The 114,309-nt window shown below is 47.0% G+C and carries 121 protein-coding genes, 1 other RNA gene, 1 pseudogene and 1 riboswitch (2 of these 124 cut by a window edge); of the genes and pseudogenes, 30 read left to right on the top strand and 93 right to left on the bottom strand.

Going from position 1 to position 114,309, the window contains the following annotated elements; genetic code table 11:
* Both CXL14_RS07600 and CXL14_RS07595 read left to right on the top strand, forming a co-directional pair.
* Positions 1-349, top strand: the end of a protein-coding gene (locus CXL14_RS07600) for a spore germination protein (protein WP_014418846.1). The gene continues 752 nt to the left of window position 1, outside the view; the window shows 349 of its 1,101 coding nt (coding positions 753-1,101); its start codon lies beyond the left edge, outside the window; the stop codon is at positions 347-349.
* Entirely contained in the window at positions 346-1,458 is a 1,113-nt protein-coding gene (locus tag CXL14_RS07595) for a Ger(x)C family spore germination protein (protein ID WP_014418847.1), read from the top strand. Before CXL14_RS07600 ends, CXL14_RS07595 begins: the two co-directional genes overlap by 4 nt.
* Positions 1,459-1,499: 41 nt before the next feature.
* On the opposite strand, the gene CXL14_RS07590 is transcribed toward CXL14_RS07595, so the two are convergent.
* The 11 genes from CXL14_RS07590 to CXL14_RS07540 form a co-directional block, all read right to left on the bottom strand.
* A complete protein-coding gene (locus tag CXL14_RS07590) occupies positions 1,500-2,132 on the bottom strand; it encodes a two-component system response regulator LiaR (protein WP_014418848.1) in 633 nt (210 codons plus the stop codon).
* On the bottom strand, positions 2,110-3,192 hold the full coding sequence (liaS, locus tag CXL14_RS07585) for a two-component system sensor histidine kinase LiaS (protein ID WP_014418849.1): 1,083 nt from the start codon (positions 3,190-3,192) through the stop codon (positions 2,110-2,112). The genes CXL14_RS07590 and liaS overlap by 23 nt, the downstream gene beginning before the upstream one ends.
* Positions 3,189-3,920, bottom strand: coding sequence for a cell wall-active antibiotics response protein LiaF (liaF, locus tag CXL14_RS07580; protein ID WP_003151794.1), 732 nt, complete (start codon positions 3,918-3,920; stop codon positions 3,189-3,191). Before liaF ends, liaS begins: the two co-directional genes overlap by 4 nt.
* 26 nt (positions 3,921-3,946) lie before the next feature.
* Positions 3,947-4,816, bottom strand: a complete 870-nt coding sequence (gene liaG / locus CXL14_RS07575) for a LiaG family protein (protein ID WP_014418850.1) — start codon at positions 4,814-4,816, stop codon at positions 3,947-3,949.
* Positions 4,817-4,921: 105 nt separating this feature from the next.
* Entirely contained in the window at positions 4,922-5,599 is a 678-nt protein-coding gene (gene liaH, locus CXL14_RS07570; protein WP_007410057.1) for a stress responsive protein LiaH, read from the bottom strand.
* Positions 5,600-5,612: 13 nt separating this feature from the next.
* Complete coding sequence (locus CXL14_RS07565) at positions 5,613-5,993, bottom strand: protein liaI (protein ID WP_007410056.1); 381 nt, start codon at positions 5,991-5,993, stop codon at positions 5,613-5,615.
* Between the two features lie 167 nt (positions 5,994-6,160).
* Positions 6,161-7,429: an MFS transporter gene (locus CXL14_RS07560; protein WP_014418851.1), complete on the bottom strand. Its 1,269-nt coding sequence runs from the start codon at positions 7,427-7,429 to the stop codon at positions 6,161-6,163.
* Between the two features lie 164 nt (positions 7,430-7,593).
* On the bottom strand, positions 7,594-8,163 hold the full coding sequence (locus tag CXL14_RS07555) for a cob(I)yrinic acid a,c-diamide adenosyltransferase (RefSeq protein ID WP_017418941.1): 570 nt from the start codon (positions 8,161-8,163) through the stop codon (positions 7,594-7,596).
* Positions 8,163-9,386: an ABC transporter ATP-binding protein gene (locus CXL14_RS07550; RefSeq protein ID WP_014418853.1), complete on the bottom strand. Its 1,224-nt coding sequence runs from the start codon at positions 9,384-9,386 to the stop codon at positions 8,163-8,165. Before CXL14_RS07550 ends, CXL14_RS07555 begins: the two co-directional genes overlap by 1 nt.
* Positions 9,383-10,429, bottom strand: coding sequence for a FecCD family ABC transporter permease (locus CXL14_RS07545; RefSeq protein WP_014721787.1), 1,047 nt, complete (start codon positions 10,427-10,429; stop codon positions 9,383-9,385). Before CXL14_RS07545 ends, CXL14_RS07550 begins: the two co-directional genes overlap by 4 nt.
* Positions 10,392-11,336 carry an ABC transporter substrate-binding protein gene (locus tag CXL14_RS07540; RefSeq protein WP_015418191.1) on the bottom strand — a complete coding sequence of 315 codons (945 nt, stop codon included), beginning with the start codon at positions 11,334-11,336 and terminating at the stop codon, positions 10,392-10,394. The genes CXL14_RS07545 and CXL14_RS07540 overlap by 38 nt, the downstream gene beginning before the upstream one ends.
* 187 nt (positions 11,337-11,523) lie before the next feature.
* On the opposite strand from CXL14_RS07540, the gene CXL14_RS07535 reads away from it, so the two are divergent.
* Positions 11,524-12,315, top strand: coding sequence for an SDR family NAD(P)-dependent oxidoreductase (locus tag CXL14_RS07535; protein WP_101287750.1), 792 nt, complete (start codon positions 11,524-11,526; stop codon positions 12,313-12,315).
* A 51-nt stretch (positions 12,316-12,366) separates the two neighbouring features.
* On the opposite strand, the gene CXL14_RS07530 is transcribed toward CXL14_RS07535, so the two are convergent.
* The 5 genes from CXL14_RS07530 to CXL14_RS07510 all read right to left on the bottom strand — a co-directional run bounded on the left by CXL14_RS07530 (position 12,367) and on the right by CXL14_RS07510 (position 16,717).
* Entirely contained in the window at positions 12,367-13,251 is an 885-nt protein-coding gene (locus tag CXL14_RS07530) for an SMP-30/gluconolactonase/LRE family protein (protein WP_101287748.1), read from the bottom strand.
* Between the two features lie 63 nt (positions 13,252-13,314).
* On the bottom strand, positions 13,315-15,057 hold the full coding sequence (locus CXL14_RS07525; protein ID WP_061862555.1) for a HAMP domain-containing sensor histidine kinase: 1,743 nt from the start codon (positions 15,055-15,057) through the stop codon (positions 13,315-13,317).
* Positions 15,054-15,773, bottom strand: coding sequence for a response regulator transcription factor (locus tag CXL14_RS07520; protein WP_003151779.1), 720 nt, complete (start codon positions 15,771-15,773; stop codon positions 15,054-15,056). The genes CXL14_RS07525 and CXL14_RS07520 overlap by 4 nt, the downstream gene beginning before the upstream one ends.
* 173 nt (positions 15,774-15,946) lie before the next feature.
* Positions 15,947-16,135 carry a sigma-O factor regulator RsoA gene (rsoA, locus tag CXL14_RS07515; protein WP_205755620.1) on the bottom strand — a complete coding sequence of 63 codons (189 nt, stop codon included), beginning with the start codon at positions 16,133-16,135 and terminating at the stop codon, positions 15,947-15,949.
* Positions 16,136-16,186: 51 nt separating this feature from the next.
* On the bottom strand, positions 16,187-16,717 hold the full coding sequence (locus tag CXL14_RS07510) for a sigma-70 family RNA polymerase sigma factor (protein ID WP_099722002.1): 531 nt from the start codon (positions 16,715-16,717) through the stop codon (positions 16,187-16,189).
* A gap of 242 nt (positions 16,718-16,959) precedes the next feature.
* Here CXL14_RS07510 and CXL14_RS07505 point away from each other — a divergent pair, with 242 nt between their 5' ends.
* The 3 genes from CXL14_RS07505 to CXL14_RS07495 all read left to right on the top strand — a co-directional run bounded on the left by CXL14_RS07505 (position 16,960) and on the right by CXL14_RS07495 (position 18,885).
* Complete coding sequence (locus tag CXL14_RS07505) at positions 16,960-17,115, top strand: YvrJ family protein (protein ID WP_014418860.1); 156 nt, start codon at positions 16,960-16,962, stop codon at positions 17,113-17,115.
* A 117-nt stretch (positions 17,116-17,232) separates the two neighbouring features.
* A complete protein-coding gene (locus CXL14_RS07500) occupies positions 17,233-18,393 on the top strand; it encodes an oxalate decarboxylase family bicupin (protein ID WP_007410043.1) in 1,161 nt (386 codons plus the stop codon).
* Between the two features lie 69 nt (positions 18,394-18,462).
* Positions 18,463-18,885 carry a regulatory YrvL family protein gene (locus CXL14_RS07495; RefSeq protein ID WP_014418861.1) on the top strand — a complete coding sequence of 141 codons (423 nt, stop codon included), beginning with the start codon at positions 18,463-18,465 and terminating at the stop codon, positions 18,883-18,885.
* 37 nt (positions 18,886-18,922) lie between these two features.
* On the opposite strand, the gene CXL14_RS07490 is transcribed toward CXL14_RS07495, so the two are convergent.
* The 3 genes from CXL14_RS07490 to CXL14_RS07480 are packed head-to-tail and all read right to left on the bottom strand — an operon-like array spanning position 18,923 to position 21,792.
* Complete coding sequence (locus CXL14_RS07490; RefSeq protein ID WP_007613715.1) at positions 18,923-19,726, bottom strand: ABC transporter ATP-binding protein; 804 nt, start codon at positions 19,724-19,726, stop codon at positions 18,923-18,925.
* 18 nt (positions 19,727-19,744) lie between these two features.
* Complete coding sequence (locus CXL14_RS07485; protein WP_020956329.1) at positions 19,745-20,755, bottom strand: FecCD family ABC transporter permease; 1,011 nt, start codon at positions 20,753-20,755, stop codon at positions 19,745-19,747.
* The gene (locus CXL14_RS07480; protein WP_029973587.1) at positions 20,755-21,792 is read right to left on the bottom strand and encodes a FecCD family ABC transporter permease; all 1,038 of its coding nucleotides are present in this window, start codon (positions 21,790-21,792) and stop codon (positions 20,755-20,757) included. The genes CXL14_RS07485 and CXL14_RS07480 overlap by 1 nt, the downstream gene beginning before the upstream one ends.
* Before the next feature lie 247 nt (positions 21,793-22,039).
* Between CXL14_RS07480 and CXL14_RS07475 the strand changes: the two genes are divergently transcribed.
* Positions 22,040-22,978 carry an iron-hydroxamate ABC transporter substrate-binding protein gene (locus CXL14_RS07475; RefSeq protein WP_021494112.1) on the top strand — a complete coding sequence of 313 codons (939 nt, stop codon included), beginning with the start codon at positions 22,040-22,042 and terminating at the stop codon, positions 22,976-22,978.
* A gap of 186 nt (positions 22,979-23,164) precedes the next feature.
* Here the strand turns inward: CXL14_RS07475 and CXL14_RS07470 are convergent, their stop codons facing one another.
* Together CXL14_RS07470 and CXL14_RS07465 are read right to left on the bottom strand one after the other, a co-directional pair.
* Positions 23,165-24,454, bottom strand: a complete 1,290-nt coding sequence (locus CXL14_RS07470; protein ID WP_053285167.1) for a homocysteine synthase — start codon at positions 24,452-24,454, stop codon at positions 23,165-23,167.
* Positions 24,455-24,730: 276 nt separating this feature from the next.
* The gene (locus CXL14_RS07465) at positions 24,731-25,624 is read right to left on the bottom strand and encodes a DMT family transporter (protein ID WP_053285166.1); all 894 of its coding nucleotides are present in this window, start codon (positions 25,622-25,624) and stop codon (positions 24,731-24,733) included.
* 215 nt (positions 25,625-25,839) lie between these two features.
* On the opposite strand from CXL14_RS07465, the gene CXL14_RS07460 reads away from it, so the two are divergent.
* Positions 25,840-26,313 (top strand): MarR family winged helix-turn-helix transcriptional regulator, encoded by a 474-nt coding sequence (locus CXL14_RS07460; RefSeq protein ID WP_038461595.1) that lies wholly within the window; start codon positions 25,840-25,842, stop codon positions 26,311-26,313.
* Positions 26,314-26,447: 134 nt separating this feature from the next.
* Here the strand turns inward: CXL14_RS07460 and CXL14_RS07455 are convergent, their stop codons facing one another.
* From CXL14_RS07455 to CXL14_RS07380, 16 genes and pseudogenes are all read right to left on the bottom strand, one after another.
* Positions 26,448-27,512, bottom strand: coding sequence for an NADH:flavin oxidoreductase (locus tag CXL14_RS07455; RefSeq protein ID WP_022553765.1), 1,065 nt, complete (start codon positions 27,510-27,512; stop codon positions 26,448-26,450).
* Positions 27,513-27,548: 36 nt separating this feature from the next.
* On the bottom strand, positions 27,549-27,695 hold the full coding sequence (locus tag CXL14_RS20520; protein WP_259347345.1) for a hypothetical protein: 147 nt from the start codon (positions 27,693-27,695) through the stop codon (positions 27,549-27,551).
* 41 nt (positions 27,696-27,736) lie between these two features.
* Positions 27,737-28,054 carry a thioredoxin family protein gene (locus CXL14_RS07445; protein ID WP_038461597.1) on the bottom strand — a complete coding sequence of 106 codons (318 nt, stop codon included), beginning with the start codon at positions 28,052-28,054 and terminating at the stop codon, positions 27,737-27,739.
* Positions 28,023-28,226, bottom strand: a complete 204-nt coding sequence (locus CXL14_RS20630) for a glycine cleavage system protein H (RefSeq protein WP_079891276.1) — start codon at positions 28,224-28,226, stop codon at positions 28,023-28,025. Before CXL14_RS20630 ends, CXL14_RS07445 begins: the two co-directional genes overlap by 32 nt.
* A gap of 403 nt (positions 28,227-28,629) precedes the next feature.
* Positions 28,630-29,091, bottom strand: coding sequence for a GreA/GreB family elongation factor (locus tag CXL14_RS07435; RefSeq protein WP_076983452.1), 462 nt, complete (start codon positions 29,089-29,091; stop codon positions 28,630-28,632).
* A gap of 378 nt (positions 29,092-29,469) precedes the next feature.
* The gene (locus CXL14_RS07430; protein ID WP_053285163.1) at positions 29,470-30,672 is read right to left on the bottom strand and encodes an MFS transporter; all 1,203 of its coding nucleotides are present in this window, start codon (positions 30,670-30,672) and stop codon (positions 29,470-29,472) included.
* Between the two features lie 151 nt (positions 30,673-30,823).
* The gene (locus CXL14_RS07425) at positions 30,824-31,339 is read right to left on the bottom strand and encodes an OsmC family protein (RefSeq protein ID WP_053285162.1); all 516 of its coding nucleotides are present in this window, start codon (positions 31,337-31,339) and stop codon (positions 30,824-30,826) included.
* Between the two features lie 126 nt (positions 31,340-31,465).
* Positions 31,466-32,125: a carboxymuconolactone decarboxylase family protein gene (locus tag CXL14_RS07420; protein ID WP_022553770.1), complete on the bottom strand. Its 660-nt coding sequence runs from the start codon at positions 32,123-32,125 to the stop codon at positions 31,466-31,468.
* Between the two features lie 100 nt (positions 32,126-32,225).
* Complete coding sequence (gene trxB / locus CXL14_RS07415) at positions 32,226-33,161, bottom strand: thioredoxin-disulfide reductase (protein WP_053285161.1); 936 nt, start codon at positions 33,159-33,161, stop codon at positions 32,226-32,228.
* Positions 33,162-33,204: 43 nt separating this feature from the next.
* A complete protein-coding gene (locus CXL14_RS07410; protein ID WP_010788736.1) occupies positions 33,205-33,528 on the bottom strand; it encodes a thioredoxin family protein in 324 nt (107 codons plus the stop codon).
* Positions 33,529-33,581: 53 nt separating this feature from the next.
* A complete protein-coding gene (locus tag CXL14_RS07405) occupies positions 33,582-34,016 on the bottom strand; it encodes an OsmC family protein (protein ID WP_101287746.1) in 435 nt (144 codons plus the stop codon).
* Positions 34,017-34,069: 53 nt separating this feature from the next.
* A complete protein-coding gene (locus CXL14_RS07400; protein ID WP_053285159.1) occupies positions 34,070-34,405 on the bottom strand; it encodes a thioredoxin family protein in 336 nt (111 codons plus the stop codon).
* Positions 34,406-34,541: 136 nt separating this feature from the next.
* Positions 34,542-35,270 carry a DsbA family oxidoreductase gene (locus CXL14_RS07395; protein WP_053285158.1) on the bottom strand — a complete coding sequence of 243 codons (729 nt, stop codon included), beginning with the start codon at positions 35,268-35,270 and terminating at the stop codon, positions 34,542-34,544.
* A gap of 25 nt (positions 35,271-35,295) precedes the next feature.
* Positions 35,296-35,660: pseudogene (gene gcvH / locus CXL14_RS07390) on the bottom strand (glycine cleavage system protein GcvH).
* A gap of 85 nt (positions 35,661-35,745) precedes the next feature.
* On the bottom strand, positions 35,746-36,270 hold the full coding sequence (locus tag CXL14_RS07385) for an OsmC family protein (protein WP_053285157.1): 525 nt from the start codon (positions 36,268-36,270) through the stop codon (positions 35,746-35,748).
* 95 nt (positions 36,271-36,365) lie between these two features.
* On the bottom strand, positions 36,366-36,938 hold the full coding sequence (locus CXL14_RS07380; protein WP_022553778.1) for a TetR/AcrR family transcriptional regulator: 573 nt from the start codon (positions 36,936-36,938) through the stop codon (positions 36,366-36,368).
* Positions 36,939-37,226: 288 nt separating this feature from the next.
* Between CXL14_RS07380 and CXL14_RS07375 the strand changes: the two genes are divergently transcribed.
* Positions 37,227-38,141, top strand: coding sequence for a class I SAM-dependent methyltransferase (locus CXL14_RS07375; RefSeq protein ID WP_101287744.1), 915 nt, complete (start codon positions 37,227-37,229; stop codon positions 38,139-38,141).
* A 51-nt stretch (positions 38,142-38,192) separates the two neighbouring features.
* Here CXL14_RS07375 and CXL14_RS07370 read toward each other — a convergent pair whose 3' ends face one another.
* Entirely contained in the window at positions 38,193-39,605 is a 1,413-nt protein-coding gene (locus CXL14_RS07370) for an amino acid permease (protein WP_007410036.1), read from the bottom strand.
* Between the two features lie 111 nt (positions 39,606-39,716).
* Positions 39,717-39,897: riboswitch (Lysine riboswitch) on the bottom strand.
* Positions 39,898-40,019: 122 nt separating this feature from the next.
* Positions 40,020-40,160: a small acid-soluble spore protein SspJ gene (gene sspJ / locus CXL14_RS07360; protein ID WP_021494114.1), complete on the bottom strand. Its 141-nt coding sequence runs from the start codon at positions 40,158-40,160 to the stop codon at positions 40,020-40,022.
* A gap of 183 nt (positions 40,161-40,343) precedes the next feature.
* On the opposite strand from sspJ, the gene CXL14_RS07355 reads away from it, so the two are divergent.
* Positions 40,344-40,826 carry a metal-dependent hydrolase gene (locus CXL14_RS07355; RefSeq protein ID WP_003151759.1) on the top strand — a complete coding sequence of 161 codons (483 nt, stop codon included), beginning with the start codon at positions 40,344-40,346 and terminating at the stop codon, positions 40,824-40,826.
* A gap of 41 nt (positions 40,827-40,867) precedes the next feature.
* The gene (locus CXL14_RS07350; protein WP_101287742.1) at positions 40,868-42,724 is read left to right on the top strand and encodes an LTA synthase family protein; all 1,857 of its coding nucleotides are present in this window, start codon (positions 40,868-40,870) and stop codon (positions 42,722-42,724) included.
* Positions 42,725-42,754: 30 nt separating this feature from the next.
* Here CXL14_RS07350 and CXL14_RS07345 read toward each other — a convergent pair whose 3' ends face one another.
* Positions 42,755-43,681: a substrate-binding domain-containing protein gene (locus CXL14_RS07345; protein WP_014418869.1), complete on the bottom strand. Its 927-nt coding sequence runs from the start codon at positions 43,679-43,681 to the stop codon at positions 42,755-42,757.
* Between the two features lie 117 nt (positions 43,682-43,798).
* On the opposite strand from CXL14_RS07345, the gene modA reads away from it, so the two are divergent.
* From modA to CXL14_RS07310, 7 genes are all read left to right on the top strand, one after another.
* Positions 43,799-44,596 (top strand): molybdate ABC transporter substrate-binding protein, encoded by a 798-nt coding sequence (gene modA, locus CXL14_RS07340; protein WP_014418870.1) that lies wholly within the window; start codon positions 43,799-43,801, stop codon positions 44,594-44,596.
* The gene (gene modB / locus CXL14_RS07335; RefSeq protein ID WP_014305804.1) at positions 44,577-45,260 is read left to right on the top strand and encodes a molybdate ABC transporter permease subunit; all 684 of its coding nucleotides are present in this window, start codon (positions 44,577-44,579) and stop codon (positions 45,258-45,260) included. The genes modA and modB overlap by 20 nt, the downstream gene beginning before the upstream one ends.
* A gap of 94 nt (positions 45,261-45,354) precedes the next feature.
* On the top strand, positions 45,355-46,002 hold the full coding sequence (locus tag CXL14_RS07330; RefSeq protein ID WP_007410028.1) for a response regulator transcription factor: 648 nt from the start codon (positions 45,355-45,357) through the stop codon (positions 46,000-46,002).
* A 5-nt stretch (positions 46,003-46,007) separates the two neighbouring features.
* Positions 46,008-47,111 carry a sensor histidine kinase gene (locus tag CXL14_RS07325; protein WP_198318153.1) on the top strand — a complete coding sequence of 368 codons (1,104 nt, stop codon included), beginning with the start codon at positions 46,008-46,010 and terminating at the stop codon, positions 47,109-47,111.
* Positions 47,112-47,230: 119 nt separating this feature from the next.
* Complete coding sequence (locus CXL14_RS07320) at positions 47,231-48,166, top strand: ABC transporter ATP-binding protein (RefSeq protein ID WP_014418872.1); 936 nt, start codon at positions 47,231-47,233, stop codon at positions 48,164-48,166.
* Positions 48,167-48,189: 23 nt separating this feature from the next.
* Positions 48,190-49,284, top strand: coding sequence for an ABC transporter permease (locus CXL14_RS07315; protein WP_061862563.1), 1,095 nt, complete (start codon positions 48,190-48,192; stop codon positions 49,282-49,284).
* Between the two features lies 1 nt (position 49,285).
* Positions 49,286-50,431 carry an ABC transporter permease gene (locus tag CXL14_RS07310; RefSeq protein WP_025649279.1) on the top strand — a complete coding sequence of 382 codons (1,146 nt, stop codon included), beginning with the start codon at positions 49,286-49,288 and terminating at the stop codon, positions 50,429-50,431.
* A gap of 32 nt (positions 50,432-50,463) precedes the next feature.
* Here CXL14_RS07310 and CXL14_RS07305 read toward each other — a convergent pair whose 3' ends face one another.
* A complete protein-coding gene (locus CXL14_RS07305) occupies positions 50,464-51,294 on the bottom strand; it encodes an aldo/keto reductase (protein WP_007410023.1) in 831 nt (276 codons plus the stop codon).
* A gap of 221 nt (positions 51,295-51,515) precedes the next feature.
* Between CXL14_RS07305 and CXL14_RS07300 the strand changes: the two genes are divergently transcribed.
* Positions 51,516-52,001 carry a hypothetical protein gene (locus CXL14_RS07300; protein ID WP_025649280.1) on the top strand — a complete coding sequence of 162 codons (486 nt, stop codon included), beginning with the start codon at positions 51,516-51,518 and terminating at the stop codon, positions 51,999-52,001.
* Between the two features lie 36 nt (positions 52,002-52,037).
* Here the strand turns inward: CXL14_RS07300 and CXL14_RS07295 are convergent, their stop codons facing one another.
* The 5 genes from CXL14_RS07295 to CXL14_RS07270 form a co-directional block, all read right to left on the bottom strand.
* Entirely contained in the window at positions 52,038-54,053 is a 2,016-nt protein-coding gene (locus CXL14_RS07295) for a Na+/H+ antiporter (protein ID WP_007613743.1), read from the bottom strand.
* Between the two features lie 339 nt (positions 54,054-54,392).
* Positions 54,393-56,108, bottom strand: coding sequence for an assimilatory sulfite reductase (NADPH) hemoprotein subunit (gene cysI, locus CXL14_RS07285; RefSeq protein ID WP_014418875.1), 1,716 nt, complete (start codon positions 56,106-56,108; stop codon positions 54,393-54,395).
* Between the two features lie 27 nt (positions 56,109-56,135).
* Positions 56,136-57,944, bottom strand: a complete 1,809-nt coding sequence (locus tag CXL14_RS07280) for an assimilatory sulfite reductase (NADPH) flavoprotein subunit (RefSeq protein ID WP_038459825.1) — start codon at positions 57,942-57,944, stop codon at positions 56,136-56,138.
* Between the two features lie 174 nt (positions 57,945-58,118).
* Positions 58,119-60,434 (bottom strand): RNA polymerase recycling motor HelD, encoded by a 2,316-nt coding sequence (gene helD, locus CXL14_RS07275; RefSeq protein WP_101287741.1) that lies wholly within the window; start codon positions 60,432-60,434, stop codon positions 58,119-58,121.
* Positions 60,435-60,605: 171 nt separating this feature from the next.
* Positions 60,606-61,214, bottom strand: a complete 609-nt coding sequence (locus CXL14_RS07270) for a trimeric intracellular cation channel family protein (protein WP_007410017.1) — start codon at positions 61,212-61,214, stop codon at positions 60,606-60,608.
* Positions 61,215-61,436: 222 nt separating this feature from the next.
* Here CXL14_RS07270 and CXL14_RS07265 point away from each other — a divergent pair, with 222 nt between their 5' ends.
* Positions 61,437-62,237 carry a zinc-dependent metalloprotease gene (locus CXL14_RS07265; RefSeq protein ID WP_014418878.1) on the top strand — a complete coding sequence of 267 codons (801 nt, stop codon included), beginning with the start codon at positions 61,437-61,439 and terminating at the stop codon, positions 62,235-62,237.
* Between the two features lie 33 nt (positions 62,238-62,270).
* Here the strand turns inward: CXL14_RS07265 and CXL14_RS07260 are convergent, their stop codons facing one another.
* From CXL14_RS07260 to csoR, 6 genes are all read right to left on the bottom strand, one after another.
* The gene (locus tag CXL14_RS07260; protein ID WP_014418879.1) at positions 62,271-62,690 is read right to left on the bottom strand and encodes a disulfide oxidoreductase; all 420 of its coding nucleotides are present in this window, start codon (positions 62,688-62,690) and stop codon (positions 62,271-62,273) included.
* Positions 62,680-63,351 carry a disulfide bond formation protein BdbD gene (locus tag CXL14_RS07255; protein ID WP_012118444.1) on the bottom strand — a complete coding sequence of 224 codons (672 nt, stop codon included), beginning with the start codon at positions 63,349-63,351 and terminating at the stop codon, positions 62,680-62,682. The genes CXL14_RS07260 and CXL14_RS07255 overlap by 11 nt, the downstream gene beginning before the upstream one ends.
* A 117-nt stretch (positions 63,352-63,468) precedes the next feature.
* Positions 63,469-65,580, bottom strand: a complete 2,112-nt coding sequence (locus tag CXL14_RS07250; RefSeq protein ID WP_014418880.1) for a heavy metal translocating P-type ATPase — start codon at positions 65,578-65,580, stop codon at positions 63,469-63,471.
* A 149-nt stretch (positions 65,581-65,729) separates the two neighbouring features.
* Positions 65,730-68,159 (bottom strand): heavy metal translocating P-type ATPase, encoded by a 2,430-nt coding sequence (locus CXL14_RS07245; protein ID WP_032863904.1) that lies wholly within the window; start codon positions 68,157-68,159, stop codon positions 65,730-65,732.
* A gap of 83 nt (positions 68,160-68,242) precedes the next feature.
* Entirely contained in the window at positions 68,243-68,449 is a 207-nt protein-coding gene (gene copZ, locus CXL14_RS07240; protein ID WP_015240581.1) for a copper chaperone CopZ, read from the bottom strand.
* A gap of 75 nt (positions 68,450-68,524) precedes the next feature.
* Positions 68,525-68,830, bottom strand: coding sequence for a copper-sensing transcriptional repressor CsoR (gene csoR / locus CXL14_RS07235; protein ID WP_013353610.1), 306 nt, complete (start codon positions 68,828-68,830; stop codon positions 68,525-68,527).
* A 138-nt stretch (positions 68,831-68,968) separates the two neighbouring features.
* Here csoR and CXL14_RS07230 point away from each other — a divergent pair, with 138 nt between their 5' ends.
* A complete protein-coding gene (locus tag CXL14_RS07230) occupies positions 68,969-70,009 on the top strand; it encodes an oxidoreductase (protein WP_014418883.1) in 1,041 nt (346 codons plus the stop codon).
* 44 nt (positions 70,010-70,053) lie between these two features.
* Here CXL14_RS07230 and CXL14_RS07225 read toward each other — a convergent pair whose 3' ends face one another.
* From CXL14_RS07225 to CXL14_RS07180, 10 genes are all read right to left on the bottom strand, one after another.
* Positions 70,054-70,689: an FMN-dependent NADH-azoreductase gene (locus tag CXL14_RS07225; protein ID WP_012118449.1), complete on the bottom strand. Its 636-nt coding sequence runs from the start codon at positions 70,687-70,689 to the stop codon at positions 70,054-70,056.
* Between the two features lie 193 nt (positions 70,690-70,882).
* Positions 70,883-72,211 carry an LLM class flavin-dependent oxidoreductase gene (locus CXL14_RS07220; RefSeq protein ID WP_014418884.1) on the bottom strand — a complete coding sequence of 443 codons (1,329 nt, stop codon included), beginning with the start codon at positions 72,209-72,211 and terminating at the stop codon, positions 70,883-70,885.
* Entirely contained in the window at positions 72,208-72,495 is a 288-nt protein-coding gene (locus tag CXL14_RS07215) for a glutaredoxin family protein (protein WP_003151715.1), read from the bottom strand. Before CXL14_RS07215 ends, CXL14_RS07220 begins: the two co-directional genes overlap by 4 nt.
* An 11-nt stretch (positions 72,496-72,506) precedes the next feature.
* Positions 72,507-73,514, bottom strand: coding sequence for an LLM class flavin-dependent oxidoreductase (locus tag CXL14_RS07210; RefSeq protein WP_014418885.1), 1,008 nt, complete (start codon positions 73,512-73,514; stop codon positions 72,507-72,509).
* Complete coding sequence (locus CXL14_RS07205) at positions 73,511-74,290, bottom strand: amino acid ABC transporter ATP-binding protein (RefSeq protein ID WP_014418886.1); 780 nt, start codon at positions 74,288-74,290, stop codon at positions 73,511-73,513. Before CXL14_RS07205 ends, CXL14_RS07210 begins: the two co-directional genes overlap by 4 nt.
* Positions 74,287-74,994 (bottom strand): amino acid ABC transporter permease, encoded by a 708-nt coding sequence (locus tag CXL14_RS07200; protein WP_014418887.1) that lies wholly within the window; start codon positions 74,992-74,994, stop codon positions 74,287-74,289. The genes CXL14_RS07205 and CXL14_RS07200 overlap by 4 nt, the downstream gene beginning before the upstream one ends.
* A 15-nt stretch (positions 74,995-75,009) precedes the next feature.
* Positions 75,010-75,732, bottom strand: coding sequence for an amino acid ABC transporter permease (locus CXL14_RS07195; RefSeq protein ID WP_007409997.1), 723 nt, complete (start codon positions 75,730-75,732; stop codon positions 75,010-75,012).
* Between the two features lie 22 nt (positions 75,733-75,754).
* Positions 75,755-76,567 (bottom strand): amino acid ABC transporter substrate-binding protein, encoded by an 813-nt coding sequence (locus tag CXL14_RS07190; RefSeq protein ID WP_095060532.1) that lies wholly within the window; start codon positions 76,565-76,567, stop codon positions 75,755-75,757.
* Between the two features lie 25 nt (positions 76,568-76,592).
* Positions 76,593-77,405: an amino acid ABC transporter substrate-binding protein gene (locus tag CXL14_RS07185; RefSeq protein ID WP_014418889.1), complete on the bottom strand. Its 813-nt coding sequence runs from the start codon at positions 77,403-77,405 to the stop codon at positions 76,593-76,595.
* Entirely contained in the window at positions 77,402-77,941 is a 540-nt protein-coding gene (locus CXL14_RS07180) for a GNAT family N-acetyltransferase (protein ID WP_003151702.1), read from the bottom strand. Before CXL14_RS07180 ends, CXL14_RS07185 begins: the two co-directional genes overlap by 4 nt.
* Before the next feature lie 151 nt (positions 77,942-78,092).
* Here CXL14_RS07180 and CXL14_RS07175 point away from each other — a divergent pair, with 151 nt between their 5' ends.
* Entirely contained in the window at positions 78,093-78,983 is an 891-nt protein-coding gene (locus CXL14_RS07175) for a LysR family transcriptional regulator (RefSeq protein WP_017418907.1), read from the top strand.
* 38 nt (positions 78,984-79,021) lie between these two features.
* Here CXL14_RS07175 and CXL14_RS07170 read toward each other — a convergent pair whose 3' ends face one another.
* From CXL14_RS07170 to CXL14_RS07125, 9 genes are all read right to left on the bottom strand, one after another.
* Positions 79,022-79,816: an SDR family NAD(P)-dependent oxidoreductase gene (locus tag CXL14_RS07170; protein ID WP_015418226.1), complete on the bottom strand. Its 795-nt coding sequence runs from the start codon at positions 79,814-79,816 to the stop codon at positions 79,022-79,024.
* A gap of 114 nt (positions 79,817-79,930) precedes the next feature.
* Entirely contained in the window at positions 79,931-80,236 is a 306-nt protein-coding gene (locus CXL14_RS07165; RefSeq protein ID WP_088056416.1) for a barstar family protein, read from the bottom strand.
* Positions 80,237-80,373: 137 nt separating this feature from the next.
* Complete coding sequence (locus CXL14_RS07155; protein WP_088056415.1) at positions 80,374-80,679, bottom strand: barstar family protein; 306 nt, start codon at positions 80,677-80,679, stop codon at positions 80,374-80,376.
* Between the two features lie 74 nt (positions 80,680-80,753).
* Positions 80,754-81,116, bottom strand: a transfer-messenger RNA (tmRNA) gene (gene ssrA / locus CXL14_RS07150).
* A 167-nt stretch (positions 81,117-81,283) separates the two neighbouring features.
* On the bottom strand, positions 81,284-81,754 hold the full coding sequence (smpB, locus tag CXL14_RS07145; RefSeq protein ID WP_003151688.1) for an SsrA-binding protein: 471 nt from the start codon (positions 81,752-81,754) through the stop codon (positions 81,284-81,286).
* 139 nt (positions 81,755-81,893) lie between these two features.
* The gene (gene rnr / locus CXL14_RS07140) at positions 81,894-84,227 is read right to left on the bottom strand and encodes a ribonuclease R (RefSeq protein WP_072177850.1); all 2,334 of its coding nucleotides are present in this window, start codon (positions 84,225-84,227) and stop codon (positions 81,894-81,896) included.
* An 18-nt stretch (positions 84,228-84,245) separates the two neighbouring features.
* Positions 84,246-84,986, bottom strand: coding sequence for an alpha/beta hydrolase (locus CXL14_RS07135; RefSeq protein WP_157830846.1), 741 nt, complete (start codon positions 84,984-84,986; stop codon positions 84,246-84,248).
* 118 nt (positions 84,987-85,104) lie between these two features.
* Entirely contained in the window at positions 85,105-85,335 is a 231-nt protein-coding gene (gene secG, locus CXL14_RS07130) for a preprotein translocase subunit SecG (RefSeq protein WP_003151681.1), read from the bottom strand.
* Between the two features lie 120 nt (positions 85,336-85,455).
* Complete coding sequence (locus CXL14_RS07125; protein ID WP_095241444.1) at positions 85,456-85,644, bottom strand: helix-turn-helix domain-containing protein; 189 nt, start codon at positions 85,642-85,644, stop codon at positions 85,456-85,458.
* Positions 85,645-85,839: 195 nt separating this feature from the next.
* Between CXL14_RS07125 and CXL14_RS07120 the strand changes: the two genes are divergently transcribed.
* The 3 genes from CXL14_RS07120 to CXL14_RS07110 all read left to right on the top strand — a co-directional run bounded on the left by CXL14_RS07120 (position 85,840) and on the right by CXL14_RS07110 (position 87,104).
* Positions 85,840-86,250, top strand: a complete 411-nt coding sequence (locus CXL14_RS07120; RefSeq protein ID WP_021494135.1) for a transcriptional repressor RghR — start codon at positions 85,840-85,842, stop codon at positions 86,248-86,250.
* A 24-nt stretch (positions 86,251-86,274) separates the two neighbouring features.
* Positions 86,275-86,706, top strand: a complete 432-nt coding sequence (locus CXL14_RS07115) for a helix-turn-helix domain-containing protein (RefSeq protein WP_003151674.1) — start codon at positions 86,275-86,277, stop codon at positions 86,704-86,706.
* 80 nt (positions 86,707-86,786) lie between these two features.
* Positions 86,787-87,104 (top strand): catDE operon transcriptional regulator CatR, encoded by a 318-nt coding sequence (locus CXL14_RS07110; RefSeq protein WP_007613812.1) that lies wholly within the window; start codon positions 86,787-86,789, stop codon positions 87,102-87,104.
* A gap of 97 nt (positions 87,105-87,201) precedes the next feature.
* Here CXL14_RS07110 and CXL14_RS07105 read toward each other — a convergent pair whose 3' ends face one another.
* The 9 genes from CXL14_RS07105 to CXL14_RS07065 form a co-directional block, all read right to left on the bottom strand.
* Positions 87,202-88,605, bottom strand: coding sequence for a sensor histidine kinase (locus tag CXL14_RS07105; protein WP_014418896.1), 1,404 nt, complete (start codon positions 88,603-88,605; stop codon positions 87,202-87,204).
* Positions 88,596-89,258 carry a response regulator transcription factor gene (locus tag CXL14_RS07100; RefSeq protein WP_003151668.1) on the bottom strand — a complete coding sequence of 221 codons (663 nt, stop codon included), beginning with the start codon at positions 89,256-89,258 and terminating at the stop codon, positions 88,596-88,598. The genes CXL14_RS07105 and CXL14_RS07100 overlap by 10 nt, the downstream gene beginning before the upstream one ends.
* 21 nt (positions 89,259-89,279) lie before the next feature.
* Positions 89,280-90,056 carry a lantibiotic immunity ABC transporter MutG family permease subunit gene (locus CXL14_RS07095; protein ID WP_014418897.1) on the bottom strand — a complete coding sequence of 259 codons (777 nt, stop codon included), beginning with the start codon at positions 90,054-90,056 and terminating at the stop codon, positions 89,280-89,282.
* The gene (locus tag CXL14_RS07090; RefSeq protein ID WP_014418898.1) at positions 90,053-90,787 is read right to left on the bottom strand and encodes a lantibiotic immunity ABC transporter MutE/EpiE family permease subunit; all 735 of its coding nucleotides are present in this window, start codon (positions 90,785-90,787) and stop codon (positions 90,053-90,055) included. Before CXL14_RS07090 ends, CXL14_RS07095 begins: the two co-directional genes overlap by 4 nt.
* Positions 90,784-91,497 carry a lantibiotic protection ABC transporter ATP-binding protein gene (locus tag CXL14_RS07085; RefSeq protein WP_014418899.1) on the bottom strand — a complete coding sequence of 238 codons (714 nt, stop codon included), beginning with the start codon at positions 91,495-91,497 and terminating at the stop codon, positions 90,784-90,786. Before CXL14_RS07085 ends, CXL14_RS07090 begins: the two co-directional genes overlap by 4 nt.
* Before the next feature lie 110 nt (positions 91,498-91,607).
* Positions 91,608-92,285, bottom strand: a complete 678-nt coding sequence (locus CXL14_RS07080) for an ABC transporter permease (protein ID WP_014418900.1) — start codon at positions 92,283-92,285, stop codon at positions 91,608-91,610.
* 18 nt (positions 92,286-92,303) lie between these two features.
* Positions 92,304-93,221: an osmoprotectant ABC transporter substrate-binding protein gene (locus CXL14_RS07075; RefSeq protein ID WP_014418901.1), complete on the bottom strand. Its 918-nt coding sequence runs from the start codon at positions 93,219-93,221 to the stop codon at positions 92,304-92,306.
* A gap of 14 nt (positions 93,222-93,235) precedes the next feature.
* Complete coding sequence (locus CXL14_RS07070) at positions 93,236-93,889, bottom strand: ABC transporter permease (RefSeq protein WP_014305838.1); 654 nt, start codon at positions 93,887-93,889, stop codon at positions 93,236-93,238.
* A 16-nt stretch (positions 93,890-93,905) separates the two neighbouring features.
* Positions 93,906-95,051 carry a betaine/proline/choline family ABC transporter ATP-binding protein gene (locus tag CXL14_RS07065; RefSeq protein ID WP_014418902.1) on the bottom strand — a complete coding sequence of 382 codons (1,146 nt, stop codon included), beginning with the start codon at positions 95,049-95,051 and terminating at the stop codon, positions 93,906-93,908.
* 285 nt (positions 95,052-95,336) lie between these two features.
* Here CXL14_RS07065 and CXL14_RS07060 point away from each other — a divergent pair, with 285 nt between their 5' ends.
* Positions 95,337-95,870 carry a GbsR/MarR family transcriptional regulator gene (locus CXL14_RS07060; protein ID WP_003151660.1) on the top strand — a complete coding sequence of 178 codons (534 nt, stop codon included), beginning with the start codon at positions 95,337-95,339 and terminating at the stop codon, positions 95,868-95,870.
* A gap of 33 nt (positions 95,871-95,903) precedes the next feature.
* Here the strand turns inward: CXL14_RS07060 and opuCD are convergent, their stop codons facing one another.
* Genes opuCD through opuCA form a run of 4 tightly spaced genes read right to left on the bottom strand, consistent with a single transcriptional unit; the run spans position 95,904 to position 99,340 of the window.
* Positions 95,904-96,578, bottom strand: coding sequence for a glycine betaine/carnitine/choline/choline sulfate ABC transporter permease OpuCD (gene opuCD / locus CXL14_RS07055; protein WP_003151658.1), 675 nt, complete (start codon positions 96,576-96,578; stop codon positions 95,904-95,906).
* 17 nt (positions 96,579-96,595) lie between these two features.
* Complete coding sequence (opuCC, locus tag CXL14_RS07050) at positions 96,596-97,489, bottom strand: osmoprotectant ABC transporter substrate-binding lipoprotein OpuCC (protein ID WP_094296336.1); 894 nt, start codon at positions 97,487-97,489, stop codon at positions 96,596-96,598.
* A gap of 37 nt (positions 97,490-97,526) precedes the next feature.
* Positions 97,527-98,180 (bottom strand): ABC transporter permease, encoded by a 654-nt coding sequence (locus tag CXL14_RS07045; RefSeq protein WP_003151654.1) that lies wholly within the window; start codon positions 98,178-98,180, stop codon positions 97,527-97,529.
* 20 nt (positions 98,181-98,200) lie between these two features.
* On the bottom strand, positions 98,201-99,340 hold the full coding sequence (gene opuCA / locus CXL14_RS07040) for an osmoprotectant ABC transporter ATP-binding protein OpuCA (protein WP_003151651.1): 1,140 nt from the start codon (positions 99,338-99,340) through the stop codon (positions 98,201-98,203).
* A gap of 260 nt (positions 99,341-99,600) precedes the next feature.
* On the opposite strand from opuCA, the gene CXL14_RS07035 reads away from it, so the two are divergent.
* The gene (locus tag CXL14_RS07035; RefSeq protein ID WP_014418904.1) at positions 99,601-100,158 is read left to right on the top strand and encodes a GbsR/MarR family transcriptional regulator; all 558 of its coding nucleotides are present in this window, start codon (positions 99,601-99,603) and stop codon (positions 100,156-100,158) included.
* Positions 100,159-100,178: 20 nt separating this feature from the next.
* Here CXL14_RS07035 and CXL14_RS07030 read toward each other — a convergent pair whose 3' ends face one another.
* Positions 100,179-100,811, bottom strand: coding sequence for an NAAT family transporter (locus CXL14_RS07030; protein WP_007409973.1), 633 nt, complete (start codon positions 100,809-100,811; stop codon positions 100,179-100,181).
* Positions 100,812-101,246: 435 nt separating this feature from the next.
* Here CXL14_RS07030 and CXL14_RS07025 point away from each other — a divergent pair, with 435 nt between their 5' ends.
* Positions 101,247-101,957: a hypothetical protein gene (locus CXL14_RS07025; RefSeq protein WP_014418906.1), complete on the top strand. Its 711-nt coding sequence runs from the start codon at positions 101,247-101,249 to the stop codon at positions 101,955-101,957.
* Between the two features lie 40 nt (positions 101,958-101,997).
* Here the strand turns inward: CXL14_RS07025 and CXL14_RS07020 are convergent, their stop codons facing one another.
* Positions 101,998-103,776, bottom strand: a complete 1,779-nt coding sequence (locus tag CXL14_RS07020; protein WP_014418907.1) for a zinc ribbon domain-containing protein — start codon at positions 103,774-103,776, stop codon at positions 101,998-102,000.
* A gap of 131 nt (positions 103,777-103,907) precedes the next feature.
* Between CXL14_RS07020 and CXL14_RS07015 the strand changes: the two genes are divergently transcribed.
* Complete coding sequence (locus CXL14_RS07015; protein WP_014418908.1) at positions 103,908-104,369, top strand: GNAT family N-acetyltransferase; 462 nt, start codon at positions 103,908-103,910, stop codon at positions 104,367-104,369.
* 30 nt (positions 104,370-104,399) lie between these two features.
* On the opposite strand, the gene eno is transcribed toward CXL14_RS07015, so the two are convergent.
* The 7 genes from eno to CXL14_RS06975 all read right to left on the bottom strand — a co-directional run bounded on the left by eno (position 104,400) and on the right by CXL14_RS06975 (position 113,275).
* Positions 104,400-105,692: a phosphopyruvate hydratase gene (gene eno, locus CXL14_RS07010; protein WP_007409956.1), complete on the bottom strand. Its 1,293-nt coding sequence runs from the start codon at positions 105,690-105,692 to the stop codon at positions 104,400-104,402.
* 27 nt (positions 105,693-105,719) lie between these two features.
* A complete protein-coding gene (gene gpmI / locus CXL14_RS07005; RefSeq protein ID WP_003151620.1) occupies positions 105,720-107,255 on the bottom strand; it encodes a 2,3-bisphosphoglycerate-independent phosphoglycerate mutase in 1,536 nt (511 codons plus the stop codon).
* On the bottom strand, positions 107,248-108,009 hold the full coding sequence (tpiA, locus tag CXL14_RS07000) for a triose-phosphate isomerase (RefSeq protein WP_003151618.1): 762 nt from the start codon (positions 108,007-108,009) through the stop codon (positions 107,248-107,250). The genes gpmI and tpiA overlap by 8 nt, the downstream gene beginning before the upstream one ends.
* Positions 108,010-108,034: 25 nt before the next feature.
* The gene (locus CXL14_RS06995; protein ID WP_014418909.1) at positions 108,035-109,219 is read right to left on the bottom strand and encodes a phosphoglycerate kinase; all 1,185 of its coding nucleotides are present in this window, start codon (positions 109,217-109,219) and stop codon (positions 108,035-108,037) included.
* Positions 109,220-109,540: 321 nt separating this feature from the next.
* On the bottom strand, positions 109,541-110,548 hold the full coding sequence (gene gap, locus CXL14_RS06985; protein WP_003151611.1) for a type I glyceraldehyde-3-phosphate dehydrogenase: 1,008 nt from the start codon (positions 110,546-110,548) through the stop codon (positions 109,541-109,543).
* A 33-nt stretch (positions 110,549-110,581) separates the two neighbouring features.
* The gene (gene cggR, locus CXL14_RS06980) at positions 110,582-111,616 is read right to left on the bottom strand and encodes a gapA transcriptional regulator CggR (RefSeq protein ID WP_014418910.1); all 1,035 of its coding nucleotides are present in this window, start codon (positions 111,614-111,616) and stop codon (positions 110,582-110,584) included.
* A 264-nt stretch (positions 111,617-111,880) separates the two neighbouring features.
* Positions 111,881-113,275: an arabinose-proton symporter AraE gene (locus tag CXL14_RS06975; RefSeq protein ID WP_014418911.1), complete on the bottom strand. Its 1,395-nt coding sequence runs from the start codon at positions 113,273-113,275 to the stop codon at positions 111,881-111,883.
* Positions 113,276-113,531: 256 nt separating this feature from the next.
* On the opposite strand from CXL14_RS06975, the gene CXL14_RS06970 reads away from it, so the two are divergent.
* Positions 113,532-114,309 carry the 5' portion of an arabinose utilization transcriptional regulator AraR gene (locus CXL14_RS06970; RefSeq protein ID WP_014418912.1) on the top strand. 311 nt of this gene lie beyond the right edge of the window, so only the first 778 of its 1,089 coding nucleotides appear in the window; its start codon is at positions 113,532-113,534; the stop codon falls past the right edge of the window.

The following is a 114,309-nucleotide window of genomic DNA, read 5'->3' as shown; positions in this document are numbered from 1 at the left end:
GATCTGGCCTACGATCGCGCTCTTTCAATCATTTGAAATCAAAGGGCTTTTTATTGAAAGGTTCGAGTCCTTTTTGCTTGTTGTCTGGATCATCCAATTTTTCGCCACCTATGTCTCGTACGGGTATTTCGCGACATCAGCTCTTAATAAAATTTTCGGGCTGAAGCAGAAAAAAGGGATCATCTTCGTAGGGATCGCGACATTCTTCGGATCATTGATGCCAAAAGACGGCAACAAGCTGTTGATGTTCAGTGATATTCTCGGCTATATCTTCTTGGTTTTCTTTTTGCTGCCTTTACTGATGTTTGGAGTCGTCGCTGTGAAAAGGAAGGTGAAAAAAGCGCAATGAAGAAATACATCGTAATCATGCTTTGCACATTGCTTTTGGCCGGGTGCTGGGACAGCCGCAATATAGAAGACTTGAGCCTCGTTATCGGGGTCGGGCTCGATAAACCCGAGGAAGAAAATGTAGAAGTGACACAGCAGATTCTGATCCCGCAAAAAGCAAGTTCCCAGCAGTCGTCGTCAGGCGATACGACAAAAGTAACGTCCACTCCCGGGGAAACCGTCCATCAAGCATTAAGAACGGCATCGTTAAAAAATCACCCCGCATTCTCCCAGCACTTGCGTATCATGCTGTTTTCCGAAGCGCTGTTAAAGGATAACATTCCGCTTGACGCATTGATGAACCAATTTATCAGGGACAACGGTACGAGAAGAAGCTGCAATGTGATGACGGTGCCGGATAAAACGAAAGATATTTTCAAAATCAGTGACCAGGGAGAACCTGCGTCAAATACGATCTATGACTTAACGGAGAATAATTCGGTCACCATCCGGATGATGGAGCCCGTGACATTGGGGGAAATATCCGAGAAAATCGCCAAAGGCGAGACCTTTGCCCTTCCTCAAGTGCGCCAAGTGGGCAGCAGACTGGAAATCTGGGGCGCTACCATTATTAAAAATAAATTCTGGTATGCGAATTTAACGCCTTTACAAGTCCAGAATATGAACCTGTTCACAGGCACGGTAAAGGGGGGCGTCACGTTTGCAAAGCATGACAATCATTATTTATCCTTCGAAGTATTTTCCAGCAAATATAATGTGAAAACACAATATAAACACGGAAAATTCAAGTTTATCGTCACCCGGTTTGTTGAAGGCCGTCTGTCTGAGGATTGGAATCCGAAAGAAGATTCCTTCAAGGAGTCCTATATAAATGAAATCAAAAACGCGGTAAAACGCAGCATTCATTCAGATGTCATGGCATTCATTGATTACATGCAGCATGAGTTGAAAGTGGATATTACCGGGTTAGGCGATCAAGTCCGGATTCATTATCCCGATAAATGGAAAAAGATATCCTCGGACTGGGACCATCACTTCAGTGAATCGGATATTGAATACAAAGTCAAAGTCGCCATCAGGGATTTCGGAACAAAGGGAATGTCCCAATGACCCTGTCTTCGGGAGAGTGTGCTGGCGCCGCTCTCCTTTTCTTATGTCACGAGATGATTGCGGTGGGCATATACGGCTGCCTGCGTGCGGTCACTGACATCAAGCTTTGACAATATATTCGTAACGTGGGTTTTTACCGTTTTAATCGTAATGAACAGCTCTTCACCAATCTCTTTATTCGTCTTGCCTTCCGCGACGAGACAGAGGATTTCCAGTTCTCTTTTTGTCAGCGTTTCATGCGGAAGCTGATTCTCTGAATGGCGCAGCCTTGACAGCACTTTTCCCGCCACCTTCGATTCAAGCTTCGGTTCGCCCTTGGCAGCCGCTCTGATGGCTTCGGCTATTTCTGCCGCCTTGGACGTTTTCAGCAAATAGCTGAGCGCTCCCGCTTCGATCACCGGATACACTTTGTCGTCATCAATAAAGCTCGTCAGCACGATGATTTTCGGGTCATTGAGTTTCGCGCAGATCTGTTTTGTCGCTTCGATGCCGTCCATGCCGTCCATGACAAGGTCCATTAAAATCACATCCGGCAAAAGCTCTGCGGCCAGATCGACGCCCTGCTGCCCGTCTGATGCTTCACCGGCGACTTCAATGTCCGGCTGTGATTCTAAAAATGCGGCCAGACCCATCCTGACCATTTCATGATCATCAATCAGCAACACTCGAATCACTGTCGTTCTCTCCTTTTGTTTTCTGATAAATCGGGACTTTCACGTCGATCTGCGTGCCTTTTCCCTTTACGGAGATAATTTCCGCTATGCCGCCGATTTCACTCGCTCTTTCCTTGATGGAATGCAGGCCGTATGAGGATGCTTTCACTTGATCCATCGTAAAACCCGCCCCATTATCAATGACTTTAAGCTGAAGTTTTTGATGTTTCGCGCCGAGCCTGACGGTGACCTTGGTCGCCTTTGAATGTCTGAAAACGTTGGAAAGCGCCTCCTGCACGATGCGGAACAGATGATCTTCAACGCCTTTTGACACACCCGTATCGCTGATGTCCCACTCAATATCCAGCGGCTGCTTCGCTTTGAACTCTTTTAACAGCTCAATCAGCCCTTCTTTTAAGCCTTTTCCTTCTAAAGTGACGGGCCGCAAATGCAATAGCAGCGCTCTCATCTCGTTTTGCGCTTCCCCCGCCATATGTTCAACCATGCGAATCCGTTTGACGATTTTGTCATCCGCATCTTTCACCTGCTCTAAAACGGCGGATGTCATCATAGAAATGGCAAAGAGCTGCTGGCTGACGGCATCGTGCAGATCGCGCGCCAGCCGCTGGCGTTCTTCAGTGATGACCGATTTTTTCATTTGATCCTGCCATTCCGCCCGTTCGTTGGAGAGCTTTTGCAGCGATGTGACCTGGAGCTCGACCCGCTTGGCCATTTCGTTGAGCTGATCTGCCGCCAGACCGATTTCATCATCGCCGAGCGGCGGCACCCGATAAGCAAAATTGCCGTTTTCAAATTTCAAAACCGCTTCAATCAGTGTATCCATTCTTGTTTTCAGGCGGCCGCCGTATACATAACCGGAAATCAATCCCGCCGAAAGAGACGCCAAAAGCAGGATGACCACAAACGGAATACCGAACCAGCCGGAAGAAAACAGCAGCATCGGATCAAGCCCGTAATACAGCAGCATCAGCGTAATAAACACCGCGCAAAGGAGCAGACTGAGTCCCGCGGTCATCCGCATGGCGCGCCACTGAATATTGGCGAGTAATTTTTTCCTCATAAATACTTCACATCCACATCGCCGATGAATAACGAAATTGAAATTTTAATCCGCCGCGGCGAGTCGCCGTACTCAGACGATACTTTATACAGATTCGGGCTCATGCCGCTTTTCTTAGAGCCGAGCAGGTTCATATCGCCGATAAAAGCCGATGAACTGACGGACACTTCGATATCCGGCGGGACGTACACATCAACATTGCCGATGACACCGCTGATGGTCATCGTACTTTCTCCTTCGGGAATCATCGCTTTTGACAAATCAATTTTCACATCGCCGATGAATCCGGAAACATTTAAATCATTCAGCTCAAACGGGTCCTTCATCATCCGGAGCTCGCCGATAAAAAAGCTGCGGAGGTCCGGCTGTCTGCTTTCCGTCTGGGCGGAAGGCTTTGGCTGCTCTTCTTTTTCAAGATTGATTTTCTTCTCTTTATGTTCATACACGCGCTTTCCTTTCAGGAGCCTGTAGCCCGCGTAGATGAGAAAGGCGGCGAAGGCATAGCCGAACAGGTTAAAGGTGGCGCTGAACAGGTTTCTCAAAAATAAAAAAGCGGCGAAGATATAGAGGACGGAGCCGAGCCAGCCGCGGGAATATTTATTAAAAATATAGCCTGTGATCAGAAAAAAGAGCGGCCAAAACAAGAAGTCGCCGATGCCGATAATACGCAAAAACATGCTGACGCCTAATAAGGCGATGATAAGTCCGAGAATCTGTTTTTTTGCCATCAGCTGCTTGCCCCTCCTTTCCTTGACTATTGCAGTGCAATATTGCCGCTCGTCACCTTTATATCAATCGGCCTGGCGCCGCTGCCTTTCATGCCGGTAAATGCCCCGCCTTCCTTACTCGTTTTCTCAAAGGAATAAGACGGCTGAATCCTTCCGCTTGCCGTCTCGGCGTTCACCGTAAAACTTCCGTCTTTCGGCAGGCTGATCGCTGCGCTGCCGCTCGCAAGCCTGACGGATACGGGAGCATCCGCCGTCTCAAGCGAGGCATCGACACTGCCGGAAGCGACCCGCACGTCAAGGGCCCCCACCACATGTTGAAGCCCGACATGTCCCGAGGATAAGCGGACATCCCCCGTTTTTGCCGCAAGGCCTGCTGCTGTGAGATTGCCCGACAGCCCCTTCGCTTCAAACACATCCGTCTTCACGTGCTTCAGCGACATATTCCCGCTTACAGAACGGACGCCGAGGTGCGCAAGAGACAGCCCCTTGTTTCCGTCAACGGCAATGCTGCCGTTTGATGTATGGACGGTGATGTCCCGATGATAATCATACGGAATGCGGACAATCAGCAGAGGGCGCTGAAAGAGATTCAGAAATTGGAATCCTTTCTCCTTCGCTTTAAGATTGAGGGTCTTTCCCCTGTTTTGGACAAACATTTTCCCCGCCGGTCCCGTCATGTTTGCCGCGATATCATTCCGCGCTTCCGCGATGATTTTCACATCCGTCTGTTCCGATGAAACCGACAGGCTGTTGACGGCACGCGGCGGTATGCTTGCCGATTCCGCTTCTGTTTCGTACAGCGGAAAAAAACGCCCAGCAAACACTTCTTTCACCAAAAACAGACAGCAGATCAGAACGGACGCCGCCATCAGTCCTTTGGCAATCTTACGCTTCATTACGTTCCATCCTTTTTCATTCATTTTATTATAAAGGAAAAGCCGGAGAATTGATACGTGCGTATAGGGAAGAGGCGTAAACGCGCCGATCTTCCCTTGTGCACATTATTCATGAGCCGCTTTTTGACGCTCTGTTTTTTCCAGAGAAAGCGAGCGCATTTTTTCAATCTCAGCTTCCACCTCATCTGAATATTGGGAGCGGCTGTATTCTGTGTTCGCCTCAGCTGAAGTACCGTATTTGACACGGACTTCCATTTCTTCAATGCGGCTTTCCATTCGAAGGAACTCTCTGTAGGCGCTTTCGCTGTCAATTTTGTCGAAAGAAGCGTTCATATGTTCCTTCGCATTTGCCGCGTTCGCGCGGGCGATGAGCGCCTGTTTTTTATCCTTTACGTCGCGGAGGCGCGTTTCTAAAGTTTCCAGTTGCTCTTTCAGCTCTGCCAGCTGTGTTTTCGCCTGCTCATACGCTTTTTCATGTTCGGCCGCTTTTCCCTCAAGGTATTTCATTTCAGTCAGCGCCTTTTTCGCTAGCTCCTCTTCCCCGGCGTCAAAAGCAAGCTGAGCCTGGTTTTTCCGTTTTGCCGCCGTTTCGGAGGCGTCTTCCTGTTTTTTCTTAAACTGATGAACGATCGTGTGCTGTTTGACAATCGTTTGTTTCGCCTTGGCGATGTCACTTTCCATATCACGCACATATTGATTCAGCATGACTTTCGGATTTTCTAATTTATCAAGCCCTTCGTTAACAGATGCGACGAACATATTTCTTATTCTTTTTAAGACCATTTTGTCTTCCTCCTTATTTTTTCTTCAGAAATTCTTCCCATTCAGAGTCAAATCCGGATTGATAGCCCGGTGATGCCGCTTCCGGTTCATACTGGCGGGAAGCGGTGTCTGAGCCGCCCTGCTTCATCATCTTCCACCCGAAATACACCATGGCGCCGGCCAGTCCGATCGCAACGATAAATGGAAGAGAACCGACGAGAATCATAGCTCCGATGACGCCCGCGATGATACCCGATACCGCCCGGCCTTTTGAAAAACGTTTGATTCCCCAGTAAAGCATCAGGCCTCCGATCGCCAGCGGGATGATAAATGCGAAATGGCCTCCTCCGAAAAAGACAGAAAGTCCGAACACAATCAGCAGAAAGCCGCCTGCCGTTTTACCATTTATATTCATGCAGATCCTCCTTTCGTTTTCCTTGTCTTTACTATAAACAAATCCCGCGGCCGGCAAAACGAGTCAGAGATTGATTTTCATATCAGACCGGAGTCGTATAAGCCCCCGGACCTTCGCATAAAAAAAACGCCGCTGCACCGGACGGCGCAGGGCGTTTTACGAAAAATCTATATTCTGATGCTCGCTTCTTTTTCCCTGATGAGATCTGAGCGTTCGGCTTTGGCCAGCTTCGTAAAGAACAATATTCCGAGACCGGACAGGACTTCAACGAGACCGCCGGCGGCAATGACTTTTCCGGGACCGAAGGCGTTAGCCGCATATCCGCAAAGAACCGCGCCGAGCGGAATGGATATGTTTGAAATCATATGGATGACAGCATAGACTTGCGGCTGGTCATCATGGTCCACAGACGTCTGAATAATCGTATATTCCGGCACATTAATCGCGCTGACGGCAGATCCGAACGCAAACGCGGCGAGGAAGACGAGCGGCAGAAAAGTGTTGAGGCCGGTGATAAAAAATGCCGCTCCTTCTATGATTCCCGCTGACACAAACAGGAGACCGTATTTGTTTACCTTCACCTTAGCCAAAATAAAACCCATTAAAAAGGCTCCGCCCGTTCCTGTCGCTTTCAAAAGCGAGTAGATGATCGGCGGCATGTTTAAATCTTCGGCGACATAAACGGCAGAGAGCGCCTCCCACGGAGCGGCCGCAAAATTCATGAAGATACAATAGATGGCGAGCGGGTATAAAATCTGGTGTTTCCTGACCAGAACGAAACCCCGTTTGAGCCTTCCGAAATACGTCCCGCGCTGTCTGACGGCGACGGTATCCTGTTTGGCATGCCGGACTTGGTATGACATAAAGAGTACGAGAAAACCTGATAGAAGATAGAATATAAGAGCGATAAACAAAGAATAAGCGGGACTGATAAATGTTAAGAACACCCCGCTCAGCGTAATGGCGGCAAGCCTGACGATCTGGCCTGATGACTGAATGACCGCATTCGCTTTCTGCAGGCTGTTTTCTCTGACAATATTGGGGATTAGCGAGATGGATGCAGGATTATAAGCGGCTCCCGTGGCTGAATGCACAATCATGAGAAGCATGACAAACCATAAAGGAGAAAAACCGTTAAAATAACAGATCGGAATAATCAGCACGACCGCCGCGCGCGTGAGGTCGGAGAAATACATCCAGAATTTCAGCGTATGCTGCTTCATAAAAGGCCCGGTAATCGGCGCCAGCATCGCCTCCGGAAGGAACGTGACCGCAATGAGCAGGGACGTGCCGATCGCGCCTTCCCCGTCAAAAATCAAAAACCATAGAATGGAATTAAAGGCAAAACCGTCGCCTGACAATTTAACCAGCCTTGAGATAAACAGAAGGGTGAAATTTTTATTCCAGATGCTCTCGCTCTTATTATATGTATCCATCTATCAAATCCCCCATTATTTTACAATGTTTCTTATAATATCTCATTTTTTAATTTTTCAGTCAATAATTCATAAGATACATTTTCCTCCTGTCAATAAAGGTTCAATTGATGGATATCTCTATAAAAAAACAGCCGGCTTGCTGCTGCCGGCTGAACAAAACATTATTCATCATCACGGAATACCGCGGCGCTTCTTTCATACTCTATATCCTGAACGCCCTGTCTTGCGTTAATCGCTCTTGCCGCCGCGAAAAAATAATCAGACAGGCGGTTCAAGTAACGCATCACCGTATCGTTTATCTCTTCTGTTTTGCCCAGTTTCACGACGAGACGCTCAGCCCGTCTCGTGACGGTCCGCGCGATGTGAAGCTGAGCAGCCGCCTTATGCCCGCCCGGAAGAATAAATTTCTCAAGCGGGGGCGCTTCAGCCGTGTAACGGTCTATGCAGTCTTCCAATGCGGAAATAGATGTCTCTCTTAATGTATAGCTTCTATGTTCAGAAACCGTCGCCAAGTCGCCGCCGCAGTCAAACAGCTCATGCTGAATGTTTCGGAGTTCGGCTTTCACATCACCGCAATTCTCACAATCATCAAGCTCCGCAAGCGCAAGCCCGATAAAGCTGTTCAGCTCATCAATCGTCCCGTAGCTTTCAACCCGCAGATTGTCTTTATCCGTTCTGCCGCCGATCAGGCTTGTCTGTCCTTTATCGCCGGTTTTCGTATACAGCTTCATCATTGTATTCCTCCTTCTTCCGCCGCTTTTACACATGCCGCGGTTCCTCTTCTAACGGCTCTTTCCGCTTGAGGGACGTCCATCGCCTCTCCTGTCTGCAAGGCACAAATGACAATGTCGCCTTTTGCCTGTCTGCCGGAAAGAGCCTGCATTCTCGCTTCTGCCGCTGCCGTTAACAGCCGTACAAATCCCTGTTCCGATAAACGTCCGCTGATCAGCACCCAAACGGTATGCAGCGCAGTCACGGCAATTGTGACCGAATCAAACGTACGGCAGATCAAACCAGCGGCCGCTGAGCCGGAAAGCCGGCGGCTCCACGAAAATCCCGGGCCGTCAGATGCGGTTGTCAACATTCTGAACGGCCGTTCTGTATGAAGCGTTACGGTATTTCCGCTTTTGTTTATCAGAGAGGCGAACGGAACGTTGACAGGCTCTCCTTCCTGCCGCGCTTCCGGCATGAAAGCGATCAGCGGTTTCGGCGACGATTGCTGGGCAACAGCGCTGACGGTGATACCGTAAATGTCTTCAATCGTCTCTTTTTTCAAAGCCTGATCCGGCGTCTGCTTCGGCAAAGCGCGTCCGTCTTTCATCATCAGGAGCTGATCACAATATTGGCCTGCGGCGTTTAGGTCGTGAAAAATACTGATGACCGTCAGGCCTCTTTCTCTCGTCAGCCGCTTCACCGTATCAAGCAGGTCTTTCTGATATTTGAGATCAAGAAAGGTCGTCGGCTCATCCAGACACAGTACCTCCGGCTGCTGAGCCAGCGCCTGCGCCAGATAGACGCGCTGCCGCTCCCCGCCGCTCAGATTGCGGACGGATTGCTGCGCATATCGGTCGATGCCCGTCATTTCCATCGCTTCCCGGACAATGTCTTCATCATGTTGATCCATCTGTCTGAAGAGTCCTTTTTGATACGGGTATCTGCCGAAGGACACTGTTTCCTTAACGGTAAATGTAAAAGCTTGCTCCGTATGCTGCGGCAAAACGGCCATGATTTTCGCAAGCTCCCGCGGCTTGTATCCGCCGACGGGCCTGCCTGCTACGAGCACCTCGCCTTTTGACGGAGAGAGCATTCCCGTCAGCAATTTCATCAGCGTTGTTTTTCCCGAGCCGTTCGGACCAAGTATGCCGACAAATTCACCTTTTTCGGCGGTAAAGCTGACATCTTCCACAATCATCCGGCCTCCGTACCCGCCGGACAGGCTGCTCACCCTGATCATAAGCGTTTCCCTCCATGATGCTGGCGAAGCAGAATCAAGGCAAATACAGGCGCTCCCGCCAAAGCCGTCATAATGCCGATCGGCAATTCGACAGGCTCAATGACGGTGCGGGAAAACAAATCCGCCAAAATGAGAAAACCGGCGCCCGTCAATGCTGACAGCGGCAGTAAATGGCGATGATCCGTCCCCCATAAGAGCCGTGTCACGTGGGGTATGACAAGGCCGACAAATCCGATCGTCCCCGAGACGGCAACCGCTCCTCCCGTCAGCAGAGATCCGGCGGCGATCATCAGCAGTTTTCTTTTTCCCGTACTGACGCCTAACAGCCTTGCCTTTTCTTCTCCATAAGTCATAATGTTTAATTCTTTGCCATTGATAAGCAGAAGCGCCGTCCCGGCCAGAAAAAAAGGCAGAAACAGCGCGACATAGCCCCAGCCCCTCATTGACACGCTTCCTAACAGCCAGCGGACAATCGGGAGCAGATCATTGCCCGTTAAAGCGATCACAAGCGAAATGAGAGCTCCGAGAAAAGAATTCATGATGATGCCTGTCAAAATGAGCGTCGAAACCGACATCGACGCATGAACGAGGCGGCTGAAAAACAGAACCGCCGCCATGACCGCAATGGCTGCGGCGATGCTGACAACCGGTAGTGTGAACCGGCCGATGACGGGTATCTGAATGCCGAAAAACAAGGTGATAACGGCTCCCGCCGAAGCTCCCGAAGATACCCCGAGTGTATAAGGGTCGGCGAGCGGATTTTTCAGAAGTCCCTGAAACGCCGCTCCCGCAATGGATAACGCGGCTCCGACAAGGGCAGCCAGAACGACTCTCGGCAGGCGGATATTCATCATAATATTTACATTCATAGGGTCAGCCGAGGATGTCCGGCCGATCCCGATCCAAAAAACGTCGGATAAAGGAATATGCAGACTGCCGATTGAAATGCCGAGTGCCGTACAAACGGCTAAAAACAGCAGGCTGACCGTGTAGGCCAGCGGGCGGTTACTTTTTAAACGTTTCAGGATAAACGCTTTCTGCAAGCTTCTCGACCCCTTTGACAAGGCGCGGGCCTGAGCGTGTGACAAGGTCAGGATCAACAGAATAGACATTGTGGTGTTTGACCGCATTGACGGCACCCCAGCCGGCGCGTTTTTCCACTTCAGCGGCCTTTACGCCGTCTGTCGTAATGATGACGTCCGGATTCATTTTGACAATTGCTTCATCCGTCAATTGCACCCAGCCGGTCTGGCTGCCGGCGGCGTTTTTCGCGTGTATATCTTTAAGCATTTCGTTCATAAACGTGCCTTTCCCCGTCGTGTAGCCGTCAGGAGACACTTCGACGAATACTTTCTTTTCGTCTTTTTCAGAAATGGCCGCCGCTTTCTTTTCTATGCCGGAAAGGTCGGATTTCATCGATTTGATCAGCTTATCCGCCTGCTTTTCTTTGCCGGCCGCTTTTCCGATCATACTGATAGATTTGTACACGTCTTGGAACGATTGCGCATCATTGACCGTTAAGACGGTGATGCCCGCATCTTTCAGTTGCTTCATCGCATCGGCGGAAGCGGACATAGAGGACGCGTGGGCAAGCACGAGATCCGGCTTCAGCGCGATGACTTTTTCAGCGTTCACATTCATATCTCCGACTTTCGGTTTTTTTACCGCTTCTTTCGGATATGTATCATTTGTCGTGACGCCTGCGACCTTATCTCCCAGTCCGAGCGCGTATGTAATTTCCGTATTGCTCGGCATGAGGGAAACGATTTTTTCCGGTGCCTGCTTTATGGTTACTTTTTCGTTCGCGGCATCCTTAATGGTTACCGGGAATGCTTCGGTTGAGACGGCTTTTTGTTTGGCCGCGCTTCCTTCTTCCTGTGCGCCGGAACAGCCGGCGATCACAAAGGCGGTGACCAAGAGCGCCGCCCAGACGGCAGTGATCTTCTTCATTCTTTTAACTCCCCCTGATTATGGTAAACGGTTGTCTCTTTGACATTCGTATCCTTTTTTCGCAGTAATTATACTATAAGTCTTTAAGGCTTGTATATCCGGCCTTTTTGCATGAAAGCAAATTGTTCGTACACACTAAAATTCATCATGTATACTGTTACACAATGGTGTAAAAAGGAGGATTATCATGGAATTACAGCTTGAACGAAAGCTCGTGTTGATTACAGGATCGACTTCAGGGATCGGAAAAGCCGCGGCAAAAAGCTTTTTAGCCGAAGGCGCCGAGGTGATTATAAACGGAAGAAAAACAGAAACTGTGGAACGGACGGTTGAGGAGCTTTCCGCTTACGGAACGGTCCACGGCATCGCTGCGGATTTATCGCGTCAGGATGAGGCGGATGACTTGATAAAACGCGCCGGCGGAATCGGGGAAGTCGATATTCTCGTCAATAACCTCGGCTTTTTTGAAGTAAAGGACTTCGCTGAGGTGTCTGATGACGAATGGACTCGGTATTTTGAAGTGAATGTTATGAGCGCCGTGCGCCTGTGCCGGCGTTTTCTGCCGCAAATGCTCGAAAGAAACAGCGGACGGATTCTGAACATCTCCAGTGAAGCCGGAGTCAAACCGCTTGCGCAAATGATTCCGTATTCAATGACGAAAACGGCGTTAATCAGCTTGTCCCGGGGAATGGCTGAAATGACGAAAGGCACAAATGTCACGGTCAACTCCGTGCTGCCGGGACCGACATGGACCGAAGGCGTCGCTTCTTACATGGAAGGAGCCGCAAAGGCTGCCGGAGAAGACACGGACAGCTTCGTCCGGGATTATTTTAAAGTGAATGAACCGACATCATTGATTCAGCGCTATGCAACCCCGGAAGAAGTCGCCAATACGATTGTATTTCTCGCTTCATCAGCGGCTTCTGCCATTAATGGCACCGCACAGCGGGTTGAAGGCGGCATCATCCGCTCCATTTAACACAAAAAAGCCCGGCACAATGGGAACTTCCCCATATGCCAGGGCTTTTTTTTACATCATGCCTGCAAACGGAACCGGCTCCCAGCCGCCCGTCTCAAGCTCTGCTGAAAACAGGCCGCCCGCATGCGGCTGCTCAAGTCTTTCGGCTTCCGTCAATTTTTCCGTCGCGGTCGTAATGTATAACGTGTTCAATTCTCTGCCTCCGAACGCGCAGCAGGTGACGTATTTCGCCGGAACTTCGATAGATGCAATTTCCTTATGCAAAAACGGGTCAATCCGGACGGCACGGCCGCCTCCGAACAGAGCCACCCACAGCATTCCGTCACGGTCAATGGTCATTCCGTCGGGAGATCCTTGCGACTCCGGAAAGCGGTAGACCGTTTTCGGATCTGATACGGCTCCGGTTTCAGGATCATATGAATAACAGACGATTTCCTGCGTCGGAGTATCGATATAGTACATCAGGTTTCGGTTTCGGTCCCGATCCCAATCCAAACCGTTCGAGGTGGAGACCTGGTCTTTTATTTTGGCAAGGCTGCCGTCCGTATTCAGACGGTACAGCGAAGCCTCCTCTTCTTTGCCTTCCATGCTCGTCGTTCCCGCCCATAATCTGCCGGACGGGTCGCATTTTGCGTCATTGAAACGGATATCTTCCCGCATGTCTCTCGGCTGCTTCATCTTCGTCAATGTATCTTCCCGAAGATTGTACAGGTAAAAACCGTCTTTCATCGTCATCACCAGCTCTTCCTTTGAATACAAGGCCAGAGCCGTGACAAATGATTTGAATTTAACGGAACGGTTGATTCCGTCAGCCGGAGTGAAGATATGGAGCTGGCTGCCCAGTATATCCACCCAGTACAGGCATTCCTTATCCTTGTCCCATAAAGGGCCTTCTCCGATAACCGCTCTCGTATCTGCTCGTAATGCTGCTTCCATATGTGAACACCTCTTTTGCTTGTCAGTCTTCTATTGTTATTCCCGACAAAGCGGCGTCCAAACTCAATCTTTTTTAAAAAGAATCGTAATCACCGTTCCGGCGCTGATTCTGCTGTTGACATGGATGGTTCCGTTATGAAGGTGTACCAGCTCTTTGGCAATGGCGAGCCCGAGTCCCGTTCCTTCTGACGGCCCCTTCGTATTCGTTCCCCGGTAATAACGGTTAAACAGCTGGTGAATCGTTTCGTCGTCCATTCCTCTTCCGTTATCTTTCACCTTCAGAATGAGCTGTTCGGCTGATTCCTCAAGCACGACCCGAATGGCGGTCCCTTTCTTATTATGCTTAACCGCGTTTGCCAGCAGATTCTCCAGAATACGGCGGAACCACGCTTCATCAATGGCGAAAAGAATGTCTTCCTTTTTGGTTTCAAAGGCGATGTCATAGCCTTCCGAGAACGTATTTTTCGTGAAATCGTTCGTGACGTTTCTGATAAACGGCACGACGTTGATCAGCCGCCGTTCGATCGGGAGGGCCGCGTTTTTGAGGCGGTATGTTAAGTTTAAGTCCTCAATCAGCTTGGACATATATTCTGATTTTTCCCGGACGATCTGCCCCATTTCTTTGACTTCTTCCGGGGTCCAGTCGTATTGCTTCGATTCAAGCATCATGCTGTAGCCGTAAATCGTGCTCAGCGGGGTTTTTAAGTCATGGCTCAGCCCGGCGATCCATTCTTCCCTTGTCGCCTGGATTTTTTCTCTGTTTTTCTTATCCCGCTTCAGCGTGTCGGTCAGCTGATCCATCGATTCGAAAATCTCGGCGAAAAAGCGGAACGGCTGCTTTGTTTTGCCTTTTTTGTTTTTGCTGACCGGCTGTCCTTTGCGGTTCTTCGGCTCTTCAAGCCGGCCCTTTGATAAATTGACGAGCCATTTGATGGTATGAAACAGCGGCCAGCCGAAACGGAAAGAGTACCAGATGGTCAGGATGCAGATCATAAATACCAGGATTCCGATCAAGAGGAAGAGGGTTTTCATCACATTTCTCAAAAATGATTTGTTAAACTCGTGATCGGGGATGTACACGGGGTTCGGCACCGACGCGACCATCCATTTCGTTTTATCGAGTCTTTTAAAAGAAATTTCCCGTTTGTAATTCCACGGCTTGGAATTGTATTTCAGCAATTCAAGCTCATTGACGGTGTTCCGTTCTTTTTTCGTGCTGTTGATATCCCCGAGCAGTCTGCCGCTGTCTTCGAGAAGGTAGACCGCCCCTTTTTCCCGTTTAATATAATCAATCGTGCTCTTTTTATATTGAGAAAGGGAAGCGAGGGATGGCTCCTGTGATTCGATGTATGTGAGAAGCTGCTCACTGGCAGATTTCCAGCCGAACAGAATCAAATAGGTCTCATCATTTATCGTGACCGTCCAGTAATTCAGCTTGTAGTTGTCAAAATTCCGGTACTGGTAAATGGATAAGAGGTCTTTTCTGCTGTAATGGCTCGGGACGTCTTTCGGCACTCTGTACGCGTAGTCCGTTTTTTCATTGTCATTAATGATCTGCAGCCAGCCCTTCTGCTTTCTGACCGACATCTTTAAAAACTCATCGACATCCCATGTGCCGTCTTCATTTTTATCAAGCCACGCTTCAAACGAGTCCGCCGTCGCTTTGGTCAGTCCCGCATTGGCTTCCGCTTCGCTGAAACGCCAATCCAAATAGAAGAAAGAAGCGACGGCCAAAACGGACATCAGCAGGATGACAAGCAGCAGCTGTCCGAAAAAGTGGAGCAGAAATTTTCCGCGCATTCTCATGAGCGGGTTCCTTTTTCTCCTTGATCGGGAATAAACCGATAACCGAGGCCGCGCACCGTTACAATATAGGACGGATTGCTGGGGTCTTTTTCAATCTTTTCTCTGAGCTTGCGGATATGCACCATGACGGTGTTGTTGTCGCCGTAAGACGGATATCCCCATACTTTTTCATAGATCTGATCTTTTGAGAGCACCACATCAGGGTGTTCACAGAAATATTGAAGCAGCTGCAGAAGCTGTGCGGAGCAGCTGACGGGCTCGCCCCCGACGATCAGCTCGGCGTTTTGCGGTGAATAGGAAAAATGGCTGTATGAATACGTCTTTACCGCCGTTTTCTCTTCGCGCTTATAGGTTCTCTTTAACGTCGCCCTGATCCGCGCCGCCAATTCGAGCGGATTAAACGGCTTTGTTATATAATCGTCAGCTCCCAATGCAAATCCTGACAGCTTATCCGCATCAGAAGAACGGGCAGTCAGAAAAAAGATCGGAGCGTCGGTATAATTCCGGATTTCGGTGCATGCTTCAAAACCGGACATGCCTTCCATCATCACATCCAGCACGAGCAGATCCGCGGTTTCATGTTTAACAAACTCGATCGCTTCCTCAGCGCTTCCGGCTGTCTTAATGTTGTGATAGCCTTCTTTGACGAGAACGCGTTTGACCATATCAACGATCGCCTTCTCATCGTCTACAATTAAAATTGACGCATTTTCCACCTTGGACGTTCCTTTCTCTTTGTTTTTTTCATCATATCATTATATGGATAAGATTTGGTACTTTTTTAGTGCGGAGGTCTTGCGGGGAAACAGAAAAGAAAAACGAGACCGGACATCTCTTCTCGTTTTTCTCACGTTGTCAGAGCGGAATATCCATCATTCCGCCGCTTTTGTCAGGAGCTTTCATTTATAAGATGAAGAATAAATTCCCAAAAACCCGGCACGTCCTGGCATAACAGCATGTCCGCTTTTTCAACTATTTTAATCTTCAATTCTTGTTCAAGATCTTCTCTTTCCTGGTATGATGTATTGCTCAGTTTTTTTTTTATCATTGGCGAAAAACGCGAAATCAAAAGTTCCATTTCGTCGGTATCTGTGTTCTCTTTGTTGAAGTCAAATGGCCCGTTCACTGCTTATTTTCCCCCTTTTTTTTGCTTGTCCAGCTGCTTTCTGAGATTGTCGAGCCCCTTTTTATGAATATTAGAAATGTTCTGCCGTGATTCACCCAGCGACTCGGCAATCTCCTTCATCGTCGCTCCGTGAAGATAAATATTCGTCAGCACGCTTTTTTGCTTATCGGTTAACGTCTGAAGCGCTTCGTATAAATCACGGTTTTGGACATGCTGGCTCAAATCCCCCTGCTTCCGCAGAAACTCTTCATACGCGTCTTTTCCCATTTCATAGGGAAGCGCTTCACCTCCCTCCGGCTGATCCACCGTCAGCGGATAGCGCTTCTGATTTTTACGGATGCGCTTGTCAAAATCGATGGAGAAAATCCGGATCATAGAGTTCATATATTTGATGATCCGGATTTCCTTATAAAACTGTTTAAAATGGTCGTCCAGTGATTTTGCATCCTTCTCGTCTGAATGTTCCAGCACATTTTTAAATTTCTCGTAATGCTTTGGGTCACTTAAAAAATGTTTAACGATCGGATGTTTCATAATTTCCTTGCATTTTGACCGTAAAAGAACTTGATAGTCCATAAAACCGCCCCCTATTTAAATTAAATGAAAGAAAGCAAAAAAAAGTAAACTACTCCTTTCCGACTAAGATTCCGCACTCCTTATGTCCCGGATTTGCCGGAACAAAAAAAAGACCCTCAACCGGGATATCAGGTTTACAGGAGCCGCTCTTTCTTTCACTTATATACATGACTGCAGGTCAAGTCAGGAGGTGGCTGATAATGGATCAGGTTTTTATAGAAGAAACGGTCAGACAGATCGGCAATCTCGGCTTTCCGGCTCTGATTGCCATGTATCTTCTCACACGGTTTGAGAAGAAGTTTGACGCCCTGATCGAACTGATGACGGAACTGAAAGATCAGAAAATGAAAAATTAATTTTCACTCGAAGTTGACTTTTCATCGGAACGCATCACTTAACAAAGCAGAAGGGAAAACGAAAGGCCTTTCACATTCTCTTTCTGAAAAAACAAAGCTTGAGAGGAGACGATTTACATGTCAAAAGAAAACAACTGCAATATCCCGCAGCCGATCAGAGGAGACAAAGGGGCGACCGTCACGATTCCGCGCAACCTTGAAAGAGACCGCCAAAATCCGGATATGCTGACGCCGCCGGAAACGGATCACGGCACAGTGGATAATATGAAATTCTCTTTCTCAGATGTGCACAACCGGCTGGAAAAGGGCGGATACGCGCGTGAGGTGACCGTTCGCGAGCTGCCGATTTCTGAAAATCTGGCATCTGTCAACATGCGTTTAAAACCGGGCGCCATCCGTGAGCTGCACTGGCATAAAGAAGCGGAATGGGCATATATGCTGACGGGCAAAGCGCGGGTCACGATTGTTGATGAACAGGGACGCAGTTTTATCGATGACGTGAAGGAAGGAGATCTGTGGTACTTCCCGTCAGGCCTGCCGCACTCCATTCAGGCGCTGAAAGAAGGCTGTGAATTCCTCTTGGTTTTTGATGACGGTTCCTTCTCAGAAAACAGCACATTCCAAGTGACTGACTGGCTTGCCCACACACCGCTTGATGTCATCGCCAACAACTTCGGGGTTTCAGAAAAAGACCTCGCCGGCCTGCCCGGGAAAGAAAAATATATCTTTGAAGAGCCGGTTCCCGGGAAGCTGAAAGATGACATTGTGGAAGGCCCGAACGGTGAAGTGCCATATCCGTTCACTTACCGCCTGCTGGATGAAGGCCCGACTGCTGAGACGGATGGCGGCAAAGTATATATCGCGGATTCCACAAACTTCAAAGTGTCCAAAACGATCGCTTCAGCGCTTGTCGTGGTCGAACCGGGCGCAATGAGAGAGCTGCACTGGCATCCGAACACGCATGAATGGCAGTATTATATTTCCGGTAAAGGGCGGATGACGGTTTTTGCATCGGACGGCCATGCAAGAACATTTAACTATCAGGCCGGGGATGTCGGTTACGTTCCGTTCGCAATGGGCCACTATGTGGAGAATTTGGGAGATGAGCCGCTCGTCTTCCTGGAAATCTTCAAGGATGACCACTATGCCGATGTGTCCCTGAACCAATGGCTTGCCATGCTTCCCGAGAAATTCGTCCAGCAGCATCTGGATCTGGGCAAAGACTTTACGGATATTCTTTCGAAAGAGAAACACCCTGTCGTCAAAAAGAAATGCTGAAGAAGATACACACCGACTTGCAGAGTTCCGTCTCTGCAAGTCTCCTCTGTGTGAAAAGGAGCTGAACAGATGATCAATCAAAACGGGACGAAAATGTTATTTCTTCAGGTGCTCCGGTATGCCCTGGCAGCCGCTGCCGTATTATTCGGGTATTTTATCGTGATGATGGCTGTATTTTCATTAGCCGGGACGAGCTACGGATCGATGGCGTACGTCCTGCTTTTTTCCGTGCTTTTTATTCTTCTCGGTTTATGTTTTGAACCGCTTGAGCGGCTGATGATACATAGCTTTACCTTTTTTGGGACGGGCAGGCTGCCTTTTCTCCTTTTAGCCAGCACCGTTCAGCTGCTGTTCCTCTGGATGACCGCGTATACGACGGATAAACTGATTGAAAAGATTTGGCTGTCAACGACGGAGGAGCTGATTGTGGCGGGAGTTTTTTTCGTTTTGGATAAATGCGTCTCCGGACAAAAGCAGCCCCGGGCGCAATAAAAAAACGCAGGCCGGAATGGCTCTGCGTTTTTTTTCATCATACCGTTGCGTTTTCATGCCGGATTAAATCGTAGGTTAAGCAGACCGGTTTGTTCGTGCGCGGATCTTTTACAATCTGTGCGTCAATCTGAAAAACGTCTTCCAATATGCCGGGAGTCATGACTTCCTCCGCCGTTCCTTCCTTGATGACGCGCCCTTTTTTCAGGGCGATCATGTAATGGGAAAAACGGGCGGCATGGTTCAGATCATGAATGACCATTAAAATGGTGCGGCCCTGCTCCTTGTTTAATTTGTCCAGCAGCTGCAAAATTTCAAGCTGATGGGCGAGATCTAAATAAGTGGTCGGTTCATCAAGAAGCAGCAGCTCCGTTTCTTGAGCGAGCGCCATGGCGATCCACACACGCTGCCGCTGCCCCCCGGAAAGCGCTTCGATCGGCCGGTCGTAAAATTCGGCCATCCCCGTCTCTTCAAGCGCCCATTTGATCATGTCACGGTCTTTATCACTCAAACGGCCCATTCCGGACTGATGCGGAAACCTGCCGTAAGAAACAAGTTCGTACACCGTCAGCCCGCTCGGCGCTTCAGGCGTCTGCGGAAGAATTGCCATTTCCTTGGCGATGTCCTTCGTGGATTTTTGCATGATCGCCTGTCCGTTTAAATAGACGGCGCCGGATTTCGGTTTCATGATTCTTGACATCGTTTTGAGAACCGTCGATTTTCCGCAGCCGTTCGGACCGATCAGCGTTGTAATTTTTCCTTTCGGGATGGCGATATCCAATTCTTTCGCTATCAAACGGTCGCCATAACCGACAGTAAGCTGTTCCGCCGATAATGAGTTCATCGCGGCAGTCTCCTTCCTCTATTTCGTTTTCATCAGCAAATATACAAAATACGGCGCTCCGAGCACGGAAATCACCAGGCCGACGGGAACTTCGGACGGTGCAAGCACATTTCTCGCCAGCGTATCGGCAAGCAGAAATAAAAATGCGCCGATTAAAGCCGAAACCGGGATAAGCGTCTGGTGGCGCGGGCCGGTAAGCCTTCTGGCCAAATGCGGCGCAATGAGTCCGAGAAAAGCGATTCCGCCGGCTGCCGCAACACATGACGCGGTCAGGGCAACGGCGCACATCAGCAGAACGCGCCGCTCCTTTTCAACCCGGGTGCCAAGCCCCGCCGCCAGCTGATCACCGAGCTGAAGCACATTTAAATACCTGGCTTTATAGAGGCTGAACGGTAAAAGAACCAGCAGCCACGGCAAAATAGACAGCACCATTTTCCAATTGGCGTTCCAAATCGAACCGGAAATCCATACAAGCGCCTGCATGAAATCCCGCGGGTCCATCTTCAGCTGAAAAATCAAGAGAAGCGCATTAAACCCCGCATTGACGCCGATCCCGACCAAAACGAGCCGGACAGGTGAAACGCCTTTTTTCCAAGCCAGAACATAGATGAGCAGCGCAGCCAGAAAAGCCCCCGCCAAAGCGCTCACCGGAAGCAGCCATGTACCGGCCATGCTTAAATCAACAGCTGATCCTTGGAAAAAGAAGATAAACAGAACGACCGCCAAAGACGCCCCGGCGTTAATACCGAGAATGCCCGGCTCCGCCAAGTCATTTTGAGACACGCTTTGAAAAATCGCGCCTGAAACCGCGATTCCGGCGCCGACCAGTAATGACAGCACCATGCGCGGCAGTCTGAATTCAAATAAAACGAGCTGATCCCGGGCATCCCCCTGTCCGAAAAAGACACGCAGCGTATCAAGAGGCGCAATCCGGATCACCCCCATGTTTAAACTGATAAAAAAGACGATGCATATGAGCAAAAACGTAACGGCCATGACCGCCAGCGGTTTTTTCGATTTTACATTCATTACAGCCCTCTCCTTTCCCTGCGCGCCAAATAAAAGAAAAAGGGAACGCCGATAAGGGCGGTTAAAGCGCCGACCGGTGTTTCAAACGGCGCATTGACGAGTCTTGCGGCAATATCACTGAAGACTAACAGAACGGCGCCGAATACCGCCGAACAGGGAATGATCCACCTGTAATCTACCCCGACTAAAAATCGGGTGATATGCGGAATTACCAAGCCGATAAAAGAAATGGCTCCGGCGACTGAGACTGAAGCCCCCGTCAAGAGGACAACGACAAACATTCCGATTACTTTCACAAGCGATGTGTACTGCCCGAGCCCTTTGGCCAGTTCCTCACCCAAGCTCAGCACCGTCACTGAGCGCGCAATCAGAAATGCCAGCAAAAGTCCGATAACCCCGACCGCCAAAAGCAGCTGCACGCCTTCCCATTTGACGGAAGCGACTCCTCCGGCATACCAGAACTTCACATCCTGGGCGACATCAAAACGGATCGCAATCGCGCTTGAAAGCCCCGTTAAGAAATAGCCGACTGCCGTACCGGCCAGCGCGAGCTTCACCGGTGTCAGACCGCCTTTTGAAAACAGGCCGATGCCAAACACAATAAGCGCTCCGATTCCCGCTCCCGCAAAGGACCACAAAACAAGTCCCGCCGCAGACAGCCCCGGAAAAAAAGCAAATGCCAATGCGATCGCAAATCCTGACCCCGACGTCACGCCCATAATGGAAGGCTCAGCAAGCGGGTTCCGCGTCAGCCCCTGCATAATCGCCCCGGACACAGCTAAAAAAGCCCCGACGAGCGCGGCGGCGGCAGTTCTCGGCAGCCTCAGATCGCGTATGATTTGATGAGATGTATTTTGCGGCTGAAAGTGAAAGAGAGCATCCCACACCGTCCGCAGATGAATATCGGCAGCTCCGATGGAAACAGACAGAGCCGCGCCGATCAATAAAACCGCAATACCGGCACACAGCAGCACAGCAGCCCGGAATGAACGCGCCGTCCACTGGATTTCACTCCCTGATGCCCCTTGAGCCGTCATTGTCTGTTTCTTTTTCAATAGACCCAACACTCGTTCTTCCTTTCTCAAAACAAGAATGGTAATGATAATGATTATCAATGACTTGTTTCAGTATAGCACTTTTATCTTCTCTTTTAATAGACCTAATTTCATATAAAAAAAGAAAGTTTTTCTTTAAAAAGAGCGTGCTTCTCTATGAAAGCAGTGATATAATCACACTGATAATGATTCTCTTTATCACTAATTTTTATGAAAGAAGGAATGTCAGATGTTCCATACATACAAGAAAATCGGCGCAGCGCTGATTGCCGTGCTGCTCATCGCCGCTTTGGCCGCATGCGGCAATTCTTCAGACACGAAAGGTTCTTCTGAAAAAGAAGAAACCATCACGTATAAAGCCGAAAACGGCAATATTAAAATTCCGAAGCACCCGAAACGGGTCGTCGTCATGGCTGACGGCTACTACGGCGACTTTAAACAGCTCGGCATCAATGTTGTCGGCGCGCCGCAAAACGTATTTAAAAACCCTTATTACAAAGGGAAAACAAAGGGTGTGACAAACATCGGCGACGGCACGTCCGTTGAAAAAATCATTGACTTAAAGCCGGATTTAATCGTTGTCTGGACGACACAAGGCGCCGACATTGAAAAACTGGAAAAAATCGCGCCGACAATCGCCATTAAATATGACAAGCTCAGCAACATTGATCAATTCAAAGAGTTTGCGAAAATGACAGGCACTGAAGATAAAGCAGACAAATGGCTGGCTGAATGGGATAAGAAAACCGCTGCCGCTAAAACAAAGGTTCAAAAAGCGGTCGGCTCAAAAACCATCTCCATCATGCAGACAAACGGAAAAGACATCTATGTATTCGGTAAAGACTTCGGCCGCGGCGGAAGCATCATTTATGACAAACTCGGGCTGAAGGCCACAAAACTGACGCAGGAAAAAGCCATTAATCAAGGGCCGGGCTACGCCAGCATTTCACTCGAGAAACTGCCTGACTTCGCGGGAGACTACATCTTTATGGGGCCATGGCAGGCCGGCGGTGACGACAAAGGCGTGCTTGACAGCTCAATCTGGAAGAACCTCGATGCCGTCAAACAAAACCATGTCTACCGCATTGATCCGATCGGCTTCTATTTCTCAGACCCGATCTCACTTGAAGGCCAGCTCGACTACATCACAAAAAGCTTAACGAAGTAACCCCGAAGCCGCTGTCACAGCGGCTTTTTATTACGCTTAAAACTTGACAAAAAAATTCATCAATTCTGTTGTCAATTAGTTTTAACCATTTGTAAACCATAGCATATAGTTCTATTAATCAATTATATGAAATTTGTTTATCAAATGGTTTAGGAGGATTTATTTTGCGAGGAGCTGCAGGTATTGTTATTGCTGACTGGCTTGGAGAGCGTTGTCTAAATCGTAAAGAATATCATCAATCGTTTCAATACCAATAGAAAGACGAATCATATCCGGAGTAACACCGGCTTTTACCTGACTTTCTTCATCCAGCTGTTGATGGGTCGTGCTGGCAGGATGAATAACCAGTGATTTCGCATCGCCAACATTCGCCAAATGACTGAAAATCTTCACGCTGTTAATAAATTTCTTCCCTTCTTCCACCCCGCCTTTAATACCAAATGTGAAAATGGATCCTGCTCCTTTTGGCAAATACTTTTGGGCAAGTTCGTGATAAGGGTTTGATGCAAGGCCTGGATAATTAACCCATGAGACATGGGGATGTTTTTCTAAAAATTGTGCAACCTTAAGGGCATTTTCTACATGGCGCTCCATCCGCAGAGGAAGAGTTTCTAATCCCTGAAGAAACATAAATGTATTGAATGGCGAAGCGGAAGCTCCAATGTCTCTAAGCAACGTAACGCGTGCTTTTGTAATATAAGCTAGCGATCCCAGTGCATCTGTATAAACTAACCCATGATAACTTAGATCTGGTTCTGACAAACCTGAAAATTTTCCGTTCGCCCAATTGAATTTTCCAGAATCTACAATAACACCGCCGATAGAGGTTCCATGGCCGCCAATAAATTTGGTAGCTGAATGAACCACAATGTCTGCTCCATACTCAATTGGCCTGCATAAATATGGGGAGGCAAATGTATTATCAACGATAAGCGGAACATTATTTGCATGTGCAATATCGGCAATTGCTTGAATATCCGCAATATTAATTCGAGGATTTCCAATCGTTTCTATAAACACAGCTTTTGTTTTGTCATTCATTTTTTCTTGAAATTGAGCTGGATCGTCTACATCAACAAAGTGAAATTTGATTCCTAGCTTTGGAAAAGTATGAGCAAATAAAGTATAGGTCCCCCCATACAGGCTGCTGGAAGCGATAATTTCATCTCCTGCTTCTGCAATATTCAAAATAGAATATGTAATAGCTGACTGTCCCGATGAAGTTGCTAATGCCCCTACGCCGCCTTCCATTAGGGCAACACGTTGCTCAAAAACATCATGAGTAGGATTCATGATTCGTGTATAAATATTTCCGGGTTCTTTTAAAGAAAACAAATCTGCAGCATGATCTGTGTCGTTAAAGATATATGAGCTTGTTTGATAAATAGGGACTGCTCTAGAATTTGTAGTGGGGTCAGGTACTTGTCCTCCATGAAGAGCAATTGTTTCAAACCCTAATGAATGTTTTTTCTCCATCATTATACCCTCGTTTCACTCGTCTTTATATTCTGAATATTAAGTAATAATATCACAGAGTTTAGTTCTCTACTACCCATTTTGCTATGAAATGGTTTAATCGCTCTTTCTTTTAACTTATGTTAATTTACCTGGTTAAAATAAACAATTTACAAATTTTGATTTCAGATTTCCTTTCTCATTATGAAGAATAGAGTAACTAAAGAGTCAATAGCATATAAGTCACTCTTCTATCAGTTAGGGATCTAGCACCCCATTTAATTAAGAAGAGTTTCTCTATTTAACTACTTGTTCGGGTATATTAGATACTTTCTGCTTTGTATTAGACACTAAGAGTATACTCATTAATACTACCGATAAGCCTATATAAGTACTCAAGGAAGTTCGTTCATCTAAAAATAAAACACCCCAGATTATACCGAATATGGGTACCAATAGGGTTACACTAACGGTTTTAGTTGGACCTATATTTTTTATCAGATAAAAATAGAGAAGATAAGCAACACTTGTAGAAAATACGGCTAATCCTAAAACTGAAATAGTCACACCTATACTTGGTAACTTGTTAGGCATATCAAGGAGTGCAAAAGGCAGTAAAACAATACTTGCTCCTAATTGCTGTCCAATAGCTAAATCAAAAGATTTCATATCTTGAAAAGCTCTTTTACTATATACTCCTCCTATTCCATAGAATAAAGCTGCTAAAGAAATAGCTACTATTGATAATATAACCTTTACATTTAGTTGAATAGGACTCCAACCAACCAGGATTCCTACTCCTATGCACCCCATAATAATACCAAGGAAAGTACGCATATTTTTACCTTCTTTAAGCCATAAAATAGATATGATTACGGAAAACAAGGGAGTTGTAGAATTAATAATAGCAGCAAGTGACGCGGAAAGGTTTAACTCAGCGTAAGCAATTAAAACGAATGGAATGGCTGCATTAATGGCACCCAGAATCATTAACTCTTTCCATTTGTACTTGATTTCTATTTTTTGTTTTAGTAATCGTGCAAAAATAATAAGAGAGATAGCTGCAATTCCTACACGGCTTTCAATAAGAAATAAAGGGCCTAATGAAGGTGAAGCTATTTTGATGAATAAAAATGATGCACCAAAAAGGCTAGCCAGCAATAGTAAGATGCTAAATTGTTTGAAAGACATATCTTTACCATATCCTTTCTAAATGAGTAATTAAATCTCAAATTGACTCCTAACAGTTTAGCACCTAAACTTTCAGGAGTCAATTTGAGTATGGGGTCTTAAATCTGGCTTACCGTCAAAGATTAAATATGGGCTATGTTGTTCATGTTCAATTAAGAGTAAATAGGTATGCTATACTGAGGAATAAATAACTAAAGTGATACCAGGTGAAATGTATGAAGACAAGAGAAGAAATTTTTAATGAGCTACTAGAATCTATTTATGAACTCTCTCGTAACACGAGCGCATACGAAAACATACCTCGAAAATATGGAACAGAAGATGAACTATATATGGTTGAAGCACATACCATTGATTTAATTGGAGAAAATGTGAAAGTTAGTCCTTCGCATCTTGTGAAGCTTACCAATAAAACAAAAGGTGCCATTTCTCAAATGGTGGATAAATTATTAAAAAAAGGGTTGGTTATAAAATATAAAAATCCAACCAATAGCCGAGAAGTTATCATAGAATTGTCGGAAAAAGGGAAACAAGCTTATAAGTATCACAAAGAACTTGATCGAATAGAATATGGAAAAATATTGAGTAGACTGGATCAATTTTCAACAGAAGATTTTATAAACTTCATGAAAATAGCTTCTGTAGTAAACAACCATATGAAAGACTCAACTCGAAAAAATTCCCATTAATTTCATGTACCTTACAAAATCAATCACTAAAAGTTAAGTACTAGTGTTATGGGATCTTTATCTGAAAGTAATAAAAAGAACCCATTTTAAAATAATCAATCAAAATGGGTTCTTTATTATTTTTTAAGCTCTGTTTAATTTAATGTTTCAATTGCCTCACGCGTAAACGGAATTAATTCTTCTGTTCGTCCGTCTCGGATTTTGTTTACCCAGTCAGGATCAGCCAATAATGCGCGACCCACCGCTATCAAATCAAATTCTTCACGTTCTAATCTCTCGATCAAATTGCCCATTTTGTTGGCTTTGCCATTGGCCTCTTCTCCAGTAGCGAAGAAATCCACGAAATCAGCGCCATCAAGACCGACAGAGCCAACTGTAATTGTTGGTTTTCCTGTCAGTTTTTTAATCCATCCTGACAGATTCAGTTCAGATCCTTCAAATGCAGGTTCCCAAAAGCGACGAATAGATGCATGAAAGATGTCCACCCCTGCATCAGCTAATGGCGTTAAGAAACGTTTTAGTTCTTCTGGAGTTTCTACTAATTTTGCTGTATAGAAATCATATTTCCACTGTGAGATTCGCAACGAGATTGGGAAATCTGGTCCAACAACACGTCGGCAAGCTGCGATGACCTCACTCGCAAAGCGTGTGCGCTTAACTATGTCGCCACCGTATTCATCGGTACGTGTGTTTGTTTTTTCCCAAAAGAACTGATCGATTAAAAATCCATGGGCTGCCATAATCTCAATGCCATCAAAACCAACCTTTTTAGCATTGGCTGCTGCCTGTGCAAAAGCTTCAACCAATTCCAAAATTTCTTGTTTTGAGTAATCATTAGCGTTGCCTCGTGCACCCATGTGCCACAATTGAGAGAAAATTTTCCCACCGGCTTCGTGTACCCCATCAACTACTTTTGACCAACCGTTTAGCGCCTCTTCACCGTATAAGTGTGGTACGTCCTCCTGCCATGCTGGCACCTCGGATGCAACATCAGGATGGTTGATAAACGTACCCTCTGTCACAATAAGTCCAACACCATTTTCAGCTCTACGACGATAATACGCAGCGACATCCTCCCCTGGTACTCCATTTGGAGAAAAGTTTCGCGTCATAGGTGCCATCAAAATACGATTAGATAGTTTCAGATTTCCCATTTCGAATGGTTTAAAAAGAGCTTCAACTGACTGAAAATTATTCATAAAGACCTCCAAGTTTTATACTTTAAGACTTATTCATTATGCATTAACTCCATGGTCAAGAGCAGATCCGACTTTCAAGGCAGTTGCTACCATAATTGATTCAGCAACTTCTTCTTTGGAATCTCTATGTTTTTTAACTTGTTTAACATCGTCTTGACTAATAATTCTTCCCTCTAATTCCATTTATCCGTACCTACCGTTTGGTACAATTTTATGTTAGCAGATTAAGCGGACAAGCTGTTAAGAAATGTTTCGATTTCTTCTTGTGTTTTTCGAGCCTTGCTAACAAACCGCCCTGCTTCTTCTCCGTTATGATAAGCGATAAAACTTGGAATACCAAATACATTCAGTTCTATGCATAAATCAATAAAGTCATCCCGGTCTACATAAATAAACTGATATTCCGAATAATTTGCTTCAATGTCCGGCAAAATTGGCTCGATCGCCCGACAGTCTGGGCACCAGTCCGCTGAAAACATAAAGACAACGCGCTCTGTTTTTTTTAACTTCTCAAAATGATCCATTGATTGTAAATTTTCCATCATGATTCCCTCCATTCTTTTCATATACATAATCTTTGTATTCTTTAGCACGTATAAGATGTTGGATATCATCTATATTATCCATTTGAACATCTCGCATCCATCCTTGATCATAAGGGGATTCATTTACATATTCAGGACTATCCTCTAATTCTGTGTTTACTTTTAGAATCTAAAGGATGAGATAAGTTCGGAGTAGTTTTAATGGACTCCACATCACCACAGCTATTGTTTATCGTTAATGAATTCCCTTCCTTCTGGGGATCTAAGAATACAATTTCATCAAATCGTTGTTTGAGCATAATCTGTAATCTCTAAACGTACTCGATCTTCAACTTTTGACCAAATAGGGTCCTTGGAATAATACAGTTCTGTTGGTGTAATCACTTAACCTCCTTCTATCAACAACTAAACTTTTATACTATTAGTATGCCTTTTTAGATTTCAACCCTGTATCTTTAAAATAAAAAGACTAATATTCACCATTTTCATTTACAAAGCACAATTGTTACTACCAACCATCAATTATCTACCTTATTTAAAATAGAGTACAACAGAGTAGCTTAAGAAAAAAATCACTGTATTTCAGTGATTAATAAATGCATCATTCCAGAAGGGGTCATGACTATTACATCATCATTTAATTTGTGACCAATTAGACTTTTTCCGATTGGAGACTCATCTGATATATAGTTTTCAGATAAATGTGATTCTGCGGGACTAACAAGTTTAAGATGCATTTCATATTTTCCTGTCATTTCTTTAACAGTGACAATGGATCCGATCCCTACTTCTCGTATTTTTGCATTTTTAATTATTTTTGCTTGCTTTATAATGTATTCTAAATCATTTATTTTCTTTTTAAGTGCAGCAAATTCATCTACTGAAATTTGATACTCAGGATCTTTATTAAAATCACAAAAATTTCTGCTCTCTTGAACTTTTTCACTAACTTCTTTCCATCTTTTTTTCTTTAAACAAAGTAATTCTTTCTTCAACGCATTATAACCAGCTTCCGTAAGTAACTTCTTGTCCATCAATCATTCACCCTCCTTTACCCAAACTACTTTTCTCGGCACTTATGCGATAATAGTAACGGTAGGGAAATCCGGAAAATCCATTGCTAAGTTAAAGTTTTTAAGATTAAGCCTGATACAGTACTGTTAGTCCAACAGTTGGTTTGACCTTAAGCTCCATAATTCCATGGAACTTCCTCACTTATGCAGTGGGAATAATAACAAGAATAGTGTTAAAAATCAGGGGTGAAAGTTAAGCTGTTCCTATTCAACTAAAGGATTGCTTTAATTAAAGAACAAAGATTAAACAAGTGAAAATAGAAAGAGAATCTGTCAAGTTCTCTTAAATACGAAAAATAAATGACATTACTGTGTTAAAAAACAAAATGAGTACATCGTTTAATGTTTATAACGGATTAGAGAAATCATTGCCCAAACTCCTATAACAGGACCGATCGCAAGGATGGAGAATGCCCATTTCCACCCTACGATATCTTCAAAGACTGGAATCAAATAAATAGAAAAGACCGTAATAAGAAAACCTATAGCCATTTGAAATGTCAAGGCAGTTCCTGCACATTCTGATTTTGCGAAATCTGCAACCATTGCTGAAAATTGTGCTGAATCTGCAACAACTGATATCCCCCAAATGATTGCTACAATAACGGTAATCCATATAGAAAGACCAAAGGTAAGTCCGATACATAAAGAAGATACAGCACTAACAATCATGGCAATCATAGAAAGTCGTGATTTTCCAATTTTATCAGCACATAATCCACCTATTATCGAACCTATAGCCCCCGAAATTCCAATTGTTAAAAATGCGAACAACGTACTGGCCTCTTGTAAAGCTGTGCCCTCTAAGGATGCTTTAAAGCTGGCTGTTAAGAAATATGGAAGCCATGTCCACATAGCATACAATTCCCACATATGACCGAAATAGCCATAGTTAGCTAACATTACAGGTCGATCTTTTAAGATATAATTGAGTGTATTCATCGACACAGTAGCTACTTCTTCTTTAGACTCCGGAGCATCCGGAAGACCCCAATGCATAATACCAGCTGCGATCAATGCTAATAAAGAGCTGACCAGCATTAATATCTTCCAGCTGACATTCGGAATAAATAAATTAAAAAGATGTGGCAATGAAGAACCTAATGTCAGAGCTGCAATTAGAATTCCAATACCAAATCCTCGTCTATTTTGAAACCAAGTAGAGAGTAGTTTCACGGCAGTAGGATAAACCCCTGCCATAGTAATTCCTGTTAGAAAACGTAAACTTAATCCCATTACCATTCCGGTGCTTAAAGTAAATAAACAATTGATGACAGCTCCGAATATACAGGCAATAGCAAATATTTTTCTTGGGTTATAACGGTCCGCCAAACCTAAAAAAGCAAAACAAATGGCTCCAATAATGAATCCAACCTGTACGGATGTGGTCATCCATGACCCTTCTGTTGCACTCATTCCCCATTGACGTTCTAATTGGGGAAGAACGGCTGAAGCGCTAAACCATAAACTGAGGGCAAATAGTTCAGCCAATGCAATCAAAAATAGAGCCTTCCATCTATTAATACTGTTCACATCAGACATAATGGGGGTTTTTCCTCCTCTCGGATTTCCAATTCTACCTGCAACGTATGAGAACGTAGACATTACGCATGTAATATGATCGTATATCTACGTTTTTTTAAAATTAGTTATACAAAGGTAAAGTAAGGTCGGCCTTGTCATAAAGCTTTTTTTACTTGTTACGTTTAAGCGTTGAATTCACGTGAACATTTCTTTCTAGTGAATTTTTTACGGGAGAAATTTCCATTGCTTTTGAAACTAACTCTTCAAGTTGTTTATCGTCTGCGTCACTATCTACCGTGAATTGAACATCAACTTCATTAAAACCTGGATTTCCTTCTTTTAAGCCCAACATTACATTTAAGTCTAATTGTCCTGAAGTGCTAACTTCTAGGGAATTCACCTTAATACCCTCTAAACTAGCTGTTGCAATAAATGCAAGTGATAAACAACCACCCAGAGCACTTAATAAAAGTTCAGCTGGGCCTGGACCCTTATTAGATCCTGAGAACCAATCTGGCTCATCAATCGGAATGGGTTTGTGGTCACTTACATGCGCTTCAGCGTAAAATCCATCTTTCCATTTTACCGAAGAAGACCATCCTGCCATTCCTTCCTCAGGATTTTTCTTATAATTTTCTACTAAGTTTTCAATAACTTTTGTATCGACTCCATTAATTTTTGTCATTTTTATATCTCCTTCATTTTGTTTTTTATAAAGATTATCTCTTTCTACTCTCGTTATCTAATAAAAGTTATTATGATTTTTTGGGGGAATGGCACAGCTGCCAACAGTACATAACCTTCCATAAGATTATTCATCATATGCAACTAATGCATTAACTCCATGAGAAAGAGCAGATCCGGCTTTCAAGGCAGTTGCTACCATAATTGATTCAGCAACTTCTTCTCTCGTTGCTTTCGCTTTTTTGGCTGCTTTAGTGTGGATATCAATACAGTAAGGGCACCCTGTTGTATGTGCCACTGCTATAGCAATCAACTCTTTTTCCTTAACACTAAGTAATCCCGCCTTCATCGCTTGTTGGTCAAAAGTCATAAACGCTTTAAAGGCATCTCCATCTAACTGAGAAAACTCTTTTAGTCGGTTGATATAAGGAGCTCTAAATAATTCATCATCAGCTGTTCCATCATAAGCGTTTAAAGCATTGACACCATGAGCAAGAGCAGACCCTGCTTTCAAGGCAGTTGCTACCATAATTGATTCAGCCATTTCCTCCCTAGAAGCTCTATGTTTTTTAACTTGTTTAACATGAAAATCAATACAATGGGGACATCCAGTCGTATGAGCAACAGCAACTGCAATTAATTCCTTTAATTTAGCTGTTAACTTTCCTTCAGATAACGCTTTTCTGTCAAAATCTACAAATGTTTTAAAGCTTTCAGGTGAAAGTGTACTAAATTCACCTAAACGGTTAAAATGTGATTTTTTGTATAAACTATCGTTCTGATTCATAATTTTCCCCTCTAACTTTTTTATTTCACACCTGACTGTACCTACTATTCGGTACAATTAGGTGTGATGATATATTACCAAAATAGATCAATGTTGTTTCTTATGAATTCTCAAGGTTTTCAATATAATGTTGGACGCTTTGAGCTGCTATTGATCCATCACCCGTAGCTGTGACAATTTGGCGCAGGGTTTTATCACGGATATCTCCAGCTGCATAAATACCAGGAATCTTAGTAGCCATTGCTTCATCCGTCACTACATAACCTTCTTCATTGGTTATATCTAAGTTTTTGAATGCAGCATTTAACGGAAGTGTCCCCACGTAAATAAATACACCATTTGCAGGGAATTGAGATTGTTCCCCTGTTTTTGTATCTTTTAACGTTACTGTATTCACTGTTCCATTTCCTGCGTTTATACTTGTAACTTCTTTATTCCAAATGAATTCAATCTTTTCATTGCTAAATGCTCTTTCTTGGAGTATTTTTTGCGCACGCAACTGATCTCGACGGTGAATAATGGTGACTTTTGAAGCGAAACGTGTAAGATACACAGCTTCTTCTACAGCTGAGTCTCCTCCACCCACAACAACAAGTTCACGTCCTTTAAAGAAGGCTCCATCACACACGGCACAATATGAAACTCCTAGACCACCAAGCTCATTCTCCCCTGGAACTCCAAGCTTTTTATGGTCTGCCCCAGTAGCGATAATAACAGATTTTGCATAAAATTCTTTCTTTGTAGTTACTACTTTTTTTAAACGGACTTCATCTATAATTTCTTTTATATCTCCATATTCATATACAGCACCAAACTTTTTGGCGTGCTCAAACATTTTATTAGAGAGGTCTGGACCTAAAATATGATCAAAACCAGGATAATTCTCTACATCCTGCGTATTAGCCATTTGTCCACCAGGTATTCCACGTTCAATAAGCAATGTGTTCAAATTAGCACGTGAAGTGTAAACTGCTGCTGTCATTCCCGCGGGACCTGCCCCAACTATGATGACATCATAAATTTTCATTTCCTTCAATATGTTCTCCCTCCTTTAAAAGAATCCATTAATGCACATTTGATTAAAGGGACTTAATTTTTGAAACTTCTTCTTTTAATTGCGCAATACCAACAATACCAGCAAAAGGTTTTTCGAATTTATTATTAGAATAGAAGCGTGTATTAGGGATACTCATTACACCAAATTCTGCAGCAAGCTCCGGATTCTCATCCACATCAACTTTAACAACTTGTACTTTATCACCAAACTCTTTGTCAAACTCCTCTAGTGTCTCAGCAAAAACCCGGCATGGTCCACACCAAGATGCTGAAAAGTTTAGTAAAACCACTTTATCTGTATTTAAGTTCTTTTCTAAATTACCATCTGTTACTTTGATTATAGTCATTTTGTTTTTCCTCCTGAGTTGTAAAAAGCTTTTTTAATAATTAATTGAATCGATTAAAGAGTAGACACTTTACCTTTGACTTCTATTTCTACGCCTGCTTTTTTGACCATGTTACCTACTATACATGCTCTATCAGCTGCTTCATTCACTCTTTCCATTGACTGTACTTCTTTTTCTGTTGCATCAGCAGATAAAACAACACGAGGATAATGGATAATATCAAAACTACTGTTAGAAGCAACCATCTCAGAATCAACCTCAATACTCACTACTGGCAGTTTTCTTGATTCAACCATCGACACTAATGTTGCTACATAACAAGCTTGTACTGATGACACAAGGATTTCTTTAGGTGATGCTCCTTGCCCATTACCTCCATACTCTGTTCCTATAGCAATGGGTGTATCAATATATTGAGATTTGATGGTGCCGTTACCTTCTACTCCTCCTTTCCAAACAGCATTCAGTTTTACATTCAAATTAGACATATTAAACACTCCTTTAGTTTTTGGTTGCCATCATTTTTAACATTGTTAAAACATCATGTGATATAGATTTCACTTACTCTTTCCAGTCTTTTTTCTAATTGTTCAAAATGAACAAAGCGTGCTTCTCTCAAATATTCAGTTCCTTCAATGAATAAAAGGAGTGCAGGAACCGTAAGAATTGAAAACCTTGAGGCTATCTCCTCTACGTTGTAAGCATTGATATACCCTAATTTGATATGTGGAAATTTATCCAGTAATTCTCTGAGTTGAGGCAAGACTGCATGGCATACTCCACAATCCGGCCTTGAAATATACAAAAAACTAAATTTATTTTGATGAATAAAGTTATCTATTGAATCTAAAGATGTTAATTCAACTGTTTCTACCATTAGTTCTCTCCCTCCTAATACTAGTCTTTAATAGGATTAAACTTAAAACTGCCATTGCCTAAGAGATCAGATCAGTTTTAGAAGAGAAGTTAGAGTTTAAAAACAAACTCATCTAAGAGAAATTTGTTGCTCCCACTTATTTTTCACTTGTAGGAATTCCGCAGCTTCCATCAGTACATAGTGTGTCATCCTCATTATTCACTGATATATTCTTAAGTTTCAGTAACGGATTTTCTTCTTCCCATACCTTGTTGAGTGCCTCTAAGAAAGCCTCTGCTGGTTGTGCACCTGAAACGGCGTATTTCTGATTTATAATTAAAAAGGGAACTCCAGAGATACCATAACGCTTAGCTTCTATTTGATCTGATCTTACCTCATCTGCATAAAGAGACTTGTCATTTAGGACCTTCAGAGCCTCTTGTCTATCTAAACCAGAAGCCTCTGCTAAATCTGCAAGGGTTTCATGATCACCTACATCCTTAGAATCAGTAAAGTGTGCATTAAGCAGATTTTCCAAGATATCAGCTTCTTTTCCTTTTGTTTTTGCCCATTTTGTTAAGCGGTGGGAATCAAACGTATTAGTTGGTTTCAAACCTTCTAAATTAAATGTTAATCCAACCTTTTTTGCACTTTGAGTTAAGTTTTCAAGGAACTGTTTTGTTTGTTCGGCATCCCCAAATTTAGAGAGTAATTTTTCGTAAAAACTTTGCCCGTTATATACTGGCGCACTAGGATCTAATTCAAAACTTTTATATTCAACTTTAACTTCATCTTTAAAAGCGAATTGTTTCAATGCTTTTTCTAAATTTTGTTTACCTATATAACAAAAGGGACATGCTACATCAGACCAAACTTCAATTTTCATATGAACACTCCTTTAATTAAATTATTTAAATTTGACTTACGTAATTATCGTATTCCTCCGCCTTTAGAAGTTCTTTTATCTCCTCTGTGTTAGAAGCTTTTACTTTCAGTAACCACCCTTTATCATAAGGTGATTCATTCACAAATTCTGGACTATCTTCTAATTCCGTATTCACTTCTATAATCTGTCCGTTAATCGGAGAAAAAAGCTCAGATGTAGTTTTAACTGATTCAATACTCCCAAAGCTGGCATCTTTCACTGTTGAAGTCCCACTTCTGGGAGTTCTAGAAATACAATTTCTCCAAGCGTTGATTGAGCATAATCAGTAATTCCTAAGATAGCAATGCTGTTATCAACCTTTACCCATAAATGATCTTTAGAATAATACATATCTGTTGCACTCCTTCAGTCAGTTATAAAGCAAGTTACTGTACCTACTATTTGGTACAGTAACTTTCGAAAAATACTCTTATAATTATTCTTTTTTCTTATTGTGACTTAAAGATGCCTGAACATGAACATTTCTTTGGATTGTATTTTTTACAGGTGAAAGTTTCGTGGCCTGTGCAACAAGTTCTTCAATCTGATGTTCATCCGCATCACTATCGACATTAAAATGCGCATTGATTTCATCAAAACCAGGATTTCCTTCCTTTAATCCTAAAAAGACATTCAAATCTAGTTGTCCTGAAACCTCTACTTCTAATGAGTTTATCTTAATTCCCATTCCACTAGCAGTTGCAATAAACCCCACTGACAAGCAAGAACCTAGTGCGCTTAATAAATATTCCACTGGGTTTGCTCCCTTATTGGAGCCTGCTAACCATTTTGGCTCATCAACATGAATAGGAGCATGATCACCTACTTTTGCCTCAACATGGAATCCATTATCCCATTTTACAGAAGATGACCAACTTCCAGTACCTTCAGCAGGATTTTTTTTGTATTGCTCCACTAAACCTTCAATAATACTCATATCAACACCATTTAATTTTGCCATTGTTTATCTCTCCTTCAGCACAGGATTGTACCTACCAGTCGGTACAAAAAGAGCTTAACATAAGAAAAACAATATTGCAAGAAAAAAACAGTTGACTATTCTAGATTAAATTGTTTTCGGATTACTTCTATAATGTCACTTAAAAAGTTGACGTTTTGTTGGTTTTTCATTAGCAAAATTCCTCCTTCAATCATAGCTACAATTGCTTGAGCATCTTTTTTAGTATCAAAGGAATCTAACAGACCTTGTTCAACCATTTCATTTAATGTAATCTCTATAGCCCCTATCCAACATTCAAATAAATGTTGAATTTTTACACGAAACGTTTCATCATGCTCGCTCATTTCAATGGCTAAGTTTCCTATAGGACAACCTGATTTATTCTTCACTTCAGTATGAAAAGTAAGTGTTCTGTCCAACATCATATTTAACTTATTTACTGGAGTATTATCTGACTGAAGAATATCTGATATTAACTCTGTTTGCCATTCATGGACTATAGATTCCACTACTGCTAATCCTAAATCATATTTAGATGAGAAGTAGTGATAAAATTGGCCTTTTCCAATCTCTGCAGCCACAAGAATATCATTTATAGAGGTTGCTTGATATCCCTTAGAATAAATAATCTCTCTTGCAGCTGATATTATTTCGTGCTTTTTAGACAAATTTCTCACACCTTAATCGCAAAGTTTAGTTTATATATTATATGATTCCATTAGGTTTTGCCAAGCATTTTAGGAATGGATCATATTTCCATCATCCAGTATAGTCATCAGAACATTACTTTCATGTAATGAACAGTTAAGAAATACCTTAAATTATAAAAGTAGGACAGGCTCCTAGCACCATGTAAATAATAAACGGCACCTATTCTATAATTTACATTTTTGGATTAACATGTATAATAAGATTCTCCCGGCCGGAGATTGATGTAAATAACGGAGGATCTTTATATGAAAGAAAACAAGGCGAGTATGACTTCCCTGCTGTCCGCTTTCGGAAGGGCGTACCACAGTAAATACGACACCCCGGTGATATTTGATGATTTTTTGGCACAAGATCTGATTTCTGATAAAGAGCATTCGGACATCCGCGATCATCTGATTCAAGGTATATCATTTTTCAGCAAAGACATGGCCCAGAGGCTTCAAGGCCAACCGGATGACATCTTAAAATGGGTGACTCAAGTCCAGCTGTCTCCTACACCGTTAGCCCGTGCCGCATATTGTGAAGAAGTGCTTTTCAATGAAGTGAAGCTCGGGGCCAAACAGTATGTCATCCTTGGCGCGGGGCTGGATACTTTTTGTTTCAGGCATCCTGAGGTGACAAACGCCTTAGACATATTTGAAATCGATCATCCCGCTTCACAGGAAGACAAAATAAACAGATTGAAACATCTGAACCTCGGCATTTCCCATCATCTTCATTTTGTACCGATGGACTTCGCCGCTTCGCTTTCTTTCAGCCGTCTGTATCAGGAAGGTTTTTCACGCCAAAAAACCTTTTTCAGCCTGCTCGGTGTGTCATACTATCTTACGAAAAAGCATCTCGCCCGCCTGCTCACACAATTATTTGCCGAAGTCCCGCCGGGAAGCTCTATCGTGTTTGATTATGCAGATGAGTCGCTCTTTGAAGAAAGAGGACTGTCAAACAGAGTGGAAAACATGGTGAAAATGGCTGCAGCAAGCGGAGAACCGATGTTATCGTGTTTCAGTTATAAAGAAATCGAAAAAATATTAGAATCATCAGGTCTGCTTATTTATGAACATTTATCTCCGGCGGACGTCAATGACCGTTTTTTCAGCGGACGCACTGACCATTTAACCGCATTCGAGACCATTCATTATATACACGCCGTCAAAAAGTAACCCGCTGCCGCAAATAAAAAAGACATCTCACAGACGTGAGATGTCTTTTTGTCATACCGATTGTCTGTTGTTTGCAAATTTCTTTGAGACGAAAGGATATAACAGCAAACCGACGAAGAACAGCCCGATACCGAGAATAAAGGTCGTTAAATCGGCCGTTCCGGTAATAATGACGTAAAAAGAATAAATGCAGGCAAGGATGGCGATGATACCGTCTCTTACTCTTGAACCCTTTATCTCGTCATACGTTTCACCCGTAAAAATGAGCTTCAGGCTGTAAAACGCTGATACGAGATACGGAATCAGATAAGCGAGCGTCGCCGCCGTTGTTAAAAACGTGAACGCGTCACTGATCGTCCGGGAAATAACCGAAAAGATAAAGATCTGTGACATCACGTTCGTTACGATTAACGACACAACCGGGCTTCCCTGTTTATTCGTTTTTGCAAAAGCAGCCGGAAAGTCTCCTGATTTCGCCGCTTGATACGGAACTTCAGAGCCGAGAAGAATCCAGCCGAGCATCGTTCCGAACAGACACAAAATCGCCAGAATCGCCATGATGACGCTTCCCGCATTGCCGACGATCGCGTACAATACGTCAACAAACGGTTTTTCCGAGCCGACAAGCTTACCATGCGGAAGCACGCCCATCGTAATCAATGTTACGATGATATAGATGCCAAGCGCGATCAATAATCCGGTAATGGTGGCGCGTTTCACGTCGCGCTGCGAACGGGCGCGTCCGGATAAGATGACTGCCGATTCAATTCCGACGAACGCCCATAATGTTGAAATCGCCGCATTGTGGATCTGCCCGCCGATTCCCTCAACTGTGTGAGGACCTGTTTGAACCGGAAAATAAAAATGATCGAAAAACGACGTTTGAAATACAAACAAACCTGCAATGATAAAGAAGATAAATCCTAATACTTTTGAAAACGTCGTGACAAAATTTAATTTACTCGCACCGTTAATGCTGGTGACGAGAATCGTGTGAGTGCCCCATAATAAAACCGTACATACGGCAAACGTCAGCAGCTGGCCGAGCGTAACCGCCTGACCGCCGATCGAAAACATTTCACGCTTATCCGTTAAAATCGGGAAAAATGATGTTAAATATCCGGCAAGGCTCGTGATGATCGCCACGTTGCTGATCCAGCTCGCCACCCAGTAGCCCCATACCATCGTGAAGCCCGCTGCATTCCCTTTTTTCCGATCACTGAACAGCGCACGCGCATAGCTTTGCGGCCCCGCCGTCAGCTCAGGCTTGCGGATGGATAAGTGGCCGAAGACCAGCGCGATCATTAACACACCGGCTCCCGTTAAAAGCCATGCCGATGTAGCGCCGAACGGGCTCGCGATTTTTGCGAGCGTACTCGGAAGCGAAAAGATGCCCGAGCCTACCATATTTCCTACGACAAACGCCGTTAATAACCAAAAACCCCATTTTTTCGTCTGTTCCATTCCTGTACCTCCTGGTTGTTCATTCGTACGGACCAGACCCCGAGACCATATTTACACGCAAAAAAAAGCCTGAACAAAAGTCCATGCTTAAAGAAACACACACACCCTTGATCTCCGGATAGCCCTCCGCGAAAAAGCACGCGGCAGTCCTGCACTTATTCAGATACAGTCCCAGCATAAAGAAGGATCGGCTTTCTTTACACTTCGGCGCTGATGCCTTTAACACATGTTTTGCGGCCCCTATCAGCCTGGCATGTGCGACTCATCATCAAGCGCAACCTCTACCTCACCGAGAAAGAGTGAGGATTTTTATCATTCAATTCTACTCAGAGGTTATCAGAGATAAAAAGATCTGTCAAAGGGAAAAATTAGATGGAAAACGGATAGAGCGTTCGCCCTACCCGTCTTATATGGTCAGCGGTTGTTTTTTTTCTTTTGAACAGCTTCTTGAAGCGGATCGTCTTTCAGAGCTGCACCGGCGTCGTCAAGCGCGCCTTGAATGACGTTTTTGTTTTTATCGCTGTTTTTTCCTTTTTCTTTGTTAAAGAAAGCCATCTGTATCACCTCTTTATCAAGTATAGGTACACCTATAATGTGTCTTTTTCCGCGGCAGAATATGCGGAATCCGCGTCTCCTTCCTTTTGGCGGAACAGGTAAAGTTTGTTGATCAAACATGCATTCTCTTGATATATTTGTAATTCAGGGGATTTTGGCAAAAATAAAAAGGAGAAGCGAAAAATGACAGGAAAAACACACATCATGGGAGGCATCGCTTCTTGTTCCGCAATTGCGTATTATTACGGGTATGATCCGGTCCTTATGACCTCAGCGGGTGCCCTCGGGGCGCTGATTCCCGACATATGCCATACGAAAAGCAAAATCGGCAGAACGCTGCCCGTTCTGTCCAAAATCGTAAGCACGGTGTTCGGCCACAGAACGTTTACACACAGTCTGCTGTTTATGCTTATTATGTTTTTCATTACGGCAACCTATATTCCGAATCCGAGCATTTCCGCCGGACTGATGATCGGAATGGCGAGCCATCTTGTGCTTGACGCATGGACCGTCAACGGCATTAAACTGCTGTTTCCGTCCGCCATCCGCTTCCGTCTTCCCCTTTATATGAGAACGGGGAGCTTTTCGGAGCAGCTTGTGCTGGCCGGCTTAACGATTGTATCCTGCTATTATTTATACGAACTGGTTCACGGCCGCATCTCATAAACAAAAAGCATCTTTCGCTTTTAGGGTGAGGAGTCATACATATGAAGAAAACCTTTTTCAGCAATCATCGGTTTTTATGCCTGTCCATCCTGTTCATGTGGATGAAAACCTATGCCGTTTATAAGCTCGGTTTTGATCTGCAGAACAATTCGGTTCTTGAGGAATGTCTGCTTCTCATTAATCCGCTGAGCTTCATTGTGCCGCTGTTCGGCATCGCCCTGCTGCTGACGGAAAAAAAACAGCGGATCTTTCTGCTTTCGGCAAATGTGATGCTGACGGGGATTTTAATCGCAAATACGGTGTTTTACGGTTTTTATATTGATTTTATCACCATACCGGTTTTGTTTCAGACGAGCAATATGGGTGATATGGGAAGCAGCGTCCAAGAGCTGTTTCACCCGCTTTACATCGCTTTATTTTTGGATATTGCGGTTTTGTTTTACCTTGGTAAAAGGCATAAAGCCGGTAAAGGAAAAGCCAGCACCCGTACCGTTAAAGCGTATGCGTGGGCATCAGCCGGCCTCATGCTGTGCAACCTTGCGCTGTCTGAGGCCGAGCAGCCGAAGCTGTTCAAGCACCCTTTTGATCGTGAAGCGCTCGTAAAAGGAATCGGCCTGTTCCACTTTCATTTGTATGACACCATTTCGCAGACGCTGAATGCAGGGGCTAAAGCGTTTGCCGACGAAGACAGCCTTGCGGCGGTCGCAAATTACACTCAAGCCGACTACAGCAGGCCGTCCGAATCAAAGTTCGGGCTGGCAAAGGGGCGCAATGTGATTTTTGTTACGCTCGAATCAACACAGCGTTTTGTAATGGATGAGCGGGTCAACGGGCGGGAGATTACCCCGTTTTTAAATAAACTGCGGAAAAAAAGTTATGACTTCACTCATTTTTATCAGCAGACTGAACAGGGAAAAACCTCAGATTCAGAATTCATTACTGCGAATTCGCTGTATCCGTCTTCAAGCGGCGCCGTTTTTTTTACAAAAAGCGGCCACCGGTTCAATACGATGTACCATATGTTAAAAGATCATCAATACTATTCAGCCGTTCTGCATGCCAATCATAAGGCCTTTTGGAACCGGGATGAGATGTACGGGACATTCGGAATCGACCGTTTTTTCGACGCGGATGAATTTAAGGTGACACAGGAAAATTCAACAGGCTGGGGCCTGAAGGATAAGGAATTTCTCGAACAGTCAGCGGAAAAATTAAAGAAGCTTCCGCAGCCGTTTTACGCGAGCCTGCTGACTTTGACCAACCATTTTCCTTTTGAAATTGATAAACAGGATCAGCTCATTGAAGAACCGGACACAAGCAGCGATTTATTAAACCGCTATGTGACGACGGTCCGCTATGAAGATGAGGCCCTGAAACACTTTTTCAAGAAGCTGAAAAAAGAAGGACTGTATGACAACGCGATGATCGTCCTGATGGGAGATCATTACGGTATATCCGAAGCCCATAATCAAGGACTTGCCGAATTCTTAGGGAAAGAGGAAATCACTCCGTTTGATACGGTTCAGCTTCAGCGCGTGCCGTTTATCATTCATATTCCCGGGGTGACCGACCGTGCGCCGGAAACGATTGCATCCGCCGCGGGACAGGTTGATGTAAGACCGACGCTGCTTCACCTGCTCGGCATTGAAACGAAAGGCAGCATTCAGTTCGGCAATGATCTGTTTTCCGGAGAGCGGACCCCGTTTGCGGTGCTGAGAAACGGCAGCTTTATCACGGATGATCATATTTATACGAAAAATACGTGTTACAGCCGTAAAACGGGTGAACCGCGTTCTGACATGAGCACGTGCAGCGATGAGAAAGAAAAAGCGGAACAAGAGCTGATGCTTTCCGATAAAATATTAAACGGCGACCTGCTGCGGTTTTACAAGCAATAAAAAAATCCCTCCGTTATATGGAGGGATTTTTCATGTTTCATATATGAGCCGTCCGGTCATTTTCGTATCATATCCGGATAATTGAGAAAGCTGAGACTTGAATTCCTCAGAATTCAGGATGTCCTGTACGCTTTGAACAAGCTCCCGGTTTTGTTTTAAGACGACCACATCGTACTGCTCACTGATCACCGGGATAAAGTCCGTGCCTGCCATATGCGCCGCATGCTGCGACCCGACTCCGATATCCGCCTTTCCGCTTGACACTTGTGAAGCCGCTGACAGATGATCCGTGACAATGTCATGGTAGCCGGCGACATCAGACGGCGTAATGCCGAAAGATCTGAGCTGTTCATCCAGCAGCACCCTCGCGCCTGATCCTTTTTCGCGATTGACGATACGGACATCCTTTCGGCTCAAGTCCTGAAAGCCCTGAATGTTCAGCGGATTGCCCTTTTTCACATATAATCCGGCCTGCCGCAGCACGACATGAAAAAGCGCAAACGGCTCCCCTGAAAGAATGCGCTTCACGTACGGGATGTTATACTGCCCCGTCTCCCCATCGTACAAATGCAGACTGACGATGTCACAAGCCCCGCGGTACATCTCGATCAGGCTGTTCAAACTGCCGCTGTACTTGCGGAGCGGAGCCGCCTGTATTGTTTGTTCCAGCTGTTTGCTGAGGAGGTCCATCGACACATCCTGCCCGCTGATGATAACGGACTGCCTTTTTTCCGGCTCCCGCCCGCGGGACGGGTCAGCAGCTTCTGATACGGATGGCTTTTTTGACATTCTCATGTTTGTTTTATATTGTTTTAAGTCCTCTTCATCGACCCTCATCTGTCTTCCGACCCTGTACGCCGGAATGAGTCCTTTTTTTATCAAATCATATACTGTCAATTTGGAGACCTTCAAAAGGCCCGCAACTTCTTCTATTGTATAGGAAGTGGCTTCTGTCATATTATCACGCTCCGTTTTTATTATAACTGTTCAGATATTGAAAAAAAACCGCACCATCACGTACAATTGCGTTATAATTAGTTTGATCTAATGATATTTAGCTATAAGGAGTGCACAATGTTGAAAAAGAAAGCGACACTACTCACAACTGCGGCTATGGCCGTTTTCCTCGCAACTGCGGGCTGCTCTTCCGGACAATCGTCCAAAGGCGGACAAAACGAAAAAGTCACGCTGACCGTTTCTGCGGCAGCCAGCGCTCAGGATGCACTTGAAGAAATCCAGACCAACTACGAAAAATCACATTCAAACGTAACCATTCAAGATAACTTCGGATCATCAGGCACATTGCAGAAACAAATTTCACAAGGCGCGGGAGCTGATTTATTCTTCTCGGCAGCCGAAGATAAATTCGAAAAGCTCGTTCATGACGGAGATATCGATAAAAAGGACAGCACGGATCTTTTGAAAAATGATCTCGTCATGATCGTGCCTGAGAAAAACAGCGCACACCTGACACATCTGAATGACCTGAAAAAAGACAGCGCGGAAAAAATCGCGCTCGGCACGCCTGAATCCGTTCCGGCCGGACAATACGCCAAACAGTCATTGACGGCATTATCCATGTGGGACAAGGTAAAAGATAAAGTCGTCTATGCAAAAGACGTTCGCCAGGTGCTTTCTTATGTTGAAACCGGAAATGTCGATGCCGGGCTTGTCTATAAAACAGACGCACTGATTTCGAAAAAGGTGAAAATCACCGATGAAGCGCCGGCGAAAACGCACGATCCGATCGTTTATCCGCTCGGCATCGTCAAGGATACAAAGCACCGTAAAGAAGCAGAAGCGTTTTATCAGTATCTGCAGTCTGATGAAGCGATGAAAGTGTTTAAGAAATATGGATTTACTGCCAAGTAACATTACGGCTTCGGAGTTTTTCACTCCCGTCGTACTGTCGTTTGAGGTGGCTTTGGCATCGGGCATCGCCGTCATCATTCTCGGGACGCTTGCCGGCGCCTGGATGGCGAAAGCGCGATTTCCCGGAAAAACGGCTGTGGAGACCCTGTTTATGCTCCCGCTCGTTCTTCCTCCTACCGTTGTAGGCTTCATTCTCATTATTATTTTCGGGAAACACAGCTTTATCGGCCGGGCGATTGAGCGGATTTTTCACCAGCCCGTCATTTTCACGTGGTCGGCCGCGGTGATCGCTTCGGCTATTGTCGCCTTCCCGCTTATGTATCAGTCCGCTAAAACCGGCTTCGCCGCGGTTGATGCCGACATCGAGGGAGCGGCGAAAGTAGACGGAGCCGGCAGATGGCAGGTGTTCACCCGTATTTCCGTCCCGCTTGCCTTTCCCTCCCTCTTGACCGGAAGCATTCTCAGTATTGCAAGGGCGCTAGGTGAATTCGGGGCGACTTTAATGTTTGCGGGAAATATTCCCGGCGTCACCCAAACGCTGCCGACAGCGATTTACGTCGCGATGGATTCCGGCAATGAAACACTCGCCTGGGTGTGGGTGATCTGTATTGTGATCATTTCTTTCCTGATGCTGTTTTTCATCCAATTGAAAAAACCCGCTTGACTGATCCGCCTTCCGCGCACCTTTCGCCGGGAGGCTTTTTGATTTAAAATCGGATGGTATATAATGAAACAAAAAACACACAAAGGGTGCGGCCATGAAGATTAATGTCATTATCGCGGATGATAATTCTTTCATCAGAGAAGGAATGAAAATCATTTTGCATACATATGAGGAATTTACTGTATCGGCAACGTTGGAAAACGGCCTGGAGGCGGCAGAGTATTGTAAACACAATCCCGTCGATATCGCCTTGTTAGACGTCCGCATGCCGGTGATGAACGGTGTCGAAGCCGCAAAACGGATCGCGGAGGAAACGGATACGAAGCCGATGATCCTGACGACATTTGACGACGATGAGTATATTTTAGAAGCGATTAAAAACGGCGCGAAAGGATATTTATTAAAAAATACCGAACCGGAACGGATACGCGATGCGATCAAAAGCGTCTTCAACGGGCACAGCATTCTTCAGGACACCGTGCTGGATAAAATAAAAGACAGCCTTTTCCGGCCGGCGGAAGCCGCGCATCAGATTGATGAAAGCCAGTTTACTGAAAGAGAGCTCAGCATCATGTCGCTTATTGCGAAAGGACTGTCGAACAGGGAAATTTCAAAACAGCTTTTCATTTCTGAAGGGACGACGGCCAATTATATTTCATCTATTTTAGGGAAAACAGGGCTTGAGCACAGAACGCAGATCGCGATTTATTATATCACCGGGAAGGTGGATAACGGGCGTTGAACGGTATGGATTTTTGGATGCTGATGAGCAGACTGATCGCCATTTTTTATACGGCTTTTTTGTTCGTATCGGCAGACCGCCCTTACACGCCGTACGCCGTCTTGTTTCTGCTGCTTTATCTGTCTTTGGGCATTGCGGTCTGCATGATCAGGCCGCCCGCTTGGAGGCGCGGGATCACCCTCATGACGCTTGCATTGACTGCTTGGCTTTCCGCCTTAGGCCATCCGGCGTTTCTATTTCTTTTGCCGCCCGCCATTTTTGCCGTTCTTGCCGAATATCCGGTTCACCGCTATGTGTTCTGCCTGCTCGTGTTTTTGCCGTTTTTATTTGTCCCGTACGGCGACCTTCCGACTTATATCGTCATGACCTTGTTCTGCTTGGCGATATTCGTTTTGGCCGCCCGGTCCAGCGACCGGCTGAAAAAATATGAAGAGCAGTCAGACAGCATGCGCTCAAGCATTGAAAAACTGACGAAACAGCTGCACAGCAGCACAGAATATATCAAACAATCGGAGTATACCGGCAAACTCGAAGAAAGAAACAGATTGTCCCAAGCCATCCATGACAAAATCGGCCATTCCATGACAGGCGCGCTCATTCAGATGGAAGCGGCGAAGCGGATGCTCGGCTCCCATCCGGACAAAGCGGCTGAACTGCTCCAAAACGCCATTACCATTTCCAAAGAAGGCATAGAGGATATCCGCATAACGCTGAAAAATATGAAACCGCCCGCTGAACAAATGGGCATTCACAGATTAAGAACGTTTATTGATGAATTTTCGGCCAAAAACGGCATGCCGGTTCCGTTTACGCATCAAGGCGATTTGGACAGGCTGACGCAAATGCATTGGAGAGTCATTCAGGAAAACGTAACCGAAGCCTTGACCAATGCAATGAAATACGCCGATGCCACGCAGATTTTCATTGATATCCATGTGCTGAACAAAGCTGTGAAAGCGGAAGTCAAAGATAACGGAAACGGCGCCGGCCGCTTTAAAAAAGGCCTCGGCATGCTCGGTATGGAAGAACGGGCGGCCGTCTTGCACGGAACCGTTATTTTTGACGGCACGGCCGGTTTTTCCGTCACGACATTGCTTCCGGTTGAATAAGTGAATATTTTCATGTGAAAAATATGAAGATTCTCATGTCAAAGGAATGAACAGCTGCACTAACGGCCGTTCATTCTTTTTTTTATAATAAGAGCATCATAAGACATAGAGGTGGAAACATGAACATTTTGGAGCTCAAACAGCTGAGTAAGAAATTCGGTGATTATGCCGCCGTTGACCAGATGTCGCTTGCCGTAAAAGAAGGTGAGATTTTCGGGTTTCTCGGCGCAAACGGAGCCGGAAAAAGCACGACGATCAATATGATCTCAGGTCTTTTAAAACCTTCAGGCGGAGACATTCTGTTTCTCGGAAAAGATATTTTCAAATATAGCAAAGCAACGAAAATGAATATCGGCATCGTCCCTCAGGACCTCGCGATTTACGAGGAATTAAACGCCTATGAAAATGTGAAGTTCTTCGCAGGTCTGTACGGCCTGAGAGGGGCGGCTCTGAGAGAACGGGTCGAGGAAGCCCTGACATTCGTCGGCTTGAGCGATAAACACAAATATTTGCCGAAGCATTTTTCCGGGGGAATGAAACGCCGGCTTAATATCGCCTGCGCCCTTGCCCACCGGCCGAAACTGATCATCATGGATGAACCGACGGTCGGCATTGATCCGCAATCAAGAAATTATATTCTGCAATCAGTGAAAAAGCTCAATGAAATGGGCTGCACGATCATTTACACGAGCCACTACATGGAGGAAGTGGAAGAAATATGCACGCGCATCGCCATCATCGACCACGGAAAAGTCATCGCAGAAGGCACAAAAGAACAGCTGACTTCCATCATTACCGACACGAAGGACGTCGTGATTGAGCTGTCATCCGGAAACGGCATCAGCCTCGGCGATATTCAGGAGCTGCCCGGCGTCAGAGCCGCCGCACTGGAAGAAAACAGCGTGAAAATCAGCTCTGACACAGGGGTCAACAATTTAAACCGCCTGATCCGGTACTTCATGGACAAAGGCATTGAAATCCGCTCCTTGCAGGAACAGGCCCCTGACTTAGAAACGGTATTTCTCACGCTGACAGGCAGAAGCCTGCGCGACTGACCCCATTGAAAGGAGGATTGCAAATGAATATTCTGCACATCGCCGTGAAAGAAATCAAAATCAGTTTCCGCGACAGACGGACTTTTATTTTCATGCTTGCTTTTCCGATCGTCTTCATGCTGATTTTTACTGCGGCATTATCAAACGCCTTTGATTCAGAGGTGACGGTCGGAAACATCAAGGTCGTATATACGGACCAGTCAAACGGCCCTCTTTCTCATTATTTTACTGAGTTTATGAAAGCCGCCAAAAAAGAGCATGTCTATTTTCAAAAAGCGGACACGGAGGCAAAAGGCAAAAACGAGGTTCGAGAAAATCAGGCGGATGCTTTCGTCACTGTAAAAAACACCGGTTTTCAAGTCTATACAAATGACCGGAGCGGCATAAACGGCACGATCGTCCAAGGCATGCTGACCGCTTTTACCAATCAATACAAAGCAGGCGCCGCCGCTTACAAGGCGCATAAGGCGCCTTCCGCCGGACAAATCAAAAGCGATTATATGAAGCAGACGTCTTTACACAAAGCGAAAGAACCGAAAGCGAAAGATTTTTACGCGATATCCATGACGACGATGATCGGGCTGTACGCCTCGATTTTTGCAAGCACCTTATTCCGCGGGGAAAGAATACGGCACACCGCGGATCGCCTGATCGCCGCCCCGCTCCGGAAAAGCGATATCTTTCTCGGAAAGATGCTCGGCATTTTGGCTGTGAATGTTCTGACGATTCTTGCCGTTGTCGCCTTCAGCAAATTTATCTTAAAAGCGAATTGGGGCAGCCACCTGGGACTTGTGCTTTTGATTCTCGTTTCTGAAATTCTTTTGGCCGTCAGCTTCGGGCTCAGCCTGAGCTATTTGACCAGAAAACCCGAAAGCGCCAGATTAATCACCGTCATCATCGTTCAGGTGATGTCCATTATCGGCGGCGCCTATTACAAATATGAAGGCGGAGGAATTTCCGTCCTGTCGCCCTTATCATGGATCAATAAGGCGATTAACAACATCATTTACGCAAATGATGTATCAGCGGCATGGCCTGCACTCGGTTTAAATACAGCATTGGCGGCACTCTTTTTGCTGATCGCCGCATTTACGTTTCAAAGACGGGAGGGATTGTAATATGAAAAACTTCTGGTGGCTGTTTGCACACACTCTCAAAGGGATTACAAAAAGCAAAAAACAGCTTATTCTTTATATCGGGGCTCCGCTGATCGGCGTCTTCCTCTCCTTCATGACCAATGCCAACGGCGGAGCCGAAACGCTCAATATCGGCATTCTCAATCAGGACGGCGGAGAAGTGGCACAGGATACGGTCACGTTTTTAAAAGGACTGGATCATGTGAAGATTTCGGAGGAAACGGCTGCGTCCGCCACATCCAAGATCGCTTCAGGAAAAATGGAGGCGCTCATTACGTTTGAAAAAGGCTTCTCCCAAAGCGTAAAAGACGGGAAACCGGCTCACATCGGCATGACCTCGCTGAAAGGCGCCCAGGTCACCGGATATGTCAGCTCTTATTTGTACAATTATATGAACAGCGCCGCCTCAATCGGCAAATCTTCCGGCGGAGACGCGAAAGCCTTTCAGGCGATGTACGCCGCTTTCAAGCATTCTCCGATTCAAACGGAGTCCGCTGTTTTACAAGATACATCGAATCATAAAGAAATGACCTACTCAGTCATCGGGTATCTCATTATCATTATGCTCTATTCCGCCGGCAACCTGACGGAACTGATGATTAAAGAGCGGGAAAACAGGACGTACTACAGGCTTCTGTCAACGCCGATCACATCAAAGCAGTATGTACTGGCAAACGCGGCGGTGAATATCATTATCATGGCCGTCCAAATTCTATTCGCCGTTCTCTTTATGGGCGCCGCTTTTCATATTCATCCGTCATTCCCGCTGTGGCAGCTGTTCGTCCTGATGATGCTGTTTGCATTAAGCGCGATCGGGATCGCCTTTATTGCCGTCGGTTTTTCCAACAGCAGCGCTTCAACATCGGCGCTTTTGAATTTGATCGTCGTGCCGACATGCTTGCTCGCCGGCTGCTTCTTTCCGAGCAATATTATGCCGAAAACGGTGCAGACAATCGCCGAATTTCTGCCTCAGCGCTGGGTGCTCGATACGGTCGATCAATTGCAGCACGGCCGCACGCTCCAAAGCCTGATGCTGAACATCATCATTTTGGGAGCCTTCGCCGCCGCCCTGTTATTAATAGCCGCATACAGGTTCAGCGTAAAACGTCAGACACAGACATTTATGTAAAGAAAAACAGCCCCGTAAAGGGCTGTTTTTTCTTAGAACAGAAGCTCGTCCGGATTCGGGCCGACACGCTCGTCTTTGTTCAATGCGCTGATCTTTTCCATTTCTTCCTGTGACAGTTCGAAATCAAAAATATCGGCATTTTCTATGATGCGGTGCTCTTTAATGGATTTCGGAATGGTAACGACTTCGTTTTGAAGATCCCAGCGCAAAATCACTTGAGCAACCGATTTGTTATGTTTTTCCGCAATTTGTGACAGCACTTCGTTATCGAGGAGCTGTCCCTGCATCAATGGAGACCATGCTTCCACTTGAATGCCCTGCGCTTTGCAGAAATCTCTTACTTCTTTTTGAGTCAGGCGCGGGTGGAATTCAATCTGGTTGACCATCGGCTTGATTTCAGCATCTTTCAGCAGCTCTTCTAAATGATGCACTTGGAAGTTACTGACGCCGATGGCGCGGATTTTGCCGTCTTTGTACAGCTTTTCAAGAGCGCGCCATGTGTCTTTATATTTATCCTTGCCCGGCCAGTGAATCAGGTAAAGGTCGAGGTAATCGAGGCCGAGGCGCTCAAGGCTTTTCTCAAACGCGTCAAGTGTCGTTTCGTATCCTTGATCTTCATTCCACACTTTTGACGTGATGAACAGCTCTTCTCTGGCAACGCCCGCAGCTCTGATGCCTTCGCCGACACCCTCTTCATTTTTATAAATAGCCGCCGTATCAATGCTGCGGTAGCCGTTTCTGATTGCCGCTTCGACGGAGTCCGCCGCTACGCTTCCGTTTTCCACCTTGAAGACGCCTAGGCCGAACCACGGCATTTCAACGCCATTATGAAGCTTTACAGTATCTTTTAAGCTTTTTGCCACGTTGAACCATCCTTTCTAGTCATTATGTAAACGGTTATTATTATCTCACATTTCCGCCGTAAGAAACCAATTATACGCTCATCGTTATCACAAAAATCATCTTTAGTGCCCAAGCACCACCGCCGTTATTATTTTCCTATTTTTCAAAAATTACGGTTAACCGGGTAACTGTCCGGGTAAATCGCTACTGTAGCCACCATACAATTGAAGGAGGAAATCATATGAAACGTATGCGTATCCCGATGACCGTTGCCCTTGGCGCCGCTTTGTCTCTGACTCCTCTGTCCTTTGTATCCGCAAAAGAAACCCCGGTCCCTCAAAACATGGCACAGCAATCATCAGATGTCTCAGCAAAAGATGTCGGATTAAACATTGACGTTGACCTGCTCGGCATCGGCAATTCGATTGCTGACGCGATTAAGTCGGCGCAAAACCGTGACGGCTTCGTCAAAAACTTAATGGAATCTTCATTCTACGCTTCCGGACAAAAATATAACGTCATGGTGTTTAATTTAAGCCAGGAATATGAAGATCATTTTAACGGCGTTCAGTTTTACGGTTCCGCCGTTTATGACGGCATCACGTACGGCATTTGGGTGTTTGAAGACGGAAGCTTCACCAATAAAGGTGATGGCGGCTGGATCAATTGGGCCTTCAGAGGCTGGTTTGACCGCGACGGCGATCACGTCGAATTCCATCGTCCGTAATCAAAAAAAGTCCGGCGAACAGATGCCGGACTTTTTTTATTCACCTCCGTCAAGCATGGCCGCTTCCACATCATTGATGTATTGGCGAAGCTCATGTGACATATCGCGGGAAATTTCCCGCTCTTCGAATAATGTTTGGATTTCGTTGCGGATGGCCTGCACGGCCCGCAGTTTGATTTCAAGTTTTTGATTTTCAAAACGGCGGCTCGGACTCTGTTCGTGATACGAGTGCCCCAGCCTGAAAATTAAGTGATTGTAAAAGGAAATGACGGCAAGCGTCACATCTTTATTTTCTTCAGTCATGTGTTTTTTCAGGCTTTCAATGGCCGCTTTTGCCGTTTTAACCCTTGTGGTGCGGATGAGGCCTTCTTCATTTAAAATCGACATTTCCGGCTTTTTTTGTTCACCGAAAAAGATCCAGTACATCAGGCGTTTCAGCTTTTTCTTAGATAAGCCGACTTTAAACGGATTCGTATACAGCACTTCCAGTTCATCAAACCGTTCCTGAAGGCTGTCAGCCGTTTCTTCCGGTATGTCGCCCCGCTCAATCAGCCGCAGCAATTCTTCCTGTTCAGCCTGTATCCCTTGGGCGCGGACTTTCCGCTCATCTTTTTTCGTGCGGTTTTTGACGGTGAACTGCTGAAACCTGAGATTTTTCATTTTCTCATTGTATTCGGCAATGACCGCAAAAGAAGCCGTTTTGTTTGTCTCATTCATATTTTCTTTAATGGCGGTTAAGGCAGCCTTTATCAGCTTCCGTCTCGCTGTCAGCAATTTGACTTTCTTCTCTTTCACATTGTCTTCCGGCTTATCTGTCAAAATCGGCAGTACGATTGTCGCCAGCACCAATGTGCACATAATAACGCCCGCGGCTAAAAAGAGAATCAAATTCCGTTCAGGAAACGGCGAGCCGTCAGAGAGCACGTACGGAATGGAAAAGGAACCCGCAAGCGTGACCGCTCCCCTGACGCCTGAAACCGAAATCAGCAGGGTCGAGCGCAGGCCGGGTTTATAAATGCTCTGATCCTTGTTAAAAAACCACTTGCCGTTCCAAAAAAACAGCACCCACAAAAACCTGAGAATCATTAACGTCAGCGTAATGACGATAATATACCCGATGACCATCATATTGTTAAACGCGGTATCATTAAAGATGACGGAAACCACATCCGGTATTTGCGCACCTAAAATAACGAAAACAAGACCGTTCAGAATGAACAAAATAATATTCCACGTACTTGAAGAGACGATTTGCAGTTTGACCATCGTTGATTCAAGACGGTCCTGCTCCACCGCATGCGTGATGCCGCCGGCCACAACAGCTAAAATGCCGGAAACGCCGATTTCTTCAGCCGCGAGATAGATGACGAACGGCGTCAGAATTTGAATCAGCATATGCATCGTGACATCCTGCATGCCGAGGCGGCGCAAAAACAGCCGGAAACGGATAATCAAAAAAGAAATGACGACACCGCTGAGTAAACCTCCGGCTGAAATCAGAACGAAACTGAAGGCGGCCTGCGCCAGCGAAAATGCGCCCGTCACGGCTGCCGCAATCGCAAATTTAAAAGCGACCAGGCCGGATGCGTCATTCATCAGTCCTTCTCCTTCAAGGAGACGCAGAATGCCTTTTGGCATCTTCACACGCCCTGACAGCGCGCTGACCGCGACAACATCAGTCGGTGACAGTATCGCCGCCAGCCCGAACGCAGCAGCCAGCGGAATGCTCGGAATCATCCAATGAATCGTGTAACCGCCGACAATCACCGTGGCAAACACGAGCCCGAGCGCAAGCAGCAAAATCGGCGCCCTTAAATTCCAAAGTTCCGCACGCGGCGTCCGTTTTCCATCGTTAAAAAGCAGCGGAGCGATAAACAAAACAAAAAACAATTCAGTATTCAGTTCAAAATGAAGCCCCTGCGGAAATGACGCCGCAATGATACCGAGCGCCACCTGAATCAGAGGCACCGGGATAAAGGGGACAAACCGATTTACGATATTTGAGATCGCGATGATGGTTAAAAGTACGAGTACGACTAAAAATATGTCCAAAGCATGACCTCCTTCATCTGCTGCATCATATCATTATTGCCTGTTCTCTGCCTTTGCCAAAGGCCGGAGCCGATGATCGGACAGATTCAATATATTTTCCGCACGCAACCATTCTTCTTTTATTTTACCCGTTTTTATTTAAAATTTCTCATAACGTGCTCACGGCGAACTTTTTTTGCCTTCAGCTACATTTTTTCCGGAAAAAGAAAAAGCCTGTTTTCTCTGAAAACAGGCTTTTTCGCAAGCTGCGTCATCTGTTTCATGACGCGGTGCAGCGTTTATGCTGCTTAGTAAAGGATAGAGAACGCACCGTCAGTGTGTCTCTATCCTTAGCTCATCTTATTCGTGAAAATTCGTGCCGTCTGTCGTCGCTTTAATGATGCCGGCGCGGATGACGAAATCCCCGAAGTGTTCGCCTTCCTCACGCTCTTTCGCGTAGCGCGGGAGAATGGTGCGAAGCTCACTCAGAATTTCCTCTTCACCGATATTTTCCCGGTACATTTTGCTCAAACGGCTGCCGTCAAACGCCGCTCCTAAATACATATTATATTTTCCGGGCGCCTTTCCGATAAATCCGATTTCGCCAAGCGCATGGCGGGCGCAGCCATTCGGGCACCCGGTCATACGGATGGTGATTTCTTCATCCCGCAGCCCGTTTTCGTCAACAATGGCTTCAATTTTATCAATCAATTTCGGCAGATACCGCTCGGCTTCGGCCATGGCGAGCCCGCATGTCGGAAGCGCGACGCAAGCCATTGAACTGCGGCGGAGGGCGGAATGCTGCCGGCCGTCTGTCAGACCGTATTGTTCGATTAATGCGCTGATTTGTTTCTTTTTCTGGCTCGAGACATTGCCGATAATCAGGTTTTGATTAGAGGTGAGACGGAAATCTCCCGTATGGACTTTGGCGATTTCACGCAATCCCGTCATCAGCTTATAATTCTCATAGTCCGTGACGCGGCCGCCTTCGATGAACATTGTAAAGTGCCATTTCCCTTTTACGCCCTTCACCCATCCGTAACGGTCGCCGTTATGGTCAAAATGATAAGGTTTCGCTTCATCCAGCTGCCAGCCGAGGCGGTTTTCCAGCTCGGCTTTTACGTTTTCCAGCCCGAGACGGTCAACGGTGTACTTGAATCTGGCATTCTTTCTGACGGAACGGTTTCCGTAATCGCGCTGAATCGTAATGGTTTTTTCCGCTACATCATACAGCTGCTCCGGTTTGCAGAAGCCGATGACTTTTGAAAGCTGCGGATAAGTGGCCGTATCGCCGTGCGTCATACCCATACCGCCGCCGATTGCCACGTTGAATCCGATAAGTCGGCCTTCCTCCACGATGGCAATGAAGCCGAGATCTTGAGAAAAGACATCGATATCATTGGACGGAGGCACGGCGATTCCGATTTTGAATTTCCGCGGCAGGTACAGCGGCCCGTACATCGGTTCCGTTTCCGTGTCAGGAGTGCCCGCCACACGTTCCTCATCAAGCCAGATTTCATGATAGGCTCTCGTGCGCGGAAGAAGGTCATCGCTCAATTTCTTCGACCATTCGTATACTTCCGCATGAATTTCAGACTGGTGCGGATTTGAAGCGCACATGACGTTTCGGTTGACATCTCCGCAGGCCGCAATGGTATCAAGCAGCGCCGCATTGATTTTCTGAATCGTTTTTTTCATGTTCCATTTTAAAATTCCGTGCATTTGGAACGTTTCACGCGTTGTCAGCTTCAATGTATTGTTTCCGTATTTTTGCGCCAGTTCATCCATGACAAGCCATTGTTCCGGAGTTGAAACGCCGCCTGGCATCCGAACGCGCAGCATGAACTGATAAGCCGGTTCAAGCTTTTGTTTTTGACGCTCATTACGGAGATCGCGGTCATCCTGCAAGTAGCTTCCGTGATGCTTCATCAGCCGGTTGTCTTCGTCCGGGATGCCGGCTGAAATCCGGTCGAGCATGACTTCTTTCAATGTGCCGCGCAAATAATCGCTTTTTTCTTTAATTTCCTCAACATCACTTGGAGGGCCTTCCGGCGCTTTTAAAATGTTGTTCACCATGCTGAATAAGCTCCTTTCAAACCAAAATCAATATACGTCACGCTGATAGCGTTTTTTCTGCTGCATGTCTGCCAGGAAGCTTTCCGCTTTTTCACGGCTCATGCCGCCTTCTTCCTGAATGATATCGAGAAGCGCCTGGTGCACGTCATGCGCCATATGCTGTTCATCACCGCAGATGTATACGGCGGCTCCCTGCTGCAGCCATTCATACAGCTCTTTGCTTTGTTCTTTCATGCGGTGCTGCACATATACCTTTTCCTCCGAATCCCGAGAAAAAGCGACGTCCATTTTTGTGAGAACACCGTTTTGCAGCCATTTTTGCCATTCCGTCTGGTACAGAAAATCAGTGACAAAGTGCTGATCCCCGAAAAACAGCCATGTTTTCCCCTCAGCTCCGGTTTCTTCACGCTCCTGCATAAAGGAACGGAACGGCGCGATGCCTGTCCCCGGCCCGACCATAATGACCGGTGTATCCGGATTTTCCGGCAGCTTGAAGTTTTGGTTGTGCTGAATGTAAATCGGAAGCGTATCTCCCGGCTGAAGTCTTTCCGCACACAGAATGCTGCAGACGCCTTTTCGTTCTCTGCCGTGCGCGTCATATCTGACCGCTCCGATTGTCAGATGCACCTCTTCCGGATTCGCTTCTAAACTGCTTGCGATCGAATAGAGCCGGGCCGGCATTTTACGCAGGATGGAAAGAAAGTCTTCCGCGGAAGCTTCCCACGGACCGAAATCCCGGACGAGATCAAGCAGATCACGGCCGTTGATGTATGCTTTCAACTGCTCTTCGTTTCCTTCGGCCAGAAGTTCACTCAGCTTTTGGTCAGCCGTAAACTGTGCGGCCTTTTGCAGGAACGGTTTTGTTAAGACGGTTATTTCAAAGTGAGAAGTAAGCGCATCTTTCAGCGGGAGGCGCTCTCCTTGTTTATTCACCGCCACTTCCTGTTTTGGGTCCCATTTCAGCTCATTGATCAGCTCATCAACGAGCGCCGGATCATTTTCCGGATAGATGCCGAGGCTGTCTCCGGGCTGATACGCGAGGCCCGATCCTTCAAGCGAAAGCTCGAGATGGCGTGTTTCTTTATTCGAACCGCGTCCGTTCAGATTGATGTTCTCAAGAACCTCCGCCCGAAACGGGTTCGTTCTGGAATAAACGGATTCACCGAGAGCCGGCGTCTCGGCAGGCGCTTCGGCTGTTTGATTTCCCGCTCCTTCGTTCAAACCGCCGATGACCGCGTCAAGCCATTCCGAAAACGGCTCATCATAATCAAGATCGCAATCAACCCGCGGCGCAAGCTGGGTGCCGCCGAGCTCTTGAAGACGCTCGTCAAACTCTTTCCCGGTCTGGCAGAAAAATTCATACGAGCTGTCCCCGAGCGCCAAAACGGAATAACGGAGCGCTTCAAGCTTCGGCGCGCGTCTGCCGTGAAGAAATTCATGAAAGGCCAGCGCGTTATCCGGCGGATCGCCTTCTCCGTGCGTGCTCACCACGATCAGTAAATTGTTTACTTTTTTCAGATTATTCGGCTTAAAATCGTTCATCGACGCGACGGTGACCTGGAATCCCCGTTCCTCAAGCGTCTTTACCGTCTGTTTCGCAAGACCTTCCGCATTTCCCGTTTGCGATCCGTATAATACGGTCACTTCTCTTGAGACTGCCGGGCTTTCTGCTGGAGCCGGAGCAGCGGGTGCGGCTGTTTCACCGGATTCGGACCGGGCCGCAGCCAAATAACCGCTCAGCCAGATTTTCTGTGATTCTGTCAAGGTCGGCAGAAGGCGGTTAAGGAGCTCTGCCTGCTCCTGATTAAACGGACTGTTCATGACCTGAAGTTGCAACGATATCCACCTCACAAGGAATTAAACGTAACGTACGTTATTTCTATAGGAATTGTCAAAATAATATTCTAATTGAAACTTTACCGAAAGTTTGTATGTAAGTAAAATATATAATCATGATGACAATGATTAAGATTACTAATGATAAAAAGCCCTTTGCACTTGGCAAAGGGCTTACACGAATAAGCCGGCGGGCACTTCTTTTATAAAAGGAGAGGGTTCTCCCGGAGACAATACGGTCAGATGATGCATCGCCCGCGTACAGGCCGTATATAACAGCTTACGGTCATGTTCGCTTTTGTACTGGGCAGCAGAGGCGTCAGCGGCAATGACGGCGTCAAACTCAATGCCTTTTGCCAAATACACGGGAATGACGCATACCCCTTTTTGAAAAGGCTGGTTTTCTTTATTGATCAAGCGGACACCGCTACCGTCGCTGACCGCCTGAAACACTTTTTTGGCTTCCGCGGCCGTTTTGCAGATGACGGCGACCGTCTCCCAGCCTTTTTGTCTGAGCTCCCGGATTGTATCCGCCAATTGTTCCCGCCGCGCATTTTCTGTATCCGTCCGCAAAACACGAGGTTTTTCCCCGTTCCGGTTAAAAGGCTCAATATCATCGCCGTCAGCCAGCAGCGCTTTCGTAAATTCAACAATCTGCCGCGTCGATCTGTAAGTCCGCTTCAGGCTGACATACTTTTCTGCACCATTGCGAAAGCAGCCGGCGAGGGAAGAAGGGCCCGTAATGGTGTGGGCATAAATCGACTGGCTGACATCACCGAGCACCGTCATCTTTGCCGCTGGGAAGATGCTTTGAATATACGTGAGCTGAAATGGGGAATAATCCTGCGCTTCATCAATGAAGACGTGCTTCATTTGTGTGTTTTTTCTTTTTCCTTCTAACAGATCCTGCAAATACAGATACGGGGCGGCATCTTCATACGGAAGTGACCGTTCTGCAAATGCGTTTCTGGTCAAAGCGCCGATGCTCTCCCAATGATCGGGCTTTTCAGCAGCTCCCCAGTCTGAAAACAGCCGGAGATACATCCGTTTTATATCGAGAAAGCCGAGCCGTCTGACGGCCTGCTTAATCGGTTTAAAGGCTTTGCCGACAATAATGGCGCCAAGCAGCCGCTGTTCGCGCTGATGGTCGTCAAATGCAGGTTCATCATCTGCCGCCTGCTTCTTGAGTGTTTGATAAACCTCAGCATAGTCTTCCTTATCAAGCAGCTCGATCTCCTGCAAGACCCATTCCTTCTTACGCTCCTTTTTTTCGAGAGCGCTGATTTCCGCGAGAAGCCATTCCGCCGTCAGCTCCGCTCTGTTCGGAATCGGCAGCTGCTGATCAAGCGAATAAAAATAGTCTTCAATCCGCTCTTTTGAAATCAGGATGTCTCCCCGGAAGCTGATCTGTTTACACATCAGGCCCGAGCCGGAAAGCGAGCCGGCATAGCGGTCAATCATGGCCTGGAAAGCTGATGACGCTTTGTAAGCAATGGCTGCGAGCCTTACGGAAAGTGCGTCCTGGTTTTGTTCAGTCAGGCAATATTCAAGCTGCTCGTACGGGCTTTCACAATCAAACTTTCGTCCGAGCCGGCGGATGATATATTCCTGAAAGGTGGCCTGCTCCATATTCTCTTCTCCCAATTCCGGCAATACGGCGGACACATAACTGTTGAACAAAATGTTCGGGGAAAACAATACAATCTGACGGGCATCAAGCACCCCGCGCCCGCGGTACAGCAAGTAAGCGGCCCGCTGAAGCGCCGCGGATGTTTTCCCGCTTCCGGCGGCTCCCTGAACAATGAGATATTTGCTTTTTTCATCCCGGATGATTTCGTTCTGTTCTTTTTGGATGGTTGACACGATGTTTTTCATATGCTGTCCGGAATGGCCGCTCAGCACCTCTTGCAGCATTTCGTCACCAATCGTCATATCCGTGTTAAACATCGCTTTAAGCGTCCCGTTTTTAATGATAAACTGCCGCTTCAGTGTGATGTCTCCCTCTATCGTTTCTTCCGGAACTTCATAGCGGGCTTTTCCCGGGGAATATTGATAGTAAAGAGATGAGATGGGCGCGCGCCAATCGTAAATGAGAAATTGCTCGTTGTTTTCATCCATCAAAGAAGTCAGCCCGATATAAATCCGCTCGGAAGAGGACTCCCCTTTTTCCGTAAAATCGACACGGCCGAAGTAAGGAGAGGTTTTCAGCTTTTGGATTTTTTGAAGCTGCCGATATTGAAGCCGATGAGTCCGTTCACGTTCAGAAAGCATTTCTGCCTGCTGTTTAATGCTTGAAAATGTCTCAGCCGCTTCGTGGGCATCATCCATATTCACGGTGACATCATCCCAAAACGTTTTTCTCAAGCCCACAATATCCTGCTTCAATCCGCCCGATGAGGCTTCAAGATGAGTTTGTTTCTGTTCCAGTTCCTTCATGACAAAATTGATTCTTTCCTGCTCTTCTTTCCACTCTTTATCACGTTTTGCCATCAGCGGCACCTCCGACATCAAGCTGACAAATCCGGCTTTCATCATACAAACATATATGCAACATATTATTCAGCATTATGGTCAAATACCCTTTTTCTTATCATATCGGGCGTCTTTTTTTATCAGAAGCCGTTATGAAAAAAAACCGATTTCGTTTGTGAAATCGGTTTTTTACTGATCTATATGATAGGAACGATTCGGCAGGCGCCACCTGAACACATAACTGCAGATGCGGCATGCCACAAGCACAAGAAACAGCACATACAAACCGGCGGCATCCCCGGCCCAGCCGAGGCCCACGATTAACCCTCCGAGCGCGGCCCAGACCGCATAAATTTCCGCTTTCAGCACAAGCGGCTTTCGTCCGGCAAGAAGATCCCGTATGATGCCGCCCCCGCTGCCGGTCAGGACCGCTGCCGCAATCACCGCACTGAGCGGATGGCCCATTTTCACGGCATATAAAGCGCCTTGGATGGCAAACGCCGAAAGCCCGATGGCATCGGATAGGTTGCCCCATTTACTCCAATGCCTTAACAGCAGCTTCGGAAACAAAAAGACAATCGTAACTGATGCGAGAGCGATTTGAAAAAACGCGCCTTGCTCCCACAAGGCGGAGACCGGAACACCGATCAGCAGATTTCGGATGGCTCCTCCGCCGAACGCCGTTACAATCCCCAAAATATACACGCCTAAAATATCATACTCCTCTTCCATCGCAACAATCGCTCCGCTGACCGCAAACGCAATGATGCCGATTACACTAAGCAGCTCCCAGGCCATTCCATATGCTCCTTTTTATTTGTTAAATTTTCTGACGACCATTAGATTTTATAATCGCTTTCTCTTAAAATCAACCTTATTTTTGAAAGATTCTGATTCCTAATCCGGGACAACCTCACCCGCAACGGCTGAGAGCGAGAGTATTTTCCTATTTTATACTTTAATGGAAGGTTTATTAGAAGTTTCATTGAATACTTTCTCTAACAAAAAGGGGGTTATGAGATGAAAATCAGTTCACTTGTTTTTCCTGTTTTATTGGCCGCCGGATTAATTCCCGGCCTGCCGTCAGCCGAAAGCCATACACATTCGCACACTCATGCGGAGCCGGCGAAAACGGTGTATACGAACCCGCTTCCGAAAGCCGATCATTTTAAAGATCTGAAGGGCCCGGTCCAAGTTGAACAGACGGTTGACACAAAAATTCTGGATGAAAACGGCAAGCAGGTCGGCACGAAACGATTTAATGCCAATGTCAGTCAGGATAAAGCCTCAACTAAAGCCGGTACGGGCAGCCAGAAGGTCAGAGTGCTGGCGGTGGCGGACGCTGAATACCGCGCCAAATACAGCGACTGGCAAACGCGAATCGTCCAGATCGTGGAGCAGGCGGATGTCGCTTTTAACCGTGATCACAACATTGATTTCGTCGTACAGGCCGTGCAGGCTTGGAATTCCTCCGGCTCAAACAGTTCTCAGATTTTATCGAATCTCCAAGGCAGCTTCAGAAATCAAAATTATCATTTTGTCGTCGGTTTTACCGCAAAATCAAGTTTTGACGCCGGCGGTATCGCGTATGTATATAACGGCAAACCGAGCGGCCCGGCTTTCAGCGTGAACCTTGATCAAGGAACGGCCAACACGGCGAAAGCGGCACAGCACGAGTTTTCCCATAACTTCGGACTTCAGCATGACGCCCAAGGCAGCGGCATCCGCTGCGTCATGAATTATGATTATGCCTATTCCGTGGATATTTGGGACAGCTCCCATAACAGACAGATTGCGACAAATAAAGCTTGGTACAAATAATAGAAAAAGAGCCGCTCCCATGGAGCAGGCTCTTTATTTTGCCGTGCGTTCCGTTTTGACAAAACACATGCAGATAATAATGAGAATAAATGCCGTCAATGCCAAGAAAGGAATGGTAATGAAACCGAACCAGTTAATATATTCAGATGAGCAAGGCACGCCGTAGACACACGGCTTGATGCCGCTGAAACCGGGCACCTTCTGCTCAAGGTAATGCATGGTCGATATAAATGCGCCGATGACGGCCATCGGCAGCACATATTTTTTCACGCGCGTGTCACCCTGGAAGGTGGCGATTCCTAAAATCAGGACAAGCGGGTACATGAGAATTCTTTGATACCAGCACAGCTCGCACGGTATGAATTTTCTGATCTCGCTGAAATAAAGGCTGACGAGCATGGCAGCAAGAGCTATCACCCAAGAAGCATATAAAAACACGATTCTATTTTTCATTTTTCAGCTCTTTCTTAATCGTTTTTGAAATCTCATCATATTTAGAGAAGTCATTAATCACCTTGTCATTTACATAAATCGTCGGTGTCGCCGTAATGTTTAATTTATCATTCAGGTCAGTGTCAGCTTTCAGCTCTTTTGCAAAGGTTTCTTTATCAAGGTTTTCCTTCAGCTTGTCAGGATCAACCTTTTTCGCGGTGCTTTTGACCGTTTTTTCAAGCAATGCAGGCGTGACCCATTCCTGTTCGCTTGACGGCTGCTGTTCAAACAGCTTTTCATGGAAAGCCCAGAATGATGCCGGGTCTTCTTTCCACACCTCTTCTGAAGCAAGAGCCGCCAGACGCGAGCCGCTTCCGTGGTACATGACGTTCACAAATGAAAATTTCACGTCGCCTTTATCGATAAAATCTTTTTTGATTTTCGGAAAGATATCGCTGTTAAATACTTTGCATGACGGACATTTGTAATCTCCGAATTCAACTACCGTAACAGGCGCGCTGTCTTTGCCGAGCACGGGCTGTCCTTTAATGGAAGGCTGTTCGGCGACTGTTTCGCCCGCTTTTTCCGTTTGGTTGTTAATAATTACGATGGCCGCAAATAAAACGACAACGATTAACGTCAGTATCACCGCAAATTTCGCAGACGATTGTTTCTTTTTCACTCAGACACCTCATTGTTTTTAAAATAAAAAAGAAGCGGATGCCGGATGGCCCGCTTCTCTATTTTACCAAGACAACCTTGTTTAAGAAAACCCTGAAAAACGAATTATCTTTGACAATTATTCCGCTTTCACTCTCATGACGCGCATCGCGTTGGCAACAGCGATCAGCGTGACGCCTACATCTGAAAAGACCGCTTCCCACATGGTGGCAAATCCGAATGCGCCAAGCAGGAGAAAAATGATTTTTACGCCTAAAGCAAATCCGATGTTCTGCCAGACGATCCGGCGTGTGCGGCGTGCAATCCGGATGGCTTCGGCTGCTTTTGACGGCTGGTCTGTCATCAGGACGACATCGGCCGCTTCGACGGCGGCATCAGAGCCGAGAGCCCCCATGGCAGCTCCGATGTCAGCTCTGGCAAGCACAGGCGTATCATTAATCCCGTCGCCGACAAACATCAGTTTTTCATTCGGTGCAAGCGCCGCTTCAAGTTCTTCGACGCGGTCTACCTTGTCACCCGGCAAAAGCTCTGTGTACACGTCATCAATACCGAGCTCTCGGCCGACAGCTTCTCCGGTCTGCTTTGAATCACCCGTCAGCATCACTGTCCGCTTCACGCCGAGCGCTTTTAAATTGGCAATGGCCTGTTTGGCGTCCTCTTTGATTTCGTCGGCGATCACGATCGCCCCCGCATACCGCTGATCAACGGCGACATAGACGACGGTTCCGTTGTTTTCAGCTGTGCCCGAAGCGATTTGTTCTTTTGCCATCAGTTTTTGATTTCCGGCCAAAATCGTTGATCCGCCGATTTTCACCCGAATGCCGTGTCCGGGTATTTCTTCATATTCTTCAATCTCGTCTGCCGCGAGCGGTTGATTGTAAGCTTCACGGATGGAAGAAGCAATCGGATGATTGGAATGGACTTCCGCAAGCGCGGCCGCATGAAGCAGGCTGTCTTTTGTAAACCCCGCCGCCGGTTTGATATCAGTAACGGCGAAATTGCCTTTCGTTAAGGTTCCCGTTTTATCAAACACGGCGTATGCCACCTGATTGAGCGCTTCTAAATAGTTGCTGCCTTTCACGAGCACCCCTGCTTTAGACGCAGCTCCGATACCGCCGAAAAACCCGAGCGGAATGGAGACGACGAGTGCGCACGGACAAGAAATCACAAGGAAAATCAGCGCGCGGTACACCCAGTCGGATAGCGCGGCTGAAGGCACGAGAAGCGGCGGTAAAAAGGCGAGAAGCACCGCAACAATGACAACGGCCGGTGTATAATACTTTGCAAACTTCGTAATAAAGTTTTCCGTTTTCGCTTTACGTCCGGCCGCATTTTCGACCAGATCCAATATTTTTGACACGGCAGAGTCTTCATATCCTTTAGAGGTTTCAATATGAAGCACGCCGTTCTGATTCATAAATCCGGCCATCACATCTTGCCCCGGCTCCGCTTTTCTCGGCACGGATTCGCCCGTTAAAGCGGATGTATCAACCATCGAAGAACCGCTCAGCACCTTTCCGTCCAGCGGAATCCGTTCTCCGGGATTCACGACGATGACCTGTCCGACTTTGACGTCCTGCGGCGGAACGGCAGTCATGCCGTTTTCCGTTTTCACATTGGCGTACTCAGGACGGATGTCCAATAACGCGCTGATCGATTTTCTGGATCGGCTGACGGCCGCTCCCTGAAACAATTCACCGATTTGGTAGAACAGCATGACCGCGACGCCTTCCGGATACTGATGAATCACAAATGCGCCGATCGTGGCAAGCGCCATCAGAAAATGCTCATCAAATACCTGGCCGCGGACAATGTTTTTTCCCGCTCTGGCTACGATATCGCCGCCGATGATCAAATATGAAGCAAAAAAGAGCAGAAACTCAAGGACGGCGCCCGTGTGCGCGAAGTAAGCGATGACGGCCAAAACGGCTCCCGCTGCCAGCCTCACTAACATCAGGTGCAGCTTTTTGCGGTATTCATCCTCGCCGGGTTTATCTTCATGTTTCGCACGGACGGTCACATGAGGATCAATGGACTTTACTTTTTTCGCAACTTCGTCTTTCATCCATTGCTCGTTTTTGCCGCCGGCTGAGACCGTGATGGTGCTTGCCGCAAAATTGACAGCACAACCGTCTATGCCGTCAATGGCTTTTACGCCGTTTTCTATTTTTTTTGCACAGTTGCTGCAATCAAGTCCGTCTAATACAAATTCACCTTTGGCTGCTTTCATTTTCGACTCACCCTACTTTCCGTAATAGGATTCCCATAACATCAATACAGCTAAACGAATTTATATATATGAACATATACTCATATATGTGTTTTCTCTATTATATGCAGGCTTTGAATAAAGTGTCAATAAAAAAGACAAAACAGGCATCAGCCCATTTTGTCTTTTTTCACCTTCTGTAAACGCAAAGCATTAAGCACGACCGATACTGAGCTGAACGCCATGGCAGCGCCTGCCACCCACGGGGCCAGAAAGCCGGATGCCGCAATCGGAATGCCGATGCTGTTGTATCCCAATGCCCAGCCTAAATTCTGCTTGATGTTTCTCATGGTCAGCCTGCTCATGCCGATGGCGTCGGCAATGCCGTTCAGGTCACCGCGGATCAGCGTAATATCCGCCGCTTCCATTGCGATATCTGTGCCGGTGCCGATGGCCATTCCGATATCGGCCACAGCCAGCGCCGGAGCATCATTGATGCCGTCACCGACCATCGCCACGCGCCGGCCTTCTTTTTGCAGCCGGGAAATTTCCGCCGCCTTTTGTTCGGGAAGCACTTCGGCGATCACGCTGCCGATGCCCGCGGCTTTTGCAATGGCTTCTGCGGTCTTTTTGTTGTCACCGGTCATCATGATGACGTCAAGCCCCATATCATTCAGGCGTTTCACCGCGGCCGGAGATGTTTCTTTGATTGTATCGGCGACTGCGATAAGCCCCGCCGCTTTGCCGTCTGCCGCAATAAGCATCACCGTTTTTCCTTCCGCCTCCAAGCGGGCCATTTGCGGAAGCAGCGCCTCATGTTCAATGTGTTCTGATTCCATCAGCCGTCTTGATCCGGCTAGAATCGTTCTGCCGTCAGCCTCTGCATAGATTCCGGAACCGATCCGGGCTTGGAACCGGGTGATTTTCGGGATGGCAATCCCCCGTTTTTCGGCTCCTGACACGATGGCTTCTCCAAGCGGGTGCTCTGATCCCGTTTCGGCGGCCGCCGCCAGCCGCAGGAGTTCCTCTTCGTTCATTCCCTCTGCCGGTACGGCATCTGTCAGAACCGGTCTGCCGTTTGTCACCGTTCCTGTTTTATCCAGTACGATTGTCGTCAGACGCTGTGTTTTTTCTAAATGCTCTCCGCCTTTAAAAAGAATGCCGAATTCAGCTGCGCGGCCCGAGCCCGCCATAATGCTCGTCGGTGTGGCGAGCCCGAGTGCGCACGGACAGGCAATGACAAGCACGGCGATGAATTTGCCGATCGCTTCAGAAAACTGTCCCGGCGCGGCCCATACATACCAAATGAGAAAAGTCAGCACGGCCAGCCCCAGCACAATCGGGACGAAAATGCCTGAAATGTGATCCGCGAGCCGCTGAATGGGGGCTTTTGATCCTTGGGCTTCTTCCACGATTTTAATAATGTGTGCAAGCGCGGTATCTTTCCCGACATTCACCGCTCTGATTTTGAGAAAGCCGTTTGCATTGATTGTCGCCCCGGTGACAGTGCTTCCGGGAGACTTATCGACAGGCATGCTCTCTCCCGTAATCATCGATTCATCAATTGCGGAATGGCCTTCAATCACTTCGCCATCGACAGGGACGCGTTCTCCCGGTTTCACATATACGATGTCCCCCGTCCGGACCTCATCAATCGGAATCACCTGTACCTTCCCTTCCCGCTCAACCGCCGCCGTCTTCGCCTGAAGCTTCATTAACTTTTTAATCGCTTCTGATGAGCGGCCTTTCGCTTTCATCTCTAAAAGCTTTCCAAGCAAAATCAAAGTCAGCAAAATAGCGCTCGTTTCATAATAAAGCCCCTCAACATGTCCGTCTCGTCCGAGAGACGCAATCGTCATGTACAGGCTGTATGCGTAAGCGGCCGTCGTTCCGAGCGCAACGAGAACATCCATATTGGCGCTTTTGTTTCTCAGCGCCTTGTACGCTCCCGTATAAAAAGGCCAGCCGATGACGAGCTGCACCGGGGTGGCAAGCGCGAATTGCAGCCACGGATTCATCAGGATATCCGGCATCCAGATAAAAGAAGCAAAAGAAAAATGGCTGACCATCGACCATAGAAGCGGAAAGGAGAGAACGGCAGAAAATATCAGCCTGATCAGCTGTTTTCGCTGCTCTTTCTCCTTTTGGGATAATCCGCCGTCTCCATCAACCGCTTTCTTCTCGTCTAATCTGTAGCCGAGTTTTGCCACGGTCTCTTTCAGCTCTTTCGGTGTCACCTCTTTCGGATTGTATTCAACGGTGACTGTTTCCAGTGCGAAATTCACCGGTGCGCTGTCAACTCCCCCTATTTTGTTCAGGCGCTTTTCAATCCGGTTGGCGCAAGCGGCGCACGTCATGCCTTCAATCTGAAACTCGGCTTTTTCCGTCACGACGTGATAGCCGAGTTTTTCAATTTTTCCTTTTATGGCGCTTGCTTCGATTTTGTCAGGGTGATAGGAAATGTTTGAAGTCTCAAGCGCAAGATTGACGGAAGCGTCATTGACGCCGTCCATCCGTTTCAGCCCTTTTTCAATTCTTGAAGCGCAGGCGGCGCATGTCATGCCCCCCACTTGAATGGTCATTTCTTTCGGTTCACTCAATGTCCTCATCTCTCTTCATAAACCCCAGGGGGGTATAATTATGATAAAAGAAAACCGCGCCCGTTTCCGCAGCGCGATAAATCCTATACGACGTCATAACCTTGATCTTCAATCGCATCTTTTATATCTGATACGGAGACTTTGTTCTCATCAAACGTCACATCCACCTGTCCGGCTTCCAATTTCACCTGAACCGCCGTCACTCCGTTCAGTTCTCCTACTCCGGTCTCTACTGCTTTGACGCAGTGCTGACAGGACATGCCTTCGACTTGCAGTGTTTTTTGTTCCATGATGATTCCCTCCACGTCTTGTTTTTTCTTCTTCATGTTACCATACCCCTGTAGGGTATTTCAAAACATTTTATTTTACGATTTTGCGATTTTTTTCACAACGTCAAGCAGCTCGGCAATCGCCTGCTCCCCGTTTCCGCTCTCAATGGCGCCGGCTACGCAGTGATGGGCGTGATCTTCCAGCAGATGAAACGCGACTTTCTGCATGGCTGCCTGTACGGCTGAAATCTGCACGAGAATATCCACGCAGTATCGTTCGTTCTCCACCATATTCTGAATGCCCCTGACCTGGCCTTCAATCCGTTTCAGCCGGTTCAGGATCTGATCTTTTTCTTTGGCGCTTTTATGATTTAACGATTGATGCTCGGTATGTTTGTCCATTTTCCACCTCGGTTTTTTTCTTCGTTATCTTCATTATACAGACTTGAAAATCCGGTGTAAAAAATTTTCAACACACAAGTTTTACCAGTACACCCGCGGGGTATATATTGTTACCACATATCAAGAGGGGGAAATTCATTGAAAACGATACAGGTTGGCATATTGGGATATGGTTTGTCGGGTAAAGTCTTTCATGCGCCGCTTTTGGACGTCCTTGATGATTATCAGATCAAAAAAGTCATGACCTCCAGAACGGAGGAGGTCAAACGTGATCTGCCGGGGGCTGAAGCCGTGCGCGCGATTGAAGACATTACCGGTGATCCTGACATTGACCTCGTCATCGTCACGACACCGAGCGGAATGCATTATGAATCAGCGATGAAATGTCTCCTGGCGGGAAAACACACCGTCGTGGAAAAACCGATGACGGCGACTTCAGCAGAAGCGGAGGAACTGAGAAGAACGGCTGAAGATAAAGGCGTCTTACTGAGCGTGTACCACAACCGCCGCTGGGACAATGACTTTTTAACGATACAAAAGCTGATTCGGGACGGGGCGCTTCAAGACATTCATACATATCAAGTCAGCTACGATCTATACAACCCGGTTGTACAGGAAAAATGGCGCGAAAAGAACGGACCCGCCACGGGAACGCTGTATGATCTCGGTTCACATATTATTGACCAGACACTTCTGCTTTTCGGAATGCCGGAATCCGTCACCGCACATGTGATGAAGCAGCGGGACAACAGCGAAACCGTTGATTATTTTCTGGCCGCCCTCCATTACGGCAAGCTTCAAGTCATCCTTCAATCCGGCTCCATGAATGCGGCAAGCGGCCCGCGCTATCAGATTCACGGACGGAATGCTAGCTTTATCAAATACGGAATGGATGGGCAGGAAGACGCGCTTTTAGCGGGCAAAAAGCCGGTTGACGACAGCTGGGGCGCCGATGATCCTGACAACTTCGGAGAGCTGACAACCGCAGCGGATGAGAAAAGGCATACAGAAACAATCCCCTCTGAGAACGGCTCTTACCTTACGTACTACAAACTGCTGGCAGACAGCATCTTAAACGGAAAACCGCTTCCCGTTACGGCAAAAGAAGGCATCGATGTCATCCGTGTTATTGAAGCGGCGATGAAAAGCAGCGAACAAAAACGGACGATTGCCCTTTAATATGAAAAACCTCCCAGCCGTACGGCGGGGAGGTTTTTTTAAGATCAGAATGATTTTCCGGCTTCTTTCGCGCGGGCAATCGCATCTTCTTTAATTTGCTGTGCTTTATTCGGTTCAGCATTATGGCCTTCAACGATTAATCCGTCGAAAGAAGGAACGCCGAAGAAGTTCATCATGATGCCGATGTAACGGTGGCCCATTTCCATATCAGCCGCCGGTCCTTCGGAGTAATAGCCTCCGCGCGCCTGAATGTGGAGCGCTTTTTTGTCTGTCAACAGACCGATCGGGCCTTGCTCTGTATATTTGAATGATTTTCCGGCTACAGCAACGGAATCAAGGTACGCTTTCATAACCGGCGGGAATGAGAAGTTCCAAAGCGGTGTGACGAATACGTATTTATCAGCTGCCGCGAATTGATCGCTCAGCTCGTTCAGACGGCCGACTTTCGCTTTTTCGTTTTCAGAAAGCTCTTCAAAACCTGTGCCGGATTGAAGTTTTCCCCAGCCGCTGAATACATCCGCGTCGATATGAGGAATGTTCTCTTTGTAAAGGTCGATATGTACAACCTCATCATTCGGGTTTGATTCTTTATAAGAATCGATAAACGCTTTTCCTGTCGCCATGCTGTAAGATGTCTTTTCATCATGAGGATGAGCAGTGATATAAAGTACTTTTGCCATTATAAACAGCCCTTTCGTTTTCAGATTACACACACATTTATTATGAAATATGAATGTTTTTTTATACTGATCAGTTCTGTAATAATTATAGTTACAAAAAAATCATTTAGCAACAATAATATCTCGAAATCAGTATATTTTTTTGAAAAGGCTGTAATGACGGGAATGGCAAGCAGCAGAAAAAGCAGAAACCTCAGTTTCTGCTCAAAATCGGATTGGGTCTGCAGGCCGGAATATCCAATCCGAGATTCCCCCGCAGTGTATCGGCCGGATAGCTTTTTCGGTACAGCCCCTTTTCCTGAAGGATCGGTATGACTTGATCCACAAAGGCTTCAAGCATGCCCGGAATGTCAGAATGAATAATAAATCCGTCCGCCGCTTCCCGCTGAAACCATGTTGCAATTAATGATGCCACACGTTCCGGTGTGCCGATAAAATGGGTTCGCGGAAACGCGGCTTCGCGCGCCACTTGACGCAGCGTAAGATTCCGGGCTTTCGCCTCTCTTTTGATACGGTCTGTCGTGCTTTGAAACGCGTTTTTCCCGACGTCGCCCAAATCAGGAAACGGCTCATCCAGCGGAAAACGGCTCAGATCATAATCGTCAAAGAATCTGGCCACATATTTAACAGCGTTCTCTACCGGAATGAGCTCGGCAAATTCTTGGTATTTCGCTTCCGCTTCTTCTTGTGAACCGGCTATAATCGGACTGATTCCCGGAAAGATCCGCAGCTTGGAAGCGTCCCGGCCGTAATCCGCCGCCCGCTTCTTCACATCATCATAAAAAGCTTTCGTTTCCTCAAGTGAATTGGAGTGCGTAAAGACTGCATCTGCATTCCTCGCGGCAAACGACCGGCCGGTTTCTGAAGACCCCGCTTGGAAAACGACCGGCTCTCCCTGTTTGGACCGGCCGATATTCAGCGGGCCCTCCACTTGAAAATACTCGCCTTTGTGATACAGGCGATGCAGTTTGTCAGGGTCAAAAAACTGCCCGGTTTCTTTGTTGCGGACGAAGGCATCTTCTTCCCAGGAATTCCACAGACCGCGCACCACGTCCACATGTTCCTGGGCGATGGCATAGCGCCGGCTGTGGTCGGGAAGGCTTTCTTTGCTGTGATTGCGCGCGGCTCCCGCCTGCGGAGAGGTGACGAGATTCCAGCCCGCCCGGCCGCCGCTGATATGGTCAAGAGACATCAGCTGTCTTGCGATGGTGAACGGCTCAGTGAACGATGTGGAAAATGTGCCGATTAAACCAAGATGGGTTGTAGATGCGGCAAGCGCCGATAAAATAGTGATCGGCTCAAACCGATTTAAGAAGTGCGGGATGGACTTTTCAGAAATGAACAAGCCGTCCGCAATAAAAGCAAAGCTGAACAGCCCTCTTTCAGCAGTCTGCGCTTTTTGCCTGTAAAACGCCGCATTCGTGCTTGCTGTCGGATCGGCGTCGGGATGACGCCAGCCGTCCGTTGTGCCGCCGACACCGTGAATCATGGCTCCGAATTGAATAAGATCCGTCCGGTTCATTTTCTCTCCCCCTTTTTCCCCTCGTAATCGGCAAGCGCCCGTTCTACATGTTCAATGCCGACTTGAGTAACGGCCTGATACACACGGCTGTCACCGCTGCCGATTTCAACGACGGGGACATGACGGATGCCGTACTTCGTCTGCAGCACGTCACGCAATTCATCCCGCTCTGTCACATCAATTGTTTCGTATGCAACGGCTTTTTCCCGCAAATATCCTTTCACTTCATCGCAATAGGAGCAGCCCTGTTTGCTCCAGACCACTACGTTTACTTCATGACTCATGTTCATCCCTCCTATAATTGTGGGGCCGGCTGCACCGCTTCGCTTAACAGCCGGTAAGACAATCGTTTTTCCTCAGCGTTTTTGATAGGCGACAAAATCACAAAATCAGTAATGCTGTATTGAACGGATAATCGTCGCAGCTCGGCGGCGGCCTCTTCTTTTGTCCCGGCAATCACACCCGTCTTTTGTGTAATCAGCTTATATGGCTGCGTGACTTGTTCAAGAAACGCTGCCGCTTGTTCCCGGGAACCGACATTCACCTTTTTGCCGTCTTCGAGAATGATTTTGACCGACTCACGCGATACCACGTGTTTTTCCGCTTCTGCTTTTGTATGCGCGGTAAATACCATCGGCGCAAGGTGAAATTCCGCCTTCGACCCTTTCGGCAGATGCTCGTCAAAGGCGTGGCGCGCTTTTTCTAACGCAGCCTCTTCACCGTTTATGAAATAGGCGAAAACGAAGGAAATGCCGAGTTTGGCCGCGGATATCGCGCTTTCCGCGCTGCCGCCGAGCAAAAAGAGGTCAGGCGCATACTCAGTATGCGGCGCCGGCCGCAATGACGCGTAGCGGTGCGAGTCCGGAAAATCATTTCGGATGAAATGAGTCAGCTCCTCAAGCTTTTCTTCAAATAAACGGGCGGGCTGAATAAGCTCCCGCTGCAGCGCATCGGTTGACAGCTGAAATCCGCCGGGCGCTTTGCCGACACCGAGCGCCACACGGCCGGGAGCAAGGGCGGACAGAACCCGGAACTGCTCCGCCACTTTATAAGGACTGTAATGCTGCAGCATCACCCCGCCGGATGCGAGACGGATTTTTTTCGTGCTTGCGGCAAGATACCCCAGAACAATTTCCGGAGCTGATCCTGCTATCTCTTCATTGTTATGATGCTCCGCCGCCCAGAAACGGTCATATCCGTATTGTTCGGCCTCCTGAGCCAATTTCACCGTTTGCCGCAAGGCTTCTTCTGCGGTTTGGTTTTCCGCGGTGACACTTTGGTCTAAAATGCTTAAACGAATCATACGACAGGCTCCTTTATGCGCTCTTTTATGTCATAACCGTAATCAGGCAGCACGCGGCGGAGGAACTTCTTCGTTCTTTCTTTTTTCGTCTTGTAAAAGACTTCCTCAGGCGTTCCTTGTTCCACGATTGCTCCTTCATCCATAAACACAATTTGGTCGGACACTCTTCTGGCGAATTCCATTTCATGTGTGACAATGATCATGGTGGCGCCGGTCCGCACAATGTTAAGCATCACATCGAGCACCTCGCCGACAAGCTCCGGATCAAGGGCTGCGGTCGGTTCGTCAAACAGCATCACATCAGGATGAATGGCAAGCGCCCGGGCAATTCCGACCCGCTGCTTCTGTCCTCCCGATAGCTGATTCGGATAGGCGTGCAATTTATCTTGAAGCCCCACCTTGGCCAGTTCCCGCTCGGCAATGGCGTACGCATCTGTTTTTTTCATTTTCCTTGCGACCGTCAGGCCTTCCATGACATTTTGAATCGCCGTTTTATGCGAAAACAAATGATATTGCTGAAAAACCATCGCCGTCTGTTTCCTCAGTCTGAGAATGTCTTTTTTGGCAGGCTTTTTGCAGTTAATGACTTCACCGTGCAGCGAAATGGCGCCCTCATCCGGCCGCTCAAGTAAATTAAGGCAGCGCAGAAAAGTGGTTTTCCCGGAACCGCTCGGGCCGATGATGGTCACGACTTCTCCTTTCCGGACACTTAAATTGATCCCCTTTAGCACGTGATGACTGCCAAAATGTTTCTGAATGTTTCGGATTTCGATCATAATGCGCCTCCTTGATATCTGGCCGCTCTTTTTTCCGCCAGACTGTTTACAGCTTCGAGAATCAGCGTTAATCCCCAATAAATCACGGCCGCCCCGATAAATGCTTCCAGAAACGCATAGTTATCGGATGCCGCAATCGTCGCCGTTCCTGTAATTTCAGGCACTGCAACAATTGCCGCGATGGAAGTGGTATGCAAAAAGCCGATGCCTATATTGGTGAAGTTCGGCAGCGATATCATGAACGCCTGCGGCAGAACCACGCGCCGAATCATCTGTCCCCGCGTCAGGCCGATTGAATATGCCGCCTCCGCCTGCCCTGTATCGACGGCCATGATCCCGGATCGGAGAATTTCCGTCATATAAGCGCCTGCCGTTAATGACAGTGCCATGATGACAAACACGGCGACCGGAATCTGATTGGCCGACCAGCCGAGATGAAACGCGCGGCTGAATTGATCGGCAATCAGCGGAATCCCTAAATAAATCAGCATAATATGGAGAATCGCCGGGGTGCTGCGGAAAAAAGACACGTAAAACGATGAGCAGGCCAGCAGCCATTTGATGCGGAATATACGCACCGTGATATTGCCGAGAGCTATGAAAAATCCGGTGATAATCGGAATGACCGTCATCGCCAATGTAAGCGGAACGGTTTTCACCATTTGTTTTATCGCAGTGCCGATAAACGGAATGTCCAGCTCCACTGTTCTCCCTCCTTTTCAGCCGTGCGCGCTCATGTCAAAAACCGTCACAAGGCGCGTCTCATCTTTCTTGATTCGTTTTTCGGCCCATCTGAAGACACATTCAAATAAAAGGGCGGCCGCATAATACAGAACAGAAAGCGAGATATACACTTCTAAAGAATGATTGCTCGATGTAATCAAGGTCTGTCCTCTGCCCGACATATCCATCACCCCGATCGAAAAAGCGAGTGATGTATCTTTTAAGAAACCGATCACCATATTCCCGATGTTGGGAAAGGCCTGCACAAGCGCCTGCGGCAGAATGATGCGCCGGAATGTCTGCCCCCCGTTCAGCCCGATGCTGAACGCCGCCTCCGCCTGCCCGCGGTCGACGCTGTTCACACCTCCCCTGATGATTTCGGCCGCTCTTGCCGCGCTGCTCAGCGCATACGTGGCGATGGCCGCATACAAAGGGTCCATTTTGGAGGTATCAATTCCGGCGAGCGCCGTGAGCGCCGGAATGCCGTAAAATACAATGAACAGCTGCACCATGATAGGCGTTCCTCTGAAAAAAGAGATATACAGCTTCGCAAACTGATTCAAGACGGGAATGCGATAGATGCGGGGCAGCGCCAAAAGCAGCCCCAATAGAAAGCCGAACAGCAAAGACACCGCCAATATATACAGCGTGACGGGCAAATACCCGAGCAATGTCGGCACAAAGGACGCGATCATACTGATATCAAACGCTTTTTCCATTGCCGATCCCTCTCTTTTTCACTTAATATTGCTCCTTTGAATAATCCGCGCCGAGCCACTTTTCACTCAGCTTTTTAAGCGTGCCGTCATCAATGATTTCCTGCAGGGCTTTATCAATGTCATCGCTCAGCGTTTGTTCATTTTTGTTAAACATAAAGAACACTTTGGCATTTGACAGCACCCCGCCGACTGTTTTTTCTTTGACCGCGCTCGTTTTGTTTTGGAAATCGACGGCAAACGGCGTAGAAATCGTCGCATCGGCGCGGCCGGATTTCAGCTGATTGGCCGCATCGTTTGAACCTTGGCCGGCATAAGCGATTTCAAACGGACTGCCGTGTTTTTCATTCCATTTTTTCAGCACAAGCGCGCCGTTTGACGTCGGACTCGTAATGACCCGCTTCCCTTTCAAGTCCTCAATGCCGTGAATGTTCCCGTTTTCTTGAAGCACCGTGATTTTCAGCGGGAAGTTGTTATACGCGACTTGATTGAACAGAAATTTTTTCTCCCGTTCGGCGCTTTTCTCCATTTGATGGGCTACGATATCGACTTTATGCTGGCCGAGGCTGACAAGCAGGTTGGAGAAATCCATCGTTTTAAAAGTGAAACGATAGTCCGGCAGGCGCCTGTCAAGCTCTTTCACCAGCTCAACGTCGTAGCCCGTCAATTTGCCCTTATCATCAATAAAGCAAATATTCGGAAATTGAGTTCCCGTGCCGACCGTGATGTTGTTCACGTTTTTCTGATTGCCTGATGCCGCCTCCCCGCCCGCGCCGCAGGCTGATAACGCCGCCGTTGCGGCAATTGTTAATGACATGACCGCCAATCTTATTTTCATGTGATCGCCCCGTTTTCTGCTTCAATTATTTCGTGAAACTTGATTTTGAATAATCCGCGCCGAGCCATTTTTCACTCAGCCTTTTCAATGTGCCGTCCTTCTCAAGCTTTTGAATCGCCCGATCCGTATCGTCCGCCAGGGTTTGGCTGTTTTTATTGAACATAAAATACACCTCGGTATCCAGCAGCACATCACCGACCGTTTTTTGTTTGAACGCGTGCGTCTTATTTTGAAAATCGACGGCAAACGGCGTGGATACGGTGGCGTCAGCGCGTCCCGTCTCAATTTGGTTTGCTGTATCATTGCTGCCCTGCCCGGCGTATTTCAAATGTATCGGGCTGCCGTGGGTTTTGTTGTATGCCGTCATATAGTCCGCCGCGTTTGACGTCGCGCCGACGATGACGGTTTTCCCTTTTAAATCCCGGAGCGTGTGTATCGCGTCATTATCCGCCTTCACCGTGATGTACATCGGCGAGTAGTTATACGGGATCTTGTGATACAAAAAGCGTTTCTCCCGTTCCTTATTTTTCGCCATATTGTGCGCGATCACGTCAATTTTCCGGTTTCCGAGACTTGTGAGCAGATTCGAAAAATCCATCGTCTTAAAGACAAATTTGTATTGCGGCAGCTGTTTATCAATGGCTTTCATCACTTCAATGTCATAGCCGGTCAGCTCGCCTTTTTCATCCATAAAAGCAATGTTCGGAAAATCAGTTCCCGTGCCGACAATGACGGTCTGCACGCCGCTCCCCGCTTTTGTGCTTTCTCCTTGCCCGCACCCGGCCAGCACGCCGAGCAGCAGAAGCAGACAGCCGGCTCTGATCCGTTTTTTTATCATTGCGCCCAGCTCGGTGTGCCTAACAGCGACGCGTCAAACCGCTCCGGTATGAGCACCTTTCTCATCATGACTCCGATGTCTCCGTCTTTCTCCTGCTCAAAATACACTTCATACCCCCTCCGTCTGTACATATCTACAAGCCAGGGATGCTTGCGCGCCGAAGTGCCGAGCGTGATGGCCGGGGCCTTCAGCGTATCCCGCAGCACGTGTTCTTCCACATAAGTCAAAAGTTTGCTGCCGATGCCCTGCCCCTTCAGCTCAGGAAGCGTCGCAAACCACCAGACGAACGGATATTTTGACGGAGGCGTGTCACTCTCCCACGGAAAACGGATCGTTATTGTTGAAAGAAGCCGTCCGTCCCGTTCGAGCACGACGGCTGAATGATTTTCAATATTTTCTGTTACCATATCGATGTCGGCCCGCGCCGACGGCCAGTCAATCTCCAAATTGCGGATCGGCTGAAACGCGCTGTACAGCAGCTCTAAAAACTCCGGCGCATCCTTTTTCTCAGCCAATCGAAATATGTCTTCACTCATTCCGGTCACTCTCCCCGCAAAAATATATAATTCCAATTTGTTTACTAAGCTTTGATTGTTTATACTATAAAGCAAACTGATTTATTTGACTAATCAAAAAAAGTAAAGGAAAGGTTCAAGAAAATTAATGAACAGCCGGGAGGGGATTTCGTTGGAATTACGCACCATTAAAACGTTTCATACCATCGTACAGTCAGGCAGCTTTTATAAGGCCGCCGAAATTCTGAACTACTCACAGCCGACGATTTCAATGCGGATTAAACAGCTGGAACAGGATGTAGGCGCGCAGCTGTTTGAACGGGGAAAGAAGCTGAAACTGACAAGGGCGGGGCGGCTGTTTCATGAGCGGGCCGGGCAGCTTCTCGCGCAATACGAGGTGCTTGACCATACTTTGGCCGACATCAGACAGGGCCAGGCCGGCCTTATTCAGATCGGCATATCCGAACCGACGGCAAGCCTGATCTTCCCTGCCGTACTGCGGGGTTTCTTACATGATTATCCTGACATGTCGGTCAATGTCAGCGTGGATGATGCCAATACATGCAGCCGCAAACTGCTGGAGGGCGCCATTGATTTTGCCGTATGCGGCGAGCCGGAGCTGATTCTGGAAAATTATTTCGATCCGTTTTTCCATGACTCGCTCAATGTCATCGTGTCAGACAGACATCCCCTTGCCGACAAAGCAAGCGTCAATCTCGAGGATTTAGAAAATGAATGCCTGATTTTCACGCCCGCCAATTGCCCGATCCGGATTCAAATTGAACAGCACCTGCAGCGTGCCATCGGGAGCCGCTATCGAAAAATGGAGCTGACCAGCAGCATGGCTCATCAATACTATGTCAGGGAAAATATCGGCGTCTCAATCTTTACGGCGACGGCGCACTCAGAACCGATCGAGGGCACGAAGGTCATTCCGATCAATAACTTAACAATTTCACCGCCGGTCGGGCTGTTGACAAACCAAAAAGAAGAGCATTTTGACTGTGCCACAAAAGATTTAATCAGCAGGATCATCGGCCGGTTTCAGCGTGATCCGCATTAAAAAAACCCCCGCTTTACGGGGGTTTTTTTACGTTCATCTTATATAATGCTCCGCACCAAGCCGCCGTCGATCCGCAATGCAGATCCGTTAATGGCAGACGACAGCGGGCTGCTTAAAAAGGCGACAAAGTGGGCGATTTCTTCCGGACGGATCAATCGCTGAATGATCGACGTCGGACGATTTTCCTTCATAAATCGTCTCTCCGCCTCCGCCGCGGTCAGGTTTTCACCGGGATAAAGCGACTCGAGCATTGTTTCGACGCCCTCTGTTTTCGTGGAGCCGGGCATGACCGTATTCACCGTCACATTCGTCCCTTCCGTGAGCTCGGCCAGACTGCGTGACAGCGACAGCTGCGTCGTTTTCGTAGCGCTGTAATGGGCCATTTCCTGAGAAGGCATGACGGCCGCTTCACTCGCGATAAAAATCACCCGCCCTTCCTTCCGTTCAATCATCCGCTTTGCATACCGGCGTGTCAGCCTCACGCCGCTCATGATATTCACCTCGAAAAACCGGAGCCACTCTTCGTCAGGAATATCAAAGTATTCCGCAGGTTCAAAGATTCCTAAATTGTTGACGAGAATATCCACATCAGGGTACTGCTGAAAAATCGCGCCGCATCCTTCCGCCGTGCCTAAATCAAATGCGGCCGGATAGAGACGGGCATCCGGCGTCTGTTTCTCTAGTTCCCGGATCGTTTCGTTCACCTTTTCTTCACGGCGGCCGTTAATGATCACGGCCGCACCTTCTGCAATCAGCGAAGCCGCAATCGCCTTCCCGATGCCTGACGTAGATCCTGTCACAAGCGCCGTCTTCCCTTTCAACTGCAAATCCATCATCCATTCCTCCCTATCGCAAGTCTCTTCTTATATATGGACAGAAATCGAAAGCCTGAAACCTTCCGTCCCTATTATCGGATAGAAAAATAGATGAGGGGAAGTACGCACTTTTTAGTGCCTGTCCGTTGTCCCGGCTGACGGCTGATCGATTTGAATGAAAAATTCACCATCTAATTCTGCCTGAGCCTTTTTTAATATCCTTAATACATCTTCAGCATCCGAACCCAATGCCTTTTGACTGGCCTCAAAATTCTTCCACACCAAAGTCAGCGGATATTCTATCCAGCCTGTCAGACAATCCCATAAGGCATTCAGATTTTCACCATAAAAGTCCGGGAAATCTAATTGATCTTTTAAGATTCGGTGTAAAGCTTCTGTGCTTGTAACATCTTTTCCGTCTATGATGACTTTTAACATCAATAACACCTTCCACTATTTTATTTTATGAAATGTTTTATAATGGTCTGTTGTTTTATAGATTAACCCATCATTAGAATAAAGAAGTCCGTCCCTATTATCGGATAGAAAAATGGATGAGAGGAAGTACGCACTTTTTAGTGCCTGTCCGTTGTCCCGGCTGACGGCTGATCGATTTGAATGACAAATCGATTCCCTAACTCTTCCTGAGCCTCTTGAAGCAGCTCCAAGACATCGTCCGCATCCGAACCCAATGCCTTTTGACTGGCCTCAAAATTCTTCCACACCAAAGTCAGCGGATATTCTATCCAGCCTGTCAGACAATCCCATAAGGCATTCAGATTTTCACCATAAAAGTCCGGGAAATCTAATTGATCTTTTAAGATTCGGTGTAAAGCTTCTGTGCTTGTAACATCTTTTCCGTCTAAGATGACGATTTCCATTCACTTTCACTCCTTGATTTCGGCATGAAAAAACCGCAGTGCGTCATGTGACGGCACTGCGGTTCCTCTGTTATGTATGGAGACGGTGGGAGTCGAACCCACGTCCAGAAACATCGATTACTTAAGCGTCTACGAGCGTAGCCTGCATATTTCGTGTTTCACTCGTCTTCGTGCCTGCGGGCGGGCCTTCCGAGAGCTAGTCTGTCAGTCTCTTCTTACGTTCTCAGACGGGAACGCAAGCGTAGCCTACTTGGATGTGCTCTTCACGGACACATAGGCAATGTCAGGAAGAGCTCGCTGCGTTTATTAGGCAGCTAGTGCTAAGTTTTGGTTAAAACTTTTAGTTTTGCCAGTTATATTTAGGTGCGTGTTAACGAGATCGCCTCTCGGCTCGCAGCTCAAGCTCGATCCATCCCTGTCGAATCCGTAACGTCCCCTTGTTAAGGGTATACGGGAGATCTATCAAGCTCTTGCTCAACTGGCTGTACTGTTATTATATCATGATCACAGACAAATTCAATTGGGAATGTCTTCAATAAACAGCCTGTGAATCTGATGTGTGAACAGTATAGCATAGGGCAGTCATCACATCAAGGCTCAGGCATCAGAAGCCTTTTTGTCTGTCTCTGAACGCTCTTTCGATTTCTCTTTTGGCGTCTTTTCGTTTTAAATCTTCGCGTTTATCGTATGTTTTCTTCCCTTTTCCGAGGCCGATTAACACTTTGGCAAAGCCGTTTTTCAAATACAGCTTCAGCGGCACGAGGGAATAGCCTTTCTCTTTCGTCAGGCCGATCAGCTTATTGATTTCTTTCCGGTGCATCAAAAGCTTTCTCGTCCGGAGCGGGTCGTGGTTATAGCGGTTTCCCTGCTCGTACGGGCTGATGTGCATGTTGTGGAGGAACACTTCGCCGCGCTCGATTTTCGCAAAGGAATCCTTCATGTTTACGCGGCCGGCGCGGATGGACTTAATCTCCGTCCCTTGCAGCACGATGCCTGTTTCATAGGTTTCTTCTATAAAGTAATCATGGTTTGCTTTTTTGTTTTGCGATAATACTTTGCCTGATCCTTTTGGCATGCCTTATCCTCCTCTCTCCGCAAAAACCGTTCATGTGTGCGATACGCTTTATTTTAGCAAATGGAACGTTCCGCGACAATGAAAATGCGGCTTGCGAAAGAAAGCAAACAGAGCATTTTGCCCCATTTGCTTTTCGCATTTACTTCTTCTTTTTGCGTTTTTGTTTCGGCGCGTTTTGGAAACCGCGTTTTTTCTTTTTCTTCTTCGGTTTTGTAAACCATTCCCCTTTTTCCTCCGATTTCGGCGGTGAAGCCGGGGTATTGCTGTTTAATACACGTTTCCGCGCCGGTCTGCCGCGTTTTCTGCGGTCGCCTGTTGTTTCTCTCGGACGGCGGGTGCCTTTCATGCCGACAATTTCAAAGTCGATGTTTCTCTCATCTTTATTGACGTCGACGACTTTGACCGTGATTTCGTCTCCGATGCGGTAAACGTTGCCCGTGCGTTCGCCGATCATGGCGAAATGCTGCTCGTCAAAACGGTAATAATCATCCGTCATAAAGCTGACGTGCACAAGCCCTTCAATCGTATTCGGCAGCTCGACAAACATTCCGAAATTCGTGACGGAACTGATCATGCCGTCAAATTCCTCGCCGATTTTATCAAGCATATATTCCGCTTTTTTCAGATCGTCCGTTTCCCGCTCTGCATCAACGGCGCGACGTTCCATCGTTGACGTATGATCAGCGATTTCCGGAAGGCGTTCGGCCCACTTTTCTTGAGTCGCTTCGTCCGATTGTCCGTTGATCAAATACGTTCTGATCAGCCTGTGAACGATTAAGTCAGGATAACGGCGGATCGGCGATGTGAAGTGTGTATAAAACTCAGTCGCCAGCCCGAAATGGCCCAGGCTTTGCGGGTCGTATTTCGCCTGCTTCATGGAACGGAGCATGACGGTTGAAATCACCGTTTCTTCCGGACGGTCCCGCACTTCGTCAAGAATGCTTTGCAGCGCGCGCGGATGAATGTCTCCGGCTTTCCCTTTGACGATATAACCGAATGTCGTGACGAACTCCAGAAACTTTTGCAGTTTTTCGGCGTTCGGCTCTTCGTGAATCCGGTAAATAAACGGCACGTTCATCCAATGGAAGTGCTCGGCCACCGTTTCGTTTGCGACAAGCATGAACTCTTCAATCAGCTTTTCCGCTACTGAGCGCTCTCTGATGACGACGTCTTTTACGGCGCCTTCCTCATCGACGAGCACCTTCGCCTCTTTGAAATCAAAATCCACGGCGCCGCGGTCCATCCGTTTCGCCCGGAGAATTTCCGCCAGACGTTCCATGTCTTTAAACATCGGGACGAGCGGCTCATATCTTTCTTTCAGCTCGGCGTCGTCTTCTGTGAGAATCCGGTTGACATCTGAATAGGTCATTCTTTCCGTCGTTTTAATGACGCTTTGGAAGATCTCGTGCTCTGTTACCTGCCCCTGCTGGTTGATTGTCATTTCGCAGGAAAGCGTCAGCCGGTCGACCTTCGGATTTAAAGAACAGATTCCGTTAGACAGTCTGTGCGGAATCATCGGAATGACCCGGTCAACCAAGTACACGCTTGTCCCTCTTTCCAGCGCTTCTTTGTCAATCGGGGAATTCTCCGTGACGTAATGGCTGACGTCGGCAATATGAACGCCGAGCTTGTAGCTGCCGTTATCAAGCTTTGTCACGGTGACGGCGTCATCCAGATCCTTCGCATCCGCGCCGTCAATGGTGACAATGACCTGATCGCGGAGATCACGGCGGTTTTTGATGTCTTTTTCATCGATGGTATCCGGCGTGCTTGTTGCCTGCTCCATCGCTTCAGCCGGAAAGTCCCCCGGCAGGCCGTGCTTATGGATAATTGATAAAATATCGATGCCCGGATCATTTTTATGGCCGAGTATTTCAACGATTTCTCCTTCGGCGTTCATTCTGCCTTCAGGGTAGCTTGTCAGTTTGACGACGACTTTATGGCCTTCCGCAGCGCCGTTATTGGCATGTTTCGGAATAAAAATATCACTCGTGATTTTCTTATCATCCGGGATGACAAAGCCGAAGCTTTTCGTTTCTGTGTATGTGCCCACGACGCGGTCGATGCTTCTTTCCAGGATGCGGATGACCGTGCCTTCCTGTCTCGATCCGCTTGACTGGGAATTGAGCCGCACCATGACGATATCGCCGTTCATGGCCGTATTCAGCTCATTCGGCGGAATAAACACGTCGCTTAAAGAGGTATCCTCCGGCAATAGAAACGCGAATCCCTTTGCATGCGCGGAAATTTTTCCTTTTACTAAATTCATTTTTTCCGGAAGCCCGTAGCGGTTGCTTCTGGTGCGGACGATCTGTCCCGTCTCCTCGAGCGCCACCAGCGCTTTTACCAGCTCTTTAAATTCATCTGCTTCCGTGATGTTCAGCATCTCCTCGAGTTCCTGAACGGTAAGGGGCTTGTACGCCTCTTCCTTCATAAACGCGAGAAGACGGTCCATAAACGCTTCTTTTTCCATTATTCGACCTCCTGTTTGTTACCAATCGAGTTTCTCTAAAAATTCGTACACATCCTGATGAACGAGGTCACGTTCTTTGTCGAGCGTAATGGCATGGCCTGATTCCTCGTACCATTTCAGCTGTTTATCGTCAGTTTCCACTTCATTGTAAATAATATTAGCACTTTCGGTATTAATCATGTGATCATGACGGGCCTGCACCACAAATGTCGGTGAATAAATCATATCGACATTATTCCGCACATCAGCAATTAAGTCTTGCAGCGCCTTAAGGGTGTTCATCGGCGTTTTTTCGAATTCCTTCATTTCCTCTTCAATTTGCTCCGGGCTTTTCCCCTCGAATTTTTTGTAATTGCGAGCGTATGAAAGGACGCCCTGATACATAACTTCTTCACTCTTAATATGCATCGGCGCGCACATTGGAACAATTCCCTTTATGGGTACAGTGTAACCCAATTTCAGCGAAAAAACCCCGCCAAGCGACAGTCCGCAGGCAGCGATGCTCTCATAGCCTTCAGATTTTAAGTATTCATAGCCATCCATCACGTTTTTCCACCAGTCTTCAGGCCCTGTATGTACCAGTTCTTCAGGGGGAACGCCATGTCCTTCATATTGAGGCGCGTGGCACGTATAGCCCCGTTCATTCAAATAACGTCCCAGCATTCGTACGTCCGCTGTATTTCCCATAAAGCCGTGCAGCAAAAGCACCGCTTTGTCTCCGCCTTTAAATGTAAATGGTTTTGGTGTCACAATTTTCATGCTCATAACCCCTTTTTTGCACATTCAATTTAGTTTTCCACAGTTTTGCGAGAAACAAACGCCGTCTCTCAACAAGAAAAAGGCCTGATATTAAATCAGACCTTATACAAACATTGCCTTATACGATATACGCCAGCGAAATCGTCAACACGAAAAACAAGACTGCCAGCACAACGGTTGTGCGGTGAAGAATCAGATCAAGGCCCCTTGCTTTCTGTTTTCCGAAAAGCTGCTCCGCCCCGCCTGAAATTGCACCCGATAAACCGGCGCTTTTGCTGGTTTGAAGCAATACGACAATAATAAGTGCAATACTGACGATAACCAATAAGGTAATCAATAATGTGTGCATCCCATACACCTCCAGACTGACTGGCCTACATTGCTTCTATTTTACATGAAAAACAAAGGCATGTCACGCCGTATCGGTGCACATCATGTCAGAAAAACGGAAATGCGTTTGAATCTTCCATCATCGTTGACTTTTGTCAACAAAGTCGTAGTAAAAAAGATCTTCAAATTTCATGTCAAAGTAATAGAGCATTTTTCCGATGACCAGCTGTCCCGGCCTCCGCTCTCCATTCAGTACACGGCTCAGTGTGGCGGGAGATATTCCGATCTCCAGGGCGAGCTGGTTTAACGAGTAGTCATTATTGACCATATACTGCAGCACATAATCTCTTCTGATCTGTATCTTTTCGACCACTTTCTTCACCTTCCGTTCTGTCAAATACTTTCTTTCTTATACATAAGATACGGCTTTTGTTAACTTTTGTCAATACTTTTCCAGCCTGACTATTCCCTTTAGTCAATAAACATACTAGAATATAAATAGACCGCGGGAGGGGGAGAGACTGTGGAAAGCTTCGGGAAACAATTGCGGACATTGCGGGAAAAAAGGCATCTGACAGTGAACCAGCTGGCAACGTATTCAGGCGTCAGCGCCGCGGGAATCTCGCGGATTGAAAACGGCAAACGCGGGGTGCCGAAACCTGCAACCATTAAAAAGCTCGCAGATGCGTTGAAAATCCCGTATGAGGAACTGATGAAGACGGCGGGATACATAGAGACCGTCCAGGAAACGAGAGCCCCGTACGACACGGGCTGCACCTTGCTGGAAAAAGCCGAAACGTATGAGCTGCATGATTTATCCTTATTAGAGCGGGAGAACTGGCGGCACCTGTCGAAAGAAGACTTGGTTCTGCTTGATAAATACTTTGCGTTCTTAGCGGCGGAAGCCAAAAAAAGAACAAATGAAGACTCATGACTTTGCACATGTGAGGCGATCTTATTGAACACATTCGGAAAGCAATTAAGAGAGCTGCGCCGCGCCCGGAAGCTTACCGTCAATCAGCTTGCCGTCTATTCCGGCGTCAGCTCGGCGACCATTTCCAGAATTGAAAACGGGCACCGCGGCATTCCTAAACCGGCGACCATCAGAAAATTGGCTGACACATTAAAAATTCCGTACGAGGAGTTAATGGCGCGGGCCGGACACATCAAGGCATTTCAGGAGGAAATCCGCGAAACATCCGAAAGCTATCAATCCATCTGCGCCATCTATCAGACCGCCGTTGACAGAGGCGCGGAGCATCTGCCGCTGTTTGACAGCAAAAAGTGGCAGCACTTCACAAAAGAAGATATTGAAAGCGTCAGCAAATACTTTGACTTTATCGCGGCTGAAGCGAAAAAGCGCTCCCCGGATTCCTCATCCTCTTTTTGATTCCCTCCCAACTTAACGAGCGCCAGACATACGTTCCCTCCGATTTTGCGGTATAATAGCAGAAGACGAGGTGAAAAAGCATGAACCAATCAGAAATGTGCCCCAGATTCGAAAAAGCGGTCGACATCCTAAGTAAACGCTGGGTGGCTCTAATCGTCTTTCAGTTATTGAACGGACAGCAGCGATTTAGCGAAATTGAAGCGGCGCTTCCGAATTTAAGCGGAAGAGTCTTGTCAGAACGTCTGAAAGAACTTGAAACAGAAGGTGTCATCAAACGGGATGTTATCCCCGAAACGCCTGTCCGCATTGAGTATTCATTAACGGAAAAAGGCTGCGCATTAGCCCCTATTTTAGAGGAAATTTCCAAGTGGTCTTCACAATGGATTGATCCTTCCTGATAAACTCTTTTCCGCATAAGCGGCTGATCTCTCAAACGGGCAGCCGTTTTTATTTTTGCCTTTCTCAAAGAAACATGGAAACAGAAAAAACAAGCCCTCATACGTGCAGGGCTTGTTTTTGTCTGACGCCTTCCAGCGGAATTCGAATCTCCGCCCGGGCTCCTCCAGACTCCTGATTTTCAAGTATTAATTCGCCGTGGTGAAGATGTACGACATGATGGGCGAATGTAAGCCCCATGCCGTGATGCCCCGCCGAATGTCTGCTTTTATCCTCCGTGTAAAAAAGCTGTGTCGCTCTTTTCAGCGCTTCCGGCGAGAACCCGCTTCCGCTGTCGGATACGGCAAGATGGAGGGCGGAATCGGTGCACAGGACGTCCACACGGATTTCCCCTCCTTCCGGCGTATAGTCGACGGCATTTGCCGCGATATTCATGACCGCCCTGTGGAGCAGCTCATGATCGATCGGCGCTTCTTTTCGGTCACTTCCCCGTTCGCTGAGGACGAGATCAATCTGCTTCGGCCCCGCAAGCGCCGCCGCGTCACGATATATGTTTTGAATCCACTCTTTGAGGTCAGTATATTCCACATGAACGGCAACTGCCTCCTCCGCTTTGGAAAGCTGGATCAGCTGTCCGACATAATGCTCGATTTTGTTTCCGGCATCCAGAATATACTGCGCATATTCCGCCTGCTCCTCATCAGGCTCTGTTAACTGAAGCAGCTCGGCATTTCCTTTAATGATCGTTGCCGGAATTTTAATATCATGCGCAAGCGCGCCGATCTGTTCTTTCTTTATCCGCTCCGCCTCCCACTGCGCCGCCAGAGATGCTTGAAGCGCGTCTTTCATTTTCAGCAGAGAGTCAATGACATCGTCAAATTCTTTTATACGCGACCTTTTTGGATTGATATTTAAATTCTGTTTTTGAATGCTTGCCGTAATGGAGCTGAGTGTGCTGAAATGCCGTCTCAGCTGATTGGCGAAACGCGTCGTCACGATAAAAACGGTCAAAAGAAGCAAAGTGATCAGAATCGTAAGACCCGTCCATTCATAATTCGGCAGATAGCGCCTTAACAGCGGCGACTGAAATTCCGACCTGAGTGAATATTGGAGAACGCCGTATTCATCTTTCCGATTTATCACCATGAATCCTTTTTGAGCATAATTAAAATACGGCTGATGCTGAATCTTTTTTCTGGCGTTGGCCGCATCTTGTTCCGTCATCGTTCCTTTCGTCATCCGCTTTGTTTTTTTATCAAAAACGGCGTATGTCATACCTGCGGGGATCATATCTTCTGTTATCTTTTCCGCTGATTTCAGGCGGGGTTTGATCTGTTCCGCCTCATGCTCGCTGTAGTTTGCGGGCAGGATCGCTCCGGCATTCATGGCAATGGCATTTAAGGCGACACATAATGCCGCCACCCCCATCGTGCTCAGACACAGCGTGATGGTAAATTTGACAAGCTCTTTGCGGATGCTGGATTTTCCTTTTGCTATTCCCATTTGTATCCGACACCCCACACCGTTTTGATCGGATCAGCCCCGTGTTCTTTACATTTTTTCCGGATGGTTCTGATAAACTCCGTAATGGTTGAATAGAGCGCATCGCCGTCCAAGCCGTACACTTCCTCGTAAATCTGCTCCCGTGAGAATGTTCTGTTTTTATGCTGTGCCAGAAATTCAACGATTTTATATTCGTTTTTCGTAAGAGGCAGTTTCCGGTCATCCATCCACACTTCTTTATTGTCAAAATCAAACATGAAGCCTGATATCAGCCGTTTCGTCTGATGCTTCTCACGCCGTTCCCTTCTGACATGCGCGTTTACCCTTGCCATCAATTCCTGTACGCCGAACGGCTTTGTGATGTAATCATCAGCGCCTGTCATGAGGCCTTTCACAATGGATTCTTCGTCAGACTTTGCCGTTAAAAACAGGATCGGGCTGTCCACCAGCGGCCGAATCCGCCGGCAGAGTTCAATCCCGTCCGTTCCGGGCATCATGACATCGAGAAGAATCAAATCATAGCCTTGAAAAAAATCCAATGACTGATCCTCCGCTTTTTCCAGAATCGTTACTGTATGCTGATCACGCTGTAAAATGTTTCTGATCAGAACGAGAATATCTTTTTCATCATCAATTGCTAAAATGTTTGCCACCGGCCGAATCGCTCCTTGCCTTTATTCATATGAACGCCGCCCTTCCCATCTTCTGCACCAAAAGAGGCCGGCCAAACATAATATCACTATAGAAAAATATAACATTATTTCTCCGAATCTCATATCGTATCTTACATAAGGGAGGAACTCTTTTTTGACTTTGTCAAAATGCAGCAGTCCTGCAAGGCCTGAAAGCCGCACGCTCCATCCCCACGGGAAAAAACGCCAGATGATATCGCCAAGTCCCGTATTCATGAGCGCCGCTATTAATAATCCCGCACCCCCTAAAAGCCCGGACGGTCCCATGCCGTACTTTACGCCGACAAAAAAAGACATCATATAAAGCGGAATACTGCCGGCAATCAGCCACGCCCCTCCTTTTAAAAACGTAAGATAGGGGAGATCATTGATGTGAAGAACAAATTTCATCCCCGCCAAATAAAGACAGATGGCGAGACCTGCCGATAACACATTCAATAGGAGCAGCAAAAGCAGCTTGCCCGCAAAACTGACGATTTTCGAATACGGCACCGCCAGCATCATCTGAAAATGGCCCGCCTGTTCCTCAACCGAGGCAGACATGCCGCAGACAATACTGATGATGAAAGGGTATAAAACGGCAATCGCGCTGAAGAAGACGCTGTACAGCTCATAAGGCTCCTGAATCCTTCCATACATATACAAAAACAAAAGGAAAAATCCCGCGCATAAAACCGGCGCCGCAACATGCATCCATATGAGCGGCGTGCGCTTCATTTTTAATACATCGGCCCACATATATCGTAAAAGCACGGTCATGACCGGTTTCCCCCTTTTGAAAAAGACACTGCGGAAATCAAACTTATTGCGATAAAAGAAAGAATAGAAAGAATAATAGCCGGAATGATCACGTTTCCGTTTAATAAGCCGCTGTCTGCGGGAAGCGGAATTCCGTTCGGATGGATCCCGAGAATCGGTGACATCATTCGGACTGACCAGCTCCATGGGCTCAGCCACCACAATGAACCGGACGCCGGCACAATACCCAAAACAAAAGCGGCGATCATATTCACGAGAATGACTGCCGTAAATCCGAACTGCCTGGCAATCCATAAGCACAATGGAATTTCCCAAAGCGTCGTCAGCCATAAAAGGGAGCCTGCTTCAACGCCTTTCAGCTGCAGCGCAGCAATTCCCGGAAATACAAGGCCAAGTAAAAACATGATGATGAAAAAGACGATTTGCGACAGGAGTGAATACAGCGCGATCAAGCTTATTTTTGAGAGCCATATGCTTTTTAAATCTGCCGGCAATGAGTACACCGCGCGGTCATTCGCAGATTTTTTCTCTTTTTTAACAGATAAACCGCACATTAGAGCAATCATGAGCGGCATGAAAATAACCGCCCACCAATTGAACGTGCCCGTCATAAAATAAGCCGTATTCAGCAGAAAAGAAAAAGCCGTGTTCAGAAGCGGAATCAGAATGATCAGCTTTCTGATAAATGTTCTTTTAGATGTAAGATGTTCCGCCTGCATGTACTGAATCATTTTCCTGTCCCCGCTTTCTCCCGTGTTGATTTGACTACCTCCAGAAACAACTGCTCCAGATCATCTTCCCGGCTGATTTCTCCCTGATATCCTAAAACGCCGTCACTGATGATCCCGATATGGTCTGCAATCTGCTCGACTTCTGATAACAGGTGGCTTGATAAAATAACCGTCATGCCCTGTCCGGGGAGGGAGCGGATAAATTCCCGCAAATCCTGAATTCCCATCGGGTCCAATCCGTTTGTCGGCTCATCAAGAATTAAGAGCGACGGACGGCTTAATAATGCTAACGCAATGCCGAGACGCTGTTTCATTCCCATGGAAAATTGTCCGGCGCGTTTTTTTCCGGTTCCCGTTAATCCCGTAATTTCCAGCACTTCCGCAATTCTTGAATCAGGCAGTCCGAGCATAACGCAGCGGACTTTCAGATTTTCAGCGGCTGTCAGGTTGCTGTAAAGCGGCGGCGCTTCAATCAGGGAACCGATGCTTTTCAAGTCTTCGCGCTTCAATGTATGTCCGTCGAACAGAACCTCGCCGGATGTTTGCTGCAGCATGCCGGTCAATATTTTAAGTGTTGTTGATTTTCCCGCGCCGTTCGGACCGAGCAGGCCGTATATGCTGTTGCGTTTTACTGATAGAGACACATCAGCCACTGCCTGTTGTCTGCCGAATGATTTTTGCAGCTGTCTCGTTTCTATGATGTTGCTCATTTGATTACCCCTCTGCTTTGTTATTTGATATGTAAGACTTTACAGCGCAGTTATCAAAATTTAATCAAGAAATCAAAAAAAAGCATCCTTCCCGCGGAAGAATGCTTTTTTCATGAGGCTGAGCGTACGATCAGCTTTCTTTTTTGTTTTTTCACCGGGCTGAGGGCTCGTTCCAGCCACGCCATCAGCAGGTCTGCGGCCACCGCCATCAGCGCGGTCGGGATGGCGCCCGCCAGAATAATGGCGGTTCCGTTTGTCGCGTTCGACCCTCTGACGATCATATCGCCGAGGCCGCCCGCCCCGACGAAGGTGCCGATCGCCGTGATGCCGATGGCAATGACGAGCGCCGTTCGGAGACCCGCCATAATGACGGAAAGCGCAAGCGGCAGCTCCACCATACGAAGGATTTGGTATTTCGTCATGCCCATCGCTTTTCCCGACTCGAGATAAGCGTGCTCGATATTGATAATGCCCGTGTGCGTATTTCTGAGAATCGGCAGCAGGGAATACAAAAACAAAGCCGTGATGACCGTATTGGCCCCGAGCCCCATGACAAGCATCAGGACGGCGAGCATCGCAAGCGCCGGAACGGTTTGAATCACGTTCGCCACAGCAAACACCCAGCGGGCGAGACGCCCGTGCCTGGCTGTCACAATTCCGGCCGGAATAGCGAAAACGGCGGCGAAAACGACGCCGTACGCCGACATGAGAAAGTGCCGCCAGCACTCATACAGAACATAGCTGCCGTTTTGAGCGTAATACGTAAATAGCTCTTTCATCGTGTCCATCCGCACATCTCCTTTCCGTTATTCAAAGTAATGATGTTTTTCTAAATATTCCTTAGCCACGACGGACGGCTCTTTTAATCGGCCGTCAACTTCGTAATTCATTTTCTGCATCATCTTTGTATCAATCGCGCCGATCATTTTATTGATCACGCCCTCCAGTTCGGGATGCTCTTTTAATACTTGATCCGGAACGACGGGTGAACAGTCATACGGAGGAAAGAACCGCTTATCATCCTTCAGCGTTTTCAGTCCGTAAGCGATGATTCTTCCGTCGGTGGAATAAGCGAGCGCGATATCCATCTTTCTGCTTTTCAGCGCGTCGTAAACGAGGCCGATCTGCATCGGATACGTGCCTTCAAATGACATTCCGTATGTTTTCATAAAATCCTGATATCCGTTGCCTCTCAGCTTCATCCAGTAGTTATCTACGCCGAATTTCAGATGAGACGCTTCTTTTTTGACATCGGATACCGATTCTAAATGGTACTTGCGGGCAAGCTGTCCGGAAACGGTAAAGACGTATGTATTATCAAAGCCGTAAGAATCAAACCATTTCATGTCATATCTGTTTTGAAATTCACGCTGAACGAGCCGCAGCGCTTTGTCCGGGTCTTTTTCCGGCTCCATGCGAAGCGTCCCGGTCAGCGCGTCACCTGTATAGCGCGTAGCGGCGATATCAATATCACCGTTGATCAAGGATTGCTGCTGTACGGCGTTGGAACCGAGATTTTTAATAACGGATGTTTTCAACCCGCTGTGATGTTCGATCATCTGTCCGAGCATGCTCGCGATAATTTCTGATTCGGTCATGCTTTGCGCGCCGATTTTAATGGTATCCTCCGATGCGGCGCTCAACCCCGGGAGCGAGCATCCGCCAAGGAGCAGCATGCCGATACAGGCGATTGCGAGCAGCCGTTTTTTGCATCTATTCCCCATGAGAGACCTCCTCCTTATGAAGCATCCTTTATGCTCTTCAGCCCGTCAGGCGTGACTTTCCGTTCTGTCATCCCCAGCATATAATCGACGGCTGCCGCCAGCATTGTGACCGGAACGGCGCCTGCGATAATATACTCCGGCTGATAAAGGTTCAAGCCGATAAAAATGTAATCTCCCAGCCCGCCTCCGCCGATAAAGGAGGCGAGTGTCGCCCAGCCGATTAAATAAATCGAAGACGTTCTGATGCCCGCCATGATGACCGGAGCGGCAAGCGGGAGCTCTACAAGCCTGATCTGCTCCCATGCCGTCATGCCGATTCCTTTTCCTGATTCCAGAAGATGCCGATTGACGCCGAGAATCCCCGTATACGTGTTTCTGAGAATCGGCAGCATGGAATAGAAAAACAGCGCCGCAACGGCCGGGACCTTTCCTACGCCTAAAAGCGGAATAAAAAACGCAAGAATGGCAAGGCTCGGCAAGGTTTGAATGATGTTGACGATGCCGATGACGGCGCCGGCTCCTCTTTTCATCCTCGTCAGCAGGACGCCGAGCGGAACGGCGGCGAGAATGCCCGCCATGACGGCGATTAATGAGATGTACAGATGCTCCCATGTTTTATAAAGCATCTCTCCTCCATTTGCCTGTAAAAATTGCACGGTCTGATTCATATCAATTGAAGCCTCCTCATGACATCACCGCGAGCTGATTCTCTTCTCCCCAGATGGAGTCATAGACGATGTCAACGAGGCTTGCCCTTGTCACGATTCCCGTTAATCGGCCGGCTTCATCAAGGACCGGCACAAATTTCATGCCTCTTTTTAAAATTTTATGGACGGCGTCGCGAAGCAGAGTGCCGCTTCTGACCGTGTACAGATCCCGTTCAAGCACTTCCGCGACGGTTACCGCCTGTCTTCGTTTGCGGTCAATCATCTCCACATCGACATAACCTTGGAGAACGTTCTTTTCATCAATGACGAGCAGCGAATCCACCCGCTCGGCACGCATCAGCTGAATGGCGGCTGACAGTGTTTTCTCAGGTGTTACCGTCACGGGATCGGGATTCATGATCTGCTCCACCCGTTCAATATCAGGGCTGGATGATTGGATCAGCCGTTCCTTGCCGATAAACTCCTCAACAAATTCATTCGCCGGAAATCTGAGAATCTCATCAGGCGTTCCGGCCTGGACGATTTCTCCCGCTTTCAGAATGACGATTCTGTCCGCAAGCTTGATGGCTTCGTCCATATCATGGGTAACAAATACGATGGTTTTATGTAAGGTTTTTTGCAGTTTTTTAAATTCTTCCTGAAGGGAATCTCTCGTAATCGGGTCAAGCGCCCCGAACGGTTCATCCATTAAGATGAGCGGCGGCTCTGCGGCAAGTGCCCGTAATACACCTATTCGCTGCTGCTGTCCTCCGCTCAGTTCATGAGGGTAACGGTCTAAATATTCAGGCCCCATATCAACAAGCTTTAAAAGCTCCCGCGCCCGTTCCTTCCGTTTTTCGGCAGGATGCTTTAAAAGCTTCGGAACGAGCGTAATGTTCTGCTGAATGGTCATATGCGGAAACAGCCCGATCTGCTGGATGACATAGCCGATGCTTCTTCTGAGTTCCACCGGGTCTTGTTCCATAATGTTTCGGCCTTCTATCAGGATTCTGCCTTCTGTCGGTTCAATTAAGCGGTTGATCATTTTCATCGTCGTCGTTTTGCCGCAGCCGCTCGGTCCGATAAAACAAATAAATTCGCCTTTGGCGATATTCAGGTTGATGCTGTTGACGGCTTTTTTCCCGCCTTTATACATTTTCGAGACATTTTCTAATGTCAGCAAACACTCACACCTCCATGATTAAGTTTATTCAATTCGTTAAATTCAAATTTAACTTTTCAGACAATTGAACGTTTCCCATTATAAATTAAACTTTGTAAATTAAAAAGTTTACAATTTGTCCATATTATATATAAAGGTTGTGTAAGCACTGATTAACCCGTATTGACCGGCAAAGTTCTTCTTATTGCTCCGGATTACTGCCAAATTCTCTCGGAAGAGCATTTCCGCCGGTTTAAAAATGTGGTATATTGACATCGGAATTGCTGACTGAAAGGATTGAAACTGTTGGAGAAAGATCCGTTACACGTAATCGAACAAGCTGAAGATCATTTGATAGAACGAATCGCTGAAAATATGCATACATTCGGAATGCCCGCGACGGTGGGGCGCATTTTAGGCATTATTTATATGAACCGCAAGCCGATGACCTTAACTGAATTATCAGAAGCGACCGGCATGAGCAAGACGAGAATGAGCCAGGCGGTCCGTGAAATGCTTGACGTCAATCTGGCGGAAAAAGTGTTTGAAAAAGGCGTCCGCAAAGATTTATACGACGTCGAGCAGGATTATTACCAAACCTTTATTACGCTGTTTACGGCCACATGGAGCAAGGTCGTCAGCAAAAATAAAATGATGCATAAAAAGCTGAACCGCGAACTGACAGCCGTCCTTGAAAACGGCGTGCCGGAAGAAGCTGAGGAAAAAATCAACGAACTGCTGAAAGAATTAAAGGATTGGCTTGATTACTACAACTGGATCAGCCGCCTGATCGAGTTTTTTGAAAGCGAAGAAATTTTCAAGCATGTTCCGAAGCCATAAGAAAAAAACGCCCTGACCCGCAAGGCGTTTTTTTCATGCCGCATTCGGCGCTTTGGTTCGTTTTTTCTTTCTCACCGGACTCAGCGCCCGCTCCAGCCATGCCATCACAAGATCTGCGATAACGGCCATCAGCGCTGTCGGAATGGCGCCGGCCAAAATAATCGCGGTTCCGTTCGTGGCGTTTGAGCCCCTGACAATGATGTCACCGAGTCCGCCCGCGCCGACAAACGTACCGATTGCCGTAATGCCGATCGCGATGACGAGCGCCGTCCGCAGCCCCGCCATGATGACGGAAAGCGCAAGCGGCAGCTCCACCATGCGGAGCACCTGAAATTTGGTCATGCCCATCGCTTTTCCCGATTCAAGATAAGCGTGTTCAATGCTGGCGATTCCCGTGTACGTATTCCGGATGATCGGAAGAAGCGAATATAAAAACAGCGACAATATCACCGTATTGGCGCCGAGCCCCATGACGAGCATCAGCACCGCAAGCATCGCAAGCGCCGGCACGGTCTGAATCACGTTTGTCACCGCGAATACCCAGCCGCTTAATGTTCTGTACCTGGCAATGAAGATGCCGAGCGGAACCCCGACGATCGCCGCAAATAAAACGCCGTATACCGACATGAGAAAATGGCGGTAAAACTCCTGAAGCACATAGGCGCCGTTTTGAGAATAATAAGTGCCGAGCTGCTGCAGCACTTCCATTTGCCCCACCTCATTTCTTATTCAAAATAATGATGTTTCTCCAAAAATTCTTTAGCGACGACGGACGGTTCTTTCAGCTTGCCGTCCACCTCGTAATTCAATCCCTGCATCGTTTCCGTATCAATTTTGCCGATCAGTTTATTCACAATGCCCTTCAGTTCAGGATGCTGCTTCAGCACGCTGTCGGGAATGACCGGCGAACAGTCATACGGCGGGAAAAACTGCTTGTCGTCTTTTAAAATTTTCAGATCGTACGCTTTGATCCGTCCGTCCGTTGAATAGGCGAGGACGGCATCCATTTTCCCGTTTTTCACGGCATCGTATACAAGTCCGATCTGCATCGGATAGGTTGTGCCGAATTCAAAGCCGTACGTGTCGATAAAGCCTTTATAGCCGTCACCTTTTCTTTTCAGCCACGCATTGTCTACACCGAGCTTAAATTGATCCGCATGCTTCTTAATATCGGACACTTTGTCTAAATGATCTTTTTCCGCAAGCTCTTTCGTGACGGTAAAAGCGTATGTGTTCTCAAATCCGTAAGAATCAAACCATTTGTAATGGAAGCGTTTCTCAAATTCCTTCTGGACGATGGCTAATGCTTTTTTCGGGTCTTTTTCCGCTTCCATGCCGAGGGTGCTCGTTAAATCCGTTCCCGAGTAGCGCGTCGCGGCGATATCGATTTCACCGCCGAGCATCGCCTGCTGCTGGACATAGTTCGATCCGAGGTTTTTAATTAATGCCGTATTCAAGTCTGTATTGTGTTCAATCATCTGTGCGATCATATTGGCGATAATTTCTGATTCCGTCATGCTTTGCGCCCCGATTTTGATCGTATCATCGGAAGCCCCGCTCAGGCCGGGAAGGGAACAGCCGCCTAGAAGCAGAGCAGCCGACAGCGCCAGTGCGCACATCCATCTCTTTTGATTTCTTTTCAAAACAGCCAACTCCTTATGATACTTCCTTCAGTCCTTTCAGCCCTTTCGGCGTCACCTTCCGTTCCGTCGCCGCCAGCAGATAATCAATGATAATGGCTAAAATGGTGACGGGCACGGCGCCGCCGATAATATATTCAGGCTGATAGAGATTCAGGCCGATAAAAATATAGTCTCCGAGCCCGCCGCCCCCGATAAAGGAAGCAAGCGTCGCCCAGCCGATCAGATAAATGGTGGATGTGCGGATGCCTGCCATGATCACCGGAACCGCAAGCGGCAGTTCCACAAGCCTGATCTGCTCCCAGACCGTCATCCCGATGCCTTTTCCCGATTCCAGCAGATTTTTATTTACGCCTTGAATGCCGGTATACGTGTTCCGGAGAATCGGCAGCACCGAATAGAAAAACAGCGCGACGATCGCGGGCACCTTTCCCACGCCTAACAGCGGGATAAAAAACGCCAGTATCGCGAGACTCGGCAAGGTCTGCACAATGTTGACGGCACCGATGACGGCGCCTGCGCCCTTTTTCATTCTCGTCAGCGCCACTCCGAGCGGAACGGCGACGACAATGCCTAATATGACGGCGATGATCGAAATGTATAAATGCTCCCACGTTTTATATAACAGTTCTCCGCCGTTCGTCTGCAAAAACTTGATCATTTCATTCATTGTAAGCGTTCCTCCCCTTGTCAGCCTGTCACCAGCTGGTCTTCCTCGCCCCAGATTGAATCGTAAACGATGTCGACAAGGCTCGCTCTCGTGACAATTCCGACTAAATGCCTTTGTTCATCAACGACGGGTACATATTTCATTCCGCGCTTTAAAATTTTGCGTACGGTATCACGCAGCAGTGTCCCCTGCTCGACCGTATACAGATCAGAGCGGAGCACGTCGCCGACGAGGCTCGCTTTTTTCCGGTTCTGATCAATGATTTCGACATCCACATATCCTTGCAGCACATTCAGGTCATCAACGACAAGCAGGGAATCGACACGGTGTTCCCGCATCACCTGTATCGCCTGCGAAAGCGTTTTGTCCGCCGTAACGGTGACAGGCTTTTTGTTCATCATCTGCTCGACGCGTTCAATGTCCGGTCTTGATTGCAATAACCGTTCTTTGCCGATAAATTCTTCGACAAACTCATTAGCCGGATTCCGGAGAATGTCATCAGGAGTGCCGGCCTGAACGATCTCTCCCGCTTTTAAAATGACGATCCGGTCAGCCAGCTTAATAGCTTCATCCATATCGTGGGTTACAAACACAATCGTTTTATTCAATGTTCTTTGCAGTTTTTTGAATTCTTCTTGAAGGGAATCCCGCGTAATCGGATCAAGCGCTCCGAACGGTTCATCCATGAGAATAAGAGGCGGTTCCGCTGCAAGGGCGCGCAGCACGCCGATTCTCTGCTGCTGTCCGCCGCTCAGCTCGTGAGGATAGCGGTCTAAATATTCCGGGCCCATATCGACGAGCTTCAAAAGCTCCCGTGCCCGTTCCTTCCGCTTTTGTTCCGGCCATTTCAGCAGTTTCGGCACGAGGGAAATGTTCTGCTGAATGGTCATATGAGGGAAAAGTCCGATCTGCTGAATGACGTAGCCGATTTTCCGTCTCAGCTCCACCGGGTCCTGCTCCATAATGTTTTCGCCATCGATAAAAATCTTACCGGATGACGGCTCAATCAGTCTGTTAATCATTTTCATCGTCGTCGTTTTTCCGCAGCCGCTCGGCCCGATAAAACAAATAAACTCGCCTTTTTCGATATTTAAATCAATGCTGTTGACAGCTTTTTTTCCGCCTTTATAGACTTTCGATACATTTTCTAATCTCAGCAATCCGTGCACCTCCGAAGGGTTCCGTTATTTTTCTGAAAAGTATAATCTTTATTATAAGATGAAATTTGTAAAATAAAAAGTTTACAATGTGTTGAAATTATATACAATATACGTATTTTTTCATGTTATCCCGCTGACAATGCGGATGTTCTTACAATCGCTCCCGATAGCTCGCATATCCTGCCGCATCATCTTTTTCATCAACTGTAAAAAATATGATATATTGTCAGCATGAAAAGCCAGTGAAGGGATGATCAGCCGTGGAAAAAAACGCTCTTGATATCATCGGGCATGCTGAAGAGCATCTCATTGAGAGAATCGCCGAGAATATGCATACATTCGGAATGCCGGCCACACTTGGACGTGTGCTCGGTATTATTTATATGAACCGCAAGCCGATGACGTTAAATGAGCTGTCAGAGGCGACCGGGATGAGCAAAACGAGGATGAGCCAGGTGGTCCGCGAAATGACCGATGCCAATCTGGCTGAAAAAGTGTTTGAAAAAGGCGTTCGGAAAGACCTTTACGACGTCGAGCGTGATTATTACCAGACGTTTATCTCCCTGTTTACGGCAAATTGGACAAAGGCGGTCAGCAAAAACAAAATGCTCTATAAAAAGCTGAACCGCGAGCTGACTGAGCTTCTGGAATCGGAAAATCTCAGTCCCGATATTGAAGAAAAAGCCCGCCAGCTTTTGGATGAACTGACGGATTGGCTCCATTATTATGACTGGCTGAGCCGTTTGATAGAATTTTTTGAGAGTGAAGAAGTGTTTCAGCATGTGCCGAAAATAGAAAAAAGCAGCACCCGAAGATAACCGGGCGCTGCTTTTTTAAGTCAGGAAACCAATATCGGGAACATGCCTTTCAGACCGGCGCCGATCATGCCGATCGCCACCACCGCCAAAATCAGCCCCATCAGTCGGGTAATGACGTTCATTTCGGTTTTCCCGAGCTTATTGCTGATGAAAGAAGAATAGTGAAAGAAGATGAACGTCATCGCGATGACGGCTGCAATGCCGATAAGCACGCTGATGTAATGGAAGATGCCGCCATGGCCGGCCGACAGACTCATCACCGTCGCGATCGTACCGGGACCGGCGATAATCGGAATCGACAAAGGCGTCACGGATATATCGGCTTTCTCCTTGCTCTCCCCTTTCTCTTCATGATGGAGAGACTGTACATGAGATTTCTTCGCGTTCAGAAGATTATAAGCGATGCCGAAAATAAAAATGCCGCCCGCAATACGTAAGGCATGAATGTTAATGTCAAACAGTTTAAAGATCAGATGGCCGAAGATTAAAAAAGCCGCTAAGATGATAAACGACAGCACGGAAGCCTTGCGCGCGATCGCTGTCCGTTCTTTCTCCGAGTACCCTTCCGTCAGTGAAAGAAAAATCGGCACGTTTCCGATGGGATTGGAGACTGCAAACAGTGAAATGAAGACATGAATGATGAATGAAAACATGCGTACCTCCTTATGGCTTGCCGTTATTGAGTTATGTTTTGTTCTCCGCTGTTTCTTATGCATGGTTTTTACCCCGGGGTCTGCTTTTTATAACCTCAGCCGGACGGTCCGGAAACAGAAAAAAACCGTCCTAAGGACGGTTTTTTTTGTTTGCTATCTCCATAAGCCTTTTCCGAATTTCAACAGCCGATAAAGCATTTTCAATTTTTTTAGCATGCGTTAATTTCCTTTTTCACTCTGAATCAATGCGCCGAGAGACATGATATCTATCAGCTCCATTAAAATTCTACCATAATGGGTACTTTTTCTCTATTATCAATTCATAGAGAAAGTGATTTGTATATCTTTAGAAAACTCCGTTACATCCGCCCTATTTTCTTTTATAATGTAAATATTGAACAAAATCCCTATATTACTTGTAAAAGGAGTTTTAGAATGTATTGTTCTCAATGCGGCCATCATACTGATGGCGGAAAGTTTTGTGAAAAGTGCGGGGCGCCCCAGCCCGGGCAGGGAGGCGCAGGCCAAACGCAGGGCCAGGCCGCTCAGGCCGGCGCCGCGGCTAAGCAGGCTTCAAAGCAATTTGCCTTATTCGTGCTTGATGTGTTAAAGCGACCGTACCAAACATGTAAAACGACAGGCGGCGAACAGCTTGTCAGCAGTATCATCAACATGGTGCTTTTCTGCCTGGTGACGCCGATTATGTTTTATATTCTCTTATCAGACGGCTTTCGTGACGTCAGTTTTACCGCGGTTGTGATCAAACCGGCGCTTACCTTTGCATTATGCGTTTTCTGCCTGTATCTCTTGATTTTTATCGCTTTGAAGGCCGGCGGCGCGCAGGTGTCATTTAAAGATTCGCTGTCCAGATTCGGGGCCTTTTTGATTCCGTTTACAGCTATTTTGCTTCTTGCCCTCATTTTTATGCTGCTTCATACAACCGTTTGCTTCACCATTCTGGCTGTCGGTCTTTTAGGAGCGGCGTTTGCCGTGCCTCCGCTCATGCTGGCGAGCTATCAGCATCAGCTCACTACTAAGGCGGATATCATTTATTCTGTTATCGTCATCTATTTGATCATTTGCGTAACGTTTCAATTCACGATCAAGCATTATATAAAAGAACTCATGAATTATTTCTTCTTTTAAAAACGGAAACCCCCGCCGCCTGATTGGCACGGGGGTTTTTTTATTGAATGGATGTTAAATAAATTCTTCCGTCTTTAACAACGCCGCCATACGTCCAATTGTATGTTCTGAGCTTCGGACTGCCGCCGGCTTTCGTAATATAAAACTCCTCGTACGTATGAATCGTCAGATGAGAGCCTTTCTGTGAAAAGCTTTTGACATTCACTTCATTAAATACTTCGGTCGTCCCCTCGCTGTGCAGTTTTTTGACCAGTTTCTGCTGATCAGCATACAAAGGGCTTCCCTCTTCTAAATTGCCCGCCATGATGGCAAAATTGTTAAGGCTGACGGCGCTTGATTGATTTGTCAGGTAATCAGTCATAAACGATGTGACTTGCTCGTTTGTCACGCTGCCTGAAGCTGTATTTCCTTTGGATGATGCCCATGCGGATGTATAGGTATTCGGCTGGTCATTTTTTATTTTTTTTACATTTGTCCCAGAAGAATCTGAGGCAGGGTCAGCTTTTTCGAAAACCCATTTTTTATGTTTTGTATCATATGAGAGTACATAGTGAAAACTCGGCTCAGCCTCTTCCATATCAGGCTTCGTATTCCCGTCGAAATAAGCAGACTCATGAAGCTCTTTACCCGTAACAGTTACTTGCCAGCGGCCGTTCTCTTGAGAAATCGCAAATGAATCCAGATCAAAGCTTGTCTCTTTATACTGATCCTTCAAAAAGGTGCCGGAACTCTTCATGCCGGATACCACTTCTTTCGTCTGCTCTTTCCAGGCGGAACCAGCCTCGGTCATCTGATCGGTATTTCCGTCTGCCATCGCTTTTGTATACTGCTTCGTTGCTTTGACAATCGTGTCCATGATTGTTTGTTGTGTATCTTGATCCGGGATAAGCGTTAAGTCCACATCAGTACTGTTGATCGGAACATCGGCAGTTTTCATTTTCCCCCAAGGAAAATCAGCCTCCACGGCGGCTGTCATGGAACCGTCAGTTAAGAGCGGACCGTATGTAACGGATGTAAACGGATCTTTATGGACGGACTTGCCGTTTATCAGCAGATCGCCTTTCGCGCTTTTGAAGCTGTCTGCCGGAGTGAATGTCACATCCTCGGCGTCTAACGGCAGGTCAAACTCAACATTCCGGCTGCCGGCCGCCTCTGCCTCTTGCTTTTTGACAACGTCAACCGTCTCATTTTTAAGCTTGGCTTCCGCCGTGTAGACACCGGGTGCATACGGGCCGAAGATTTGGGTTTCATCGGCTTTTTTGACCGTACCTGTTTTCTCGCTGTTGATATAAAGATCGGCGCCTTTATAATTGCTTGTGACGCGGAAATAAACCGGATCGACTTTCAGTTCGTAATGGTCAAACAAAAGAAGGGTTTTTCCCTCTTTTTTGACGTATACCGCATCTTTTTCTGATGAATTGCCGCGAAGCGATGCCAGCAGTTCATCGTGTTTCTTTGCGTATGCAAGGAGCGGTTTGACATTGGTCTCATTCAGCTTCAGTTTTTTGTCTGAAGGAGTGAGCAGGGCTGCGAGCTTTTTCGTGTCCCCGTCATGAACCGCCTGTTCGAATTGATCTGTGAGCCTTTTTTCAGATGTCAGCCAGGCTCCGGTTTTATATGCGGCAATCAATAAGATCAGCGCTGCGGCAATGCCTCCCCATAGGAAGAGCGTTTTTTTAGGGATCGGCTTTCTCGGCTGTGATGCGGATTCAGCCGCCTGCCGCTCCAGCCGGCTTCCTTTCCCGATCGGTTTTCCGCATTCTTTACAGAAATGCGCCTCTTCGTTGTTCTGCTGGCCGCAATACTTACAAAAAAACATGACTTTCCTCCTATTCAATCTGCAAAACTTGTATAACTTTTCCTATGTTTCATATTTTATAATAAAGTAGAATGATTTTGGAGTTATTTTGAAAAATAGCTGTCGATCATAACGGAGGAGGAGAAACGGACATGCAAAAACTGAGCATCCGAAAAGCCGCGGAGCCGGATGAAGCGCTGTATGAACTATTGCTGCTGGCCGATCCGTTGAAAGAGATTGTCGATGATTATCTTGTAAGAGGAGAATGCTATACGGCTTGGACGTCAGACGAGCTTGCAGGGGTCTTCGTCCTTTTGAAAACAAGACCAAAAACAGTAGAAATCGTCAATATTGCGGTGAAAGAATCAATGCACAACAATGGCATCGGCAGAAAGCTCATAGAAGAGGCCGTGAATAAGGCAAAACAAATGGGAGCGGCGACTATTGAAATTGGAACGGGCAACTCCAGTATAGGCCAGCTTGCCCTTTACCAAAAATGCGGCTTCAGACTTCAAGCCATCGACCATGATTTTTTCATCAGGCATTATGAAGAGGAGATTTTCGAAAACGGGATACAGTGCCGCGACATGGTAAGGCTTTATGCAGATATATAAAAAAACCTCCCCATGGGGAGGTTTTTTCGATTACTTATTCAAGTTATAGAAAGAGTTGATACCGTGGTATTGAGCAGTTTCAGCCAACTGATCTTCGATGCGAAGAAGCTGGTTGTATTTCGCAACACGGTCCGTACGGGACGGAGCACCTGTTTTGATTTGTCCTGCATTAGTTGCCACAGCGATATCAGCGATTGTGCTGTCTTCAGTTTCACCTGAACGGTGAGAGATAACGGCAGTGTAGCCCGCGCGTTTCGCCATTTCGATCGCATCGAATGTTTCAGTCAATGTACCGATTTGGTTTACTTTGATCAGGATAGAGTTGCCTACGCCGTTTTTGATACCTTCAGCAAGCTTTTTCGTGTTTGTAACGAAAAGGTCGTCACCGACAAGCTGAACTTTTTTGCCAAGACGCTCTGTAAGAAGTTTGTGGCCTTCCCAGTCGTTCTCGTCAAGTCCGTCTTCGATAGAGATGATTGGGTATTTAGAAACCATTTCTTCGTACCAGTCAACCATTTCAGCAGATGTTTTCACAACGCCTTCGCCAGACAGATGGTATTTGCCGTCTTCTTTGTTGTAGAACTCAGAAGATGCAGCATCCATAGCAAGCTTCACTTCTTCGCCAGGTTTGAAGCCGGCTTTTTCGATTGCTTCAACGATTGTTTGAAGCGCTTCTTCGTTAGAACCAAGGTTCGGAGCGAATCCGCCTTCGTCACCTACAGCTGTGTTCATTCCTTTAGCAGAAAGAACTGATTTCAGGCTGTGGAAGATTTGAGCGCCCATGCGAAGCGCTTCACGGAAGTTAGGCGCGCCTACAGGCATAATCATGAATTCTTGAATGTCTACGTTGTTGTCAGCATGCTCTCCGCCGTTTACGATGTTCATCATCGGTACAGGAAGCGTTTTTGAGTTGAATCCTCCAAGGTATTGGTAAAGAGGAATCTGTAAGAAATCAGCAGCTGCGCGCGCACAAGCCATAGATACGCCAAGGATTGCGTTCGCACCGAGTTTGCCTTTGTTTTCAGTTCCGTCAAGCTCGATTAAAAGCTGATCGATTGCGTTTTGTTCAGTTACGTCAAAGCCGAGAAGCTCTGGAGAAATGATTTCGTTTACGTTGTTAACAGCAGTTAACACGCCTTTTCCAAGGTAACGGTCTTTGTCGCCGTCACGAAGCTCAACCGCTTCGTATTCACCTGTAGAAGCTCCGCTTGGCACTAATGCGCGGCCGAAAGCTCCTGTTTCTGTATATACTTCAACTTCAACTGTTGGGTTGCCGCGGGAGTCGAGGACTTCGCGTGCATAAACATCAACAATGTATGGCATGAGTTTGTCTCTCCTTTTGATTTACGCTTATTTTTGAATTAAAGATGTTCCTGTCATTTCTTTCGGTTTTTCAACACCGAGAAGGTCTAATAACGTTGGTGCGAGGTCGCCTAGGATTCCGCCTTCGCGCAGCGTCACGCCTTCTTTCGTCACAATGACAGGGACTGGGTTTGTCGTATGGGCAGTGTGCGGTTCGCCTGTTTCTGTAATCAGAATGTCCGCATTACCGTGATCAGCGGTAATGATGGCATGTCCGCCTTTAGCGATGATGGCGTCAACCACTTCGCCTAAGCATTCGTCCACTGCTTCAATTGCTTTAATCGTCGGTTCGACCATTCCGGAGTGGCCGACCATGTCAGGGTTTGCAAAGTTCAGGATGATCGCGTCGTGCTTGTCAGCCGCGATTTCTTTTACAAGAGCATCCTTCACTTCATACGCGCTCATTTCAGGCTTCAGGTCATATGTCGCGACCTTCGGCGAGTTAATGAGGATGCGCTCTTCGCCCGGGAATTCTTCTTCGCGGCCGCCGCTCATAAAGAACGTAACGTGCGGATACTTTTCAGTTTCTGCAATGCGAAGCTGTTTTAACCCGTGCTGTGCTAATACTTCACCGACCGTATTGTCAAGGTTTACCGGTTTAAAAGCCACATATCCGTCAACAGATTCACTGAAGTGAGTCAGGCAGACGAAATACAGGTTTTTCGGATGATTTTCACCGCGGTCGAAATCGCGGAAATCTTTGTTGGTAAACGTGTTTGAAATCTGGATGGCGCGGTCCGGTCTGAAATTATAGAAAATCACAGAATCGCCGTCATGAATTTTCGCAACGGGTTCACCGTTTTCTTTTGTGATGACGGACGGAATGACGAATTCATCATGAATGCCGTTCGCATAAGAATCGTCGACTACATCCATCGCGCTGCGGTAAGACGGGCCTTCGCCGTAAGCCATTGCGCGGTACGCTTTTTCCACACGGTCCCAGCGTTTGTCGCGGTCCATGGAGTAGTAGCGTCCGGAAATGCTGGCGATTTCGCCGACACCGATTTCTTCGATCTGCTCATTCAGCTGCTGAATGTAAGTTTTCGCTGTTTGCGGACCTACATCGCGGCCGTCGAGGAAACCGTGAATATACACCTTCGTCAGTCCTTCACTTTTCGCAAGCTTCAGCAGCGCGAATAAATGATTGATATGACTGTGTACGCCTCCGTCAGAAAGAAGGCCGAACAGGTGCAGCGCTTTGTCGTTGTCTTTCGCGTTTTTGATGGCGTCAAGGAACGTTTGATTGCGTTCGAATTCGCCTTCGCGGATGGCAACGTTCACGCGTGTTAAGCTTTGGTACACAATACGTCCTGCGCCGATATTCAAATGACCGACTTCAGAGTTCCCCATCTGTCCTTCAGGCAGTCCGACTGCTTCGCCTGATGCCGTCAGCGTCTGATGAGGGTATTGGTTCCAATAACGGTCGAAATTCGGTTTTTTCGCTTGTGCGACTGCGTTTCCGACTGTTTCATTGCGTAATCCGAACCCATCAAGAATGATGAGTGCAGCTGGTTTTTTACTCATATTGACCTTCCTCCAATAATTGAACGAATGACTGCGGTTCAAGGCTTGCGCCGCCGACCAAAGCACCGTCAATATCGGACTCTGCCATATATTCTTTAATATTTGCAGGTTTTACGCTGCCGCCGTATTGAATGCGGAGCTTGTCAGCAGTTTCCTGGCTGAAGCTTTCAGCAACGACTTTACGGATATGCGCGCAGACGTCGTTAGCATCTTTCGCTGTAGAAGATTTGCCTGTTCCGATTGCCCAGATTGGCTCGTACGCAATAACGGAAGCGGCAACTTGCTCTTCAGAAAGACCCGCAAGACCTTTTTTCACTTGATCGGCAACAAGATCATTTGTTTTTCCGGCTTCGCGCTCTTCAAGCGTTTCACCTACGCAAATGATCGGCACAATGCCGTGTTTGAAAGCGGCATGCGCTTTTTTGTTAACTGTTTCATCAGTTTCAGCGAACATTTCACGGCGCTCAGAGTGGCCGATGACGCAGTAATCCACGCCAAGGTCTTTCAGAGCGACCGGGCTGATTTCACCTGTGAACGCACCGTTTTCTTCAAAATGCATGTTTTGGGCGCCGACTTTCAGGTCAGTTCCTTTAACAGCAGAAGTCAGCTTTTCTAAGAAAAGAGCTGGTGCGCAAACAACGGCTTCCGCTTTGTCTGCTGCTGGAATGGAAGATTTCACTTCTTCAACGAAGCTGACAGCTTCGCCGAGTGTTTTGTTCATTTTCCAGTTACCGGCTATAATTGGTTTTCTCATCTGTTCCACTTCCTTATAGCAGTTTTTATTTATCGTTCAGCGCAGCTACACCCGGAAGCTCTTTGCCTTCCATGAATTCAAGGGATGCGCCGCCGCCTGTTGAGATATGGCTCATTTTGTCAGCAAGGCCGAATTTTTCAACGGCTGCCGCAGAGTCTCCTCCGCCGATGACAGAGTATGTATCGTTTGCCTCTGCCAATGCTTCAGCCACTGCTTTTGTGCCTTGAGCGAACAAGTCGATTTCGAATACGCCCATCGGTCCGTTCCATACGACAAGTTTGCTGTTTTTGATAACTTCAGCGTACGTTTCGCGGGTTTTCGTTCCGATGTCGATCGCTTCTAAATCACTTGGAATCTCAGAGATCGGCACGATTTGAACGTTTGCATCGTTAGAGAAATCATCAGCAACGAGCACGTCTTCCGGCATATAGAATGTAACGCCTTTTTCTTTCGCGCGGTCCATGAATGATTTTGCAAGTTCGATTTTATCTTCTTCAAGAAGAGATTTACCGACTTCATAGCCAAGCGCTTTTACGAATGTGTAAGCAAGACCTCCGCCGATGATCAGGTTGTCCACTTTATCAAGCAGACTTTCGATTACGCCGATTTTGTCTTTTACTTTCGCGCCGCCGATGATTGCCGTAAACGGGCGCTCAGGATTTGTTACGGCTTTGCCGAGAACGTCAAGCTCTTTTTCCATCAGGAATCCTGCAACCGCCGGCAGATGCTCGGCAATTCCGGCTGTAGATGCGTGAGCACGGTGGGCAGCACCGAATGCGTCATTGACATATACATCCGCAAGCTCAGCAAATGCTTTAGCAAGCTCAGGATCGTTTTTCTCTTCACCAGGGTAGAAACGTACGTTTTCCAATACAAGAACGTCTCCGTCCTTCATATCAGAAATTTGTGCTTTTACAGCATCGCCGTAAGCTTCATCCGCTTTTTTCACTTCTTTGCCGAGCAGTTCGCCTAAGCGTGCAGCGACAGGAGTTAAACGAAGCTCCTCAACCACTTCGCCTTTCGGGCGGCCTAAGTGGCTCGCAAGAAGGACTTTCGCGCCTTGGTCTGCAAGGTGTTTGATTGTTGGAAGCGCAGCGCGGATACGAGTATCGTCTGTTACTTCCCCGTCTTTCATTGGAACGTTAAAGTCAACGCGGCAGAATACGACTTTGCCTTTTACGTCGATGTCTTTTACTGTTTTTTTATTCATGCCTTAGGAGATCCTCCTTCAAAATGGTTTGCATAGCACGAAAAACGTGAAACGTGAAACCGCCTCATGATGCTTCCGCCGCGGGGCAGATTGCAGCTTCCGGGCACGGGGCAGATCGTCTTCTGAGCCAGGGCAGGCGGCTCAGAAAACGAAAGTGCCGCGGAAACTTCAAAACGCGGACGTTCTGCAGCAATCCGGCGCTTTCTGAAAGCCGGTTCTCATGGAAAAAGGGAAAGGGAGTCCGTCCCCTTCCCTTGTCCGCTTTCATTATAGCGTTTCTGTCCGAAAGAACCAAGTCCGGCCCTTTCCGGGAGCTATGAATTAAAGACCTTGTTTTGCGATGTAAGCTGCAAGGTCAACAACGCGGTTAGAGTAGCCGCTTTCGTTATCGTACCAAGAGATTACTTTTACCATGCTGCCTTCCATAACCATTGTAGAAAGAGCATCGATTGTAGAAGAGTTAGCATTGCCGTTGTAGTCTCCGGATACTAATGGCTCTTCGCTGTAGCCAAGGATTCCTTTAAGATCGCCTTCAGCCGCTTCTTTAAGAGCTGCGTTTACGTCTTCAGCCGTTACGTCTTTGTTAAGTTCAGCAACTAGGTCAACAAGAGAAACGTTTGGAGTCGGCACACGCATAGCTCCGCCGTTCAGTTTGCCTTTCAGTTCAGGAAGAACGAGGGAAACTGCTTTAGCAGCACCAGTTGATGTAGGAATGATGTTTTCAGCTGCTGCACGCGCACGACGGTAGTCTTTGTGCGGAAGATCAAGAATTTGCTGATCGTTTGTGTAAGAGTGAACAGTTGTCATCATACCGCGTTTGATGCCGAATTTGTCGTTAAGTACTTTTGCAAACGGCGCAAGGCAGTTTGTTGTGCAAGATGCGTTAGAGATAACATGGTGGTTAGCCGCATCGTATTTGTCTTCGTTAACACCCATAACGATTGTGATATCTTCTTCGTTAGCAGGTGCAGAGATGATAACTTTTTTCGCGCCTGCTTCTAAGTGTTTCGCAGCGTCTGCGCGTTTTGTGAAGAAACCAGTAGATTCAACTACGATTTCAACGCCTTGTTTGCCCCAGCTGAGTTTCGCAGGATCGCGCTCAGCAGAAACTTCGATTGTTTTGCCGTTAACAACAAGGTTGCTGCCGTCAACTTTAACTTCTGCATCTAATTTTCCGTGTACGGAATCATATTGTAAAAGATGAGCAAGCATGTTAGCGTCTGTTAAATCGTTAACCGCTACTACCTCAACTTCAGGATTGTTTAATGCTGCGCGGAATACGTTACGTCCAATACGACCAAAACCGTTAATACCGACTTTTACTGCCATGATTATTTCCTCCTTTAAATAAGTGAGAGATATTTATATTGAGGGACTGTTATCCCTTAATAACTTCTTTGCGGCTCCTTCGTCCGTGACGAGAACCGTGTTTCGCTGCTTTTTAAAATAAGCTTCGATTGCTTCTGCTTTTGATGATCCGCCCGCTACCGCGATAATGTCGGGAATGGCATCGAGGTCATCAAGCTGCATTCCGACTGAATGCACCTTGTGAACGACTTCTCCGTCCGCATTAAAGTAGTAGCCGAATGCCTCTGTCACCGCATGATTGTCATCTATTTTCTTCAAATCTTCCAAAGGCGTGTTTCTTCGTTCCGCCATTGTTCTAGCTTCGCCGATTCCGTGAACGAGCATACTCGCTGATTTAATCGTGTGAAGCACCTCTTTTACGGAAGGCTCTTCAATAATAGATGAGTAGGCGCCTTGTGACAGCTGCCCGGGAACGAACAAAAGCCGGTAAGTGCCTGAAGCCTTTTCCGCCATATGCGCGCATATGGTGTTCGCCTGGTTTTTCACATCTTCGCCTAAACCGCCTCTTGCGGGCACAAACAGGAGCTCGCGGTTTTTTGAATCCGGCGTAATCATATCGGCGACGGCTTCAATTGTCGTACCGCCGGTTACAGCGACGATATTTTTGCCTGAAAATCTCTTTTTCATACATGCAACGGCCGCTCTCCCTAATTCTTTTTTGACCCAAGGAGATTGGTCGCTGTCTCCGGAAACGATAATGGCGTCTTTCAGATTAAGCCGCTCTTTTAATGTCTTTTCCAAAAGCGTCAATCCTAAAACATCCTTCATCGTATCTTCCAGAATCGAAAGCAGTGAGTAGCCCTCTTCCGTCATTGTCATGCCGTTTGTTTTAATATCGATGAGATTCTGTTCTTTCAAAAACTGAACCTCGCTTCTGAGAACGCGCTCGGTCAATCCGAGACTGGCTGCAAGACTTCTGCGGCCGATCGGTTCGGTAAGCCTGATATACTGCAAGATTTCAAATCTTTTCTGCATCACAAGCAAAAGATCAGGCAATAATTTTTTTTGAGCTTGTATTAACTGGTTCATGACTCAAACGTTCCTTCCTATTCATACTGGACAGAAAATGTCCCGCTATGACAAAAAACGTCCCATCATAGCCAAAAAAAATTATGTCTGCTTTCTTTAATTATTTTAACAGGATGACATTGTTAATTCAACTGTTAAAGGTCAATTCGTCGACATTCTTCGCAGGATTTTCCAGTATCTCCTTGATACAGTCATTATATACAGAAACGGAATGAAGGTGACAGACAAAAGCCCGCCGGAGCGGACTTTTGTCGTAAAACGCTTTCATTTTATCCAGAGTTTTTCTATTTCTTCTAATGATTTATTTTTCGTCTCAGGGCAGATCGTCACGACAAACAAGAAACAGAGAATATTAATGACGGCGAATATCCAGAAGGTGTACGCGAGCCCTAACCCGCTGATCATCATCGGCACGAACTGGCCGATCGCCCAGTTGGCCCCCCATAAGAATATCGTCGCGATACCGGCGGCGCGTGCGCGGAGGTGGTTCGGAAAGATTTCCGAAATCATGATCCACGTAATCGGCCCGACTGATACGCAGAAAGCGGCGACGAATCCCAATATGATGACGACTAAAGCCGGACCGCTCGCCAGCTTAAAATAAAAGGATGCCCCGATTAAGATCATGAACAGCGCCATAAAGGCAGATCCGACCCCCATCAGCTTTTTCCGGCCCACCTTATCGACTAAAAGAACCGCGATAATGGTGAAAATCACTTCAACGACACCGACGATGCATGTCGTGATAAACCCCGCATTCTGTCCGAAGCCCATCATTTTGAAAATTTCCGGCCCGTAATACGTAATTGCGTTCATGCCGATGACCTGATTGAATAAAGCCAGCAGAATCCCGATCACAAGCGCTTTTCTCAGCCCCGGTTTAAACAGCTGAGACAATGACCCCATTTTTTCTAATTGTAAAGACGTTTCGATTTGTTTGATTTCTTCTTTCGCGGTCTGCTCGCCGTTAATGCGCGTCAGCACGGCGAGGGCTTCATTCCGGCGCCCCGCTTTCGCAAGCCAGCGCGGGCTTTCAGGCACGATAAGCAACACGATAAAAAAGATGACGGACGGAATCATGCCGTAAGCGAGCATCCACCGCCAGCCGGTGTGCACCCCCCATTCATATGAGCCGGACTGCTGAACGGCGAGGTTAATAAAATAAGTGCCGGAAATCCCTAATATCGTAAACAGCTGATACAGTGAAGACAGACTGCCGCGTATTGCCGGCGGAGCGGCTTCGGTAATATACGTGACAGAAAGCGAGGAGCCCATGCCGATTCCCAGACCGCCGATGACTCTGGCGATCACTAAGGAAGACACACTTTGAGAAAGCGCAGAGACAACCGCTGACACCGCAAACAACAGCGCCGCTGCCATCAAAATCTTTCTCCGTCCGAAACGGTCGCTCAAAAATCCGGAAATCCCGACGCCGAAAACACCGCCGATCATTATGCTTGAAATCACGAGCCCTTCCATAAAAGGACTTAAGCGGTACAAATCTTTCAGGAAACCGATGGCGCCGGAAATCACCGCCGTGTCATAACCGTACAAAAGCCCTCCCAGTCCGGCCGCGCATGAGATGAGAATGACAAACCACTTGGAATGCTGCCGAGTGACAGGTACATTTGAGCCAATTGGTGCCGGGTGATTCTTCATGAATTTTACCCTCCCGCGAATAATAGAATAAAAACGCTTACAAATCTGAGTGCGGCGCTTGATGTTGCTTTGTTTTCTTCAGAATCGCCACATTTGTACGTACTTATAAAGAATTTTATCTAAAAATAAGGAAAATTAGTACGTACAAATAAAGAATAAGCAGTTTTTCATAATCTGTCAATTATTTTTACAGCTTGATGAAAGGGCTTACTATGTTATACTGGAATTTGTCCGTATACATTTTGGAGGAATTGATATGCTACCGAAATATGCTCAAGTAAAAGAAGAAATTTGTTCATGGCTGAATCAAGGAAAAATACAGCCGGACGAAAAGCTGCCTACGGAAAATGAGCTGATGCAGCAGTTCGGCGTCAGCCGCCATACCATCAGAAAGGCGATCGGAGATTTGGTCTCGCAGGGCCTGCTGTACAGCGTTCAGGGCGGAGGCACCTTTGTCGCTTCACGCACGGCGAAATCAGCCATGCATTCAAACAAAACGATCGGCGTCATTACAACGTACATATCAGACTATATTTTTCCGAGCATCATCAGGGGAATCGAATCGTATTTAAGCGAACAGGGCTATTCCATGCTGCTGACGAGCACCAACAACAATACAGAAAGTGAGCGGCGCGGCCTTGAAAACCTGCTGTCCAAAAATATAGACGGGCTGATTGTCGAGCCTACAAAAAGCGCGCTGCAGACGCCCAACATCGGCTACTATCTCAATCTGGAGAAAAACGGCATTCCGTTTGCCATGATTAACGCCTCTTATGCGGAGCTGGCCGCACCGAGCTTTTCCGTCAATGACGTCAAAGGCGGCATGATGGCTTGCGAATACGTCATGTCCCTCGGACACACGCACATTATGGGAATCTTTAAAGCGGATGACACGCAGGGCGTCAAACGGATGAACGGCTATCTTCAGGCGCATCGGGAGCGCGGGATTTTCCCGTCTCCGGACATGATCGTGACTTACACGACTGAGGAAAAAGAAACCGTGCTTCTCCAAAAAATTAAGCATACCCTTGAGC

This window comes from Bacillus sp. SJ-10 (genome assembly GCF_002843505.1).
GTDB classification, from domain to species: Bacteria; Bacillota; Bacilli; order Bacillales; family Bacillaceae; genus Bacillus; species Bacillus velezensis.
Note: the sequence above shows the minus strand (reverse complement) of the source record. Positions and strands in the feature narration are given on the sequence as shown.

Coding starts and splice junctions, on each gene's coding strand:
- CXL14_RS07195 (WP_007409997.1), bottom strand. CDS start 75,732: ATGGAAAAAGCGTTTGATATCAGTATGATCGCGTCCTTTGTGCCGACA.
- CXL14_RS07490 (WP_007613715.1), bottom strand. CDS start 19,726: ATGAACTCATTATCGGCGGAACAGCTTACTGTCGGTTATGGCGACCGT.
- modB (WP_014305804.1), top strand. CDS start 44,577: ATGGATTTACTGCCAAGTAACATTACGGCTTCGGAGTTTTTCACTCCC.
- CXL14_RS07480 (WP_029973587.1), bottom strand. CDS start 21,792: ATGACGGCTCAAGGGGCATCAGGGAGTGAAATCCAGTGGACGGCGCGT.
- CXL14_RS07420 (WP_022553770.1), bottom strand. CDS start 32,125: ATGAATCAGAACGATAGTTTATACAAAAAATCACATTTTAACCGTTTA.
- CXL14_RS07350 (WP_101287742.1), top strand. CDS start 40,868: ATGAAGAAAACCTTTTTCAGCAATCATCGGTTTTTATGCCTGTCCATC.
- sspJ (WP_021494114.1), bottom strand. CDS start 40,160: ATGGCTTTCTTTAACAAAGAAAAAGGAAAAAACAGCGATAAAAACAAA.
- CXL14_RS07510 (WP_099722002.1), bottom strand. CDS start 16,717: ATGAAACATCCGATCGTTAAACATTTTTTAAGTGACCCAAAGCATTAC.
- CXL14_RS07165 (WP_088056416.1), bottom strand. CDS start 80,236: ATGTTAAAAGTCATCATAGACGGAAAAGATGTTACAAGCACAGAAGCT.
- CXL14_RS07595 (WP_014418847.1), top strand. CDS start 346: ATGAAGAAATACATCGTAATCATGCTTTGCACATTGCTTTTGGCCGGG.
- liaH (WP_007410057.1), bottom strand. CDS start 5,599: ATGGTCTTAAAAAGAATAAGAAATATGTTCGTCGCATCTGTTAACGAA.
- tpiA (WP_003151618.1), bottom strand. CDS start 108,009: ATGAGAAAACCAATTATAGCCGGTAACTGGAAAATGAACAAAACACTC.
- CXL14_RS07205 (WP_014418886.1), bottom strand. CDS start 74,290: ATGATCGAAATCCGAAACATTCAGAAACATTTTGGCAGTCATCACGTG.
- CXL14_RS07535 (WP_101287750.1), top strand. CDS start 11,524: ATGGAATTACAGCTTGAACGAAAGCTCGTGTTGATTACAGGATCGACT.
- CXL14_RS07310 (WP_025649279.1), top strand. CDS start 49,286: ATGAAAAACTTCTGGTGGCTGTTTGCACACACTCTCAAAGGGATTACA.
- CXL14_RS07460 (WP_038461595.1), top strand. CDS start 25,840: ATGAAGACAAGAGAAGAAATTTTTAATGAGCTACTAGAATCTATTTAT.
- CXL14_RS07190 (WP_095060532.1), bottom strand. CDS start 76,567: ATGAAAATAAGATTGGCGGTCATGTCATTAACAATTGCCGCAACGGCG.
- CXL14_RS07530 (WP_101287748.1), bottom strand. CDS start 13,251: ATGGAAGCAGCATTACGAGCAGATACGAGAGCGGTTATCGGAGAAGGC.
- CXL14_RS07155 (WP_088056415.1), bottom strand. CDS start 80,679: ATGGAAATCGTCATCTTAGACGGAAAAGATGTTACAAGCACAGAAGCT.
- eno (WP_007409956.1), bottom strand. CDS start 105,692: ATGCCATACATTGTTGATGTTTATGCACGCGAAGTCCTCGACTCCCGC.
- CXL14_RS07025 (WP_014418906.1), top strand. CDS start 101,247: ATGTATTGTTCTCAATGCGGCCATCATACTGATGGCGGAAAGTTTTGT.
- CXL14_RS07385 (WP_053285157.1), bottom strand. CDS start 36,270: ATGGCAAAATTAAATGGTGTTGATATGAGTATTATTGAAGGTTTAGTG.
- opuCD (WP_003151658.1), bottom strand. CDS start 96,578: ATGGAAGTGCTGCAGCAGCTCGGCACTTATTATTCTCAAAACGGCGCC.
- CXL14_RS07085 (WP_014418899.1), bottom strand. CDS start 91,497: ATGAGCAACATCATAGAAACGAGACAGCTGCAAAAATCATTCGGCAGA.
- CXL14_RS07315 (WP_061862563.1), top strand. CDS start 48,190: ATGAATATTCTGCACATCGCCGTGAAAGAAATCAAAATCAGTTTCCGC.
- CXL14_RS07435 (WP_076983452.1), bottom strand. CDS start 29,091: ATGGACAAGAAGTTACTTACGGAAGCTGGTTATAATGCGTTGAAGAAA.
- CXL14_RS07485 (WP_020956329.1), bottom strand. CDS start 20,755: ATGAATGTAAAATCGAAAAAACCGCTGGCGGTCATGGCCGTTACGTTT.
- CXL14_RS07375 (WP_101287744.1), top strand. CDS start 37,227: ATGAAAGAAAACAAGGCGAGTATGACTTCCCTGCTGTCCGCTTTCGGA.
- CXL14_RS07355 (WP_003151759.1), top strand. CDS start 40,344: ATGACAGGAAAAACACACATCATGGGAGGCATCGCTTCTTGTTCCGCA.
- liaS (WP_014418849.1), bottom strand. CDS start 3,192: ATGAGGAAAAAATTACTCGCCAATATTCAGTGGCGCGCCATGCGGATG.
- CXL14_RS06995 (WP_014418909.1), bottom strand. CDS start 109,219: ATGAATAAAAAAACAGTAAAAGACATCGACGTAAAAGGCAAAGTCGTA.
- CXL14_RS07250 (WP_014418880.1), bottom strand. CDS start 65,580: ATGAAAGCAGCCAAAGGTGAATTTGTATTAGACGGACTTGATTGCAGC.
- cysI (WP_014418875.1), bottom strand. CDS start 56,108: ATGGTGAACAACATTTTAAAAGCGCCGGAAGGCCCTCCAAGTGATGTT.
- gap (WP_003151611.1), bottom strand. CDS start 110,548: ATGGCAGTAAAAGTCGGTATTAACGGTTTTGGTCGTATTGGACGTAAC.
- rsoA (WP_205755620.1), bottom strand. CDS start 16,135: ATGGAACTTTTGATTTCGCGTTTTTCGCCAATGATAAAAAAAAAACTG.
- CXL14_RS07505 (WP_014418860.1), top strand. CDS start 16,960: ATGGATCAGGTTTTTATAGAAGAAACGGTCAGACAGATCGGCAATCTC.
- CXL14_RS07500 (WP_007410043.1), top strand. CDS start 17,233: ATGTCAAAAGAAAACAACTGCAATATCCCGCAGCCGATCAGAGGAGAC.
- CXL14_RS07070 (WP_014305838.1), bottom strand. CDS start 93,889: ATGAATCAGACCGTGCAATTTTTACAGGCAAATGGAGGAGAGATGCTT.
- CXL14_RS07560 (WP_014418851.1), bottom strand. CDS start 7,429: ATGGATACATATAATAAGAGCGAGAGCATCTGGAATAAAAATTTCACC.
- CXL14_RS07525 (WP_061862555.1), bottom strand. CDS start 15,057: ATGAGAATGCGCGGAAAATTTCTGCTCCACTTTTTCGGACAGCTGCTG.
- csoR (WP_013353610.1), bottom strand. CDS start 68,830: ATGGACAAACATACCGAGCATCAATCGTTAAATCATAAAAGCGCCAAA.
- CXL14_RS07105 (WP_014418896.1), bottom strand. CDS start 88,605: ATGGGAATAGCAAAAGGAAAATCCAGCATCCGCAAAGAGCTTGTCAAA.
- CXL14_RS07095 (WP_014418897.1), bottom strand. CDS start 90,056: ATGACCGTGCTTTTACGATATATGTGGGCCGATGTATTAAAAATGAAG.
- CXL14_RS07015 (WP_014418908.1), top strand. CDS start 103,908: ATGCAAAAACTGAGCATCCGAAAAGCCGCGGAGCCGGATGAAGCGCTG.
- CXL14_RS06975 (WP_014418911.1), bottom strand. CDS start 113,275: ATGAAGAATCACCCGGCACCAATTGGCTCAAATGTACCTGTCACTCGG.
- CXL14_RS07395 (WP_053285158.1), bottom strand. CDS start 35,270: ATGAAAATTGAAGTTTGGTCTGATGTAGCATGTCCCTTTTGTTATATA.
- CXL14_RS07125 (WP_095241444.1), bottom strand. CDS start 85,644: ATGGTCAATAATGACTACTCGTTAAACCAGCTCGCCCTGGAGATCGGA.
- CXL14_RS20520 (WP_259347345.1), bottom strand. CDS start 27,695: ATGGAATTAGAGGGAAGAATTATTAGTCAAGACGATGTTAAACAAGTT.
- CXL14_RS07475 (WP_021494112.1), top strand. CDS start 22,040: ATGTTCCATACATACAAGAAAATCGGCGCAGCGCTGATTGCCGTGCTG.
- CXL14_RS07210 (WP_014418885.1), bottom strand. CDS start 73,514: ATGATTCGTTTAAGCATTTTAGACCAAAGTGTCACCGCGGAAAACCAA.
- CXL14_RS07075 (WP_014418901.1), bottom strand. CDS start 93,221: ATGGGGAATAGATGCAAAAAACGGCTGCTCGCAATCGCCTGTATCGGC.
- rnr (WP_072177850.1), bottom strand. CDS start 84,227: ATGGAAAAAGAAGCGTTTATGGACCGTCTTCTCGCGTTTATGAAGGAA.
- modA (WP_014418870.1), top strand. CDS start 43,799: ATGTTGAAAAAGAAAGCGACACTACTCACAACTGCGGCTATGGCCGTT.
- smpB (WP_003151688.1), bottom strand. CDS start 81,754: ATGCCAAAAGGATCAGGCAAAGTATTATCGCAAAACAAAAAAGCAAAC.
- CXL14_RS07220 (WP_014418884.1), bottom strand. CDS start 72,211: ATGAACCGGACGGATCTTATTCAATTCGGAGCCATGATTCACGGTGTC.
- CXL14_RS07325 (WP_198318153.1), top strand. CDS start 46,008: ATGGATTTTTGGATGCTGATGAGCAGACTGATCGCCATTTTTTATACG.
- CXL14_RS07270 (WP_007410017.1), bottom strand. CDS start 61,214: ATGGCCTGGGAGCTGCTTAGTGTAATCGGCATCATTGCGTTTGCGGTC.
- CXL14_RS07080 (WP_014418900.1), bottom strand. CDS start 92,285: ATGGACACGATGAAAGAGCTATTTACGTATTACGCTCAAAACGGCAGC.
- CXL14_RS07465 (WP_053285166.1), bottom strand. CDS start 25,624: ATGTCTTTCAAACAATTTAGCATCTTACTATTGCTGGCTAGCCTTTTT.
- liaG (WP_014418850.1), bottom strand. CDS start 4,816: ATGAAGCGTAAGATTGCCAAAGGACTGATGGCGGCGTCCGTTCTGATC.
- CXL14_RS07555 (WP_017418941.1), bottom strand. CDS start 8,163: ATGAAGCTGTATACGAAAACCGGCGATAAAGGACAGACAAGCCTGATC.
- CXL14_RS07185 (WP_014418889.1), bottom strand. CDS start 77,405: ATGATAAAAAAACGGATCAGAGCCGGCTGTCTGCTTCTGCTGCTCGGC.
- CXL14_RS07410 (WP_010788736.1), bottom strand. CDS start 33,528: ATGACTATAATCAAAGTAACAGATGGTAATTTAGAAAAGAACTTAAAT.
- CXL14_RS07455 (WP_022553765.1), bottom strand. CDS start 27,512: ATGAATAATTTTCAGTCAGTTGAAGCTCTTTTTAAACCATTCGAAATG.
- helD (WP_101287741.1), bottom strand. CDS start 60,434: ATGGCAAAACGTGATAAAGAGTGGAAAGAAGAGCAGGAAAGAATCAAT.
- CXL14_RS07030 (WP_007409973.1), bottom strand. CDS start 100,811: ATGTTTTCATTCATCATTCATGTCTTCATTTCACTGTTTGCAGTCTCC.
- CXL14_RS07495 (WP_014418861.1), top strand. CDS start 18,463: ATGATCAATCAAAACGGGACGAAAATGTTATTTCTTCAGGTGCTCCGG.
- CXL14_RS07225 (WP_012118449.1), bottom strand. CDS start 70,689: ATGGCAAAAGTACTTTATATCACTGCTCATCCTCATGATGAAAAGACA.
- CXL14_RS07400 (WP_053285159.1), bottom strand. CDS start 34,405: ATGGTAGAAACAGTTGAATTAACATCTTTAGATTCAATAGATAACTTT.
- CXL14_RS07565 (WP_007410056.1), bottom strand. CDS start 5,993: ATGAATATAAATGGTAAAACGGCAGGCGGCTTTCTGCTGATTGTGTTC.
- CXL14_RS07300 (WP_025649280.1), top strand. CDS start 51,516: ATGAAACGTATGCGTATCCCGATGACCGTTGCCCTTGGCGCCGCTTTG.
- CXL14_RS07445 (WP_038461597.1), bottom strand. CDS start 28,054: ATGGAAAATTTACAATCAATGGATCATTTTGAGAAGTTAAAAAAAACA.
- CXL14_RS07260 (WP_014418879.1), bottom strand. CDS start 62,690: ATGAAAAATAGAATCGTGTTTTTATATGCTTCTTGGGTGATAGCTCTT.
- CXL14_RS07550 (WP_014418853.1), bottom strand. CDS start 9,386: ATGATCAGGGTGAGCAGCCTGTCCGGCGGGTACGGAGGCCGGATGATT.
- CXL14_RS07330 (WP_007410028.1), top strand. CDS start 45,355: ATGAAGATTAATGTCATTATCGCGGATGATAATTCTTTCATCAGAGAA.
- secG (WP_003151681.1), bottom strand. CDS start 85,335: ATGCACACATTATTGATTACCTTATTGGTTATCGTCAGTATTGCACTT.
- CXL14_RS07470 (WP_053285167.1), bottom strand. CDS start 24,454: ATGGAGAAAAAACATTCATTAGGGTTTGAAACAATTGCTCTTCATGGA.
- CXL14_RS07345 (WP_014418869.1), bottom strand. CDS start 43,681: ATGACAGAAGCCACTTCCTATACAATAGAAGAAGTTGCGGGCCTTTTG.
- CXL14_RS07430 (WP_053285163.1), bottom strand. CDS start 30,672: ATGTCTGATGTGAACAGTATTAATAGATGGAAGGCTCTATTTTTGATT.
- CXL14_RS07110 (WP_007613812.1), top strand. CDS start 86,787: ATGAACCAATCAGAAATGTGCCCCAGATTCGAAAAAGCGGTCGACATC.
- CXL14_RS07135 (WP_157830846.1), bottom strand. CDS start 84,986: ATGAAAATTGTGACACCAAAACCATTTACATTTAAAGGCGGAGACAAA.
- CXL14_RS07320 (WP_014418872.1), top strand. CDS start 47,231: ATGAACATTTTGGAGCTCAAACAGCTGAGTAAGAAATTCGGTGATTAT.
- opuCC (WP_094296336.1), bottom strand. CDS start 97,489: ATGTGCGCACTGGCGCTGTCGGCTGCTCTGCTTCTAGGCGGCTGTTCC.
- CXL14_RS07045 (WP_003151654.1), bottom strand. CDS start 98,180: ATGAATGAAATGATCAAGTTTTTGCAGACGAACGGCGGAGAACTGTTA.
- cggR (WP_014418910.1), bottom strand. CDS start 111,616: ATGAACCAGTTAATACAAGCTCAAAAAAAATTATTGCCTGATCTTTTG.
- CXL14_RS07180 (WP_003151702.1), bottom strand. CDS start 77,941: ATGAGTGAAGACATATTTCGATTGGCTGAGAAAAAGGATGCGCCGGAG.
- CXL14_RS07540 (WP_015418191.1), bottom strand. CDS start 11,336: ATGAAGAAGATCACTGCCGTCTGGGCGGCGCTCTTGGTCACCGCCTTT.
- CXL14_RS07020 (WP_014418907.1), bottom strand. CDS start 103,776: ATGTTTTTTTGTAAGTATTGCGGCCAGCAGAACAACGAAGAGGCGCAT.
- CXL14_RS07425 (WP_053285162.1), bottom strand. CDS start 31,339: ATGACAAAAATTAATGGAGTCGATACAAAAGTTATTGAAAACTTAGTA.
- CXL14_RS07090 (WP_014418898.1), bottom strand. CDS start 90,787: ATGATTCAGTACATGCAGGCGGAACATCTTACATCTAAAAGAACATTT.
- CXL14_RS07405 (WP_101287746.1), bottom strand. CDS start 34,016: ATGTCTAATTTGAATGTAAAACTGAATGCTGTTTGGAAAGGAGGAGTA.
- CXL14_RS07370 (WP_007410036.1), bottom strand. CDS start 39,605: ATGGAACAGACGAAAAAATGGGGTTTTTGGTTATTAACGGCGTTTGTC.
- gpmI (WP_003151620.1), bottom strand. CDS start 107,255: ATGAGTAAAAAACCAGCTGCACTCATCATTCTTGATGGGTTCGGATTA.
- liaF (WP_003151794.1), bottom strand. CDS start 3,920: ATGGCAAAAAAACAGATTCTCGGACTTATCATCGCCTTATTAGGCGTC.
- CXL14_RS07170 (WP_015418226.1), bottom strand. CDS start 79,816: ATGGATTTGCAGTTGAAAGGGAAGACGGCGCTTGTGACAGGATCTACG.
- CXL14_RS07215 (WP_003151715.1), bottom strand. CDS start 72,495: ATGAGTCATGAAGTAAACGTAGTGGTCTGGAGCAAACAGGGCTGCTCC.
- copZ (WP_015240581.1), bottom strand. CDS start 68,449: ATGGAACAAAAAACACTGCAAGTCGAAGGCATGTCCTGTCAGCACTGC.
- CXL14_RS07265 (WP_014418878.1), top strand. CDS start 61,437: ATGAAAATCAGTTCACTTGTTTTTCCTGTTTTATTGGCCGCCGGATTA.